A 115,343-nucleotide genomic window follows, 5' to 3' on the forward strand; every position below is an offset into this window, starting at 1 on the left:
TCTGCGTGGACAACAGCACGACGTCGGCGCCCGACAGCGCGAACAGCCCGCAACTGACCACCCCCGGAATACTGTTGATGGTGGCTTCGAGTTCGGCGGGCGCGTCGATGATCAGGCCGGATACGTCCAGGATCTCGCAGCCGTTGTCGGTGACGAAGCCTTCGCGCAGCCCCGGCCTGCCGTCCAGGCGGGCCAGGCGGCGGGCCACGGCTTCGCGCGCCATGGGTATGACCTCGATGGGCAGCGGGAAGCGGCCCAGCGTATTGACCAGCTTCGATTCATCGGCGATACATACGAAGCGCTCGGCCACCGAGGCCACGATCTTCTCGCGCGTGAGCGCGCCGCCACCGCCCTTGATCATGCACAGATCGTGGTCGACCTCGTCGGCGCCGTCCACGTACAAAGGCATGGACTCGACCTGGTTGAGGTCGAACACGCTGATGCCCAGCGCCTTCATGCGCGCCGAACTGCGCTCGGAACTGGACACCGCGCCCCGGAAGCGGTCTTTGTAGGCCGCCAGCGCGTCGATGAACATATCGACGGTGGAGCCCGTGCCGACCCCCAGTATGGTGTCGGGCTTCAGGAAAGGCAGAACATACTGCACAGCGGCCCGCGCGACATTCTGCTTGAGGTCGTCTTGAGTAAACATGGTAGGCTCCAGTGTTGTCAGGCGAAGATCTCGCCATATTTTTTTTCTGAAAAACCGACGCTCGCCCGGCCTGCGGCGTCTATGGCCAGCGGGCGCCTGATGAGCGCCGGAAACCGGGCCACCAATGCCAGCCATTCATCGTCGGATGCGGGCGACTTGCTTTCCTGCGGCAAATTGCGCCAGGTCATCGAAGCGCGATTCACCAGCTTTTCCCATCCTCTCAGCTCGGCCGCCCATGCACGCAGCGCCGCTGGCGCCAGCGGCTTGTCGCGGTAGTCGCTGAATTCGTAGGCGACGCCCTGCTGCTCCAGCCAGCGCATGGCCTTGACGCAGGTACTGCAATTTTTCAATCCATAAAGCTGCACAGTGCTCATTTTCTTCCTTTATGCCTGTCCCTTGCGCCACTGCATGTGGTTGGCGACCACGACGAAAATGCCGACAGTCAGCATGAACAGGGTCGCCAGCGCGTTGATTTCAGGCTTCAGGCCCAGGCGGACGCGCGAGAAGACCTCCAGCGGCAAGGTAGTGTAGCCCGGCCCCGACAGGAACGAGGCGATCACCACATCGTCCAGCGACAGCGTAAAGGCCAGCAGCCAGGCCGCCATGAGGGCCGGCAGTATCAGCGGCAGCGTAATGACGAAGAATACCTTGAGCGGCGTGGCGCCCAGGTCCAGGGCCGCCTCTTCCAGCGACCGGTCCAGCTCGCGTATGCGCGACTGGATGATGACCGCCACGTAGGCCATGCACAAGGTCACGTGCCCCACCCATATCGTGAATATGCCATTGCCGGACGGCCATCCGAACAGTTGGCTGATCTCGACGAACATCAGCAGCAGCGAGATGCCCAGCACGACCTCGGGCATGACCAGCGGCGCGCTGACCATGCCTATGTACAGGGCGAATCCGCGGAAGCGGCCCATGCGGGCCAGCACATAGCCGGCCCAGGTGCCGATGGCCACGGCGGCGGTGGCGGTCAGCGCGGCGATCAGCAGCGACAGGCGTGCTGCACTGAGCAGGGCCTGGTCGTTGAAGAGCTCCACATACCATTTCAGCGAAAAGCCTGTCCATGACGTCATCATGGATGAATCGTTGAACGAGAACGCCATGAGGCAAAGAATGGGTATGTACAGGAAGGCATACCCCAAGGCCAGGACCGTGGCGCGCAGCACGGGATGTGGGCGGGTCATTGCGTTTTTCCTCGCTGCTGTTCCAGTTGCCGGATCTGGTTGTACTGGAAGATGACCAGGGGCACCAGCAGCATCATGACCATGACGCAGGTGACCGCCGCCGCCATGGGCCAGTCGGCGTTATTGAAGAACTCCGTCCACATCACACGGCCCATCATGAGTGTGTTCGCCCCGCCCAGCATCTCCGGAATGACGTACTCGCCCACCGAAGGAATGAACACCAGCATGGCGCCGGCGATGACGCCCGGCATGGAGAGCGGCAGGGTCACGCTGAAGAAGGCGCGCCAGGGTCGGGCGCCCAGATCGTAGGCGGCCTCCAGCAGGCGTATGTCCAGCTTCACCAGTGTTGCGTAAAGGGGCAGCACGAAAAACGGCAGGTAGGCATAGACGAGGCCGATGTAAACGGCCAGGTCCGTACGGTAGATTTCCAGCGGTTCGGAAATCAGCCCCAGCCATTGCAGCAGATTGTTGAGCAGGCCGTCGTTGCGCAGGATGCCCACCCAGGCATAGACGCGCAGCAGCAGCGAAGTCCAGAAAGGCAGTATCACGCCCAGCAGCAGCAGGTTGCGCACCGAGGGATGCGAGCGCGCAATGTAATACGCCATGGGATAGCCGATGAGCGCGCAGCACAAGGTGGTCACGGCCGCCATCTTCACCGAATTCAGGTAGGTGGCGATGTACAGGCTGTCGGTGAACAGGAGCGCGTATCCCCGCAGGCTGAGCGCCAGCGTCACCGTCTGGTCCTTCAGCTCGGCCAGGGGCGTATACGGCGGAATGCCGAACTTCAGTTCGGCAAAGCTGATCTTCAGGACGAGCAGGAAAGGCAGCAGCAGGAAAAGCGCCAGCCACAGGAACGGCGGCCCTATCGACAGCCATTTGCGCCCCGGCAGGCCCGACGACAAGATCTTCTTCATGACGGCAGCACGGTGGCGCTGTCGTTGGACCATGCGACGTACACTTCGTCGTCCAGTCCGGGCGCATCCGCCTGGGCCAGCACCAGGCTGGGCACGTTGGCCTCGATGACCTGCCCTGCATCCAGCCGGACCTGGTAGCGCGCATAGCTTCCCATCCAGGCCACGTGGCTGACCATGCCATGGCCCCAATTCGACTCGGCCTCGGGCTGCTCGCGCAGCACGCGGATGTTCTCGGGCCGTATGGAAACATGCACCTCCATGCCCAGCGGCTCGCTGACGCCGTGATTGACGTACAGGGGGCGTGTCAGCTCGGCGCTTTCGATCAGCACGTGGTCGGGCTCGTCGACCACGATGGTGCCCGTGAACAGATTGGTCGAACCGATGAAGCCGGCCACGAAGCGCGAATTGGGAAAGGCATAGACATCGTGCGGCGTGCCGCACTGGACGATCTGGCCCTCGGTCATGACCGCCAGCCTGTGCGCCATGGTCATGGCCTCTTCCTGGTCGTGCGTGACCATGATGCAGGTCACGCCGACCTGCTCCAGGATCTTGGCCAGCTCGATCTGGGTTTTCTGGCGTATCTGCTTATCAAGCGCCGACATGGGCTCGTCCAGCAAAAGCAGCTTGGGGCGCTTGACCAGGCTGCGGGCCAGGGCGACGCGCTGCTGCTGCCCGCCCGACATCTGATGCGGCTTGCGGCGGGCAAAGCCCGCCATCTGCACCAGGTCCAGCGCCTCGAACACCCGTTCGTGGATCTCGTTGCGCGGCACGCCTTCCTGCTTCAGGCCGAAGGCCACATTGGCCTCGACCGTCATGTGCGGGAACAGGGCGTAGGACTGGAACATCATGTTCACGGGCCGCCGGTACGGCGGCAAGGCGGTGATGTCCTCGTTGTCCAGGTAGATGCGGCCCGAGGTCACCTCCTCGAAGCCGGCCAGCATGCGCAGCAGGGTCGACTTGCCGCAGCCCGAGCTGCCCAGCAGGGCGAAGACCTCGTGGCGGCGCACCGACAGGTTGACGGATTGCACGGCAACGGTATCGCCGAATATCTTGACGACTTCCTCGACGCGGACGAATTCATCGGCATCGCCGGACCAGGATGGCGCGGCGGATCGGTTGTCGAGCATGGCGGCTATCGTCCCGATTTGAGTTCGGCCCACATCCGCGTCTGCAGGCGCTGCGCGGCCAGGGGCTGCGGCTTGATCACGAACAGGGTCTTGGCCACATCCGCCGGCGGATAGATCATGGGATTGTCGGCGACCTCTTTCACAACGTGCTTGCGCGCCTCTTTGTTGGCGTTGGGATAGAACATGACGTTGGTGATGGCGGCATGCACTTCGGGGGTTTCGATGTAGTTGATGAAGGCCAGGGCCTCGTCGACGTGCGCGGCATCCTTGGGAATGGCCATGGTGTCGAACCAGGCCGGCGCTCCGCCTTCAGGTATGTAATAGTCGATCTTGTAGCTCTTGCCCGCCTCGCGCGCGCGCTTGGCCGCGATCATGACATCGCCCGAATAGCCGTAGACCATGCACAGGTCGCCGGCGGCCAGCTCGTCGATGTAGCCCGAGGAGCTGAACTGCCTGATGTAGGGCCGTATGGTCTTGAGCAACTGGAGCGCCTGCTTGTAGTCGTCGGCATTGCTGCTGTTGGGATCCTTGCCCAGATAATGCAGGACGGCGGGAAACACCTGGGCCGCTTCATCGAGCACCGAGATGCCGCAGGATTTCAGCTTCTCGGCGTTCTCGGGCTTGAACAGCATGTCCCAGCTGCCCAGCGGCGCATCCTCGCCCATGATCTCGCGCACCTTGGTCACGTTGTAGCCCAGGCCGTTGGTGCCGTAGCCCCAGGGCACGAGATACTGATTGCCCGGATCGACCGCGGCGACGATATCCATGATGTCCTGGTCCAGGTACTTCCAGTTGGGTATCTTGGACTTGTCCAGTTTCTGGAACAGGCCGCCCTCGATCTGCCGCGCGGCGTAATGCGTGGACGGCACGACCACGTCGTAGCCCGACTTGCCGGTCAGCAGCTTGGCCTGCAGGGTGTCGTTGCTGTCGTAGACGTCGTAGCGCGCCTTGATGCCGGTGGCCTTCTCGAAACCTGGAATCGTGTCGGGCGCGGTGTATTCGGCCCAGTTATAGACGTTCACGACTTTTTCCTGCGCCCACGCCAGGGGCGACGCAGCCAGGGCCGCGCCCAGGATCAGACCTTTTACCGTGCCGAATTTCATTGCGAGTTTCCCCCGACAATCACAAAACCGTCAAAAGGCGTGATGATAAAGCTTTTTCTCGCTAAATGTGCGCTTTTGCCGCCGTCAGCAGACGATAGTCGCGGGCAAGTTCTTCCCACCACTGCAAGCCGCGGCTGCCCGCCACTTTGACCAGCGAGCGGCGCAGCCGCAAAAGATTGGCGTGCTTGCGTTCGGCCGACAGCACTTTACGGTAGCTCTTGTCGAAATCGATCAGCCAGGCCTTGTCCTGCTGATCGAGCAGGATGTTGTAGGCATTCAGGTCCGCATGCCAGACGCCCGCTTCATGCATGGCGAAGATGGCCATGGCGACCACCGCCGGAGAGCCGGTGTCGAGCATGCTTGCCAGGGGCCGCACGCCTGCAATGCGCTGGACCAGGATGGCGGCGCGGTAGGTCGGGCCGCTGCGCCAGTAGCCCGCCGCCAGGGGCCTGGGCACCGGCAGGCCCTTATCGTGCATGAAGCGCAGCAGTTCGAACTCGGCGAACGAGCGCGTGCGGTCCGCCCCTCCCCAGACATAGCGATCGGCGCTGATCCTGGCCATCAGGCCGCCGCGCCGGTAACGGCGCAGCACCGCCTGGCCGAACTCGCCCTGCACGAACCAGGCCGCCTGACGGCCGCCCTGCGCAACGGGAACCGCCCCCAACCCGTCCGAGCCGGGGTCGAACAGAAACGGCCCTGCCTCCTTTATGCGCTGCGCATCGTAGCGCATGGCGCCGTCCGTGAAACCAAGGGTGCATGCCTCGACGCGATCGCTCATACCGCCTCTCTCAGGGATACCAGCGGGGGCGTCCCCAGTACACCGGCCAGCGCAATGCGGCCGCCCGCAAGGGCGGCGAGCATGCCGGCGCCCACCCCGATGGCCCAGGGCCACCACGACAGGCCCAATGAAAAATCGAACACCTCGCGCGCCAGCAGCCAGGCCACCGCCACGGCGGCCGATGCCGCCAGCAGGCCGGCCAGGCCGCCAAGCAGCAGCAGTTCCGTGCGCAGCGCAGCGGAAAGCTGCCGGCCGCTGGCGCCCAGCGCGCGAAGAACGGCCACTTCGTGCATGCGCTCATCCCGCGTCGAATACAGGGCGGCGCCCAGCACCACGATGCCGGCCAGCACGGTAAACAGGAACAGCAATTGCACCGCCTGTGCCACCTGGTCCAGCACCTGCTGCAATTGCCCCAGGATGGCGCCGACATCGAACACGGTCAGGTTGGGAAATTCGCGCAGCAGGTCCCGCATGGCTGGCCTGCCATCCTTGGAAACATGGACGGCGGTGATGAAGCTGGCGGGCGCGCCGGACAGGGCCGCGGGACTGGCGATGGCAAAGAAATTGGCCTGGAAGGAATCCCAGTCCACCTTGCGCAGGCCGCTGACGGTCATCCGCAGGGGCCGGCCCGCCACGTCGAAGGTCAGCGCATCGCCGACATGAATGCCCAGCGTCCCCGCCAGCCCGCTTTCCAGGGAAAGCTCGTGCCGGGCGGGATCCAGCCAGCGGCCTTCGACGATGTCATTGCCGGAAGGCAGCGAACTGGCATAGGACAGATTGAATTCCCTGTCCACCATGCGGCGCGCGCGGTCATCCTCGTAGCGGTCGGCGCTGACCGGCTGATCGTTGATGGCAAGCAGCCGGCCACGCACCATGGGCGAGAGCGGCGGCGATCCCATGCCGGACCGTTCCAGGCTCTGCGCCACCGCCTGACGCTGATCGGGCTGGATATTGATCAGGAAGGTGTTTGGCGCATCGGGTGGCAAGGTGTTTTGCCATCCCTGCAGCAAATCGTTGCGTGTGATGGCCAGCAGCAGCATGATCATCAGGCCCACCGACAAGGCGCACAATTGCGTGACGGTATGCCCCCGGCGGCGCGCCATGCCAGCCAGCGCAAAACGCAGGGACGCATGCCCCATGGCGCGATAGCGCAGCAGGCCCAGGACAACCACCATGGCGTAGGCCAGCATGGCGAAGACCGCCAGGGCGATCAGGAATCCGCCCGCCATGACCAGGCTGAGTTTCAGGTCTCCGGCTATCCAAAGCATCAACAGAAAGAATGCGCCGGCTCCCAAGGCGTACGAGAGCCAGCCCGACACGGCCGCACTGGCCGTGTCGCGCCGCAAGACGCGCGCGGGCGCCACCCCGCGCAAGGCGGCCAGCGGCGGCAAGGCAAAGCCCAGCAGGAGCAACAGGCCGGCGGCCAGGCCTTGCAAGGCGGGCTGCAGGGTGGCGGCGGGCAGGCGGACCTCCAGCCAGTTCGATACGACGGCGACCAGGCCCTCGTGCATGGCGTAGCCGATCAAGGCGCCCGCCAGCGAGGCCGCAAGGCTCAGCAGCAGGAACTCCGACCACAGCATGTGGCCCAGTTGCGCCTTGCTCGCTCCCAGGCAGCGCATGACGGCGATTCCGTCGCGATGGCGCAGGGCGAAGCGCCTGGCGCCCAGCGCAATGGCGACCGCCGCGATCATGACGGTGAGCAAGGCGACCAGGACCAGGAATTGATGCGCCCGCGTCAGGGCGCGCTGGACCTCCGGCCGATTGGTCTCGACGGTGCTCAGCTTCTGGCCGCGCCGCATGTTCTGTTTGAGCCAGGCCTCGTAGCCGCGCACCGCCGCCTCGGGGCCGGCCAGCAGCAGGGAATAGCCGATGCGGCTGCCCGGTCCCATCAGCCCGGCGGCCGGCAGGTCTGCAAGATTCATCATCACGCGCGGCGCGACATTGACGAATTGCATGCCGCGATCGGGTTCGTAGGCAATGATGTGCGCGATCGTCATGCTGGCGTCGCCGATGTCGATCATATCGCCCACCTTGACGCCCAGCAGGCCCAGCACCTGGGCATCGACCCACACCGTCCCCCGGTCCGGGGGCTTGCTGGCGGCTGTCACCGCACCGGCGGGGGCATCCGACAGGCGCAGTTCGCCGCGCAGGGGATAGGCATCGGACACGGCCTTCAGCGAGACGAGCTGGCTGGCTTCGCCGCTGCCGGCCATGGAAGGAAATTGCAGGGTCTGGGCGGTCGCCAGGCCCGCCGTGGAAGCCTGGGCCAGGAACTCCGCCGGTATGGGTTCGTCGGCCTGCAGGGCCAGGTCGCCACCCAGCATCTGCGCCGCGTCGCGCTCCAGGGCGCCCCCTACCCTGTCGGCCAGGAAGCCGACGCTGGTCACCGCCGACACGGCGATCAGCAGGGCAAGCAGCAAGAGGCGCAGCTCGCCCGAGCGCCAGTCGCGCCGCAGGGCTCTCGCCCCGAATCGAATAGTGGACAACCAACCGGCGCGCATGGAATCAGGCCTTCAAAAGCAACAAGACCATGATAACAAGAAGCATGCATGCAAAGGTCAGCTTCAATCTGGGCTCTGGCAGGGCATAGGCCAGCCGAACCCCATAGGGAACCAGGAAGATGCTGCCCAGCGCCATGAACGGCCCGGCCAGCCAATCGACCTGCCCGTGCAGGGCATAGGTGAACAGCGCCACGAAAATGCCGGGTATGATCATCGTCAGGGCCAGCGCCTGGGCGCCCGTCTGGCTAAGGCGAAAGACCGTCGTCAATACGGGAACGGCCAGCACCGACCCGCCCACGCCGAATATTCCGCTGGCCAGCCCCGCGAACACGCCCAGCAGTGCAAACCAGCCCTTGTGGAAATCCTGGGGTCTGCCTCGGGGAGCGGGCGGCTTGCCGCCCCGCGGCTTGCGACGGCTCTGGTAAAAGTAAAACAGCGCGACGCACAGGACGAATAGCGCGTAGATGCGGCGCAGGGCAATGGGATCGATGCCCAGGGCTATCCTGGCGCCCACCCAGGTGAACACAATGGAGCCCAGCGCCCCCGCCACCGCCGCGCGCACGTCGATCTTGTCGTGCTGGTTGTACTTGCGCACCGAGATCAGTACGGCCGGCAACACCATGATCAGCGCCGTTCCCTGCGCGGCCTGCTGGCCCATGCCCATGACCAGGCCCAGCAAAGGGATGGCCAGCAAGCCGCCCCCTATGCCCAGCACGCCGCCGGTGAAACCGATGATGGCGCCCGACAGCAAGCAGCCCAGGGCAATGACATGCCACTCCAATCGCTACCCCTCAAGCATGGGCGCGCAAGCGGGCCATGGCGGCGTCCACGCGGTCGACCGCCCATATTTCCAGCCCTTCGATGGGCTGCTTGGGCGCATTCGCCTTCGGAATCAGCGCCAGGCTGAACCCCAGCTTGGCCGCCTCGCGCAAGCGTTCCTGGCCGCGCGGAGCGGGCCGTATTTCGCCGGCAAGCCCGACTTCGCCGAATACGACCAAGCCCTTGGGCAGCGGCTTGTTGCCCAGCGAGGACATGATGGCCAGCAGCACCGCCAGGTCGGCCGCCGGTTCGGTGATCTTGACGCCGCCCACGGCATTGACGAAGACATCCTGATCGAAGGTCACGACGCCGGCGTGCCGGTGCAGCACCGCCAGCAGCATGGCCAGGCGGGTGCCTTCCAGTCCTACCGAGAGCCGTCGCGGATTGGGGACATGGGCCGTATCGACCAGGGCCTGGATCTCGACCAGCAAGGGACGCGTGCCCTCTTGAGTGGCCATGACGCAGGAGCCTGGCACGTTCTGCTCGTGCTGGGACAGGAACAAGGCCGAGGGATTCGTGACGCCGCGCAGGCCTCGGTCGGTCATGGCGAAGACACCCAGTTCATTGACCGCCCCGAAGCGGTTCTTGAAGGCCCGCACCAGGCGGAAGGAGGAATGCGTATCGCCCTCGAAGTACAGCACCGTGTCGACGATGTGTTCCAGCACGCGGGGGCCCGCCAGGCTGCCGTCCTTGGTGACGTGCCCGATCAGGACGATGGTGATGCCGGTCTGCTTGGCCAGCCGCGTCAATTGGGCGGCGCACTCGCGCACCTGGGATACGGAGCCCGGCGCGGCGCTGAGTTCGCCCGAATACAGCGTCTGGATGGAGTCGATGACGGCGACGCTGGGCTTCTGTTCGGCCAGGGCCGCCATGATGGACTCCAGGCGGATTTCGGCCAGCAGGTCGACTTCGCCGGTGACCAGTTCCAGGCGCCGGGCCCGCAGCGCAACCTGCTCGGCCGACTCTTCCCCCGTCACGTACAGCACCTTGACCGCCTTGGACAGGGAAACCAGGGCCTGCAACAGCAGGGTGGACTTGCCGATGCCGGGATCGCCCCCGATCAGCACGACGGCGCCCGCCACCAGGCCGCCGCCCAGGACGCGGTCGAACTCGGAAATGCCGGTGGGCTGGCGCGGCAGTTCGCGCGCCTCGATCTCGGCCAGGCTGCGCACCGGGCTGGCGCCGGCCAGCGGCGCGTAGCGATGCGCGGCCGCAGCGGCGTCGCGGGTTTCCTGCAGAGTGTTCCAGGCGCCGCAATGCGGGCATTTGCCTTCCCACTTGGGGCAGCTTCCGCCGCAGTCGCTACAGGTAAATAAGGTTTTTGCTTTGGCCATCTGGCAAGTTTAACCGGCGCTCATGAAGCTATCTGCCGGCAATGCTGCCTCCGCCGTCCACGCCCAGGTCTTGTCCGGTGATGAAACCGGCCTCGTCGCTCAACAGGAAGGTGACCGCGGCGGCCACGTCGGCCGGCGCGCCCAGGCGCCCCATGGGAATGGAGGACAAGGCCCTTTTCTCGGCCTCGCTGCCTTCGGGGTGCCCCGCCCGGAACAATTCGGTCTCGATGGGGCCGGGCGAGACCGCATTGACGGTAATGCCATAGGGCGCCAGTTCCAGCGCCCAGGTGCGGGTGCAGCCCACCAAGGCGCTTTTGGCGGCCGAATAGCTGGTCCGGCTGACTGCCCCGTGCGTGACCCGACTGCAGATGTTGACGATGCGCCCTTCTTTCCGGGCCTTCATGGACGGGATGAAAGTCTGGGTCACCTGGACGGCGACGCGCACGTTCAGGTCGAACACCTGATAGAGCGAGGCCAGGTCGACTTCGCCCAGGGGCTCGGGCAGGACCAGCCCGACGTTGTTGACCACGGCATCGACGGGGTATTTTTCTCGGATGACGCGCAGCATGTCTTCGGTTTCACCGGCATTGCCGAGGTCGCAGGAATACAGATAGCCTGGGAAATCGATGTCCTGCGTGTTGCGCGCAAGACCCACCACATGGCATCCCAGATCGGCCAGATGCTGGCTGATCGCCCACCCTATTCCCTTTGTAGCGCCGGTTACCAATACACATTTGTTCTTCACGCGATTTCCTTTTCAAGATTCGTCGAAGCACGAAAAGACGACGCAACAGTGTACTCAATGCGGGCGCGGGCTAGGCAATAATTTTCGGCACCCGGGGCGCCAGCGCGCAAAGCAGCTCGTAGCCTATGGTGCCCGCCGCCAGCGCGACCTCGTCCACCGACGGCCCGCCCTGGCCCCACAGCACCACGCGGCTACCCACGCGAGCCCGCGGCACCGGTGTCAGGTCGACCGCCAGCATGTCCATGGAGACACGCCCCAATACCCGCGTGCGAACGCCGTCGACGACGATGGGTGTGCCGGTGCCGGCATGGCGCGGATAGCCGTCCGCATAACCGCAGGCCACGATGCCCACCCGCATGGGCTCCGAAGACACAAACGAGTGCCCGTAGCCCACGGCGGCGCCCCCGGCTATGCGGCGCACACTGATGAGTTCCGCCGCCAGCGTCATGGCCGGCAGCAGGCCCAATTGCTCCGCCGTCCTGTCGGCAAACGGCGAGGCGCCATACAGGCATATGCCCGGACGCAGCCACTGCTCCTGGCCCTGGGGCACGGAAACGCCCGCCCACAGTCCTTGCGTGAGCGTGGCGGCCGAATTGCAGACACTGACCTTGCCGGGCAGGCCCTGTGTCGCCTGGTGAAAGATATCGAGCTGCTGCCGGGTGACGATGGGGTCGTCGTCGGCGCGGGCGAAATGGGTCATCTTGCCCACCGCGCCCAGGATGCCGCGCTCCTGCGCCGCCAAGGCCTGCCGGTAGGCGCCCGGATAATCCTCGGCGGCGAAGCCCAGCCGGTTCATGCCGGTATTGAGCTTGATGAAGGCGTCCAGGGGCCGGGCCGCGCCTGGCCGGGCCGCGCCCGCCGCAAGCAGCATATCCAGCTGTTCCTGGCAATGCACCGCCGTCGTCAGCCGGTATTCTTGCAGCACCGCGATGTCGCCGGGCTGGAAAAACCCTTCGAGCAGCAGGATGGGCTTGTCCCAGCCCAATTCACGGCAGCGCACGGCTTCGTCCAGATCCAGCATGGCCAGCCCCTGCGCCTGCTGGAAGCCCCGGACGGCGTTGTCGATGCCGTGCCCATAGGCATTGGCCTTGATGACGGCCCAGACGCTGGGCGCGCGCTGCCCCGCGGCCGGCCCGAGCTGCCGGATCACGGTATGCAGATTATGGCTGAGCGACGACACCGAAACGGTCGCCGAAATTGGACGCGGCATTGCTACTCCCTATCGATACCGAAGTCTAAACCAGCCGCCGACTATACGCTAAGCCGTGTCTTATACTCAGCGCCTATGGCCGTCGATCATTATGAAAATTTCCCTGTCGCATCCCTGCTGCTGCCGCGCCGCCTGCGCGCACCGGTCCGGAATATCTACCGCTATGCACGCAGCGCGGACGACATCGCCGACGAGGGCGATGCCGAGGCCGAGGAGCGCCTGGAGCTCCTGGCGGGCTACCGCGCCGCGCTGCGCGATATCGCCGGCCAGGCCCTGAGCCTGCCCGACGGCGATCCCCGCAAGCCGGTGTTCGCCCCCCTGGCTGAAACGATAAGGCAATACGAGCTGCCCCTGGAACCCTTCTTCGACCTATTGTCCGCCTTCGAGCAGGACGTGGGCACCACACGCTACGATGATGACGGCCAATTGCGCGATTACTGCCGGCGCTCGGCCAATCCCGTGGGCCGCATCATGCTGCATCTGTACGGGAAGTCCGGCCAGGCCAATCTGGCCGGGTCGGACGCCATCTGCACCGGCCTGCAACTGACCAATTTCTGGCAGGACGTGGCCCTGGACTGGAAAAAGAACCGGGTCTACCTGCCGCAGGACGCGCTGCGGCGGCACAAGGTCGACGAAGCCTTTATCGCCGACTACACCGGACTGGCCGGAAGGATGCCGCCGGACGCCGGGGGCCGGGCCTATGCCGGCGACCCCCGCACTTCCTCCTGGCAGGCCTTGATGAACGACCAGGTGGAACAGGCCCGTCACCTGCTGCGCTCGGGCCTGCCGCTGACGCGCCGGTTGCCCGGGCGGATAGGCTTTGAACTGAAGCTGGTCGTGCAAGGCGGATTGCGTATCCTGGAACGCATGGAACAATTACACTACGACATATTCTTTCACCGGCCAACGCTTGAGAAACGCGATTGGATACTGCTTTTGTGGCGGGCGCTGGGCTGACGCCCGCGCCGGCCGCAGCCGCCAAGCACAGCCCTGCCCATGACGACCCCATGAGTCCAGACGAATACTGCCAGAACAAGGCCGCCCAGAGCGGCTCCAGCTTCTATTACGCCTTCCTGTTCCTGCCGCCGGAGCGCCGCCGGGCCATCACCGCCCTGTATGCATTTTGCCGCGAGGTCGACGACATCGTCGACGAGTCCACCGAACCGTCCGTAGCCCGCATGAAGCTGGCCTGGTGGCGCAGCCAGATCGAACAGCTGTACAAGAACGGACATGCGGACCATCCCGTCATGCAGGCGCTGGCCCCGCACATAAAGACCTTCGGCCTGGATGCGGACCGCCTGCACGCCATCGTCGAAGGCATGGAGATGGACCTGGATCAGGCCCGCTATGCGGACTGGGCCGGCCTGCGCAAATACTGCTGGCATGCGGCCGGCGTGGTGGGCGAACTCTCCGCCGCCATTTTCGGCTATACCCGGCCCGAAACCCGGGTCTATGCCGAAAAGCTGGGCCTGGCATTCCAGTTGACCAACATCATCCGCGACGTCGGCGACGACGCCCGGCGCGGGCGCATCTACCTGCCGGTCGAAGACATGCAGCGGTTCAATGTCACGGCGGCTGAAATCATCGAGCGCAAGCATTCCGAGCGCTTCGTCGAGCTCATGCGCTTCCAGACCGAACGCGCCAGGCAGTGCTACCGCGAGGCCATGCAGGCGCTGCCCGAGGCGGACCGCCGCGCGCAGCGGCCCGGCCTGATGATGGCGGCCATCTATAGCGCGCTCCTGCATGAAATCGAACGGGACAATTGGCAGGTGCTGGATCAGCGCATTTCCCTCACGCCCATACGCAAGTTCTGGCTGGCCTGGAAGACATGGGTGGGCGGGGGACGGGGCCTGGTCAGGCGCCTTGGGGCGGACCGGTCCTGAAAGGCGCCGCCATGAAGGTCGCCGTCATCGGCGGAGGCTGGGCCGGCCTGGCCGCCGTCCATCGCCTGAAGCGCCACGGACATGCCGTGACCGTGTTCGAAACCGCCCATACCCTGGGCGGCCGGGCACGCCGCGTCCATTCGCGCACCTTGGATGCGCCCATCGACAACGGCCAGCACATCCTGCTTGGCGCCTACACCGAAACCCTGGACCTGATGCGGGACCTGGGCCTGGATCCCGACGCCCTGTTCCATCGCGAAAGGCTGTCTCTGGAGTCCGCGGACGGACGATTCAAGCTGCGGGCGGCGGCCCTGCCCGCCCCCCTGCATCTGCTGGCCGCCATAGCCGGTGCGCGCGGATTGGGCCCGCGTGAAAAACTAAGGCTGATTGCCATCACATCCAGACTGCAAGGCCGGGGATGGCGGGTGGCGCAGGGCCTGAGCGTCGCGGAATGGCTGGACCAGGGCGGCCAGTCGCCCCGGGCCATCCGCCGTTTCTGGCAACCGCTGTGCCTGGCTGCGCTGAACACGCCGCTGGAATCGGCCTGCGCCCAATTGTTCGCGCACGTCCTGCGCGACAGCCTGGGCGGCACGCGCCATGCCTCGGACGTGCTGATTCCCAATGTCGACCTGTCGCGCTTGTGGCCCGACCGCCTGGAAGCCTGGCTGGCCGAGAATGAGAAGGACGGACCCCGCTCCCGTCTTTACCGGGGCCATGCGGTCAGGAAGCTGGCATGCGAGGGCGCAGGGGTGAAGGTGGACGATGAGTCCTTCGATGCCGCCGTGGTGGCCGTCAACGCGCCGGCCGCCCATAAGCTGCTGGCCCAGCTTGATCCCACGCCTGAAGGGGTGCGCTATCTGGATGCGCTGTCGGCCTTCTCCCACATACCCATAGCCACCCTCACCCTGCGGCTGGCCCGGCCCTGGGCGCTGCCGCAAGCCATGCTGTTGCTGCACGACGACCCGGTCCGGCTGCATTTCGGGCAGTGGCTGTTCAACCGCCGCAGCCTGCGCGGACCCGCGACCAAAGACACGGCGGCCGTGAGCGATGCAGACGCCCCGCTGCTGCATATCGTGGTCAGCGATGCCGGCGCCCTGGCGGACCAGCCGCGCGAACGCGTCGTGGCGGCGATCGTCGAACAGATACGGGAACAGACCCGGCGGTTCGGCTCCATGCCCTCCGTGACCGGCCACAGCCTCATCGTGGAAAAACGCGCAACCTTCGCCGCCGTACCCGACCTTGCGCGGCCGGGCAACGGCACGCCGTGGCCGCGGCTATGGACGGCCGGAGACTGGACCGATACGGGCTACCCCGCCGTGCTGGAAGGCGCCGTGCGCAGCGGCCGCAAGGCGGCCGATCTGCTGCACCACGCGCTGCATCGCGATCGCGTCCAGGCTTGAACGGGCCGCGCCCCAGGACGGCTGCGGCAACAGACGGCTACAGCGCGGGACGCAAGCCGTGCACCGTCGCATAGCCCAGGGCCGTCAGGGCCAGGCTGCCCAGCAGGCTCAGGCCGCTGTACCCCAAAGCGTGCAGGTAGGCGCCGCGTTCCAGCAAGCCGAAGGTCTCGGCAGAAAAAGTGGAAAAAGTGGTCAGCCCGCCCAGGAAGCCGGTGACCAGCATCAATCGCAGCCACATGGGCACTTCCGGGTACAGGGACACCACACCCAGCACGGCGCCGATCAGATAGCCGCCGGCCAGATTGGCCGCCAGGGTGCCCCAGGGCAAGGCGGCATGCGCCTGATTCAGCCATAAGCCCAGCAGCCAGCGGCTGATGGCGCCCAGGGCGGCGCCCACGCCAATGGCAAGGAAGTGGCTGAATGTCAGCATTTTCTGGCGGCTACTCCTTGAGTCCGAGGACTACCTCGGGGGATTCCAGGGGGAACTGGAGCTTGAGTTTATCGATAATGAGCTGCATCAGCGCCAGGCGGCGCAGGGCGGGCTCCTCTTGAAGAAAATCCCAGGCCCACTGGGCGGCGGCCGACGCTTCGTCGCGAAGATCGTACACCCCCACGCCGAACCCGTCCTGCCCGAAGGCCTGGTAATACGATCTGCCGTTTGCCCTGATGCATACTACGGCGCGGCGGCCATCCGGATGAATTTCGACGACTTCTGTTTCTGCATGATTTTCATTTGGCATATCAGGCTCCTTAGAAGGTCGATCCAGTGTAGCAAAACGAATCCAGGCCATTGCAACCGAACATTGCCGGAATGCGGCGCGGCCGGGGCCGCGCGGATCCTTAGGCCGGAGCGTGTTGCTTGATGTACTCGCGGACCAGATCGACCCTGCACTCCATGACATGGACGCGCTGCGGCAAATCGGCCAGGTCCCGCAAGTGGGCGGGCACGGGCGCCGGCTCGCCGATGGCTTCCTGTATGGTTTCGCCGAACTTGGCCGGCAAGGCCGTTTCAAGCACCAGCATGGGAACGCCTTCTTCGACGTAGTCCGCCGCCACCTTGACGCCATCGGCCGTATGCGGATCGATCAGCACGCCTGTGCGCTCGTACAGCGACTTGATGGTCGCCAGCCTGTCGGCATGTGTGCTGACGCCCGCCACGAAGCCATAACGCGCCTCGAACAGGGGCTTGAGCGAACTGAGGTCGAACTGCCCGGTACGGGCCAGCTCGTCCCAGCAGGCGCGCACGCGGCCGCCGTCCTGGTCCAGCAAGTCGAAGACAAAGCGCTCGAAGTTGGAGGCGCGGGATATGTCCATGGACGGGCTGGACGTGGCATGCGTCTGCGCGGCCGCCCGTGGGCGGTAGATGCCGCTGCGGAAGAATTCTTCCAGCACATTGTTCTCGTTCGTGGCCAGCACCAGACGGCGTACGGGCAAGCCCATCTGGCGGGCGATATGGCCGGCCAGTATGTTGCCGAAATTGCCCGAGGGCACGGCAAAGGAAACCTGCTGCCCCGGTCCGGACGTGCTGCGCAGCCATCCCCAGAAGTAGTAGACCACCTGGGCGGCAATGCGCGCCCAGTTGATGGAATTGACCGCGCCCAAGTGGTAATCGGACTTGAACTTCAGGTCGCCTGCAAGCGCCTTGACGATGTCCTGGCATTCGTCGAACACGCCCTTGAGCGCAATGTTGTGGATGTTGGCGTCCTGCAGCGAATACATCTGGGCCCGCTGGAATTCGCTCATGCGGCCATGCGGCGACAGCATGAAGACCGATACGCCGCGCTTGCCGCGCAGGGCGTACTCGGCCGCCGAGCCGGTGTCGCCCGATGTCGCGCCCAGGATATTCAGGCTGCCTTGGCGTTTGTCCAGCACGTATTCGAACACGTGGCCAAGAAACTGCATGGCCATGTCCTTGAAGGCCAGCGTGGGTCCTTCCGAGAGGCCCAGCAGGCTGATGCCCCCGTCCAGCGGCTTGAGCGGCACGATGGCTTCGCTGCCGAAGGCAGACGGCGTGTAGGCGGCATGCGTCAGGCGCGACAGGTCGGCCTTGGGAATATCGTCGATGAACAGTCCAAGAATCTCGGCGGCCAGATCCGCGTAGCCCAGGCTGCGCCACGATTCCAGCGTGTCGGCGCCGATCCGGGGCAAGTGCTCGGGCAGGGCCAGTCCGCCGTCGGGCGCCAGCCCTTCAAGCAGGATGTCGGAAAAGGATTGCGGCGCCATGCCGCCGCGGGTGGAACGGTATTTCATAACAGGCTCTCTACACGCAGGCGCGTGACATCGGAATGAACGAAGGCAAGCGTGCGTATCCTCAGCAGGGCCGCGTCGATCGAGCCTTCGCGCGCTTCGTGCGTCAGGAAGATGATGTCGGCCTGCGCATCGCCGCTGGGCTGCTGGAACATCGAGCCGATGGAGATGCCGACCTCGGAAAGTATGCGCGCGATATCGGCCAGCACGCCGGGGCGGTCCTGCACGCGCATGCGCAGGTAGTACGAGGAATGGACCTCGGAAATAGGCAATACGGGGGTGTCGTCCATGGCATCGGGCTGGAAGGCCAGGTGCGGCACGCGATGCTCGGGATCGGCGGCCTGCAGGCGGGTGACGTCCACCAGGTCGGCCACCACGGCCGATGCGGTGGGCAGTTCGCCGGCGCCCTGGCCGTAATACAGGGTGGGCCCGACCATGTCGCCGCTGACCAGCACCGCATTCATCGCGCCTTCGACATTGGCCAGCAGGCACTCCATGGGCACCAGGGTGGGATGCACGCGCAACTCGATGCCGTCGGCCCGGCGGCGCGTAATGCCCAGCAGCTTGATGCGATAGCCCAGGCGTTCCGCATGGGCGATGTCTTCCTGGGCCAGCGATGAAATCCCTTCGATATGGGCCTTGTCGAACTGCACGGGTATGCCGAAGGCCAGGGACGCCAGCAGCGTCAGCTTGTGCGCGGCATCGACGCCTTCGATATCGAAGGTGGGATCGGCTTCGGCATAGCCCAGGCGCTGCGCCTCGGCCAGCACGTCGCCGAAAGGCAGGCCGCGCGAACGCATTTCCGACAGGATGAAATTGGTCGTGCCGTTGATGATGCCCGCCAGCCACTGTATGCGGTTGGCGGTCAGCCCTTCGCGTATCGCCTTGATGATGGGAATGCCCCCCGCCACCGCCGCCTCGAAAGCCACCATGACGCCCTTCTCGTGGGCCGCGGCGAAGATCTCGTTGCCATGCTTGGCCAGCAAGGCCTTGTTGGCGGTCACCACATGCTTGCCCTGGGCGATGGCTTCCATGATCCATTCACGCGCCAGGGTGTCGCCGCCGATGAGTTCGACCACGATGTCGATATCGGGGTGGCGGACGACCTCCATGCCGTCGCGCGTCACCAGCATCCGGTCGCCGACCAGGCGCCTGGCCTTGTCCACGTCGCGCACCGCCACGGCCGCCACCTCGATGCGCCGGCCGGCGCGCCGCGCGATCTCTTGCGCATTGCGCGTCAATACATTCCAGGTGCCGCCGCCGACGACGCCCAGACCCAGCAAACCAACTTTTATGGGACTCATTTCTCTAGGGTCTCTTTTTTCGCGTTCGCAGGCCCTACTCCGTCCTTGCGGAACATGTCCTTGATGCCGCGCACCGCCTGACGGGTGCGCTGTTCGTTTTCAATCAGGGCGAAACGCACATAGTCGTCGCCGTACTCGCCGAACCCGATGCCCGGCGACACCGCCACCTTGGCGTCGGCCAGCAACCGCTTGGAGAACTCCAGCGAACCCAGATGCTGATAGGCCTCGGGGATTTTTGCCCAGATGTACATGGACGCCTTGGGAATGTCGACCATCCAGCCGGCTTCATGCAGTCCCTTGGCCAGCACGTCGCGGCGGTTGCGGTACTGCTCGACCACCTGCGCGACACATTCCTGCGGGCCTTCGAGCGCCGCGATGGACGCCACCTGTATGGGCGTGAACGTGCCGTAATCGTGATAGCTCTTTATGCGGGCCAGGGCATTGACCAGTTCCTGGTTGCCCACCATGAAGCCCACCCGCCAGCCCGCCATGTTGTAGCTTTTGCTCATGGTGAAGAACTCGACCGCGACATCGCGCGCGCCTTCCACCTGCATGATGGACGGGGCCACATAGCCGTCGAAGGTGATGTCGGCGTAGGCCAGGTCGTGCACCACCAGGATGCCGTGTTCCTTGGCCAGTGCGATGATGCGCTCGAAGAAGCTCAGGTCGACGCACTGGGCCGTGGGATTGCTGGGAAAGCCGAGGATCATCATCTTGGGCTTGGGTATGCTTTCCCTGACCGCGCGCTCGATTTCCTCGAAGAAATCCAGGCCGGGCGTCATGGGCACGGAGCGGATGTTCGCCCCGGCGATGACGGCGCCGTAGATATGAATGGGATAGCTGGGGTTGGGCACCAGCACGGTATCGCCCCGATCCAGCGTGGCCAGCATCAGGTGGGCCAGGCCTTCCTTGGAACCTATGGTGACGATGGCCTCGGAGTCCGGATCGATCTGCACGCCGTAGCGGCGCTCGTACCAGCCCGAGATCGCCCGGCGCAGCCGCGGTATGCCTTTGGACACCGAGTAGCCGTGCGTGTCGGGCCGGCTGGCGGCCTCGACCAGCTTGTCGACGATGTGCTTGGGAGTGGGCCCGTCGGGATTCCCCATGGACATATCGATGATGTCTTCGCCCCGCCGTCGCGCCGCCATTTTCAATTCGCCGGTAATGTTGAAAACGTATGGCGGTAAACGCTCTATGCGCGGAAAATTCGTCATGATTATCCTTGGGTCACGAAGGGGGAGCTTTGTATCGATGGGTGCGGTGCAGCAAAAGCAGTAATCTAGCCCAAGCCGGCGCTTGCGGCAAATAACATGCAAGTTTAATCCATCCAAAAAAAACCGGATGCCGCGTGATCGGAAACTTTGCTTTGCGCTATGATCGACCTGACCCATGGAGTTATTTGTGCAATTACAAAGCGAATCCAATCCGGCGCTCAATACGGTCACTGCGTACGGGCCCGACTACATCGAGATCAACGAGGTGCCGTACGGGCACGCCGTCTACTTCGCCCCCGAGGGCGAAATACACCAATGGATGGTCGAAACCATCGGCGACATCGACACCGGCGCACTGCGCCAGGTGGCCGGCCTGGAGGACAGCAAACCCGACCCCATGGCCTTTCTGGATGGCGGCGCGAACGCGTCCAGGCCCGCCGATGCGCCGGAGGTGCTGCTGGTGGGCACCGGCCTGAAACAGCACCTGCTGGCATCCCACGTTACACAGCCCTTGCTGCGGCTGGGCGTGGGCATAGAAGCCATGAGCACGGAAGCGGCCGCCCGCACTTACAACATCCTGATGTCCGAAGGGCGGCGCGTCGTCGTCGCCCTGCTGCCCAACAAGGAGATCGCATGAGCCAGATAGCCGCCGGCAAGCCGGTTCCGGAATTCACCGCCCATAGCACGCAGGGCCAGGTCAGCCTGGACGGCTTGCGCGGGCACCGCGCCGTGCTGTACTTCTACCCCAAGGACAGCACGCCGGGCTGCACCACCGAAGCCCAGGACTTCCGCGACGCCTACCAGGAGTTCGTCGACGCCGGCTGCCAGGTCATCGGCGTTTCGCGCGATTCGCTCAAGTCGCATGCCAATTTCAGCGAAAAGCAGAACCTGCCCTTTCCCCTGATTTCCGATGCCGACGAAACGCTGTGCCAGCTTTTCGGGGTCATCAAAATGAAAAACATGTACGGTAAACAGGTACGCGGAATCGAGCGCAGCACCTTTTTGATCGGCGCCGACGGCACGCTGCTGCGCGAATGGCGCGGCCTGCGCGTTCCGGGCCATGTCGACGAGGTCTTGCAGGCAGTGCGCGACGGCGCCTAGAGCGGCCGCGCGCCGCCATTCCGCCACGCCCTTATTTCAGAATCGCAGGAGCACACAGTTTATGCCGCTACCCCCCTTGCCGACCCGTATGGGCGCCATGGTTTCCTCCGATGCGCCAAGCAAGGCATCCGTTGCGCCCGCCGTAGCGGCGACCGCCGGCAAGCCGGCGGCAAAACGCGGCGCGGCTCCCGCGGCCACGGACCAGGCGGCATTGATACCGCCCGCGCCCGAAGTGCCGGCCCTGACCGTCGTCGCGTCGCGTCCGGCCCGCAAGACACGGCTGGCCGTCGCCAAGCGCAAGCTGTTCGTGCTCGACACCAATGTGCTGCTGCACGACTCGAATTCCCTGTTCAAGTTCGAAGAGCACGATATCTTCCTGCCCATGATGGTGCTCGAAGAACTGGATCACCAGAAAAAGGGCATGTCCGAAGTGGCGCGCAACGCCCGCCAGGTCAGCCGCTTCCTGGACGGCCTGGTGGCCGGCACCCAGGCGCTGGAGAAAGGCCTGGACCTGGACGCGCTGGGCAACCAGGAAGCCCTGGGCAAGCTGCACTTCCAGACCTCGGCCCTGCATTCCAAGCTGCCCATCGAGCTTCCCCTGGGCAAGGCCGACAACGCCATACTGAATGTGGTGCATGCGCTGCAGCTGGCGCACCCCAAGCGCGAAGTCATACTGGTATCCAAGGATATCAATATGCGGCTCAAGGCCCGCTCGCTGGGCTTGCCGGCCGAAGACTACCTGAACGACCACGTGCTCGACGACTCCGACCTGCTGTACGACGGGGTCATGCCACTGCCCGAGAACTTCTGGACCAAGCACGGCAAGGATGTCGAATCCTGGCAACAGGGCGGCACGACCTACTACCGCATCAAGGGCCCGCTGTGCTCCGAATTCATCGTCAATGAGTTCGTGTATTTCGATGGCGACCTGCCCCTGCAGGCGCAAGTCAAGGAGGTCAGTGGGCGCAGCGCCGTGCTGGCCACCCTGCGCGACTACAGCCACGGCAAGAACAATGTATGGGGCATCACGGCCAGGAACCGCGAACAGAATTTCGCGCTCAACCTGCTCATGAACCCCGACTGCGATTTCGTGTCGCTGCTGGGCCAGGCGGGCACCGGCAAGACGCTGCTGGCGCTGGCCAGCGCCTTGACCCAAACCCTGGAAACCAAGCGCTACAACGAAATCATCATCACCCGCGCAACCGTTCCCGTGGGCGACGACATCGGCTTCCTGCCCGGCACCGAAGAAGAAAAAATGCTGCCCTGGATGGGCGCGCTGGAAGACAATCTCGAGGTGCTGCATCTGGGCGCGGGCAACAACGAGATGGCTGGCGGCGGCCAGGATTGGTCCAAGAATTCCACCATGGAACTGATCCGTTCGCGCATCAAGGTGAAGTCCCTGAATTTCATGCGCGGACGCACCTTCCTGAACAAGTTCCTGATCATCGACGAGGCCCAGAACCTGACGCCCAAGCAGATGAAGACGCTGGTGACCCGCGCCGGCCCGGGCACCAAGATCGTTTGCCTGGGCAATATCGCCCAGATCGACACGCCTTACCTGACCGAAGGCAGTTCGGGCCTGACCTACGTGGTGGACCGCTTCAAGGGCTGGCCGCATGCCGGGCACATCACCTTGCAGCGCGGAGAACGCTCCCGGCTGGCCGACTACGCCAGCGAGGCGCTGTAAGAGCCGCCCATGGACGATCGCGCGCCCTTGCCCGTCGGATTCACCCTGGGCGATGCGGCCGGCATCGGCCCGGAAATCATCGTCAAGCTGTTCGCCGCCGGCCTGCCTTGCCCCGCTCTGGTCTACGGCGATGCGGGCATCCTGGATGGCACCCTGCGGCGCCTGGGGCTGTCGGATGCGTTGTCCGTGGAATTGATCGCCTCGCCGGATCAGGCCACGGGGCGGCCGGGCATGCTGCCCGTCCTGAACCGCTGGCAGGCCCTGCCGAGCGAGCTGCCTCCCGGCCAATTGAACGCTCAGGCGGGACGCGGCGCCTACGAATACCTTTGCCACGCCATCGACGATGCCCAGGCATCAAGGCTGCGCGCCATCGTCACGGCGCCGCTGAACAAGAAAGCCATGCAGGCGGGCGGCATCGACTATCCCGGACATACCGAAATCCTGGCCGAACGGACCGGCACGCGCCACTACGCCATGATGCTGGCCAACGACGAACTGCGCGTCATCCTGGCGACCATACACGTGGCCCTGGCCCAGGTCAGCCCGCTGATCACGTTCGAGACCGAGCTGGAGACCATACGCCTGGCCCAGCGCGCCTGCCTCCAGGCAGGTATCCGGCGGCCGCGCATCGCCGTGGCCGGGCTCAATCCCCACGCGGGCGAAGACGGCCGGTTCGGGCAGGAGGAAATCCAGGTGATTTCGCCGGCCATCCAGCAGGCCAGGACGGAAGGCATGGATGCCAGCGGCCCCTGGCCGGGCGATACCATATTCATGCGCGCGCGCCGGGGCGAATTCGACATCGTGGTGGCGCAATACCACGACCAGGGCCTGATTCCCGTCAAGTACCTGGGCGTGGACCAGGGCGTCAACGTAACCGTGGGCCTGCCTTTTGTGCGCACCAGCGTGGATCACGGGACGGCCTTCGACATCGCGGGCCAGGGCATCGCCGACCCAAGCTCGCTGCGCGCCGCCTACGACCTGGCGCTGGCCATGACGCCGGATCAGGCCTGCGCGGCCTGACTCCCTTGCCGCCCTCGAGGCGGCCGGTGCCCGAGCTTAGCCCATCCCGGCGGTGAAGTTCAGGAAGCGCGTGCTGGCCCCTTGGAAGGTCAGGCGCACGCTGCCGATGGGGCCGTTACGCTGCTTGCCCACGATGATCTCGGCCGTGCCCTTGTCGGGCGAGTCCGGGTTGTAGACCTCGTCACGATAGATGAAGAGAATCAGGTCGGCATCCTGCTCGATGGCGCCGGACTCCCGCAAATCGCTCATGACCGGACGCTTATTCGGGCGTTGCTCCAGGCTGCGGTTAAGCTGCGACAAGGCGATCAAGGGGCAGTTCAATTCCTTGGCCAGGCCTTTCAGCGAACGGCTGATTTCTGAAATCTCGGTTGCCCGGTTCTCGCCCGAGGAATTGCCCGACATCAACTGCATATAGTCGATGATGATCAAGCCCAACTGGCCGCACTGACGCGCCAGGCGCCGCGAACGTGCGCGCAACTCCATGGCCGTCAGCGCCGGGGTTTCATCGATATAGATTTGCGCTTCCTGCACTTGCTGCACGGCATGAGTCAGGCGCGGCCAGTCGTCGGCCGTCAGCTTGCCGGTACGCATGCGGTGCTGGTCCAGCATGCCCACCGAGCCGACCATGCGCATGGCCAACTGCACCGCGCCCATTTCCATGGAGAACACGGCAACGGGCAGGCCTTGCTCGATGGCCACATGCTCGCCGATATTCATGGAGAACGAGGTCTTGCCCATGGAGGGACGGCCGGCCACGATGATCAAGTCGCCGGGCTGCAGGCCCGAGGTCATGCGGTCAAGGTCGGTAAAGCCGGTAGGCACCCCGGTGATGTCGGAGTCGCCCTCGCGGTGGTAGAGCTCGTCGATCCGCTCGACCACCTGGGTCAGCAGCGGCTGGATTTCCTGGAATCCCGTGCCGCCGCGTGCTCCTTCCTGGGCAATCTGGAAGACGCGCGACTCGGCCTCATCCAACAGTTGCCGGGCTTCCTTGCCTTGGGGATTGAATGCGGCTGCCGAAATTTCGTCGGCCACCGATACCAGCTTGCGCAGCATGGACCGCTCGCGGACGATCTCGGCATAGCGGCGGATGTTGGCAGCCGAAGGCGTGTTGTGCGCCAGGGCATTCAGGTAGGACAGCCCGCCCACCTCGTCGGACTTGCCCGCGCTGGCCAGCGACTCGTTGACCGTGACGACGTCGGCCGGACGGGCCAGGCCGATAAGGCGGGTGATGTGCTGCCAGATGATCTTGTGGTCGAAGCGATAGAAATCGTCTTCATTCAGGACGTCGGTAACCCGGTCGAAGGCGGCATTGTCCAGCAACAGGCCGCCCAGCACGGACTGCTCGGCTTCCACCGAATGGGGAGGCACGCGCAAATAATCCAGTTGGGGGTCGCTGCTTGTCTTCTTGCTGTCCAAATCGGGCTCCGAACAATCGGGGGGTGGAAAATTCCATGAATGAAAAAAGCCGGCATCTGCCGGCTTTTTCACTAGCGCTGGCTCGGCACCTTCCTGGAAAAGGAATGTACCACGCGCGGCAAGATGGCTTAGGCCATTTCGCCTTGCACGACCACGGTGATGTCGACCACCACGTCGGCGTGCAGCGCGACCTGGACGGGGAACTCGCCCACGGCCTTGATTGCGCCATCGGGCAAGCGCACTTGTGCTTTCTCGATGGTGGTGAAACCGGCCTTGACCAGGGCGGCAGCGATGTCCATGGTGGTGACCGATCCGAACAGGCGGCCGTCGACGCCGGCTTTTTGCAGGATGGTGACGGTCTGGCCGGCCAGCTTCTCGCCGGTGGCTTGCGCGGCGGCCAGTTTCTCGGCCTGGACCTTCTCGAGTTCGGCGCGGCGCGCTTCGAATTCCTTCAGGGCGGCGTCGGTGGCGCGGCGGGCGATCTTTTGGGGGATCAGGTAATTGCGGGCATAGCCGTCGCGCACACGGACGACTTCACCGAGGTTACCCAGATTGACGACTTTTTCGAGCAGAATGACTTGCATGACGATAGGCCCCGGATTAGTTGTGGTTGTCGGTGTAAGGCAGCAGGGCCAGGAAGCGGGCGCGCTTGATGGCGGTGTCCAGCTGGCGCTGGTAATGTGCCTTGGTGCCGGTTAGGCGGGCAGGAATGATCTTGCCGTTTTCCTGGATGAAGTCACGCAGCGTGTCCAGATCCTTGTAATCGATCTCGTCAACGTTGGCAGCTGTGAAACGGCAGAACTTGCGACGTTTGAACAGCGGGTTCTGTTGCGTGAATTTGCGTTTTTCCTTGCCTTTCTTGAAGTAAGCCATGATGTGCCTCTTTAGTGCCCGGGACTGACCCGGACTGTAAATTTCATGCGCCCGGCGCTCAATGCGCCTGCGCTACATATTTGCCATGAATTCCTGCTATACAACGGCTGTCGCGCCGCCGGCAAAAACCCGTTTCGCCTGTTGTATGTGCAGCACCAGTTTGTTCGAGCCTTTGCGCGCGGGGGCCAGAAACCCCTGTATCGACAAAAGCGCACCCAAAGGGGTGTCCGCCAGCAACAGAGCGATGTCTCCCAGGGCTACAGCGGAAAGAACCATTTCGATCCGGCGCGCATGGCCGGCTTCCTGGACTTCCGATTCGTGACTCAAGACCATTTCGACCGCCGGCAAGCCCGCCGGGGTATACCTTAAAGGCTGCAGCTCGAGAGCCGTTGCCGTAAGGACCAGTTGATTCACGTTGCTGCCCGGGACACAGGCCCTTATTCCGACTGGTTCGCGGTGGCCGCTTCGGCGCTGGCCTTGCGAGCCTCTTCGCGCTCGACCGACTTCATCATGATGGATGCGGCGGTCTGGGCCTTCTTGGTCTTGATGACCAGGTGGCGCAAGATGGCGTCGTTGTAGCGGAAGGAATGCTCCAGTTCGTCCAGCACGGACTGGCCGCACTCGATGTTGAAGCAGACGTAATGGGCCTTCACCAGCTTCTGGATGGGGTAGGCCAGTTGACGGCGGCCCCAGTCTTCCAGGCGATGAACCTGTCCGCCGTTGCCGGTAACGACAGCCTGATAGCGTTCGATCATGGCGGGCACTTGCTCGCTTTGATCGGGATGCACAATAAACACTACTTCGTAGTGACGCATAAACAACTCCTTGTGGATGTCTTTTGCCGTCCGGACCTTGCCTAGATGCATTCAAAGGCAAAGCCAGCCGCCAAAAGGGGCAGCCCGCCGGCATCAAAAATAGATGCTAGTCGAGCAAGAAACCAACCATAATAGCATTACTAGGAGTTTTCGGCAATGGCCGGTTGGCTCGAATTTGGGACTGGTCCGGATAAGGGGTCATATTCCAGCATACCGGGGTTGGTGGGTTTTGTTGGCATTAGCGCCGCTACGTTGATGTGTGTTGTTTTCGGTGACGTTAATGGTTTTTGGTGACGTTAATGGTTTTTGGTGACGTTAATGGTTTTTGGTGACGCCGTCGAGGTGGCGGGGGCCGGGCTTTGCTCCTCGTGACCGGTTCGGCGCCTGCGCGCCGAACATCGCATCGCCTTGTTCGTCCGCACATGCGTGCTCCCTTCACCATCGGCTCGCTCGGCCCCGAAAGTCGCCGCAGCCCGGCCCCCGCCACCTCGACGGCTGCATCGGTGAAATGCGTGGCGTCGCCGGGAAAGTCTGCTTGCTTGGCGTTCTTCCGCCTTCTGGTTTGTGTCTGAAAGCGTTACTGCCCCGTCTTCTCCCACACCCTACGGGATGGCGCGGAAAAGCTATTCAGCCTCGGCATGCAGGATTCATTCTTCCATCATGCCCCTATGTTCGCCGCGGTGGGCGGACCGGGGCTGTGCGACCTTTGAGCCAGCCGCAGGCCTGGCTTGGAAGCGGGGGCGTAAGAGTGCGCGCTGTCTGAGCAAACAATCAGTCCGGGACTGATTGTTTGCGAGTTCGCGCACGTCCCCCGCTGGAAAGCCAGGACAAGGGAAGCCCGAAGGGCCGCAGCGATCGGGAGCACGGCCCCGGTCCGTCCACCGCGGCGCGCAAGAAACCAAGGGAAGCCAGTCCACCCACCGAAGCGCTTAAGAATTCAGAAAGGGGTCAGCCTAAGCGCAGCAGCCCTTAAGAATTTAGAACGCCAGCAAGGATCAAAAAACCCCGCTCTCAGCCTTCGATGACGGCGTACGCGGAGTGGTTGTGTATGGACTCGAAGTTCTCGGCGGTGACGCGGAAGCTGCGCGCGCCGGCCAGGCCCTGCAAGTGCTCGGCCACGTCGCGAACCAGATCCTCGACGAATTTGGGATTCTCGTAGGCGCGCTCGGTCACGAATTTTTCGTCGCCGCGCTTGAGCAGCCCCCACAGCTCGCACGAGGCCTGCTGCTCGATGTTGCGGATCAGCGCGTCGACGTCGACCTGGGATGGATCCTGGTAGATGACCTCGACGGTGACATGGGAGCGCTGATTATGGGCGCCGTACTGCGAGATCGCCTTGGAGCATGGGCAGAGGCTGGTCACCGGGACCAGCACGGAGAGCGCGAATTCCGCAGCGCCCTCTTGCCCGGCAGCCTGGGCGCGGGCCGACCACTTGACTTCATAGTCCATCAGGCTGGCCACCCCCGAGACGGGAGCGGTCTTGGACAGGAAATAAGGAAAGGTCGCCGCGATATCGCCCTTCTGGGCGTTCAGCAAGGGCAGCATGTCTTGCGCCATGGCGCAAAACAGGGCGGGCGTCATGGGCGTGCGGCGGTGTTCTTCGAGCAGTGCCACGAAACGCGACATATGCGTTCCTTTTTCCTGTGCCGGCAGGGCCACGGTAAGCTCCCAGTTGGCGACGGTGGCTTGCGCCGTGCCGTCGGCCTGGGCGATGACCATGGGATGGCGCACGCCGCGAACACCCACGCGCTGGATCGCGATGTGGCGGGTATCGACGCTGCTCTGCACGTCAGGCATGGCAACAGCAGAATCAATCAGTATATTCATGAAATATAGGCCTGGTGGGCGCCCGCCAGGAGCGGACACCGGTTACGGACACAATGGGGATACTGCTACTTTACCGCAAGTCCGGCGACGGACACATCCATTGGATGCTCCGGAGCGCCGAAACGTTCCCGGATGGAACGCTCGATGCCGGCGGCGTCCAGCCCCAGGTCCGAAAGGATGGCCGACTGTTCGCCATGATCGATGAACTGATCGGGCAGCCCCAATTGCAGCATGGGCCGGACAATGCCCCGCCGGCTGAAGAACTCCAGCACGGCGCTGCCGGCCCCGCCCATGATCGAGGCCTCCTCGACCGACACGAAAGCCTGGTGCGTCTCGGCCAGGCTTTGCAGCAAGGCTTCATCCAGCGGCTTGACGAAGCGCATGTCGACCAGGGTGGCGTCCAGCGCCTCGGCGGCCTGCAAGGCGGCTGTGGCCAGCGTGCCGAAGGCCAGGATGGCGATCCGTTCGCCCTGGCGGCGGACGACGCCCTTGCCCAGTTCGACCTCGTCCAGCCCCTCGTGCACCGCGGCGCCGCGGCCCGCTCCGCGCGGGTAGCGCACCGAAGCCGGACCAGGATGGCGGTAACAGGTGCTGAGCAGCAGGCGCGCCTCGTTCTCGTCGGACGGCGTGGCCACCACCATGTTGGGAATGCAGCGCAAGTAGGCGATATCGTAGTTGCCGGCATGCGTGGCGCCATCGGCCCCGACGATGCCCGCGCGGTCGAGGGCGAAGGTGACGTCCAGGTTTTGCAGCGCCACATCGTGTATGAACTGGTCGTAGCCGCGTTGCAAGAAGGTGGAATAGATGGCGACCACCGGCTTCTGCCCTTCGCAGGCCAGGCCGGCCGCGAAGGTGACGGCATGCTGCTCGGCAATGCCGACGTCGAAGTAGCGCGTGGGGAAGCGCCGCTCGAATTCGACCATGCCGCTGCCTTCGCGCATGGCCGGCGTGATGCCGACCAGGCGGCTGTCGGCCTGTGCCATATCGCACAGCCATTGCCCGAAAACCTGGGTGAAGGTCTGCTTGGCGGGGGTTTTGGATTTCTGGATGCCCACGCTGGGGTCGAACTTGCCCGGACCGTGATAAAGCACGGGATCAGCCTCGGCCAATTTGTAGCCCTGCCCCTTCTTGGTGACCACGTGCAGGAACTGCAGGCCGCCCAGCGCCTTGAGGTTTTCCAGCGTGGGCACCAGCGCGTCCAGGTCGTGGCCGTCGATGGGGCCCACGTAATTGAAACCCAGCTCTTCGAACAGGGTGGCCGGCGACACCATGCCTTTGGCATGTCCCTCGAAGCGGCGCGCCAGTTCCAGCATGGGCGGCACATGCTGCAGCACCGCCCGCCCCACATTCTTGGCGGCGGCATAGAAGCCGCCGGACAGCAGCCGGGCAAGATAGCGGTTCAAGGCCCCCACCGGCGGCGAAATCGACATGTCATTGTCGTTGAGCACGACCAGCACATTGACGCCCGGCGTCACACCGGCGTTGTTCAGGGCTTCGAAGGCCATGCCGGCGGTCATGGCGCCGTCGCCGATGACGGCGATGTGCTGCCGCTGGTCCAGGCCCGCGTTGCGCGACGCCACCGCCATGCCGAGCACGGCCGAGATCGACGTCGACGAATGGGCCGTGCCGAACGCGTCGTACTCGGATTCGCTGCGCTTGGGAAAGCCCGATATGCCGCCCTGCTGGCGCAATTTGGCCATGCCGGCGCGCCGGCCGGTCAGAATCTTGTGCGGATACGACTGGTGGCCGACATCCCACACCACGCGGTCATCGGGCGTATTGAAGACATGATGCAGAGCGATGGTAAGCTCGACCGTGCCCAGATTGGACGACAAATGGCCGCCGGTCTTCGACACGGATTGCAGGACGAACTCGCGCAGCTGGCTGGCGGCCTCTTTGAGGCCGGCACGGTCCAGCGAGCGCAGATCGGCGGGCGTATTGATATCTTCGAGGCTTACGTTAGGCATACGAGTCGAGGGGTTGGGTACAAACTGCATTTTAGGCTCTCAAGGGGCCCGGCGCGCAAACGGGCGAATGGGTCAACGGTCGCGCCCGACGATGTAATCGGCGATATCGGCCAGGCGGCCCGCCGCCGGCCCCAGGGGCAGGACTGCCGCCCGGGCCTGGGCATGCAGCGATTGCAGCAATTCGCGGGACCCTTCCAGGCCCATGATGGACACATAGGTCGGCTTGTTGCCCGCGGCGTCCTTGCCGGCGGTCTTGCCCAGGGTGGCGGTGTCCGAAGTCACGTCCAGGATGTCGTCGACGACCTGAAAAGCCAGGCCGACCGCGGCCGCATAGCTTTCCAGGCCCTGCCGGGCGGACGAACCCGCCCCGGCCACGATGCCGCCCAGCAACACGCTGGCTTCAAGCAAGGCGCCGGTTTTCATGCTGTGCATCTGCTGCAGCTGATCGCCGTTCAGGGCCACGCCGATGCTGTCGCAATCGATGGCCTGCCCGCCGACCATGCCCAGGCTGCCCGCCGAACGCGCCAGCAATTGGGATGCCTGCACGACCAGGGCCGGCGCAATCGGCATCAAGGCCAGCAGCTCGAAAGCCAGGGGCTGCAATGCATCGCCGGCCAGCATCGCGGTGGCTTCATTGAAGCGCACATGCACCGTGGGACGGCCGCGGCGCAGCGCATCGTCGTCCATGCATGGCAGATCGTCGTGAACCAGGGAATAGGCATGTATCAGCTCGACCGCCGCCGCCGCATGATCGAGGGCGATTTCCTGCGCGGCGGCCGCCGTGCCCGATTGCAGCGATGCTTCGCCGGCGGCGTAGACCAGGGCGGCGCGAACGCGCTTGCCCGGACCCAGCACCGCATAGCGCATGGCCTCGTGCAGGGATTCGGGTTCGGTGCCGGCCGGCGGCAGCAACTGATCGAGCACCCCTTCCACATGCTGCACGCGCTCAGCCAGCCATGCGGGAAAATCCACTGTTCTGTGCCCCATGCCTATTCCTCGCCGCTATCGGCGTCGGCCAAGGGCTTGAGCAGGTTGCCCTGCAATACCTTGACCTGCTGTTCAGCCTGATCCAGGCGGCGCTGGCATATCTTGGCGAGCTCCACACCCTGTTCATAGGCGGCCAGCGACTGGTCCAGCGGCAGCGTGCCGGTTTCCATCTGCGAGACCAGCGACTCGAGCTGGGCCAGGGCCGTTTCAAAATCCTGCGGCAAGGCGGCTGTGCCGCCGACGGCGGGTGCGGCGCCGGGTTTTGCGTCATTCATGAGCGTATTCCAGAAAATCAGCGCAGCGATGCCGCGCCTGTTTTGCGTCCTGCCCAAATTGTACGAGATGCCGGCCATGCCTGCCCGAGTCCCCCATCCGGACGCTGCGGCAGGGCAAAAAAACTAGGGTACAATCCTAGCTCCTTAAAATTTCATCGGCCAGTCCGTTTTTTCTTCGCACCGGGCACACGACAGCTGGAACAGCCACAGGAAACAACCTTGGCCTTTACCGCGTTCTGCCTGGTTTCATCTCGGCGGGGGGAATCATGACCGACATCGGTCGGGAAGCGCACATCGCGCCGGCGCAAACACAACTTTCAGTCAGCAGTTATTTTGACGAAGCCGTTTTTGCCCAAGAGCAAGAACGCATTTTCAGGAATTCAGCACTTTATATCGGGCATGAAAAACTCGTGCCCGAGCCAGGCGACTGGCGCACCCTGCCGCAGGAACAGGCCGGGCGCGTCCTGGTGCGCAATCCCGGCGGCGTCGAACTGATTTCGAACGTCTGCCGTCACCGGCAAGCCATCATGCTGGGCGGCCAGGCCGGAAGCGTGGCCGGCGCGCAAAGCGAACACGGCAATCTGCGCAACACCGGCGGCAACATCGTTTGCCCCGTCCACCGCTGGACCTATAGCAAGCAGGGCAAGCTGCTGGGCGCCCCGCAGTTCCCCAAGACACCCTGCATGGACTTGCAGCGCTACACGCTCAAGAACTGCCATGGGCTGCTGTTCGAGGGCCCGCGCAATCCGGCCCAGGACATGGCCTCGCTGTTCGAGCGGCCCGAATTCGACTTCTCGGACTATGTGCTGGACCACGTCGAAGTGCATTCATGCCGCTACAACTGGAAGACCTTCATCGAGGTCTACCTGGAAGACTACCATGTAGGGCCCTTCCATCCGGGACTGGGCAAGTTCGTGACCTGCGACGATCTGAGCTGGGAATTCTCGGACTGGTACAGCTCGCAGAGGGTGGGCGTGCACAAATCGCTCAGCCAGCCCGGCAGCGACGTATACCGCCAATGGCACGACAGGCTGCTGGACTACCGCGAGGGCCAGGAACCCGGCTTCGGCGCGGTGTGGGTCACGTATTTCCCCACCCACATGATAGAGCTCTACCCGCATGTGGTCGTGCTGTCGACGCTGCATCCGGTCAGCCCGCAGGAAACCCTGAACATCGTTGAGTTCTACTACCCGGAAGACATCGCCGCCTTCGAGCGCGAATTCGTGCTGGCGCAGCGCGCCGCCTATATGGAAACGGCAATCGAGGACGACGAGATCGCCGAGCGCATGGATGCCGGCCGCCGCGCCCTGATGCGTCGCGGCGCCGACGAGGCCGGCCCCTACCAATCGCCCATGGAAGACGGCATGCGGCACTTCCATGAATGGTACCGCCGCATGATGAACGAGACGGGCGCCTGAGCGCCCGTTTCTTTTACCGCGAGGTGGACAGCAAGCGGATGCCAGCCCGCTCGGCGTGGGGGCTATTTAGTAATCTGCGGAGCGCGCCACCGGGCGGGAGGGATCGCTGCACCATTCGCTCCAGGAACCGGGATACAGGGCCGAACCGTTCAGGCCGGCCAGTTCCATGGCGAACAGGTTATGGCAGGCCGTGATGCCCGAGCCGCATTGATGCACCACCTGAGCCGCCGGCCGCCCTTCCAGCAAGGCCTCGAACTCGCCGCGCAACTCGGCGGGCGTCTTGAAGCGCCCGTCGTCCCGCAGGTTCATTGAATTGGGACGGTTCAGGGCGCCCGGAATATGGCCGGCCACCGGGTCCATGGGCTCGGTTTCGCCGCGATAGCGGTTGGCGGCACGCGCATCGACCACGGTGAACGCGGGATTTTCCAGGTTTTCAAGGACCGCCCTTGCATCGACCGTAGGCATCGCGGCCGCCGCGGGCGCCTCCAGGCTTTGGACCGCCTGCGCCTCGGTGACCGAGGCGCTGCGCACGCCGGTTTCGCTCGCGCCCCCGGCGGCCAGCCAGGCCGGCCAGCCGCCATCCAGGATGGCGACATTCTCGTGGCCCAGCCAGCGCAGCATCCACCACAGGTGCGAGGCGAACATGCTGTTGCCTCCGTCGTAGACGACCACCTGCGACTGCCGGGTCAGGCCCTGCAAGCGCATCAGGATCGCGAAATCGCCGCGCCCGGGCAAAGGGTGGCGCCCGTTGCTGCCCGTTTTCGCCGCGGACAACTGGGTTTCATGATCCAGAAACAAGGCGCCCGGAATATGCCCCTGCTCGTATGCCCGGCGGCCGGCCTGATGGTCGGCCAGGTCGTGCCGGACGTCGAAAACAAGCCAATCCCGCGCGGGCAGCTCCCGGCGAAGCTCGTCAGCGCTGATCAATAATTTATACACTTCGTGTCTCCTGTTTCTGGCCGCCGTCCCCGGCGGCCTGCTGGCTCAGCGCAGTCTGGCCGCGCATGATGCGATCCTCGCTGTACGTTCGCCAGATCGAGAGCAGGCCCGAGGCAATGATGAGCGCCATTCCAGCCCACGCCACCGGGTCGGGCAGATCGCCCCAAAAGACGATGCCCAGCAAGGCCGCGAAGATAATGGTTGTATATTGCAGCGCCGCCGTCAATAGCGCCGAACCGAGGCCGAAAGCGCGCGTCATCGCCAGCTGCCCCACCAGTCCCAGCACGCCCACGCCGGTCAGCGCGAGCCAGGCGGCCAGGCCGATGTCCTTCCAGCCTTCGAACGCCAGCCCCACCAGGCTGGTCAGGCACACGCAGCATGAAAAAATGAAGACGGTACGCCATTCGGGTTCGCCCACCCGGCCCAGCTGGCGTATCTGCATCATGGCCACCGCTGACAGGCCGCCGGCGCCCAGGCCCAGCGCGGCCGGAAGAAACTGATCGTGCGCAATGCTGGGGCGCAGCACGGCGATGACGCCGAGAAACCCCAGCAACACCGCCAATATCCGCAAGGGATCGCGCTGAGTGCCGCCCCAGCCCAGCATCCAGCCCGCAATGAACAGAGGGGCGGTGTAGTTCAGGCTGATGGCGGTGGAAAGAGGCAGGTGGGAAATGGCGAAGAAGCCCAGCCACATGGACGAGATGCCCGAGACATTGCGCCAGACATGCAACTTCCAGCTTGCCGGGACGAGGCTGCGATGCGTGTAGCGGGTCCAGACATAGAGCAGCAGGACCGATGGCACGCCCCGAAAAAGAATGACGTGCGGCAGCGTTGCGCCGTAATCCGAGGCAACCTTCACGCAGGCCCCCATGCCAGCAAACATCACACTCGCCAGTAACATCCACAGAGACTGCATGAACTCAACCGAAAACCTGATTAAAACCGCCAAGCCGCTACTATACTCTGATGCTGAAAAAATTATGGTCGCCGCGGCTTTAAATCCGGGAACCGCCCTCCATATGGATAGTCCAAGGTTTTGCTCGCATTATTCGGAAAACTTAAAACATGAAACGAATCTTTTTATTCCTGCTGACCAATATCGCCGTCATGGTCGTGCTCAGCGCTTCCATGAACGTACTGGGCGTGGGCCGCTTCCTTACCGCCAACGGCCTGGACCTGACCCAATTGCTGATTTTCTCGGCGCTGGTGGGCTTTACCGGCTCGATCATTTCCCTGCTGATCAGCAAATGGATGGCCAAGCAGTCCACCGGCGCCCGCGTCATCGACCCGCAGGCGCCCGCCAACGCGCGTGAAGCGTGGCTGCTGGACACCGTACACCAGCTTGCCGACCGGGCCGGCATCGGCCGGCCTGAAGTCGCCATCTACGACGGCGCGCCCAATGCCTTCGCCACGGGCGCCTTCAAGAACGATGCCCTGGTCGCAGTGTCGACCGGCCTGCTGGACAGCATGACCGAAGAAGAAGTCGCCGCCGTCCTGGGCCACGAAGTCGCCCACGTGGCCAACGGCGACATGATCACGCTGACCCTGATCCAGGGCGTGGTCAACACCTTCGTCATCTTCTTTGCGCGCATCGTCGGCTACTTCGTCGACCGCGCCGTGCTGAAGAACGACCGCGGCGTGGGGGCCGGCTATTACGTCACCGTCATCGTCTGTGAAATCGTCTTCGGCATACTGGCATCGGTCATCGTCGCGTGGTTCTCGCGCCAGCGCGAATACCGCGCCGATGCCGGTTCGGCCAGCCTGCTGGGGTCGCGCGAACCCATGATCCGCGCCCTGGCCCGCCTGGGCGGGGTCGAGGCCGGCGAGCTGCCCAAGGCATTCAAGGCCTCGGGCATTTCTGGCACCCGCTCCATCAGCGCCATGTTCGCCTCGCACCCGCCCATCGCCGCGCGCATCCACGCCTTGCAGGCCGCGCAACGCATCTGATCGCCGCCGGCGCCAAAAGGAAAATTCCCTTCCTTTAGCGCCGGCCGCTTTCCATTCTCCGCGACGGAATCCGCATACCTAGTTTACTATGCGGACATGACAGAATTATTCGCCCTGCTGAACTTCGGCGGCTACATCGCGCTGCTGCTCTGGGGCGTCCATATGGTCCAGAGCGGCGTGCAGCGCGCATTCGGGGCGGCCCTGCGTATCTGGATGGGGCGGGCGCTGGGCACCCGCGTACGCGCTTTTTTCACCGGCCTGGCCATTACCTCGGCCATACAAAGCAGCACGGCAACCGGCCTGATGATCACCAGCTTCGCCGCCGGAGGCCTGGTCGCCCTGACTCCCGGCCTGGCGGCGATGCTGGGCGCCAATGTCGGCACGACCATCATCGTCCAGTTGCTTTCCTTCAACCTGACCGCCCTCGCGCCCACACTGATATTGATCGGCGTCTGGCTCTTCCGGCGCCACCAGCCCAGCCGGCGCCGCGACCTGGGCCGCGTATTCATCGGCCTGGGCCTGTTGCTGCTGTCGCTGCATGAACTCGTGCTGCTGTTCGCGCCCTTGCAGGATGCGCGCCTGCTGGAAATACTGCTGGACGCCCTGTCCGGCCAGCCCGTCATTGCCCTGCTCCTCGCGGCCATCCTGGCCTGGGCATCGCATTCCAGCGTGGCGGTGGTCGTATTGATCATGTCCCTGGCCAGCCACGACATGATCGAGCCGTCGCTGGCCTACGCGCTGGTGCTGGGCGCCAACCTGGGCACCTCCGTGAACCCCCTGCTGGAAGGCGCCGGCGACGACGACCCGGCCGCCCGCCGGCTGCCGCTGGGCAACCTGGGAACGCGCCTGGCGGGTTGCCTGCTGGCGCTTGTGCTCCTGCCCTGGCTGCCAACCCTGATGGGCGTCCTGAGCGCCGATCCCGCCCGCGCCGTGGCCAACTTCCATACCTTGTTCAACGTGGCGGTCGCATTGCTTTTTCTGCCCCTGCTGACCCCGTATGCGCGGGTTCTGGTGCGCGTGCTGCCCAAGCGCAGCGATCCGAACGACCCCTCCCGCCCCCAGTATCTGGATGAATCCGCCCACGAGGTGCCCGCCATTGCGCTGGGCAATGCGGCGCGCGAAGCCTTGCGGGTGGCCGATATGACGCAAAGCCTGCTGGGCATGGCACGCGCCGGATTCCTGCGGGACAACCGGCACCGGATCGCGCATGCGCGCTACGTCAACAGCGCCATCGACCGCCTGGACGGAGCCATTACCACCTACCTGGCCACGCTGGACCAGGACGCCATGAACCAGGACGATCACCGCCGGCTCGACGAGATACTGGCCTTTTCGTCGAACATGGCGCACGCCGGGAACATCGCCACCAGCGGACTGCTGGGGCACACGGCCACCCTGCGCAAGAAAGGCTGGGCATTCACCGCCGCGCAGCGCGACGAGCTGACGACCGTGCTGGACCGGCTGATGCGCAACCAGCGGCAGACCGCCGCGCTCTTCGTCGCGGAGGATATCCGGAGCGCGCGCTACCTGGCCTTCGAGAAAGACCATTTCCGCGAGCTCGAGGCCACGGCGGCCGAACGCAACCTGCAGAACATCCAGGCGGGCAGGCTGGACCAGGCCGAGCTGGGATCCTTCTATCTGGACATATTGCGCGACGCCAAGACCGTCAATTCATTCCTGGTGGAAGCAGCCGCCTACCCGATATTGGCCAAGCACAACGAGCTGCTGCCCAATCGCTTGCGCGAGAACAGCGGCGCGCCCGAATAGGACGGCGCGCCCGCGGCGCCGTTGACACCGGCAGCGTCCTAACCCAGATAACGCTTGAACCAGGCCAGCGCCTTGTCCCAGCCGTCCTGCGCATCCTGGGGATGGTAGCTGGGCCGGTAATCGGCATAGAAGGCATGCCCCGAATCCGGGTAGACGACGATTTGCGAACTTTGCGCCGCGGCGCTGCCTTGCTCCAGCGCGGCTTCCATGCGCCGCACGTCTTCAAGGGGAATGCTGGCGTCCTGCCCGCCGTAAAGGCCCAGGACGGGCGCGAGCAGCTCGCCCGCCACATCGATGGGATTGCGCAGCTGCAAAGGGCCATGCCCCACCGTCAGCTTCCCGTACCAGGCCACGCCGGCCTTGCAGCGGGGGTTATGCGCCGCGTACATCCAGGCAAGGCGGCCGCCCCAGCAGAAACCGGTCACGCCGACGCGGGCCGTGTCAGCGCCCTGGCTTCCCGCCCATTTCACGGCGGCATCCAGGTCGGCCAGCACCTGCTCGTCGGGCACCCGGGACACGATGTCCTTGATCAGTGCCCCGACGTCGGTGTACTGGCTGGCATCGCCCTGGCGCTGGTACAGCTCGACGCCCACCGCCATATAACCCTGATGGGCGAAGCGCCGGCATACATCGCGTATGTGTTCGTGCAGGCCGAAGATTTCCTGGATGACCAGGATGACGGCCGGGTGCTCGCTATCGGCCGGCGCGGCGAAGTAGGCCGGTATCGTGCCGTCGAAGGTGGGCATGTCCACCTGCCCGTGCCGCAAGCCCTCGGCGGGGGTATGCACAGTGGTTCCGGCTGCTCCGGTAATGGGTGAAAACGACATGTCGACTCCTTGTTGTTGCCAGTATGCGCTCGGCTTGCGCCGTCAATGGGCCTGTTCCCAATTCGGCCCGATTCCCACTTCGGCCACCAGCGGCACGCTGAGCCTGGCCACGTTGCACATAAGGCCCGGCAGGTGGCGGGCCACCGTATCGACTTCGCCGGCGGGAACATCCAGCACCAGCTCGTCGTGCACCTGCATGACCAGCAGGCTTTCCAGATTCTCGGCCTCCAGCCATTCCTGGACGGCCACCATGGCCATCTTGATCAGGTCGGCGGCCGTGCCCTGCATGGGCGCATTGATGGCCGCGCGCTCGGCGGCCGCCTGCCTGGGCCCCTTGGCGCCGCGCAGTTCCGGCAACCAGAGGCGCCGGCCGAACACGGTTTCCACATAACCGAGTTCGCGCGCCATCTGCTTGGTCTGGGCCATATAGTTTGCCACACCGGGATAGCGGGCAAAATACCGGTCGATGTAGGCGCGCGCCGCGTCCCGGGTGATGCCCAGGTTGGATGCCAGGCCGAATTCGCCCATGCCGTAGATCAAGCCGAAATTGATGGCCTTGGCCGCCCTGCGCTGTTCGCCCGAGACATCGTCCAGCGCGACGCCGAACACTTCGGCGGCGGTCGCCCGGTGGATGTCGTCGCCCCGCTCGAATGCACTGCGCAGGTTCTCGTCGTCGGAGACGTGCGCCATGACGCGCAACTCGATCTGCGAATAATCGGCGGAAAGTATCCGCCCCCGGTCGGCGATGAAGGCGGTGCGCACGCGCCTGCCCTCGGGCGTGCGCACGGGGATGTTCTGCAGATTGGGATCCGACGAAGCCAGGCGGCCCGTGATCACCGCCGCCTGCGCATAGCGCGTATGGACGCGCCCCGTGGCGGGATTGATCATCTTGGGCAGCTTGTCGGTATAGGTGGACTTGAGCTTGGCCAGGCCCCTGTATTCAAGCAGCAATGCCGGCAAGGGGTAGTCGCGCGCCAGCTTGGTGAGCACGTCTTCGTCGGTGGACGGCGCGCCGCTGGCGGTCTTGCGGACCACCGGCAGCTCCATGCGCTGGAAAAGGATCTCGCCCAGCTGCTTGGGCGAATTCAGGTTGAAAGGCTGGCCGGCCAGTTCGAATGCCTTCTTTTCCAGATCCAGCAGCTGCTGGCCCAATTCATTGCTTTGCTGGACCAGCACATCGCCGTCGATACGCACGCCGTTGCGTTCTATGATGGTCAGCACCCGGGACACCTGGATTTCAAGCAGGTAGATGGCATCCAGTCCTGGGTCCACCGCAAGTTGCGGACGCAGCACCTGGTGCAGTTGGAAGGTGAAATCGGCATCCTCGCATGCATAATGGGAGGCCTTCTGGACTTCGACCTCGTCGAAGCACAATTGCTTGGCGCCCTTGCCGCATAAATCCTCGAAGGTCGTACCCGTGCGGCCCAGCCAGCGCTGGCCCAGCTCTTGCATGTTGACGCGCCGATGAGACTCCAGCACGTAGGCTTGCAGCATGGAATCCTCGGCTATGCCGGCCAGCGCCACGCCTTCGTTCAAGAGCACGTGCGCGTCGTACTTGGCGTTGTGCAGCAGCTTGGCCGCCGAGGCATCCTCGAGCCACGGCCGCAAGCGGGCAAGCACCTGGTCCTTGGGCAACTGCTGCACATTGTCCGGTCCGCGATGGGCCACCGGTATATAGCAGGCCACCCCCGGACCGACGGACAGCGACATGCCCACCAGCCGGGCGGCCATGGGGTCTATCGACGTGGTCTCGGTGTCCAGCGCAACCAGTTCGGCATCGCGCAACATGGCCAACCAACGGTCGAGGGCTTCCCAATCGAGTATGGTTTCATACTGCAGATCCAGCACGGGGGCAGGCGTTTCGACCGCCTGGCGGCTATCCTGCGCGGGAATGCGGTCGGGCTCTCCGCTGAGTTCCCGCAGCCAGCTGCGAAAGCCGTATTCGTCGTACAGCGCAATGAGCGTCTCGCGATCGAGCGGCCGCGGCGCCAGATCGGCCAGGCCCAGGTCCAGGTCGGGAATATCGCAATCGGTCTTGACCGTCAGCAACTGCCGGGTCAATTCGAAATTGGGGATGGCGCCGCGCAGGTTCTCGCCCGCCACGCCTTTGATGCTGGCCGCGTTCTGCACCAGAGCATCCACCGAGCCGTATTCGTTCAGCCATTTGGCGGCGGTCTTGGGGCCCACCTTGGGCACGCCCGGCACATTGTCCACCGCGTCGCCCGTCAGCATCAGAAAGTCTACAATCCGTTCTGGACCGACGCCGAATTTTTTCATCACGCCGTCCACGTCCTGCCGTTCGCCGCTCATGGTGTTGACCAGCTCGACGCGTTCGTTCACCAGTTGAGCCAGGTCCTTGTCGCCGGTGGACACCACCGTATGCACGTCTTCGCGCGTTGCGCGGCAGGCCAGCGTGCCGATGATGTCGTCGGCCTCGACGCCCGGCACCGCCAGCACGGGCCACCCCAGCGCCCTCACCGCCCGATGGATGGGCTCGATCTGTGCTGATAGCTCTTCAGGCATGGACGGCCGGTTGCCTTTGTACAAAGGATAGATGTCGTCACGGAACGTCTTGCCTCGGGCATCGAACACGCAGGCCGCATAGTCCGCCTTGTAATCCTGAAGCAGTCTCCTTAACATGGAGATGACACCATAGAGGGCGCCGGTCGGCTCTCCCTTGGCGTTTCGAAGGTCGGGCATGGCGTGATAGGCGCGGTACAGATAGCTCGACCCATCAACAAGTAACAAGGTTTTTTTCATGTCAAACAATAAAATAGTCCGTATGCCGGCAGCGCAGCAGATTCCCGGGATTATGTCAGAGATGCAGGTCGCTGCCGAGACTTTGCAGGAAATAGGCTGGGGCGTAAGCGTCTTCGGAAGCGCCCGCATCCAACCCGACACCCCCTACTACGCGCTAAGCGAAGCCATCGGCAGTCGCCTGGCCAAGGCCGGCCTGACCGTCATCGCCGGCGGCGGCCCGGGCATCATGGAAGCCGCCAACAAAGGCGCTTTCGAGGCGGGCGGCAACAGCGTGGGGCTGAACATCAAATTGCCGCGCGAAGCCGCCAATAACCGCTATCAAACCCATAGCCTCACATTCGATTACTTTTACTCACGAAAAGCCACTTTTTTTATGCACAGCGCCGCCTACATCGCCTTGCCGGGCGGTTTCGGAACGCTGGACGAACTCTTCGAGGTCCTGACCCTGGTCCAGACGCGCAAAGTGCCTCCGGCGCCCATCGTGCTGATCGGCACCGAATTCTGGTCCGGCCTGATAAGCTGGATACGCAGCCACTTGCTTGCCAACAAGCTGATAGGCCCGCGCGACCTGGACCTGCTGACGCTTACCGACGACCTGGATCTGGTCATGGCGGAAATCGAAAGGTTCCGCCTGTTCCATGCCGAAGAGCGCGACACGGCGCCCGCCCTTCCCGAATAGGCCGGATGCACATGCCCGGCTTGCAGGCATACAATGAAACGCCATTCCCCCTAAACTTTCTAGCCTTGGAAGAACGACATGACCGCGCAGCAGCTTCCTTTGAACCTGAACGATCCCACCCTGTACAAAACCCGCTCCTACATCAACGGGGCGTGGGTGCAAGCCAACGATGGCGGGACGTTCGCGGTGGACAATCCGGCCAATGGCCGCGTCATCGCGCAGGTCAGCAACCTGGGGGCGGACGAGGCGCAAGCCGCCATCGATGCCGCCGACCAGGCCTACAAAGCCTGGCGCGCACGCACCGGCAAGGACAGGGCCGGCATCCTGCGCAAGTGGTTCGATCTGATCATTGCCAACACCGAAGACCTGGCTCAATTGATGACGCTGGAACAGGGCAAGCCCATTGCCGAATCGCGCGGCGAGATCGCCTACGGCGCCTCCTTCGTCGAATGGTTCGCCGAGCAGGCCAAGCGCGTCAGCGGCGACATCATGGCTTCGCCCAACCCCGCCAACCGCATGCTGGTCATGCGCGAGCCCATAGGGGTGTGCGCCGCCATAACGCCCTGGAACTTCCCCAGCGCAATGATCACCCGCAAGGTGGCGCCGGCACTGGCCGCCGGCTGCACGGTAGTGCTCAAGCCCGCTGAACAGACACCGCTGTCGGCCCTGGCGCTGGCCGAACTGGCCGAGCGGGCCGGCATTCCGGCGGGCGTGCTGAATATCGTCACGGCCGACAGCGACCGTTCCATCGCCATCGGCAAAGCGCTGTGCGCCAGCCCCATCGTCAAGAAGGTGACCTTTACGGGCTCGACCGCGGTCGGCCGCATACTGATGCAGCAGAGCGCGCCCACCATCAAGAAGCTGTCGCTGGAGTTGGGCGGGCATGCGCCCTTCATCGTGTTCGACGACGCCGACCTGGACGCCGCCGTCGATGGCGCCATGATGGCCAAATACCGCAATGCCGGCCAGACCTGCGTCTGCACCAATCGCATCTATGTGCATGAAACCGTATACGGCAGCTTCATCGAGAAGTTCGCCGCCAAGGTGTCCGCGCTGACGGTGGGCGACGGCTTCGGCGACAAGGTCGCGCAAGGCCCGCTTATCGACGATGCCGCCATCGCCAAGGTCAAGGAGCACGTGAAGGACGCCCTCGACAAGGGCGCCCAGGTCAAGGCGGGCGGACAGGCCCATGCCCTGGGCGGACGCTTCTTCCAGCCCACGGTGCTCTCCGACATCAGCGAAGACATGCTGTGCATGAAAGAAGAAACCTTCGGGCCGCTCGCCCCCGTCGTCAAGTTTTCCGACGAAAGCCACGTCATCGAACTGGCCAACAACACCGAGTACGGCCTGGCCTCTTACTTCTACAGCCGCGACGTGGGGCGCATCTTCCGTGTCGCCGAAGCGCTGGAATACGGGATGGTGGGGGTCAACACCGGCCTGATCTCGAACGAGGTCGCGCCTTTCGGCGGAGTCAAGCAATCGGGGCTGGGGCGTGAGGGCTCGGTCTATGGGATGGACGATTTCATGGAAATGAAATACGTTTGCCTGGGTGGGATGTAATTCCATTTCTCTGGCAAACGTTTGCTTTTAGAGTGTTCTTTGCAAGAACTGTGTAGGGTATTTTCTGACGCGGGCCGGGACATTCGGACTTGGCGGATGATCCGTCGTCAACGATGCCTATGGCCTCGACGGGGTCATCGCCTCGACGGTGTCAGCACCCCAACGGTATCACCACCCCACTGAAGTCCGTCGCTTAACGATGTCCGTTGCCAGCCATGCTGCCAAGGCGTAGCCGGTGGGCAGGGGATGAGCGACGTTGAGCAAGCCGCCGCAGTTGCTTTGCGGCGGGGGCGTAAGAGGGCACGCATGTCTGAGCACAAAATCGGTCCGGGGGACCGATTTTTGCGAGTTCGCGCCCGACCCCGGCGCAAAGCGGCTGCAAGGGAACCCCGAAGGGGCGCAGCGATAGGAGCCCGGCCCCTGCCCACCGGCTGCGCCGGTTCAACAAGCTGACACTCCACACTCAAGGCCATGACCACGAACTCGCCCCATCGCCACACACTCACAGGCCATAAAGAGTGCACAACCAAGAGAACCGAAAATTCCCCAGAAAAGAAACAATAACAAAGGCGCCCGAAGGCGCCTTGCTTACTGCTTTCCGCTACGTCAAAATCAAGCGGCATCCCGCGATGCGCGGCGGCGCTCGTGCTCTTGCAGGTAGCGCTTGCGCAAGCGTATCGACTTGGGCGTGACTTCGACCAGTTCATCGTCGTTGATGAACTCGACGGCGTATTCCAGCGTCAGCTGTATGGGCGTAATCAGGTCGATATGCTCGTCTTTGCCCGATGCGCGCACGTTGGTCAGCTTCTTTTCCTTGATGGGATTGACCACCAGGTCATTGTCGCGGCTGTGTATGCCGATGATCATGCCTTCGTACAAGGGGTCCTGGGGAGAAACGAACATGCGGCCGCGATCCTGCAGCTTCCACAAGGCATAGGCGACTGCCCCGCCCTCGTCCTGGCTGATCAGTACGCCATTGCGCCGATCGCCGACGCCGCCTTCGCGCATGGGGGCGTAGTCGTCGAAAATATGGCTCATCAAACCGGTGCCGCGAGTCAGCGTCATGAATTCGCTCTGGAAGCCGATGAGGCCCCGCGCGGGAATACGGTATTCCAGGCGCGTGCGGCCGCGCCCGTCGTTTTCCATGTTCTGCAGGTCGCCCTTGCGGCGGCCCAGCTCTTCCATGACGCCGCCCTGATGGCCGTCTTCCACGTCGACCGTCAGCAGTTCGTAGGGCTCCAGCTTGACGCCGTCCTCTTCCTTGAAGACCACGCGCGGACGCGACACGGCCAGCTCGTAGCCTTCGCGCCGCATGTTCTCCAGCAGGATGGTCAGGTGCAGTTCGCCGCGCCCATGCACTTCGAACACCGTGTCGTCGTCGGTATCGTTGACGCGCAAGGCCACGTTGGACTTGAGCTCGCGATCCAGGCGGTCGCGCAGCTGGCGGCTGGTCACGAACTTGCCTTCGCGGCCTGCCAGCGGCGAGGTGTTGACCATGAAGTTCATGGTCAGCGTGGGTTCGTCGATGCGCAGCATGGGCAGCGCTTCCGGGTTGGCCGGGTCCACAATGGTGCAGCCGATGCCGATATCCTCGATGCCGTTGATCAGCACGATATCGCCGGCCTGGGCTTCCTCGACTTGCTCACGCTCCAGCCCCTTGAATTTCAGGACCTGGTTGACGCGCGCCTTGATGGGCTGGCCTTCGGGGCCGAATTTGACGACGACGTCCTGCGCCGCGCGGAGCCGCCCGCGATTGATCCGGCCCACGCCGATCTTGCCCACATAAGAGCTGTAGTCCAGCGAGATGATCTGCATTTGCAGGGGCGCATCGGGATTGTCTTCGCGCTGAGGCACATACTTCAGTATGGCGTCGAACAGAGGCCGCATATCGCCTTCGCGCACATCTTCGGTCAAGCCCGCATAGCCCGCCAGGCCCGATGCATAGATGATGGGGAAATCCAGCTGCTCTTCCGTGGCGCCCAGCTTGTCGAACAGATCGAAGGTCGCGTTGATGGCGAAGTCGGGGCGAGCGCCCGGACGGTCGATCTTGTTGACCACCACGATGGGTTTCAGGCCCAAGGCCAGAGCCTTGCGCGTCACGAAGCGGGTCTGGGGCATGGGACCTTCCACGGCATCGACCAGCAGCACCACGCCGTCGACCATGGACAGCACCCGTTCCACTTCGCCGCCGAAGTCGGCGTGTCCCGGGGTATCGATGATGTTGATGTGCGTGCCTTCGTACTGGACCGCGCAGTTCTTGGCCAGAATGGTGATCCCGCGTTCTTTTTCAATATCGCCCGAGTCCATGACCCGCTCGGAAATGTGCTGGTTGTCGCGGAAGGTGCCGGACTGGCGCAGCAACTGATCGACGAGTGTGGTTTTACCGTGATCGACGTGGGCAATGATTGCCACATTGCGCAAAGCGCGATTCATAATTCTTCATCCTTTTGTTTGGTGGTTGCTGGCAATAGGCCGGCGGGCAAGGCATCGAGTGCGATTAAAGTGGTTTGAGGCGCGGGCATGGCTTGCAACGCATCCAGCCCGATGGCGTCGTCCAGCTTGAACGGCCCGACGCGGGTGCGCCGCAAAGCCTTCAAATGGGCGCCGCAACCCAGGCGGCGGCCGATGTCCTGCGCAAGCGTCCGTATGTACGTGCCCTTGCTGCACTGAACCGCAATGTCCGCCTCAAGCCCGTCAAGGCTCAAGAGTTCCAGCTTGTGAATGGTGACTTTCCTGGCAGGCCTGTCCAGCTCTATTCCCTGACGCGCGTACTCATAGAGCGGCTTGCCGTCGCGCTTCAGGGCCGAATACATCGGCGGTATCTGTTCGATCTCGCCCCGGAATTCCTCCAGCGCCGCGTCCAGTTCGTCGCGCCCGACACCGCTGAATCCCTCGGCCGCCTGCGAGACGATATGCCCGGTCAGGTCGCCTGAATCCGTTTCCTCGCCAAAGCGCAAGGTGGCCGTATAGCCCTTGTCGGCCTCGAGCATGTGGCCGGAAATCTTGGTGGCCCGGCCCAGGCAACAGACCAGCAGGCCGGTCGCGAACGGATCCAGCGTGCCGGTATGCCCCGCCTTGCGCGCATCCAGCGTCCTTTTGGCGCGCTGCAGGGCATGATTGCTGGACAAACCTTCCGGTTTGTCCAGCAACAGGACACCATCGAGCATCTGCCCGCGTCGGGAAGCCATCGTTTATAGTTCCATGCAAAAACGACAGCCCCCTAGGGCTGTTCGTCGGGGTCCTCGGGCTCCGAGGGCTTGAAGGGTTCGGCCTGGGGGCGATTGGCCCGGTCGATGAGTTGCGACAGTTCGATGCCACGAACCACTTGTTCGTCGTGGATGAAGCGCAGTGTGGGTACCGTATGGATGTGCAGCAGCTTGAAAAGCAGGGAATGCAGCCAGCCCGCCTTCTCGGCCAGCGCCGCCGTCGCGGCCTCGGGCTCGGCGCCCATGACGGTGAAGTACACCTTGGCATGGGCGTAATCGGCCGACAGCTCGACGCCGGTAAGCGTGATCAGGCCCGCGCGCGAAACATCGATCTCGCGCTGTATCAGGCCGGCCAGATCTTTCTGGATCTGGTCGGCCAGCCGGGTATTGCGACCCGGATTGGGCTTGGATTTATGACGACCCATGATTACAGTGTCCGGGCGATTTCTTTGATTTCAAAGATTTCGAGCTGGTCGCCGACTTCGATGTCGTTATTGCCTTTCAGGGTAATGCCGCAATCGAAGCCGGATTTGACTTCCTTGACGTCGTCCTTGAAGCGGCGCAGCGAATCGATCCAGCCGCTCCAGTGGACCACGTGGTTGCGCAGCAGGCGTACCTGCGAGTCGCGCCGCACCACGCCGTCCAGCACCATGCAGCCGGCGATATTGCCCACGCGCGACAGGCTGTAGACCTCGCGAATCTCGACCATGCCGATGACTTCCTCGCGCTTCTCGGGTGCCAGCATGCCGGACATCGCGTTGCGCACGTCGTCCACCGCATCGTAAATGATGTTGTAGTAGCGCAGGTCGATGCCGTTGTGCTCGGCCAGTTTCTTGGCGCTTTGCTCGGCGCGCACGTTGAAGCCTATGACAACCGCATGCGAGGCGATGGCCAGGTTGACGTCGCTTTCGGAGATGCCGCCCACGGCCGCGTGCACGACCTGCACGCGAACTTCGTCGGTGGAAAGCTTGGTCAGCGACGACACCAGCGCTTCCTGCGAACCCTGCACATCGGTCTTGACGATGAGAGCCAGGGTCTGCGTGCCTTCGCCGATGTTGTCGAACATGGACTCGAGCTTGGCCGCTTGCTGGCGCGCCAGCTTGACGTCGCGGAACTTGCCCTGGCGGAACAAGGCGATTTCGCGCGCCTTGCGCTCGTCGGCCATGGCGATGACTTCGTCGCCCGCGGCCGGCACTTCGGTAAGCCCCTGGATCTCGACGGGCGTCGAGGGACCGGCGCTGGTGACCGGTTTGGCGTTTTCGTTCAGCATGGCGCGGACCCGGCCGAAGCTTGCGCCCGCCAGCACCGCGTCGCCGCGGTTCAGCGTGCCGCTTTGGACCAGGATGGTGGCCACGGGGCCGCGGCCCTTGTCCAGGCGCGCTTCGATCACGATGCCCTTGGCGGGCGCATCGACCGGCGCGGTCAGCTCAAGGATTTCGGCTTGCAGCAGAACGTTCTCCAGCAAGGCATCGATGCCTTCGCCCGTCTTGGCGGACACGCCGACAAAGGGCACGTCGCCGCCGTATTCTTCAGGCACGACCTCTTCAGCGACCAGTTCCTGCTTGACGCGTTCGGGATTGCCGTCGGGCTTGTCGATCTTGGTGATCGCCACGACCAGCGGCACGCCGGCCGCCTTGGCGTGGTGTATGGCTTCCTTGGTTTGCGGCATCACGCCGTCGTCGGAGGCCACCACCAGGATGACGATGTCGGTTGCCTGGGCGCCGCGTGCGCGCATGGCGGTGAACGCCTCGTGTCCCGGGGTGTCCAGGAAGGTCACCATGCCGCGATCGGTCTTGACGTTGTAGGCGCCGATGTGCTGCGTAATGCCGCCGGCTTCGCCGGAGGCGACCTTGGTACGGCGGATATAGTCCAGCAGCGAAGTCTTGCCGTGGTCGACGTGGCCCATGACGGTGACCACCGGCGCGCGCGGCAAAGCTTCGGCCTCGGGGCCTTCGGCGATCTCCAGGAAGGCCTCGGGATCGTCCAGCTTGGCGGCGATGGCCGTATGGCCCAGTTCCTCGACCACGATCATGGCCGTTTCCTGGTCCAGCACCTGGTTGATGGTGACCATCTGACCAAGCTTCATCAGATGCTTGATGACCTCGGCGGCCTTGACCGACATCTTGTGGGCCAGGTCGGCCACAGAAATGGTTTCGGGCACGTGGACTTCGCGAGCGATGAATTCAGCCGGCTGCTGCTCTTTGCGCTCGGGCTGGGCATTGCGGCCGCGTCCACGGGCGTTGCCGCCCTTGGCGCCCTTGCCGCCGGCCTTGCCGCCCGCGCGCCAGCCGTCGCGGCTGGGGCTGGCCGGCGCCGCATCGGCCTTGGCCGCGGGCTTCTTGCGGCCGCTGTCGTCGGTCCAGGAGGACGAGACTTCGGACGCCTTGATGACTTTCTTGTCGCCCGTGGCGGCCTTGCCGTCCTTCTTGGCGCCCTTGGCGCCGGCGGGCTTGTGCAGTGTGCCGGAAATACCGCCGGCCTCGGGCTCGGGCGCCTTCAGGACCTTGCGGGGCCGGTTCAGCATTTCACGCAGGGCGGCGGCTTCCGCTTCGGCGGCGCGGCGGGCGCGCTCGCGGTCCTCATCGACAGCGGGTTCGGCGGCGGGACGCTTGGCAGCACTCTTGGCCGAACGCACGGCGCCCTTGGCGGCCGGCTTGCCGCTTTCGGCGGCGGGCGCTTCGGCCGGTTCCGATGCGGCTTCAGGGCTGTCCTGGACAGGCGCGGCGTCATCGGACGCGGCGGCCTGGACGGGCGCGGGCTCGTCTTGCGCGACGGGCTCGGCCGCCTCGGGCTGCGCAGGCGCCTGGGGGGCCTCGTCGGCAGCGGCCGGAGTCGGGGCTTCTTCCTGGGCTTGCGGCTGCACGGCGCTTTCGGCCTGGGGCTCGGCCGCCGTGGCGGGCGGCTCGGGGGCGACGGCAGGCTCTTGCGCTTGGACGGCGTCGGGGCTGGAAACCTGATCGGATTCGCGCGGGGCGGCCTCGGGCGCGACGGCGGGCGCCGCGACCGGAGCAGGCGCTTCGGCCTGAGGAGCCTGCGGCGCGGGCTCGACGGCATCGGCCTTGGCTTCGGCCACCAATTCAGCAGGATCGCGTTTGACGAACACGCGCTTCTTTCGCACTTCCACTTGAATCGTACGCGAACGGCCAGAGCCGTCGGCCTGCCGGATTTCGGAGGTTTGACGGCGAGTCAGGGTGATTTTCTTGCCCTCGCTCCCGCCATGGGCGCGGCGCAACGACTCAAGGAGTTTCGCCTTGTCCGCGTCGGTGACGGCATCGTCAACCGACTTGAGTTCAACGCCGGCCGAACGCAACTGCTCCAGCAGTACGTTCGCAGGCATTTTCAGTTCAACAGCGAACTGGGCGACGGTGTTACTCGGCATTCGACTCTCTCTTGCTTACTACAACTATTTTTCAATAAACACACCCTGGCTCATGCAACATGGGTGTCAGGCGTCGTCATCAAACCAATGTGCCCGGGCGCGCATGATCATCTGACTGGCGTCGTCTTCGGACAGACCGGAAATTTCGGACAGCTCGTCGGTCGACAGCTCGGCCAGGTCGTCAAGGGTGAGGACCTCGTTGTCGGCCAGCTTGGCGACCAGCTCGGGCGTGATTCCTTCGATTTCAAGCAAATCCTGCGCCACGGTCTGCACACGCTCTTCCTGGGCAATGGCTTCGGTAAGCAGCGCGTTGCGTGCGCGGGTGCGCAGCTCGTTGATCGTGTCTTCATCGAAGGCTTCGATTTCGAGCAACTCTTGCAAGGGCACGTAGGCGATTTCTTCCAGGCCGGTGAAGCCTTCGTCGATGAGGATGTCTGCGACTTCCTCGTCGACGTCGAGCTTGCTGATGAAGGCCTGGCGCAGCTCGGCGCGCTCTTCTTCCTGACGGTTCTGGCTTTCTTCCGGCGTCATGATGTTGATCTGCCAGCCGGTGAGCTCGGAGGCCAGGCGAACGTTCTGTCCGCGCGCGCCGATGGCCTTGGGCAGGTTTTCCGCATCGACCACGACATCCATGGCATGCTTGTCTTCGTCGACCACGATGGATTCGACATGGGCCGGCGCCAGGGCGCCGATGACGAATTCGGCGGGATCCTCGGCCCATAGGACGATATCGACCTGTTCGCCGCCCAGCTCGTTGCGCACCGCCGTCACGCGCGAACCGCGCATGCCCACGCAGGTGCCGATGGGATCGATGCGCTTGTCGTACGCGACCACGGCAATCTTGGCGCGTACGCCGGCGTCGCGGGCGGCCGCCTTGATTTCAAGCAGGCCCTGCTCGATCTCGGGCACTTCGTTCTCGAACAACTGGCGGATGAATTCGGGCGCCGTGCGCGACAGGATGACCTGCTGGCCGCGGGCCGTATGATCGACCTTGTGCACCCAGGCGCGGATACGGTCGCCCACACGGATATTTTCCTTGGGTATCATCTCGCTGCGCGGCAGGCGTGCTTCGATCTTGCCGGTTTCGATGATGGCGTCACCCTTGTCCATGCGCTTGACCGTGCCGGAAACGATGTTTTCGCCCCGCTCGAGGAAGTCGTTCAGGACCTGTTCGCGCTCGGCGTCGCGGATCTTCTGCAAGATGGCCTGCTTGGCGGCCTGGGCGCCGATGCGCCCGAATTCTTCGGGTTCGAGGGGTTCTTCGATGTAATCGCCCACTTCGATGCCCGGAACGATTTCCTGGGCGTCGGAATACATTTCCTGCTGATCGGGCTCTTGCAGGCCGGCGTCGTCGGGCACGACCAGCCAGCGGCGATAGCCTTCATGCTCGCCGGTGGTCCGATCGATGGTGACCCGGATATCGGCGTCTTCCTTGAAGCGCTTTTTCATCGCGGACGCCAAGGCGTTTTCGAGCGCGCCGAAAACGACTTCGCGCGCCACGTTTTTCTCACGCGCTAGGGCGTCAACCAATAAAAGAATTTCGCGACTCATCGCTTTTTACCCTTGAAATCAAGAATGGGATCCAATTTGGCACGATCAACGTCATCGAAGGTGAAGCTAAGCACCTGCTCCTTACCTGACGGGGACTCGAGTTCAAGACCGAAAACCGGGGCGGCGGACGCATCGGCCGCGCCCTCGTTCACACGAAGCAGCCCCACATACACCTTGCGGTTATCGACGGCCTCGCGCAGCTTGATCTCGACTCGCTGATTGGCGAAGCGGATGAAGTCGGCGGGCTGCCTTAAAGGACGGTCAACGCCCGGCGAACCAACCTCGAGACGTTTGTAATCGATGTTTTCCACTTCGAATACGCGCGACAACTGTTTTGAAACCTGCTCGCAGTCTTCGATTCGCACACCTTCGGGGCGGTCGATCGTGACACGCAAAAGCCCGAGCGGGGCGCGTTCCACATCGACAAGCTCGATATCCATACCGGCCAGAGCCTCTTGAGTCAAAGCGAATATATCTGCCATAAAATCCAAAAAAAATGGGCTGTATGCCCCAGCCCACTGTTATCGCATCTGCGGCGTACCCCAGCATGCGTCCGGCACATGAACCCCGGGACGCCGCCCGCGAACTCAAAAACCATGACCAAGCCGGCACGTCGTGACGCATCCGAAAATGTGCCGCTATCATTGTCAGCCTGCAAACGGCTTGGCGGCGCGAAACAGCTTCAACCAACCGCCGCAACCACGCCCACGACAAAAACAATATAGCTGTAAAGCCCTACATTCTAACAGAAAATAAGAAAATTTCCTGTTATGTCTGGGCCTTACACTTAAAAAGCAACACAAGGGAGCGCTGGGGCTCCGGCCCGCATCGGCCTGTCGATGCGGAGCGTGCCGTTTGGCCAGGCAACCGGCATGCTAGCGGCCGCGGCCGCCGCCCAGCTTGCCCAAATGGGATTCATGGGCCGACGCGCTGCGAGGCTGCCAATCGTCGCCGCGCGGAGCGGCGGACTTGGGCCGCGCCGCCGACTTGCCGGCCTTGGGATTGGACTTGCCCTTGGCCTGGCCCGCGCGCGGCGCCGCCTTGCCGCCCGCCTTGGGCGAACGCGCACCGGGGCCGCGGCGCCTTGCGTCGGTGGCCGCGCCTTCGGCCTGGGGCCCGCGCGCGGCGCCCGCCGGCCGTTTGCCGCGGCCGCCCGCCTTGCGCGCCCCGGTCGAATTGCCGTTGGGATGGCCGTTGGCCAGGCCGCCGCTGAACATCAGGCCTGTGCCGTAAGGATCGGACGGATAGCTTTCACCCGCCACTCCGCGCGTCGCACGGCCGCCCGAAAGCTTGCCGCGGCGGCTTACCTTGGCGCCGTTCATGCCATTGCGTTCCATCGTGCCGAAGCCGGGAGGCAAGGCGCTGTCGTGCGTAGCGGGCTGGCGCTCGCGGCGCCCTCCCCGGCCTTCGAAGCCTTCGGAATCGTCTTCCCGCAGAAGCCCCAGCTGCAACATCAGGGCGGTCACGATGGAGCCGTCCAACTCTTCCCAGCGGCCACGGCGCAAAGTGCGCGGCAGGACTACTTCGCCGAAACGGGTGCGGATCAAACGGCTGACGGTGACGCCCGCCGCTTCGAACATGCGGCGCACTTCGCGGTTGCGCCCCTCCTTCAGGGTGACGCGATACCAGCGGTTGCTGCCTTCTCCGCCCAGGTACTCCAGCGAGCCGAACTGCGCCATGCCATCGTCCAGCTGTATGCCTTTGAGCAGGCTGGCCTGTTGCTCATCGCCCAGCTCGCCCAGTACGCGCACGGCGTACTCGCGCTCCGCGCCATAGCGCGGATGCATCAAGCGGTTGGCCAGGTCGCCCGACGTGGTGAGAATCAGCAGGCCTTCGGTATTCAGGTCGAGCCTGCCGACCGAAAGCCATTTGCCCACGCGCATCTTGGGCAGGCGGGCGAAGACCGTGGCGCGCCCTTCCGGGTCGTCGTGGCTGACGATCTCGCCGGCCGGCTTGTGGTAAAGGATGATGCGCGGCGGCTTCTTGGCGTTGGGCCGGCTTATGGCCCGGCCGTTGACCCGCACCTGATCGTTGGCGGCGACGCGCTGGCCGATATGGGCGGGTTCGCCGTTGACCGATACGCGGCCGGCAATGATCAGTTCTTCCATTTCGCGGCGCGAGCCGATACCGGCGTCGGCCAGCACCTTGTGCAGCTTGGGCATCAGCGCGTCGCTGCCCAGGTATTTGCCCAGGCGCTGCGCCATGGCCGGAGCGCCGTCAAGATAGGCCAGGGCCTGTTCCGCTTCCTGCTCGTTCTCGGCCGTATCGGCCCGTCGGGCGCCCCGGCCGTTGCGGCGTCCGCCGGCGCCTTCGGGAGCGCCGGCGGCTGCGGTGGCATCGCTTGCGCCATCCGGAGCGCTGGTGGCGGCGGCCGGCTTGCGGCGACGGGGACTGCGGGCCGGCTTGGCGGCCGGAGCGGGGCTGTCCGCGTCTTCCGGCACGGCCTGCTCCGCAGGCTGGCCGGTTTCGCCGCCCGGGGCGGATTCGGCCTGGGCATCGCCGCGCCGCCGGCGGAATGGAGTCCGCAACTTGCGGCCTCGGCCGCGCGGCGCCGCCGGCTTGGATTCGTCTCCGGCATTCGCATTTCCATCATGGGCGGCATCGCCCGCGGGCAGGCTGTATTCTTCGTTTGCTTCAGTCATTTTTGTTCGGGTGCTCCGTTTCTACCTGTTCGTCCAGCCGGGAGGCTTCGCCCCCGTCATGGTCTATCGTTGCAATGGCGACCTGCTCGTCGGACGGCGGCTCGGCCGCCGCCATCTCTTCTTCCGTGCCGGCAGCCGGAACTTCGCCGTTTTCAGCGGATTCGGCCGCGGGGGCCTCGCTTTCCGCCGGGGCGCCGGCGGTTTCGGCATCGCTTATCTCTTCCAGTTCCAGCCCGGCCAGGGCGACGACGGCCTCTTGCGATTCAAGCTCGGGGAGTTCGTCCAGCGCCTTCAGGCCAAGGTCGTCCAGGAACTGGCGGGTCGTCCCCAGCAGCGCCGGCCGGCCCGGCGCATCGCGGTGGCCCAGCACTTCGATCCAGCCACGGTCTTCCAGCGTCCGGACGATCTGCGACGAGACCGTGACGCCGCGAATGTCTTCGATATCGCCGCGCGTCACCGGCTGCCGCCAGGCGATGATGGCCAGGGTCTCGAGGACCGCGCGCGAGTACTTGGGCGGTTTCTCGGGATTGAGCCGCGCAAGAAAGCGCTGCATTTCGGGGCGGCTCTGGAAGCGCCAGCCCGAGGCCAGGCCGACCAGCTCAAGGCCTTTATCGCTCCAGTCCGCCTGAAGGGCGGACAGATAGCGGTGCATGTCATCGCTGGAAAAGTCTTCGGCTGCGAACAGCTTGCGCAGCTCTGCTAGGGGCATGGGCTGGTCGGCGCATAAAAGCGCTGTTTCCAGCACACGGATGATCTCGGTTTCAGTCATCGGTAAGGTGGGGCAAAAGCCCGCCTGATTTGCATTAAATTAATGAGTGGGTTAATATCTATTTCTTCAGACGCGGGGTGGAGCAGTCTGGCAGCTCGTCGGGCTCATAACCCGAAGGTCACAGGTTCAAATCCTGTCCCCGCAACCAGTTTCAGGAATGGGTCGATTGCAGCGCGCAATCGGCCCATTTTCATTTTTGTCGACGTCATTTGTGTCGACGTTTGTGTCGACGAAATCTGGGCCGACAGGGCTGACAATGCCAGAATCATCGACGATATCGACGCGGCACGCATCGAGACCGCGGGTATCGTCAGGGCCGGCATGGCCTGCCCCAAGGGGCGAACCGAAACCGCGACGGCATTCCGGGCGGAAGCTTGGGCCCAGGCCAAGCCTGCGATGCAAGCGGCTTGCGCTGCGCTCATGACGCGCGCCACGAACCGTAGAATTGCGTAGAAAAGCACCGCCACCCATGGCGGCGCGCTGTACTGGTCGATTGCATGAATTCCCGGCAAGCCGGATTGTGACGGGGTAATAGTCATTATTCCTGTTTCAGCAAACGGCTAGGCTCGAATGCTCGGGCCGATTCTGGGAACCGGGCGCGAATTCGTCCACGAAAAAGCAGCCGACTACTGTGAAATATTGCAATTCAAGCGCTTTCGATCCGTCAGGGGCATGCCCGGAAAATGGGCAAAGCCGACACATGCGATAGACGCTTGCTTAAAGATTATTCAATTTATATTGCGCTTGGCCGGAGAATTGGAATCATCGCGGGCCTGGGCCAGCAGGTGCTTGGAATGCGTGTCGTTTAATTAAAAACCTGGGCAGACAGCAGGGCGACGATGTTCGATGGCAACGTGCCCGACCTGGTGGCGGTAACAGTTCAATTACACCATCTGCGCGCGCTCATTGCAAGAATTCACTTCACAAAGTTGTGGGCAGGCGACATTGCCCCTGCCTCGGATGGCGGCGCGCCGCCCGGCAGCCCGGCCAGCACCTGGGCGCCAAGCACGGCCTTGTCCAGGTCACGGAAAATGAACACCAGCACCGACGAGGCTTCCGCCTCTGCGTCCTCCATGGCCGTCATGGGATACAGCTGCCTGTGCACCGCATGGACCGCATAGGCTTGCGCCTGGCCCTGGAACCACACCCGACCCTTGATGCGCAGCAGATCGAGCCCCTCATCCGAACACAGCGCCTCCAGGGTCCGCATGACGTGCGAGCGGGCCAGGGGCTCATGCCAGGCCAGTGTCAGGGTCTCGACGCCCGAATGCCCGGTGCCCCGCGGCCGCATCGTCCGTCCAGCCCATAAGCCCGATTTCCCTGCTCTTCCTTCGGCGTGCCGGCTGGCCGGCGACAGCAGTTCCTGTGGGTCCGGCAAGGACCGGACATCGTATTGCGGCGCGTCGGGATTGAGAGCGGTCAGGGCCTGCCGCAAGGCATCGATTTGCGCCCGGCTAGCCAGGTCGGTCTTGCCGATGATAAGGACATCGGCCAGCACGGTCTGCTGCGCAGCCTCGGGGTGCCGCTCCAGTTGCGCCAGTCCGTTCAGGCCGTCGACGACGGACAGGCAGCCGGCATAGCGGTAGCGTTCGGCCAGGAAGCGTTCGTACCGCAGCGTATAGATGACGGGGGCGGGGTCGGCGATGCCCGTCGTTTCGATGAGGACGCGGGAAAATGGCGGAGTCTTCTTGTGCAGGGCATCCATGAAAAGCCGGCGCAGGGTATCGGCCAGCTCGCCCCGCAGTGCGCAGCACAGGCAGCCGGAATCGAGCAGCACGACCGTATCGCTGACATGCTGGACGCGCCCATGGTCCAGCCCCACGTCGCCCAGCTCGTTGACCAGCACCACGGTGCCCTGCGCCAGGCCGCCGCCCGCTTCGGATCTCAACAGGCGATTGAGCAGGGTCGTCTTGCCGCTGCCCAGGAAGCCCGAAATGACAGTCACAGGTATCTTGCCGCTCATGGCCGGTCTTGAACTCCAAATATGAAACATGAAGAAGCGCGGGTCTTGCGCGTGCACGCCGGCCCATGGACTACACTTGCATCTGCAGCCATCGTCAACCGCCACGCTCCACCGCTCAACGCACATCGACAGCCTTGCCCGTACGTTTCAGCCTCACCCGCCGCCTGCATGATATTAACGCCGCACAATGGAACCGGCTGGCGGGCGACCATCCCCTGGTCCGCCATGAATTCCTGCTGGCGCTGGACGACACCGGCTGCGCAACTCCGCAAACCGGCTGGGCGCCGCATTTTCTGTTGATGCACCGGGGCAACGGCCTGGCCGGCGCCATGCCCCTGTACCTGAAGTTCCATTCGCGCGGCGAATATGTCTTCGACCATGCGTGGGCGCAGGCCTTCGAGCGGCAAGGCCTGAACTATTATCCCAAGCTGCTGGGCGCGATTCCCTTCACTCCCGTTCCGGGGCCGCGCCTGCTGGCGGCCAGCCATGAAGACCGTGTCCTGCTGGCGCGCAAGGCCATCGAAATAAGCGAGCAGAACGGCGTTTCGTCGCTGCACATCCTGTTTCCGGGCGAGGAGGACAGCAAGGCCCTGGAGGAAGCGGGCTTCCTGTTTCGCCGGAATGTGCAGTTCCACTGGTTCAACCAGGGCTACGGCAGCCTGGACGATTTCCTGGGCGGCCTGAACCAGCAGAAAAGAAAGAAGCTTAAGCAGGACAGCAAGAAGGTCATGCAGGCCGGCGTACAGTTTCGCTGGCTGCAGGGCCGCGACATCGACGACCAAGCGCTGGACTTCTTCTACCGCTGCTATACACAGACCTATCTGGAACACGGCAACGCGCCCTACCTGACTCCGGAATTCTTCCAGCAGCTGCGCGGCGCCATGCCCGAAAGCATGGTGCTCGTGCTTGCCGAGCAAGAGGGCAAGCCTGTGGCATCGGCGCTGAACCTGCGCAGCGAGCGGACACTGTATGGACGCTATTGGGGCAGCATGCGCTACATTCCCGGCCTGCATTTCGAAACCTGTTATATGCAGGGCATCGCCTACTGCATCGACAGCGGGCTTGCGGTATTCGAAGGCGGTGCGCAAGGCGAGCACAAGCTCTCGCGCGGGATGCTGCCGGTGAAAACCTGTTCCGCGCACTGGATATCGGATCGCCGCTACGCCGAAGCCATTGCGGATTTTCTGGCGCGCGAAAGCCCGGCCGTCGATGCCTACATCGGCGAGCTTGCCGAACACAGTCCGTTCAAGAAAAATCCGGAGGCGGGCTGAGGGCCTTCAACGTCGGCAAGGGCGCCGCAGCGGCCCGGCGCCGCTTACCAGACCACGAAAAACAGGACCCAGGCAATACAGAAGGGAAGCAGGCCGGCCGCCACCATCGACAGCGCCAGGGCCCGGCGCCAGGGCGACTGCGCGCGCTGGCCGACCAGCCGCCAGACCAGGCGCAAGCTCCACAGCAAAGCCAGCCCCAGCAAAGTGAAGCGCAGGGAGGTCGCCCACCCGGTCCAGACCCCCTCGTGCCGCAGCAAGGTCAGCGTGGTGGCCGACAGGCCCAGGAAGACTCCCACGCCGGCCGCGGGAATGAGGCCCTGCGCCAGCTTGTGCAGGCCGCTCCGGGTCGCCACGCGCGCCCCGCAGGGATGCCGGACGCCGGGCCCGCCCGGGGCGGGCAGAGAGCGGTCAGCCGCCCAGAGCCCCAGGTAGACCGGACCGCCCACGCACACGGCGCTGCCGAAAATGAAGGTCAGAATGACATTGGCGTCCAGCCAGCTGAAGCTGTCATTCACTTCCGGATAATGCGTCAACAGATACCAGGGCGCATTCTGGGCCAGGGGCCAATAGATGTCATGATTGACGAGCCAGGCGGCCTCGGCCTGCTTCAGGTACACGAACCAGGGGCTGGAGCTCCACAGAAAGGCACCCACGGCCAGGCCCATCAGGCCGAATGTGATCAGGGCGGTCTGCCAGCCATCGCCGCTGGCGACATGGACGATTTCGGCTTCCGGTGAGCGCGGCGTCAGATGTATGGCGCCGCGGTAATCGCTGCAGCGCCCGCACATATGGCAGTCCGAAGCCCCCTGCATGTGGCGCAGGGGCACCAGGGGCGCGCAATTGATGGCCTCGGTGCGCCGCTGCGGATGGCGCCAGGCCTCTTCGTCCACCTTGTAATGCCAGGGCGCCAGCTTGGCCAGAAGATTGAACACGCCATTGACCGGGCACAGGTACTTGCACCATACCCGCTTGTTGCGTCCGTACAGCCAGCCCACCACCATGGCGGCGGCCGTGGACCCGCCCAGCACCGCCAGCACGGCCCATGGATATTGATAGACGCTGACCAGCTGCCCATAGATCGTGGTCAGCGAAAACGCGACGAAAGGCCATCCGCCCCAGCGCATCCACTTGGGTATGGCCCCGCCCCGCCCATGCTCGCTGGCCCATTCGGACAGCATGCCTTCCGGACAGAACCAGCCGCACCAGGCGCGTCCCAGAATCGGCATGGACAGCAATACGAAAGGCCACCATATGCCCCAGAATGCAAACTGGGCGAAGACGGTCAGGTTATTGAATACGGACGCCGTGCGGTCGGGCAGGGGCAGCATGGCCGGAACGACCAGCAGTACCAGGTAGAACACCACGATGATCCACTGCATGGCGCGCAGATAGGCCGCATGATCGCGCAGGAAATCGGCGAACCGTCCCGTCGCCGTCCGTAAAGCCAAAGCCATGACGACCGCCTATGCCGATGCGGCCGACAGCGGCCGGCCGGCCTGGCCGGCCTTGGCGCTGGCGTGCCGCAGCACCAGCCAGGCCGCCACCCAGTACGCCACCCAGATCAGCACTTGCGACAGGGCGGGATAGGCCCGGTAGCCGGCGAAGTCGGCCAGGACCTTGCCCAATCCCCCGTCCGCGCTCAATAGCCATGAGCTGTCCCATGCGGGATCGATCAAGGTGGGCAGCACGTCGAGCGATATCAGGTGATCCAGCCCGCTAACCAGCAGCGAGCTGGCCAGCAACAGCAGCAGGATTTCGGTGAGCCTGAAGAAACGCCGCCAGGTGATCAGCTTGCCGCCCAGTTGCAGGACCCAGAACGAAGCCAGGGCCGCCAGGAAGCCGAACACGCCCGCCAGGGCAAGGCTCCATCCGGAGCCGCTGTCCGCGCCCGCGGCCACGGTGCCGTACAGAAACACCACGGTCTCGCTGCCTTCCCGGGCAACGGCAATCATCACCAGCGTCAGCAGGCCCCACCAGTTGGAGTCCGCCAGTTCGCGTGTGGCGCCCGTTTCCAGTTCCCGCTTCAGCGTGCGCCCATGGCGCCTCATCCAGTAAACCATCTGCACCACCAGCGCGCAGGCCGCCAGGGCCATGATGGCCTGGAACCACTCCTGCCCTTCGCTGGACAGCCAGGACGACACGCCCAGCAGCACCAGGGCCAGCATCACGGCCAGCCCCAGCCCGGCGGCCACGCCGCCCCAGAGCCAGGGCAGGCCCTTGCGGCCCTCCGGGCTGGCGCGCAGCCAGGTGAAAAGTATGCCCACGACCAACAGGGCTTCAACGCTTTCGCGCCATACGATAAATGCTACTTGTTCCATTTCTTGCCGATACGGACCGGATCCGTTGATGCTGAAAAAAAGGCATGCCGGCCTCAGGGCTTGGGCACGACGACCAGCACGCCCTTCACGTCGGGATGAAAATCATCGAAAAAAGGATATTCCCCGGGGCGGGAAATGGTGATGACGACAAAGGACTTGACCCCAGGGCCCATCACCTTTTCCTTGCGCAAGGGCAGGCTTTCGAACTCCACGGGCTCCTTGCTCTCGTTGACGAGCAAAAGCTTGAAGCGGCCGGCCGGCACTTCCAGCCGGGCGGGCTCGAAGGTGCCATCGGCCTTGAAGGTCAGTGTGAAGGTCGGCAGCTCGGCCGCCAGGCCGGCGCCGCCGGCGCCCAAGGCCAGGCATAGGGCCAGCAGGCAGCGTCCGAGGATAGGCATCAATATCCGCCCTTCTTGCCCGTGCCCGCATACACGAAGTCATAATGCACTTCAAACGTCTTGAACCAGGGCGCGACCCCGGTTTCCTTGTCCACATGGCGTCCGAAATGGTTCATCTTGGCGGTATCGGGCGAACCGATGATGAAGGTCAGCTTGTATTTGCCTGGGCCGTCAAGCTTGACGTTGTCGCCGTAATGCGGGCCGTCGTTGGCCACCATGGGCATCAGTTCGCCCTTCTGAGCGTCGCCGCCGACCTTCTGCAGCACATAGCCTATGTTCAGATAAGGCGCCCAGGCGCCTTCGGGCAGGCCGTTCGTATTGTCGGCGGTGGCATGGATGTCGGCCTCGAGGTGGATGTCGGAATCCTTGGCCTCGCGCATCATGCCGGGCGGTTCCATCTGGACCGGCTGCAGGTAGACGGCCGCGATCTCCAGCCCGTTCTGCTCGGAGGGTTCACCGATAGGATACTCTGCCGCCATCGCAGGCACGGCCAGGGCCGCTCCCACCAATACGCCCATCCATTGCTTTCTCATGTCTGCATGCTCCATAAACAAGATTCATTCTCATTATTATGGAACAAGTGATCTTACAGCCATCTGAAAACCCTGGCGGGAACCGGGCCTTGCCGCTTGGCCGCCGCCGCGCCAAACTTATTTTTTATTCTCTTTGGGCGGAACCGGATTGAAGGGAAATACAGAAAACATATTGCGCGTCTGGTCCTGCATCTGGTCCTGCATCTGCACGAACAGGTTTTTGCTTTGGTCGACGTAGTTGTTCATCATGTTCTGCAGGACCGGCGTCTGCACATTCATGAACTGCGCCCAGGCCTCGGGCCCGAACTGGTTGCCATACAGGCCCTTGGACTGCTCGGCCATGCGGTCCTGGATGTCCATGAAGGCCTGTATGTTCTTTTCCAGGAAGGAGCCCATGACGCCCTGCATGGCATGGCCGTAGAAACGGATGATCTGCGACAGGGCCGTGGGCGAGAACATGGGCACGCCGCCGCTTTCCTCTTCAAGGATGATCTGCAGGAGAATGCTGCGGGTCAGGTCTTCGCCCGACTTGGCATCGACGACCTGGAAATTCTCGCAATCCAGCACCAATTGCTTGACGTCGGCCAAGGTAATGTAGGTGCTGGTCTGCGTATCGTACAAGCGCCTGTTGGGGTATTTCTTGATCAGGCGGGCTGGACTGTTTGCTTGGGATTGCGTCATGACGGGATCGGATACCTAATGGGCAAAAAAAGTGGATGGGCTGGTCCCGGCCGGCAAGCCGCCCGGGCCTGTTGGTGCCGACAGCGCCCTAGCCCATGTGCAGCCCGCCATTCAGTGAGAAGTCGGCGCCGGTCGCGAACCCGGAATCGTCCGACGCCAGCCAGGCCACGATGGACCCGATTTCCTCGGGCGTTCCCAGGCGCTTCACAGGGATGGTCGCCACGATCTTCTCGAGCACGTCGGGCCGTATGGCGCGCACCATGTCGGTGCCGATATAGCCGGGCGAGATCGTGTTGACGGTAACACCCTTGCTGGCCACTTCCTGGGCCAGCGCCATGGTGAAGCCATGTATGCCGGCCTTCGCGGTGGAATAGTTGGTCTGTCCGAACTGGCCCTTCTGGCCGTTGACCGAGCTGATGTTGATGATGCGGCCCCATTGCCGGTCGACCATGCCTTCGATGACCTGCTTGGTGACGTTGAACAGGCTGTTCAGATTGGTGTCGATGACCGCGCGCCAGTCTTCCTGGCTCATTTTGCGGAACAGGCCGTCGCGGGTGATGCCGGCGTTGTTGACCAATACGTCGACGGGACCCAGCTTGTCACGGACCTGGCGGAAGGCGTCGACCGTGGAGTCCCAGTCGGAAACGTTGCCGACCGATGCATGGAAGGTGTAGCCCAGGGCAGCCTGCTCGTCCAGCCATTGCTTGAAATTCCGGCTGGGGCCGCAACCGGCCACGACGGTATACCCTTCTTTGGCCAGGCGCTGGCATATCGAGGTTCCTATGCCACCCATTCCACCGGTGACGTAAGCCAGTTTTTCACTCATGACGATCTCCTGTGAACTCGCAATGCCCCGCGGCATCGCGACCGAATAGTGTTGAATCGTGGGCCGCCGTCCGGCGGCCGATGCCGTTGACGTCGACGGCGATCAAAATGCGCGTACCTTTACATAGCTTCCGGGCGCCGCCTCCAGCGGCCGATAACGCGCATTGCCCAATTTGGGCCGCGCGCGAACCCGGCTTCCCGAATGCGAGGCCAGCCATGTGGTCCAGTCGGTCCACCAACTGCCCGGATGCTCGGTGGCCGCGTCGAACCAGCCCGCCGGGTCGCCCGGCATGCCCGAGGGCGGATAGTCGGCCGGATGGCTCCAGTAGCTGCGGCGCTTCTTGGCCGGCGGATTGATGACGCCCGCGATATGGCCCGAAGCGCCCAGCACGAAGCGCATGGGCCCGCGCAACAGGCGGGTCGTGGCATAGGCCGAATGCCAGGGGACGATATGATCGTCGCGGGAGCCGTATATGTAGGCGGGCATGGCCAGCGTGCTCAGGTCCAGGCCATGGCCGTCGACCTGGACGCGGCCCGGCGTCTTCAGGTTGTTCTCGAGATAGGTATTGCGGAAATACCAGGCGAAGAAAGGCCCTGGAAGATTGGTGCCGTCGGCATTCCAGTAAAGCAGGTCGAAAGCGGGCGGCGCCTCGCCCTTCAGGTAGTTGCCCACGACATAGTTCCAGACGAGCTCGCCGGGACGCAGAAAGGAAAATGTCGTGCCCAGTTCCCGGGCGGTCATCAGTCCGCCCTGCCCCAGTTGATGCTCCCGCGCCTGGGCGTGCGCCTCATCGACGAAGACATCGAGCACGCCGGTTTCATCGAAATCGAGCAGCGTGGTGAGCAGGGTCAGGCTGGCGGCGGGATCGTCGCCCTGCGCATGCGCCAGCGCCAGCGCCGAGGCCAGCAAGGTGCCGCCCACGCAAAAGCCCAGCGCGTTGATCTGGTCCTGCCCGGAGATGTCCCGCACGACGTCGACGGCCTGGAGCACGCCGTGCCGCAGGTAATCGCCCCAGGTTGCGGTGTCGATGCCGTCGGCATCGGAATCCAGGGGATTGCGCCAGGACACCAGGAAAACCGTAAAGCCTTCCAGTACCGCATGCCTGACGAAGGAGTTTTCGGCTTGCAGGTCGAGTATGTAGAACTTGTTGATGCACGGCGGCACCATCAGCAAAGGCCTTTTGTGGACCTGGGCGGTTTGCGGCGCGTACTGGATCACCTGCATGAGCGGATTCTGGAACACGACTTCGCCCGGCGTGACGCCCAGGTTGCCGCCCAGCTCGAAGCCGGATTCGTCCGATTGGGTAAGCCGCCCTTTTTGCAGGTCGCACAACAGATTGCGCATGCCCTTGCCCAGGGACTGGCCCTGAGTCTGGATGAGCATTTGCTGAGCTTCGGGATTGCTTGCCAGGAAATTGGAGGGGGAGACCGCCTCGAGCCACTGCATGAGCGAAAAGCGCAAACGGCTGCGCACGGCTTCGGGAAGATCGGCCGCGTCGAGCATCTGGTTCATGGACCTGGCCGACAGCAGATAGGCGTGCGCGGAAAAAAGGGATGCGGGACTGGCCGCCCAGGCCGGCTTGCTGAACCGGCGATCGGCCGGCGGTTCGAGCGAACCCTGCTGGGCGCTGGCGGCGATGCGCAGCCATTCGCGGGAGAACTCTGCCTGAATTGCTCCGAGCTTGTCCGGAGCAATGCTGACCGGAACGGGCCACGATGATGACGACGGAGCTCTCACTTTAAGACACCTTACACTTATCGACGTTTTGACCCCATGTTCTATGGCATTTAAAAGCGTGTCAATCAGGGTAAGTCGCTACCCGTCCGCGGCGTGCGATACGGGGCTGCCGGCGGGCGGCTTCAGCCAGGCCAGGGTAGCCAAACGGCCGGTGGCGGGTTGGCGCCGATAGGAGTAGTAGGTGTCCGCCTGGCCGTATGTGCATTGCCCGCTCAGTTCCACGTTGCCGACGCCCGCTTTGTGCAGGCGATGCCGCGCAATCGAAGGCAGGTCGGCCAGCCATTTTCCGCCTCCCTTTTCGGCAAAGAAGGCGGCGGTGGCGGGGTCGGCGTCGGCGAAGGCCTGGTGAACATCGTCGCCCACCTCGAAATGGCGCTGGCTGATGCCGGGGCCTATCCAGGCCCGCCACTGCGCCTCTGCGGGTGCGCGCCCGCGCATGGCCCGCAGGGTGTTCTCGAGCACGCCTGCGGCCAGCCCCCGCCATCCGGCATGCGCCACGCCCAGGACTGTGCCGCCGGTGTCGGCCAGCACCACAGGCAGGCAGTCGGCCGTCATGATGGCCAGCACCCTTCCCGCCGTTGCCGTGACGGCGGCATCGGCAACAGGGACGCCTGCCGCCAAAGCGCCGTCCCGCGTGCCGTCAGGCGGGCGGTCCGCATCGAAGACGTCCGTACCATGCACCTGCTTCAGCCACAGGGGTTCCGACGGCGCCATGGCGCCGAGCCGCTTCCGGTTCGCCGCCACATGCTCGCCATCGTCCCCGGTATGAAGGCCCAGGTTCAAGGAGTGCCATGGCCCGGTGCTGACGCCGCCCCGGCGTGTCGTGCTGAAATACTCCACCCCCGTCCAGGGAAGGCCGGAAACGGTCGGCAGGACCTCGTCCATCGTCATTCCTCCCACTCGATGCCATCGAGCACGCGCTGAAAATCCTCGGCCAGCGGCGCCTGGAAAGACACCCGCCCGCCGCTGGAAAAATCATCGAAGGCAAGCGCCCGCGCATGCAGCAGCTGGCGCTGGGCGCCGCCAACAGACCTTCCGCCATACAGCGCGTCGCCGACCAGCGGATGGCGCAAGCTCATCATGTGCGCGCGGATCTGATGCGTGCGGCCGGTTTCCAGCTTGCAGGCGACCTGAGTGACGGTGGCGCCCTCGCCCGGAGCGGCCTGCCCGACCCGCAGCGGCGTGTAATGCGTGATCGCCGGCTTGGGCGCGATGGGGTTCTCGACAGCCATGCGCACCGGCACGCGCGGGTCGCGGCCGATATCCAGCCTGACGGTGCCCGGCCGGGTCAGGCGGCCATGGACCAGGGCAATGTATTCGCGGCTGACGCTGCGCGCCTGCAATTGGCGGATCAGATGCGTCTGGGCTTTTTCGTGCCGGGCCACCACCAGCAAGCCGGAGGTGTCCTTGTCCAGGCGATGGACGATGCCCGCGCGCGCCACCCGGGCCAGTTCCGGGTAACGGTAAAGCAGGCCGTTCAGCAGCGTGCCCTGCCAGTTGCCGGCCCCCGGGTGGGTGACCAGTCCGGCGGGCTTGCAGACGACGATCCAGTCGGGACTTTCATCCAGCGTCGTGAAGTCGACGTCCTGGGGCGTGAAGGCCTGCGACTCGGGAGCGGCCTGTTCATAAACCAGCAGCTTGTCGCCCGGGTTGGCCATCTGCTTGATGCGGCCCGGCTGGCCATTGACCAGCACATGGCCGGCCTCTATCCACCCTTGGAGCCTGCTGCGGGAATGATCGGGCACCAGCCGGGCCAGAACCTTGTCGAGCCGCTCCGGCAGTGCCGTATAGGGAATCTGGAATTCAAGCGGCGCGGCCGACGAAAAACTTTCTTTGGCGATATCTGTGTCAGGCATGGCGACAAATCATATAATCTGCGTGCAATGCTAACACCAAGGATGCCTTTGTGACTCGTATCGACTTCAATCAATCCCGATTTCCCGGCTTCGCGCGGTTAAGTCACGCCGCCCTCGCCCTCCTTGCCGTTGTGCTGATCGCCGGATGCGGATCCATCAAGGGCGAGAAAGACCCCACCGCCGGCTGGAGCGCCGAGCGCCTGTACCAGGATGCCCGCACGGAAATCAGCGCCGGCAACTGGAAAGACGCGCGCACCCGCCTGGAAGCCGTCGAAGCGCGCTATCCCTTTGGCGGCTATGCGCAGCAGTCGCTGATCGACCAGGCATACGTTAACTGGAAAGACGACGAACCCGAGCAGGCCCTGGCCGCCATCGACCGATTCCAGCAGCAGTATCCCAACCATGCCGGCACCGACTACATGCTGTACCTGAAGGGGCTGATCACCTTCACGCCCCCCAGCGCCTCGTTCACCAAATTCACGCGCCAGGATCCCAGCGAACGCGATCCCAAGGGCCTGAGGGAATCGTACGAGTCGTTCAACGAACTCATCAAGCGCTATCCCGACAGCCGCTATACCGCCGACGCCAAGAAACGCGTAACCTGGCTGGTCGGCACGATTGCGCAGAACGAAGTGCACGTTGCCCAGTATTACTACGAGCGCGGCGCCTACGTGGCGGCGATCAACCGGGCGCAAACCGTCATCACCGACTTCCAGGGCGTCCCCATTGCCGAAAAAGCCCTGTACATCATCTACCTGTCCTACGACAAGCTGGGCCTGACCGAGCTGCGCGACGATGCAAAACGCGTGCTCGACCAGAACTTTCCCAACAGCAAGTTCTACGAACAGGGCCTGGACGAGCCGGGCGGCAGCTACTGGAATCCCATCAACTGGTTCTGAAGGCCGGCGCCCCGCTTCCCGCGGCTTGACCGGCGCGTATCCCGCCCATTGCGATCCGGCCCCGCCTGCGCGGGGCCGATGCATTTCAGCCGGCCTGTTTTTTCTCGAAAAAAGCCACGACCTGTCCGGGCTCGCGGGTGCGTGAAAACGGCGGCAGCCCGCGCCACAGCAGCTTTCCGTAGGGCTTTTCCACGATACGGGTGTCGCCCACCACCAGCACGCCCCAATCCCCTTCCGACCGTATCAAGCGGCCCGCGCCCTGCTTCAGTGCAATGGCGGCCTCGGGCAGTTGGTATTCCATGAAGGGGTTGCCGCCCTGGCTGCGGCACAGAGTCAGGCGAGCCTCCAGGACGGGATCGTCGGGCGGCGCGAAGGGCAGCTTGTCGATGGCCACCAGGGTCAGCGCATTGCCCGGCACATCTATGCCTTCCCAGAAACTGGCGCTGCCCACCAGCACCGCGTTGTTGGCCGCCCGGAAGCGCTCCAGCAGCGCCCGGCGCGAACTTTCGCCCTGCCGCAGCAGCGGCCGGTCTATGTCCTCGTCCTCGAAGCGCTCCTCAAGCAACTCGGCGATCCGGTCCACGGCCCGCAGTGTCGTGCAGAGCACCAGCACGCCGCCCGCCGATGCCCGGATCAGCGGCAGCAGCACGTCGACGAAGCGTTCATTGAAATGGCGGTCGCTGGGCAGGGGCAGCGCCTTGGGGACATACAGGACGCCCTGGGCGGAATAGTCGAAAGGCGAATCCCAGCGCAAGGTCTTCGCGTCCCAAAGCCCGAGCTGGCGCAGGAAATGATTGAAATCGCCGTGCACGGACAAGGTGGCGGAAGTCAGCACCCAGGTCTGCTCCTTGCCTCGATAGCGGGAAAAAATCCGGGCCACCGACAAAGGCGCGCTGTGCAGCCGCATATGATGCAGGCTGTGCTCCACCCATCGGACGGCGGCCTGGTCCTCGTCCGCAGCCTGCGCGCCTTCCGCAACGGGCGGCTTGAGCGTGTTGCCGCCCTGGCGGTCGGGCTGGCTCCATAGGTACAGGCGGGCGCGAAGGTCCAGGCAGGTCTTGGAAACCGCGGCCAGGTCGGGGTGTTTCTCGCTGACCACCGAAAGCAGTTGCGAGCTTTTGTCCAGCACGTCCAGCAGTTCGGACAGGGCCGCATCGAATTCGTCCGGATTGGGTATGGCCTGGAAGGTGGCCTTGCGCCCGGGCATTTTTTCGATGGGCGCCGCGGCCAGCCGCAACTGGCGTGCCGCATGCTCGATCTTCTTGCCCGCCTCGCTCCAGTTGGTGGATTCGCGCGCATGGGCCAGCCCGGCCGCTTCGGCCGCGCGCGCCAGGTCGAGCAACTGATGCGACGACACGCTGGTGCCCAGGAAGCGCGTGGCGACGTCGGGCAATTGATGCGCCTCGTCGAACACCACCAGTTCGACGGTGGGAAGCAGATCGGTGATGCCCTCTTCGCGCAGGGCCAGGTCGGCCATGAACAAGGCGTGATTGACCACCACCAGGTCGGCGTCCTGCGCCTGGCGCCTGGCCTTCATGACGAAGCAATCCCGCACATGCGGGCACTCCTGGCCCAGGCAGTTCTCGCGCGTGGACGTGACGCGGTTCCAGATGTCGGCGTCTTCGGGCACTTCGGCCAGATCGCTGCGGTCGCCGCTGCGCGATTGCTGCGCAAACACCTGGATATGGCGCAATTGGCTGATTTCCGCGCGGGACTTCAGCGCCCTGTCGTCGCCCTGCAGGCGCTCGAGGTGATAGTGGCATACGTAGTTGCCGCGGCCCTTGAGCAGCGCCACCGTAATGGGCAGCGCCAGCGCCTGGCGCAGCCGGGGCAGATCGCGGCGGAACAATTGGTCCTGCAGCGTGCGCGTGCCTGTGGACACCAGCACCTTGCGTCCGCTGAGAAAAGCGGGCACCAGGTAGGCCCAGGTCTTGCCTGTGCCCGTGCCCGCCTCGGCGATCAGCGTGGAATGGGTTTGCAAGGCCTCTTCGATGGCCTGTGCGAGCTCCAGCTGGGCCTGCCGCGGACGGTAGTCCGGCACGGCCTTGGCCAGGGGGCCGTCGGGCGAAAAGATATCGGAGAGTTCTTGCAAAAGCATCAAAAGGTAAATCAGGAATATGACCGGCGGATGGGTCGCGGCAAAAGGGGTAAAGTATGCACTCCCTTGAGAACCCAGACGTGATCATACCCGCGTATGTTTCCGGCGAGGCGGCCGTTGTGGCAAAATGCGCCGCGTTATTCCCGATTTATAGATGGACACATGACCGATACCCCTGTTCAAGCACCATCCGGCTCCTTCCAGGACGCCGTGGACCCCGCCCGTATTGTCGCCTTGCTGGCCAATGAGCTGAATGTGCGCGCCGCGCAGGTCGCCGCCACGGTCGAGTTGCTGGACGGCGGAGCCACGGTCCCCTTCATCGCCCGATACAGGAAAGAGGCAACCGGCGGCCTGGACGATACCGTGCTGCGCAACCTGGAGGTCAGGCTGCTTTACGTGCGCGAACTGGAATCGCGCCGCGCGGCCATCCTGGATTCGGTGCATCAGCAGGGCAAGCTTACGCCGGAGCTGCAGCAGGAAATCAATGCCGCCGATACCAAGCAGCGCCTGGAAGACCTGTATGCGCCCTACAAGCCCAAGCGCCGCACGCGCGCCCAGATCGCCCGCGAGGCGGGCCTGGAACCGCTGGCCGACGCGATCCTGGCGGACGCCAACTGCGATCCCGCCGTGCTCGCCGAAGGCTACCTGAACGCCGAAGCCTCGATCAACGACGCGAAAGCCGCGCTGGACGGCGCCCGCGACATACTGGCCGAACGCTATGCCGAAGACGCCGATCTGCTGGCCAATATGCGCGAACACTTGTGGAGCACCGGCCTGCTGTATTCCAAGGTCGTCGACGGCAAGGAAAACGAAGGCGACAATTTCCGGGACTGGTTCGACTTCAGCGAGACCCTGCGCTCCCTGCCCTCCCATCGAGTCCTGGCGCTGCTGCGCGGCCGCCAGCAGGGCGCCCTGGACATCCGCCTGGGCCTGGAGGCCGAGCTGGAAGCCCAGACGCCCCACCCCTGCGTGCAGCGCATCGCCGACTTCCTGCGCGTCGGCGCCGACTTCGGGCTCGACGCCGCGCCTCGCGGGCGCTGGCTGGGCGAAGTGTGCCGCTGGACCTGGCGCGTGAAGCTGCTGACCGCCTTCGAATCGGAACTGGTCGGCCGCCTGCGCGAGACCGCCGAGCAGGAAGCCATACGCGTCTTCGCCGCCAACCTGAAGGACCTGCTGCTGGCGGCGCCCGCCGGCCCCAAATCGGTGCTGGGCCTAGATCCTGGCATACGCACCGGCGTGAAGGTCGCCGCCATCGACGCCACCGGCAAGGTCCTGGACACCGCAACGGTTTATCCTTTCGAGCCGCGCCGCGACCGCGAAGGCAGCATCAACACCCTGGCCGCCCTGGTCGCCCGGCACAGGATCGAGCTGGTCGCCATCGGCAACGGCACCGCCTCGCGCGAGACCGAAAAGCTGGTCATCGACATGCTCGAGAAATTCCCCGACCTGAAATTGACGCGCGTCATGGTGTCCGAAGCCGGCGCATCGGTCTATTCCGCGTCGGAACTGGCCGCGCACGAATTCCCTGACCTGGACGTCAGCCTGCGCGGAGCGGTCTCCATTGCGCGCCGCTTGCAGGACCCGCTGGCCGAACTGGTCAAGATCGAGCCCAAGGCCATCGGCGTGGGCCAGTACCAGCACGACGTCAACCAGCGCGAGCTGGCCCGTTCGCTGGATGCGGTCATCGAAGACTGCGTGAACGCCGTGGGTGTTGATGTCAACACCGCCTCGGCTCCGCTGCTGACACGCGTCTCGGGCCTGAATTCCCTGCTGGCCAGGAACATCGTCGCCTGGCGCGACGAGAATGGCGCCTTCCCCAACCGCAAGGCCTTGCTGAAAGTGCCGCGCTTCGGCGACAAGGCATTCGAGCAGGCCGCCGGCTTCCTGCGCATCCCCAACGGCGACAACCCGCTGGACGCCTCGGCGGTGCACCCCGAAGCCTATCCGGTGGTCCAGCGCATACTGGAGAAAATCAAGGCCGAGGCAAACAGCATCATGGGCCAGCCCGGCGCCCTGAAAGGCGTCTCTCCCTCCGAGTTCACCAACGAGCGCTTCGGCTTGCCCACGGTGAAGGACATCTTCCAGGAAATCGAGAAGCCGGGCCGCGACCCGCGGCCCGAGTTCAAGACGGCGCAGTTCAAGGAAGGCATCAATACCATCAACGATCTGCACGCCGGCATGATTCTGGAAGGCGTGGTAACCAACGTTGCCAACTTCGGCGCCTTTGTCGACGTGGGCGTGCACCAGGACGGGCTGGTCCACATCTCGGCCCTGTCGGAAACCTTCGTGAAGGATCCCCGCGACGTCGTGCGCGTGGGCCAGACGGTCAAAGTAAAGGTTCAGGAAGTGGACGTCGCCCGCAAGCGCATCGGCCTGACCATGCGCCTGAACGACGATGCCGCCCCTGTTCGGCGCGGCGGGGACGACCGGCGCCCGGGCGGCGATCGGCGGGCTGGGCCCGGCGGCGGCGCCAGGCGCGGTCCGCAACAGCGCAATCCCGAGCCCGCCGGCCAGGGCGCCATGGCGGCCGCCTTCGCCAAGCTGAAAAGGTAGGGCGCACATGGCCACCGTTTCCGGCTCTCTTGCCGACCATCTTGCCCGGCTTATAGGCATGCTCAGCTGCGGCGACCTGGACCCGCACGAAACCGAGCGCATCGTCAACATCTGCATCCAGGCCGAGGACGAGCCGGCCGAAACCTTGCGCAAGCACTATGGAGCCGATGCCGCCAAGGTCGCCGAATACGACCCAGCCGGCGTCATGGCCTTCATCGTCTTCGTGGAACTGGAAGATTATTTCGCCGTGGCCGACACCGTGGATGAACTGTACGAGCAGGTCGTCGATGCATTCGAGCAGCCCGCCCTGCCGGATTATCCCTACGACGACAACGATTTCCAGACCATCTCCGATTTTTATCGATGGGTGGATGGGCAGTTGCTGGCGCATCACGGCAAGTACCGCCTGATCGCTTTCGGCGAAAGCTACACGAATGACTTCCAGGTCATCCTGGTGTATCGCGAGCAGGCGATGGACATCCTGTCGCTATGCAAAGAGCTCGGCCTGAGGGCCGAGCTGTGCGATTAGGGCTGCCGCGGCCAGGCTCTAATCCTGGGCCATGTCCGCCAGGGCTTGCCTGACCTGATCGAGGCGGGCGGCATCGAAGCGCCCCACCACGGCACCATCCAGGGACATCACCGCCTGGCCGCCCTCCCGGGCGATCAGGCTGTCCAGGGGCGCGCCTTGCAAGCCCTTGATGGCCGCGCCGGCCGCCTTGGGGTTGTCGAAGCTTTCGGACAAGAACAGTTCCTGGCCGTCGCCGGCCAGCAGGCGGAAGCGGAACAGGCCGCCCTCGTCGCGAAAGCTCACGAAGCGGGCGCGCTTCCCGGCGGCCTTCTTCGTGGACGCCGAAGCCGCCCGCGCGGGGGCCGCCGATGCGCGCAAGCCGACGGCTTCGCGCAAGGCCGCCATCAAGGGTTGCGACAGGCGCCTTGCCTTGGCGGCGCCGGCTTGCAGGATGTCTTCGATGCGGTCGGGCCTGGACATCAGCTCGGCATAGACCTCACGCATGGGAGCCAGGTCCTGCTCGATGCGTTCGAACAGGCGCTGCTTGGCATCGCCCCAGCCCATTCCGCCCTCCAGCTCCTGCCGGAAAACGGCGGATTCGGCCGGCGTGGCGAAGGCGCGGTACAAGGTGTACAGGTGCGAGCCTTCCGCATCCTTGGCTTCGCCCGGCTGACGCGAGTCGGTCACAATGCGCATCACCGCCGAGCGCAGACCCTTGGCTCCGCCTTCGAACAGGGGAATGGTGTTGTCGTAGCTCTTGGACATCTTGCGCCCATCCAGACCGGGCAGCGTGGCCACCTCGTCGTCGATCTGGACCTCCGGCAAGACGAAGAAGTCGGCGCCGTTGCCATACAGATGGTTGAATCTTTGGGCGATGTCGCGCGTCATTTCCAGATGCTGTATCTGGTCGCGCCCCACCGGCACCTTGTTGGCGTTGAACATCAGGATGTCGGCGGCCATGAGCACGGGGTAGGAAAACAGGCCCATGGTGATGCCGTCGTCGGGCTCGGCCTGCCGCGCCACGTTCTGGTCGACCGAAGCCTTGTAAGCGTGGGCGCGGTTCATCAGGCCCTTGGCCGTCACGCAGGTCAGCATCCAGCATAGCTCGGGTATTTCAGGAATGTCCGACTGCCGGTAGAACGTGACTTTCTCGGGATCCAGCCCCGCCGCGATCCAGGTCGCCGCAATTTCCAGCCTCGACCGCGCGATGCGTTGCGGATCGTCGCACTTTATAAGCGCGTGATAATCGGCCATGAAGTAAAAGGCATCGACGCCGGGCTGGACGCTGGCCTGGATGGACGGACGGATGGCCCCGGCGTAATTGCCCAGGTGCGGCGTTCCCGAAGTCGTAATGCCGGTCAATACACGAGTATTCATAAATCGCTTCAAGTAAAACGGACAAGCCCGGCTCCCGCATACGGCAGGGATCGGGCGGAAATCACAGGGTCACGGCTTCGCGCCGCTCGGCTTCAAGGTATTCGCGCGACTGCATCTCCATGATGCGCGACACCGTGCGATGGAATTCATTGGACATGGGGCCATCGGTATAAAGCTCTTCGGGCTCGCACTCGGCCGACATGATGAGCTTGACCTTGTGATCGTAAAACACATCGATCAGCCAGGTAAAGCGGCGCGCCTCGGACGCATGGCGCGGGCTCATGCGCGGCACATCGGAAAGAATGACGGCCTGGAAGCGATTGGCCAGATCCAGGTAGTCGTTCTGGGAGCGCGGCCCGCCGCACAATGTGGCGAAATCGAACCACACGATGCTGCCTCCCAGGGCCACCGCCTTGATTTCTCGGTTCTCCACCACCAGCACGGGCTTCATCGGGGCCGTATCGAGCAGCCGGTCGAAGTTTTCCTGGAGCTCCCGGTTCGTGTCGGGCGTGATCGGCGTCAGGTACATGCGCACCTGCTCCAGCGCGCGCCGCCGGTAGTCCGTGCCCACGTCGACGTTCATGATGTCCATTCTTTCCTGTATCAGCTTGATGGCGGGCAGTATGCGGTCGCGATGCAGCCCATCGGGATACAGGGTCGAGGGTTCGTAGTTGGAGGTCATGACGAAAGACGTGCCGTACTCGAACAGCTTCAGCAGCAGGCGATACAGTATCATCGCGTCGGCGACGTCCGATACGTGGAACTCGTCGAAACAGATCAGGCGATAGCGCTTGGCGATGCGGCGCGCCACTTCGTCCAGCGGATCCTGCTGGCCGCGCACATTATCCAGCTCGCGATGCACGCCGCGCATGAACTCATGAAAATGCACACGGGTTTTGCGCTTGACCGGAACGGTCAGGTAAAAGGCATCCATCAGGAAGCTTTTGCCGCGGCCCACTCCGCCCCACATATAGACCCCGCGGGGGACATCGGGCCGCTTGAAGAGCTTGCGCAGCGTCGACGAACGGGCCTGCTTGAACTCGAGCCAGTCGTCGAAATACGCCTGCAGGCGCTCAATGGCCGCCCGCTGGGCTTCATCGGACCGATATCCTCGTTCCTGCAAGGTATGTTCGTAATACTCGCGTACATTCATAAGGCAAGGCTCTTCACTACAATCAATATGCCAGGGCGTTTTGCCCTAGGCCGACCCAAGGCAAAAAACAAAAGGGGCGAGCCGTCCGCCCGCCCCCCAGCAAGGTCAATGCATGCCCATCCGGGATCAGAAGTTGAGCGTGCGTTTGTCGACGGCCAGCGCCGCTTCCTTCATGGCTTCCGACAAGGTCGGATGCGCATGGCAGATGCGCGCGATGTCTTCCGCGGCGCCGCGGAACTCCATGATGGTGACGGCTTCGGCGATCAGTTCGGAAGCCATCGGCCCGATGACGTGCACGCCCAGGACTTCGTCGGTCTTGGCATCGGCCAGGACTTTGACGAAGCCGGTGGTGTCGCCCAGCGCACGGGCGCGGCCATTGGCCATGAAGGGAAAGCTGCCGGCCTTGTAGTCGCGCCCTTCGGTCTTGAGCTGCTGTTCGTTCTTGCCCACCCAGGCGATCTCGGGCGAGGTGTAGATGACCGAGGGAATGGTCGCGAAGTTGACATGGCCGTGCTGGCCGGCGATGCGTTCGGCCACCGCCACGCCTTCCTCTTCGGCCTTGTGCGCCAGCATCGGGCCGCGAACGACGTCGCCCACCGCCCAGACATTGGGCAGATTGGTCTTGCAATCGTCGTCGACCACCACGAAGCCGCGCTCGTCGCGCTTGAGCCCGACGGTATCCACGCCCAGGCCGTCGACGTTCGGCACACGGCCGATCGAGACGATGAGCCGGTCGACGACCAGCTTCTGCTCGGCGCCGGACGCATCGGTGTAGGGCACCGTCACCGATTTGGCGGTGGACTTCACCTCGCCGATCTTGACGCCGGTGTGAATCGCCAGCCCTTGCTTGGCAAAGGCTTTCTGGGCTTCTTTGGCGACCTGCTGGTCGGCGACCGCCAGGAATTCGGGCATGGCTTCCAGTATGGTGACTTCCGCGCCCAGGCGGCGCCATACGCTGCCCAGCTCCAGGCCGATGACGCCGGCGCCGATGACGCCCAGTTTCTTGGGCACGGCGGGAATGCGCAGCGCGCCGTCGTTGGACAGTATCTGCTCTTCGTCGAAGGGCAGGCCCGGCAGCGCGCGCGGCGACGAGCCGGTGGCGATGATGACATGCTTGGCGACGAGGTCTTCCTCGGCCTTGCCCGCCACCTTGATGGACCAGCCGCCGTCGACGTGCGCCACGAAGGAGCCCGTGCCGTGGAAGAAGGTGACCTTGTTCTTCTTGAACAGGTAGAGGATGCCTTCGTTGTTCTGCTTGACCACCGTGCTCTTGCGACCGATCAGGGTGTCCAGCTTGAGCTCGACGCCCTTGACCTGGATGCCGTGCTCGGCGAAATGGTGGTTGACCTGCTCGAAATGCTCGGACGACTGCAGCAGGGCCTTGGACGGGATGCAACCCACATTGGTGCAGGTGCCGCCCGGCGCGGGCTTGCCGTCGGCGGTGGACCAGGCGTCTATGCAGGCAACGGTCATGCCCAGTTGCGCAGCGCGGATAGCGGCGATGTAGCCGCCAGGGCCCGCACCGATAACGACGACGTCGAATTGTTTAGCCATGTTCTTTCTCGATCTGGATAGTGTTGAAGCAAGCTCCGGAAGAGCTCGCTAACCGGAAGGAGGCGGCACAGCCGGCGCCTGCCTCCACGATGAAAAGCGCTAAAAAAACCCCGGTCGGCGTATCCAGCGCGGCTGGATCGCTTCCGGGGTTCTGTTCAGGCTTTTTCCCGCATGCTTAGACGTCCAGCAGCAGGCGCTGGGGATCTTCGAGCGCTTCTTTCATGGCCACCAGGGCCAGCACGGCTTCGCGGCCGTCGATGATCCGGTGGTCGTAGGACAAGGCCAGGTAATTCATGGGACGAATCACGACCTGGCCGTTCTCGGCGACCGGACGATCCTTGGTGGCGTGTATGCCCAGGATGGCCGACTGCGGAGGATTGATGATGGGGGTGGACAGCATGGAGCCGAAGACGCCGCCATTGGAAATGGAGAAGGTTCCGCCGGTGAGCTCTTCAAGAGTCAGCTTGCCGTCGCGCGCACGGGCGCCGAAATCGGCGATCTGCTTTTCGATATCGGCAATGGAAAGCTGGTCGGCGTTGCGCAGGATGGGCACCACCAGGCCGCGCGGGCTGCCCACGGCGATGCCGATGTCGAAGTAGCCGTGGTAAATGATGTCCTTGCCATCGACCGAGGCGTTGACGACGGGGTACTTCTTGAGCGCGGCGACCGCGGCCTTGACGAAGAAGGACGTGAAGCCCAACTTGACGCCGTGTTCTTTCTCGAACTGGTCCTTGTACTTCTTGCGCAGGTCCAGGATGCCCTGCATATTGACTTCGTTGAAGGTCGTCAGGATGGCATTTTCGGCCTGCGATTGCAGCAGGCGCTCGGCCACGCGGGCGCGCAGGCGGCTCATGGGCACGCGCTGCTCGGGACGGCCGTCCAGGGACAGGGTGGGCGGCGCGACCGGGGCGGCAGCCTTGGCGGCCGGCGCGGAGCCCGCTTGCAGGGCATCGCCCTTGGTGATGCGGCCGCCGCGGCCGGAGCCTTCGACGGAAGCGGGATCGACGCCTTTTTCAGCCAGGATCTTCCCGGCGGCGGGCGACGCGACGGCCGATGCGGCCGGCGCACTGGCTGCGGCGGCGGGCGCCGGCGCTGCTTCGGCGGCAGGGGCGGGCGCCGCGGCGGCCGTCGCCTTGCCTTCGGAATCGATGCGCGCCAGGACTTCGCCCGACGTGACCGTGCTACCGTCGCCCTTGACGATTTCCTTCAGGACGCCCGCCGAGGGAGCCGGAACCTCCAGGACGACCTTGTCGGTCTCGACCTCGATCAGGATTTCGTCGGCTTCGACCGCTTCGCCTGGCTGCTTCTTCCAATTGAGCAGAGTCGCTTCGGAAACCGACTCGGAAAGCTGGGGCACGAGAACATCAGTAATAGCCATAGTATGTTTTCCGTTGTGTAAGTATTCGTTTATTTGGTCAGCATGAAGCTTTTGAACTTGGGCGCCAGCGCCTGCTCGAGCAGGTTGCGCTGCTGCTCCTGGTGCTTGGCCAGGTAGCCCACCGCCGGCGAAGCCGAGGCGGCGCGGCCGGCATAGCCCAGCCTCTGACCTTCAGCCATATTCTCGTACAAATGGTGCTGAATATAAAACCAGGGCCCCTGATTCTGGGGCTCGTCCTGCGTCCAGACGATTTCCTTGGCGTTGACATACTTCTGCAGTTCGGCCTGGAAGGCCTTGTGCGCGAAGGGGTACAGTTGCTCGACGCGCAGGATGGCGACATCGTTGCGGCCGGCTTCCTTGCGGGCATGGACCAGGTCGTAATAGACCTTGCCCGAGCAGACCAGCACGCGCTTGACGCCCGCCGGATCGATGGACTCGTCCTGCTCGCCGATGACCGGCAGGAACTGGCTGTTGGCCAGGTCGGACAGCGGCGAAGTGGCGTCCTTGTTGCGCAGCAGCGACTTGGGCGTCAGGATGACCAGCGGCTTGCGGAAAGGCCGGATCATCTGGCGGCGCAATACGTGGAAGATCTGCGCGCCATTGGTCGGCTGCACCACCTGGATGTTGTTGTCGGCGCAAAGCTGCAGGAAGCGCTCGATGCGGGCCGAGGAGTGCTCCGGACCCTGGCCTTCATAGCCGTGCGGCAGCATCATGGTCAGGCCGCACTGGCGGCCCCACTTGGCCTCGCCCGAGGTGATGAACTGATCGATCACCACTTGCGCGCCATTGACGAAGTCGCCGAACTGGGCTTCCCAGATGGTCAGGGTGTTGGGCTCGGCCGAGGCATAGCCGTATTCAAAGGCCAGCACGGCCTCTTCGGACAGCACCGAGTCGATGACCGTGAACGGTGCCTGGTTTTCGGAGACGTTCTGCAGGGGGATATAGGTGCCGTCGTTCCAGCGCTCGCGCTTCTGGTCGTGCAATACCGCATGACGGTGCGTGAACGTGCCCCGGCCGGAATCCTGGCCGGTGATGCGGATGGCGTAGCCGCTGGAAACCAGGGTGGCGAAGGCCAGGTGCTCGCCCATGCCCCAGTCCAGATTCAGCTCGCCGCGCGCCATGCTGCGACGATCGTTCAGCAACTTGTTGACCAGCGTATGGACGGTGAAGCCTTCCGGAATGGTCGTCAGCTTCTCGCCGATGCGGGTCAGTTCGGCCAGCGGCACGCCGGTGTCGGCCTGATCCGTCCATTTGGCGCCCAGGAAGGCGGACCAGTCGGTGGAATACTTGTTCTTGTAGTCGGTGAGGACGGGCTCGATGGTGCGCTGGCCGTCTTCCATGAGCTGACGGTAGTCCTTGACGAGCTGGTCGGGTTCGCCTTCGGCCAGGATGCCTTGCGCCACCAGCTTGTCGGCGTAGACCTTGCGCGTGCCGGGATGCTTGCCGATGCTCTTGTACATGAGGGGCTGGGTCAGCGAGGGGGTGTCCTGCTCGTTGTGGCCCAGCTTGCGGAAGCAGACGATGTCGACCACGACGTCGTGGTGGAACTTCATGCGGTAGTCAAGCGCCAGCTGGGTGACATACACGACCGCTTCGGGATCGTCGCCGTTCACGTGGAAGACCGGAGCTTCGATCATCTTGACCACGTCGGTGCAATACAGCGTGGAACGGGTATCGCGCGGATCGGACGTGGTAAAGCCGATCTGGTTGTTGATGACGATGTGCAGGGTGCCGCCGGTACCGTAACCGCGCGTTTGCGCCAGGTTGAGGGTTTCCATGACCACGCCCTGGCCGGCGAAGGCCGCATCGCCGTGAACCAGCACGGGCAATACCTGCGAACCCTCTTCGTCGCCGCGGCGGTCCTGGCGGGCGCGCACGCTGCCTTCGACCACGGGATTGACGATTTCCAGGTGCGAGGGGTTGAACGCCAGCGACAAGTGTATGGGGCCGCCGCGCGTGGAAAGGTCGCTGGAGAAGCCGTTGTGGTACTTGACGTCGCCGTCGGTGAGGCCTTCGGCGTGCTTGCCTTCGAACTCGGCGAACAGATCGCCGGGCATCTTGCCCATGATGTTCACCAGCATGTTCAGGCGGCCGCGGTGGGCCATGCCCACGACGATTTCCTGCACGCCGTTCTCGCCGGCGTGGCCGACGACTTCGTCCATGGAGGCGATGAAGCTTTCGCCGCCTTCAAGCGAGAAACGCTTCTGGCCGACGTACTTGGTGTGCAGGAAGCGTTCCAGGCCTTCGGCCTCGGTGACCTGCTGCAGGATGTGACGCTTGCGATCGGCCGAGAACGAGGGCACGCCCAGGGTGGATTCAAGGCGTTCCTGGATCCAGCGCTTGGCAGCCGGATCGGAGATATGCATGAACTCGGCGCCCACGCTGCGGCAATACGTATCGCGCAAAGCCTTGAGCATGTCCCGCATGGTCATGGTGTCGGCTTTGGTGAAGTAGGTATTGGTGGCGGAATAGACCTGATCCAGGTCGGCTTCGGCCAGGCCATAGAAACTGGGGTCGAGTTCGGGGATGACGGGACGATCGTGGCGCTTCAGCGGGTCGAGTTCAGCGAAGCGCGAACCCAGCGACCGGTATGCGGCGATGATCGATTGAACATATACTTGCTTGCTGGCAATGGCCAGGTCGGGCTCTTGGGCCCGGACGACGAAGGCATTGGCCTTGGCGCGCTGCGCGAAAGACTCGACCACGGGCGCATGGGCCTGGTCGCGGGTGATTTCGCGGCCGTCGGTGGCGGGCAGATGCTGAAGCTGGTCGAAATAAGTACGCCACTGGTCTGAAACAGAACCGGGATTATCGAGGTAGGACTCGTAGAGTTCCTCGACATATGGTGCGTTGCTACCAAACAGGTATGAATTGGATGAAAGTTCTATTTCCGATGACATATGTGCGCTTCACCTATCCGAGTGTCTCACTCGTTATGATGCAGGGAAAAACCTTCCGCGACACGGCCAGACCGGTTAGCGGATAGCGGGGCAGAAGGCAACAGTACGACGCCTTGATAAGCCGTATTCATACTAGTATACCCTTGAAGCATAGGGCAATAAACCCAAAGCCCGGAATTGCGCCGCAAAACCGGGAAAGCGTTGGCATTTACAAACACCTTGCATTTTTCCTCATCAAATTGTTCGCGTAAACCTTCAAGCACGGTTATCTTTTTCGTTTTTCATTTTTAGGAGCTGCCCCCATGGACGCCAATGCCGACCTTGCAAAACTGGCCCTGGACTATCACGCCTATCCTTCTCCGGGCAAGATTTCGGTCATGCCGACCAAGCCGCTGGCCAACCAGGACGATCTGTCGCTGGCTTACTCGCCGGGCGTGGCCGTGGCCTGCATGACCATTCATGCCGAGGGCGAAGACGCGGCGTCGATGTACACCTCGCGATCCAACCTGGTCGGCGTGATCACCAACGGCACGGCCGTGCTGGGCCTGGGCAACATCGGCCCGCTGGCGGCCAAGCCCGTCATGGAAGGCAAGGGCTGCCTGTTCAAGAAATTCGCGGGCATCGACGTCTTCGACATCGAGCTGGCCGAGACCGATCCCGACAAGCTGGTGGACATCATCGCCGCCCTGGAACCCACCCTGGGCGGGGTCAACCTGGAAGACATCAAGGCGCCTGAATGCTTCTATATAGAGAAGAAGCTGCGCGAACGCATGAAGATTCCGGTCTTCCATGACGACCAGCACGGCACGGCCATTATCTCGTCAGCCGCCATCATCAACGGCCTGAAGGTGGTCAACAAGAAAATCGGCGACGTGAAGCTGGTGTGCTCCGGCGCGGGCGCCGCAGCCATCGCCTGCCTGGACCTGCTGGTGCACCTGGGCCTGAAACGCGAGAACATGTACGTGGTGGATTCGCGCGGCGTCATCCGCGTGGGACGCGAAGAGAACATGGAGCCCAACAAGGCGCGCTATGCCCAGGAAACCGATGCCCGCACCCTGGCCGACGTCTGCAAGGACGCCGACGTGTTCCTGGGCTGCTCGGCGCCCGGCGTGCTGACCGCCGAGATGGTGAAGACCATGGGCCCCAGCCCCCTGATCCTGGCGCTGGCCAATCCCGAGCCCGAAATCCGCCCCGAAGTCGCCAAGGCGGCCCGGCCGGACTGCATCATCGCCACCGGCCGTTCGGATTACCCCAATCAGGTCAACAACGTACTGTGCTTCCCCTTCATCTTCCGCGGCGCCATGGACGTGGGCGCCACGGTCATCAACGAAGAAATGAAGCTGGCCTGCGTCAAGGCCATTGCCGAGCTGGCCGAGGCGGAGCAGAACGATGAGGTGGCGCTGGCCTATGCGGGGCAGGAACTGGCCTTCGGCCCCGACTACATCATTCCCAAGCCCTTCGATCCGCGCCTGATCGTCAAGATCGCACCGGCGGTGGCCGAGGCGGCCGCCCTGTCGGGCGTGGCCCGCCGCCCCATCCAGGATCTGGAGGCCTACCGCCAGAAGCTCATGAGCCTGGTGTATCACACGGGCCAGCTGATGCGGCCGCTGTTCATGCAGGCCAAGAGCGCGCCCAAGCGCGTGATCTACGCCGACGGCGAAGACGAGCGCGTCCTGCGTGCGGCACAGACCATCGTGGACGAGCAGATCGCGCACCCCATCCTGATCGGCCGCCCTTCGGTCATCCAGATGCGCATCCAGAAGTTCGGCCTGCGCCTGGCCGTGGGCCGGGACGTCGATATCGTCGATCCCGAAGACGATTCGCGCTTCAATGAAACCTGGAGCGCCTATTACAAGCTGAAGGGCCGCGACGGCGTGACGCCGGAGATCGCCAAGGCGATGGTGCGCAAGCACAATTCGCTGATCGGCGTGATGCTGCTGCAGCGGGGTGATGCGGATGCCATGCTGTGCGGGGTCACCAGCCGCTTCGACAATCAACTGAAATATGTGCAGGAGGTCATCGGCTTGAAGTCGGGGGCGCAGACCTACGCCGCCATGAATGTGCTGATGCTGCCGACGCAGACGCTGTTCATCTGCGATACGCACGTGAACGAGGATCCGACGGCGGAGCAGATCGCGGACATGACGATACAGGCGGCGCAAGAGGTCCAGCGCTTCGGCGTGGTGCCCAAGGTGGCGCTGCTGTCGCATTCGAATTTCGGCAGCCGCTCTTCCGCATCGTCGCGCAAGATGGCGGAAGCCCGCCGGCTGATCTCGGAACGGGCACCGGATCTGGAAGTGGACGGCGAAATGCATGCGGATTCGGCTTTGTCCGAGAAGATCCGCCTGAAGTCCTTCCCGGACTCGACATTGAAGGGTCCGGCGAATCTGCTGATCACGCCCAATCTGGATACCGGGAACATTACCTACAACATGCTGAAGATGACGGGCAGCAATGGCGTGGCGATGGGGCCGGTGCTGCTGGGCGCTGCGCGCCCTGTGCATATCCTCACGACGAGCTCGACGGTGCGGCGGATTGTGAACATGACGGCGCTGGCTGTGGTGGATGCGCAGCAGGAGGCTGGGCAGGTTCAGTTGTAATCCGGCGGCGTTCGACGCGCTTCTTCGATGTCGGAGTGAAGCGCGTCTGCCCTCTTGCCGGTTCTGCTTTTTTTGTTTACGGGCGCCTGTTTATATGACGGGCGCCCGTTTTCATTTGCGGCGGCGTGCGGGTTCCATAGGGGCGATTTACTGCTGTGCATCGCTGCATTGATCCTGTTCTATCGGGCGTGGCGGGCTGGCCTGGGCTATCCGGTTCTAAGAGTAGCGTGGTGAACCGTGTGGCTTGCCTATCCGATTCTAAAAACGGCGTGGCGGGCCGGCCTGGACCGGGCTGCGCCTCGCCGCGATCCCGGCTACGCCGGGATTTCCCGCCTGAACGGTCTGGATTCGGGGTCGGGCGCGAACTCGCAAAAATCGGTCCCCCGGACCGATTTTATGCTCAAACATGCGCGCCCTCTTACGCCCCCGATCCAGCCCGCCCACGCGGCGCGCTCAAACTTCGCCCGGCCCAGGCCGGCCCACCGCGCCTTTGCAAAGGACGATTGCGAGGTCTTTAAAGCCTAGATTGCGTATCGGCTGGTTTGTCATGTATCCCGCTCGTCGCAGAACTCCAGGTGCTTCAGTTATTAAGCCCACATTGCTACGGGCCTTCAGGCATTGAGAAGCAATCCACCACTGAGGCGCTTCGTCGCTTCCGAAGCGCCTTCAGGCGGCACTCCAAACAGGCCAGCTCAAGCAGAAACACTTCAAACGGCCGGGGCCAACATCCATCATCAGCCTCTGACGCAAAGGCATGCTGGCGCAGGCCGGGGCTGGCGAATTCGGGAGCGTCGCGTTTCCGGCTGCTGGCGGGGAGGCAAGGCCGTGACTGCCCGAGCAACAAGGGTGTTGGCAGCCTGGGGGGGCTGCCAACGTTGCGAGTTTCACGGCCGCCCCGCCAGCGACCGGAAACGCGAGTAGTCCCGGAACGGAACTGCGGACGGTGAGCAGGCCCCGGCCTGCGCCGGCACGCCTGCCTCAAGAACCGATATACAGCCCCGCATAAGAACCCGATCCAACCGCCAGCAAATCGTGACTAAATACGAAACTCACGCGCCCTATTGAAGGGAACGCGATGGATGACATCGTGACGAGTCAACCCGATGTCACGCAGCATGTGCTCATCCATCTCTTCCAGTTGAACCTGTTGCCTGCGTTCGTCCAGCCACCGCAAACACCGCAGCCACAAAGACCCTCTCTTCCATGCAAAAGCAAAAGGGCGTAAAAGCACATATCCGCTATCGGACCGCATCATCGCTACACTCCGGCATAAAAAGTTGACATTCCATGGCGGAAATTCTGCATCCGATAAGCACCCGATTGCTACGGGCCGGGCCGAAGCATCGCCGGGCATCCCGATGCTACGATGACTCAAACCTTCGCAAAGGAAACCCTCATGCTCAGCACCGCGACATTTGCCGAAACAGCCGCCTTGATGGGCGACCTGGCGCGCGCAAACATGATGGCCGCGCTTATGGATGGCCGTGCCTTAACGGCGACCGAGCTCGCGCGAGTCGCCGGCGTCGCCCCGCAGACCGCCAGCGGCCATCTGGCGCTGCTGACCGACGCCGGCCTGCTGACGATGGAGCGCCAGGGCCGGCACCGCTATCACCGGCTGGCCTCACCCGCCGTGGCGAGGATGATAGAAAGCATCATGTCGGTGGCCGGCGACCTAGACGGTCCTGGCCGTGCCGGCCGAAAGAGAACGGTGGTAACCGGCCCGCGCGACCAGGCCTTGCGATATGCCCGCACGTGCTATGACCACCTGGCCGGACAAATTGCGGTGGCGATGACGGACCGGATGGCCGAGCGTGGGCAGATTGAGTTCACAGCGGATGGCGGCGCCCTGACCACCGGCGGCACGCAGTTCCTGAGCGATCTGGGCGTCGATCTGGACGCCGCATTGGCCGGCACAGGCGGCCGGGACAGCGGCAGGACGTTCTGCCGGCCCTGCCTGGACTGGAGCGAACGGCGTCCTCATATCGCCGGCGCCATCGGCAAAGCCTTATGCTTATGCTGCTTTGACCGTGGCTGGATACGCCGCCTGGACGGCACGCGGGCGGTGGCCTTCACCCCGGCCGGACATGCAATGCTGGGCCAGGCCTTCAACATCGCCGTCTAGGAAGCATTGACAGTCGAGCGGTAGGCGAGCACTGCGGATCGGGGTGTGATTTCAGAGCTGCCCCGGCATTTGCATGCGCTTGGCAGCTATCGCCACACACCGCTGCGGCGCCATCGATTTTCGACCGCCATTAGCCGATGAAGAAACCCGGCATCCGATACCGGGCGGTCAGAAGAACAGGCCCTTCGCCGCCAGGTAGACGCCCACGATGATCAGGCTGATCAGAAAGCAGCGGCGAAAAGTGGCGGGCGGGAGCAACTGGCGCAGCCGTTGGCCAGCCCCCATTCCAATCAAGGCGGGCAGCAGCATGATCAGCGAGGCACCAACAGCGCCCAGCGTATAGCTGTCGTTCAACCACAAGCCGGCGGCCAGGGCCACCGTCGAAACGGTAAAGGATATGCCCATGGCCTGGATCAGCTCATCCCTGGCCAGGCCCAGCGACTGAAGATAAGGCACGGCGGGCACCACGAACACGCCGGTCGCCGCCGTGATGAAGCCGGTCAAGGCTCCGATCACCGGACCCAGCCAGCCTTCCGTGCGCGCGGGTATGGTCAGCGGATGGCCGAACAGCGTCCAGAGGGAATAAGCAACCAGCGCCACCCCCAGCGATACGGCGGCCCAGGCGCCAGCCGGGGCACCCAGTATCATGGCGCCCGCCAGCGTCCCGGCGGCAACGCCTGCCTGCATGCCGCCTATGCGTCGCAGCATGGGCAGCAGGCTGTGAACGGGGCGCGTCTGCCAGACGTTGGTGACCAGCGAGGGAATCACCAGCAAGGCGGCCGCTTGCGCCGGAAGCATGAAGATAGAGAGCAAGGCCATCGAGATGGTGGGCAGGCCCAGGCCCACCACGCCTTTGACCAATCCAGCCAGCAGGAAAACCGAGACAACCAGTCCAAATACCGTGGGCGTATAGCTGGCAAACAATTCAGTCAACATCATTGAAGGCTCCAGAGGCTGCGGTCACTATCAAGTCCAGACGCTATTCTGATGCCTAAGCGGCCCGCGGGAAATGCGGCTTTGTCTAAGTCAGGCTCAGGCTAAGCCATAGCCTGGCGTGCTATGATTTTTTCATGCGCTTCGACCTGACCGACCTGCGCCTGTTCCTGAACATCCATGAAACCGGCACCATCACAAAAGGCGCCCAGCGTTCGCACATGACGCTGGCCTCGGCCAGCGAACGCGTCAAAGGCATGGAAGAGAGCCTGGGGGTCGCCCTGCTGATCCGCGACCGGCGCGGCGTACAGCCGACGTCGGCAGGCCGGGCCTTGCTGCATCACGCCAGGTCCGTGCTCCAGCAAATGGATCGCATGCGCGGCGAACTGGACCAGTATGGCAAAGGCTTGAAGGGGCATGTGCGCCTGCTGTGCAACACAGCCGCCCTAAGCGAGTATCTACCCGACATACTCAGCGATTTCCTGATACAGAACCCGCAGATATCCATCGATCTCGAAGAGAAGATGAGCTATGACATCGCGGATGCGATACGCACTGGCATAGCAGACATAGGCATCGTGGCAGATTCGGTGGATTTGCAAGGCCTGGAAACACATGTTTTCCGTCCTGACCCATTGGTGTTGATCGTAGCCAGAGACCATAAGCTGACGCAACGCAAGTCGGTAAGCTTGACCGAGTTGGCCGGTTACGAGTTCGTGGGCCTGACGGAAGGCAGCGCCCTGCAGGATCACATTGCCCATCATGCCCGCAGATCGGGGAAGCAATTGGGCTATCGGATACGACTGCGCAGCATCGACGCGGTTTGTCGCATGGTGGGCCAGGGAGTCGGGATAGCGGTAGTGCCCAGGGCGGGGGCTGTGCGCTGTGCGAAGTTGGCCGGCATCAAGCACATCGCATTGACCGATTCCTGGGCGTCCAGGGAATTACTGCTTTGCTTGCGATCGTCGGATGAGCTGCCGGTGTACGTGAGGCAGATGATGGAGTTCATCCTGACGGCGAAATAGTTAGGCGCTTTATCAAGCTTGCTATCAAGCGCCGCCGCCATAGGTTTCGCCAGTGAATTCGATGAGGCAAAAGCCATGGCCGAATGGGTCCGAGAAGCTTATACATCTTGTATCCCATCCATTGAACGCATTCTCCTTCTTGCATAGCGCCAGCGTTAATGACGCGCTTCGCGGCTTCGTCTACATCGTCAACAACGAAATCGATGTGTATAGATGTTCCCACACTAGATTACTCGATGCTTGGACGTTGTTGTGGACATTGATGGGTCCACGGCCTTCATCAGCCCTTGCCGCAAAGGCGGGATGGCGGGGGCCGGGGCTGGCGAATTCGGGAGCGTCGCGTTTCCGGGCGCTGGCGGGGAGGCAAGGCCGTGACTGCCCGAGCAACAAGGGTGTTGGCAGCCCGGGGGGCTGCCAACGTTGCGAGTTTCACGGCCGCCCCGCCAGCGGCTGGAAACGCGAGTAGTCCCGGAACGGGACCGCGGACGGTGAGCAGGCCCCGGCCCCTGCCATCCCGCCTGCTCAAGAACCCATCGAGCGTCCGCCCCAGGACACCGGTTCAACAAGCTCGATCTCAAGCCTGCCCTCAATGTCGATAAAACTATCGACAGTCAAAAAGCGCCAGGCACAAAAAAAAACGGGACGCTAAAGAGCGCCCCGCTTTCTACCGTCAAGCAGCCATCAACGCTTGGTCGGCACGTCGCGTGTCTGCGAACCCGTGTACAGCTGGCGCGGACGGCCGATCTTGTAGTCGGGATCGGACAGCATCTCGCTCCATTGAGCGATCCAGCCCACCGTGCGGGCCAATGCAAAAATGGCCGTGAACAGCGAAGTCGGAATGCCGATGGCGCGCTGAACGATGCCCGAATAGAAGTCCACGTTCGGGTACAGCTTGCGTTCCACGAAGTAGGGATCCTCGAGCGCAATGCGCTCCAGTTCCATCGCCAGCTTGAACAGCGGATCGTTTTCCAGGCCCAGGGCGGCCAGGACTTCCTTGCAGGTTTCCTGCATCAGCTTCGCACGCGGATCGTAGTTCTTGTAGACGCGATGGCCGAAGCCCATCAGGCGCACGCCCGAATTCTTGTCCTTGACCTTCTCCATGAACTCGCCGACTTTGGCCACGCCGCCATTGGCCTGCAGCTCTTCCAGCATTTGCAGGCAGGCTTCGTTGGCGCCGCCGTGGGCCGGGCCCCACAGGCAACCCACACCCGCTGCGATGGCCGCAAACGGATTCGTGCCCGAGGAACCGCAAAGACGGACCGTCGAGGTGGAGGCGTTCTGCTCGTGATCGGCATGAAGGATGAAGATGCGGTCGAGCGCGCGTTCGACCACTTCATTGACCTTGTAGTCTTCGCAAGGCGTGGCGAACATCATGCGCAGGAAGTTGCCGGTGTACGACAGGTCGTTCTGCGGGTAGATGAAAGGCTGGCCCAGCGAATGCTTGTATGCCATCGCCACCAGCGTCGGCATCTTCGCGATGAGGCGGATAGCCGACACGTGACGATGATGCGGATTGGTGATGTCGGTGGAGTCGTGATAGAAGGCGGACAGCGCGCCGACCAGCCCCGTCAGCACGGCCATGGGATGCGCATCGCGGCGGAAGCCCTGCAGGAAGATGCGCATCTGCTCATGAACCATGGTGTGGTTGGTGACCAGCGAATCGAATTCCGACTTCTGCGTGCCGTCGGGCAGATCGCCGTTCAGGATCAGATAGCAGATATCCAGGAAATCGCAGTTCTGCGCAAGCTGGTCGATGGGGTAGCCGCGATACAGCAACTGGCCCTTGTCGCCATCGATGTAGGTAATGCCCGACTCGCACGCCGCCGTCGACAAAAAGCCGGGGTCGTACGTGAACATCCCGCTTTGGCCGTACAGCTTGCGAATATCGATGACATCGGGACCGATAGTGCCCTGGTATACAGGAAACTCTATTGGAGTGCTGCCGTCGGAGAACGATAGCGTAGCTTTCTTGTCTGACAATTGCATCACAATCTTCCTTAAAAATTACAGCTCTTGCATTTGCGCGACCAGTCTTCGGATCTCGGGCGTATCGTACACGCCCGCAAGCGCCGTTCTGGCCAGCAATACGTCAAGCAATTCGTTATCGCCCATCTCGAACAGCAAGGTCAAGGCGGAAACATCGGTGTCGGTTAAATCGGCTTCGTAGTGATCTAAAAATCGGGTGATGATCAGGTCATTTTCCAACAGGCCCCGACGCGCCCGCCATCTCAGGCGGGCACGCTCCAGTTCTGACAACTTTCTCATCGGTGACACATAACCTATATGGTGCGACGAACCAGGAGTTCCTTGATCTTGCCGATCGCATGCGACGGATTCAATCCCTTGGGACAGACGTCGGCGCAGTTCATGATGGTATGGCAGCGGAACAGGCGATAAGGATCTTCAAGGTTGTCCAGGCGCTCGCCGGTTGCTTCGTCGCGGCTGTCGACGATGAAGCGGTAGGCCTGCAACAGGCCGGCCGGGCCCACGAACTTGTCGGGATTCCACCAGAACGACGGGCAGGACGTGGAGCAGCATGCGCACAGGATGCACTCGTACAGGCCGTTCAGTTCGTCGCGCGCCTCGGGGCTTTGCAGGCGCTCTTTCTCGGGCGGCGGCTGGTCGTTGATCAGGAAGGGCTTGATCGAGTGGTACTGGTTGAAGAAGTGCGTCATGTCGACGATGAGGTCGCGCACGACGGGCAGCCCGGGCAGCGGCTTGAGCACGATGGGCTCTTTGAGCTCGAGCAGGTTGGTCGTGCAGGCCAGGCCGTTCTTGCCATTGATGTTCATGGCGTCGGAACCGCATACGCCCTCGCGGCAGGAACGGCGCAGCGCCAGGCTGTCGTCCACGTCGTTCTTGATGCGGATGATGGCATCGAGCAGCATCTTGTCGGTGGGCTGCAGCTCGACCTCGAGCTTCTGCATGTAAGGACGCTCGTCCTTGTCGGGATCGTAGCGGTAGATTTCAAATTTGACGATACGTTTTTGGCTCATTTCGATATCCTGCTTAGAAGGTCCGCGCTTTGGGCGGGAAGCTGTCTACGGTAAGCGGCTTCATTGTCACCGGCTTGTATTCGAGACGGCTGCCTTCGGAGAACCACAATGTATGACGCAGCCAGTTTTCGTCGTCGCGCTCGGGGTGGTCGCTGAGCGCATGCGCGCCGCGGCTCTCGGTGCGGTTGGCGGCCGACTTGGTCGTTGCGCGGGCCACTTCGATCATGTTGGACACTTCCAGCGCTTCGATGCGGGCCGTGTTGAAGACCTTGGACTTGTCCTTGAAGTAGATGTTGTCCACTTGCTGGGCGATGCCTTCGATGGACTCGACGCCCTTGTGCAACAGGTCGAGCGTGCGGAACACGCCGCAGTGGTGCTGCATGGAAACGCGCATGGCGTTGGCCACGTCCTGGACCTTTTCGCCCGAGGTGCGCGATTCGATCTTGTTGACGCGATCCAGCGACTGGTCGATGGACGATTCGGGGATGGCCTGGTGGGCGTGCTGGCGCTCGGGGTGCGACTGCACGATGTGGTTGCCCGCCGAGCGGCCGAAGACGATCAGGTCGAGCAGCGAGTTGGTGCCCAGGCGGTTGGCGCCGTGCACCGAGGTGGCGGCGCATTCGCCGATGGCGTACAGGCCGTTCACGGGCGTGGTTTCGCCGTTGGCGACACTGACGACCTGGCCATGGATGTTGGTGGGGATGCCGCCCATCTGGTAGTGGATGGTGGGCACGACCGGGATCGGATCCTTGATGGGATCGACGTTGGCGAACTTGATGGCGATCTCGCGGATGGAGGGCAGGCGCTTCTGGATGGTTTCCGCACCCAGGTGATCGAGCTTGAGCACCACGTAGCTGCCGTCGCCGCAGCCGCGGCCTTCCTTGATTTCCTGGTCCATGGAACGCGAAACGAAGTCGCGCGGCGCCAGATCCTTGAGGGTAGGCGCATAGCGCTCCATGAAGCGCTCGCCGTCCTTGTTCAGCAGGATGCCGCCTTCGCCGCGCACGCCTTCGGTAATCAGCACGCCCGCGCCGGCCACGCCGGTGGGGTGGAATTGCCAGAACTCCAGGTCTTGCAGCGGCAGGCCGGCGCGCGCGGCCATGCCCAGGCCGTCGCCGGTGTTGATGAAGGCATTGGTGGAAGCGGCCCAGATGCGGCCCGCCCCGCCGGTGGCCAGCACGGTCTGCTTGGCTTCCAGCACGTAGATTTCGCCGGTTTCCATTTCAAGCGCCGTCACGCCCAGCACGTCGCCCGCTTCGTTGCGCAGCAGGTCCAGCGCCATCCATTCGACGAAGAACTGGGTGCGCGCGGCGACGTTGCGCTGGTACAGCGTATGCAGCATGGCGTGACCGGTGCGGTCGGCCGCGGCACAGGCGCGCTGCACGGGCTTCTCGCCGAAATTGGCGGTATGGCCGCCGAAGGGGCGCTGGTAGATGGTGCCGTCGGGATTGCGGTCGAAAGGCATGCCGAAGTGCTCGAGCTCGTACACGGCATTGGGCGCTTCGCGGCACATGAACTCGATGGCGTCCTGGTCGCCGAGCCAGTCGGAGCCCTTGACGGTGTCGTACATGTGCCAATACCAGTTGTCTTCGCTCATGTTGCCCAGCGACGCGCTGACGCCCCCTTGGGCCGCCACGGTATGCGAACGGGTGGGAAACACCTTGGACAGGACCGCGACCGACAAGCCGGCTTGGGCCAGTTGCAGTGAGCAACGCATGCCGGCCCCGCCGGCGCCTACGACCACCACATCAAACTGGCGGCGCGGTAAGGAATTTTTGACAGCAGCCACGGCTTATAAGCTCCAGAGAATTTTTGCAAAAAAGACGATAGCGCCCACCAGCCACAAGATGGTCAGCACTTGCAGGAACAAGCGCAGGCCGGCCGATCGAACGTAATCCATCCAGATGTCGCGCACACCGATCCAGGCGTGCCAGGCGACCGACAGAAAAGCCAGGGTGGCGAGCAACTGCCCCGCGGGGATGCCGATGAAGGTGAACGTGAACAGATTGCGCCAGCTTTCGAAATTCATTTCGGGAGTGAAAAGAATGCCGAGAAACAGCACGATGGTGTATACCGCCATGATGACGGCCGTGACACGCTGGGCGATGAAATCGATGGTGCCGTAATGGGCGCCGACGACCAGGCGCTTCGTACCGAGTAGTTCTTGTGCCATTACCACACCCCAAACAGTTTAAGACCGAAAACCAGGGTCAGCCCCAGGCTGACGCCGAACACCACGCCCGCCGTCTTCTGGGCGGTATGCTTGTCGTTGCCGATGTGCAGGTCCAGGACCAGGTAGCGGATGCCCGCGCAGAAGTGATGCAGGAAACCCCAGATCAGGGCCAGCAGGACCAGCTTGCACAGCGGGTTGGCGACCCAGGACTGTATGCTCGCGAAGCTTTCCGCCGAGGTGACGCTGAGCGCGAACAGGGGCAGGATGACGATCGGGATACAGAGGAACAATAAAGCGCCGCTGACGCGATGCAGAATTGACGATTTCCCTGCCAGGGGCAGGCGGTAGCTCAGAATCTGCGGAACGCTTAGATTGCGAAACTGCGGACGCGGCTTTGAAGCTGAATCGGACATGATGGCCTCGAGTTAAACAAAATAAATTTATTGCAAAGCGCTACAGGCATTTTCGCCGATTTAAGACGGATGCATCAAATCGGCGGAAAACCGCAGCTAATTCAAACTGTTTCTATAATGGAACCGCTCTGTTACATACAACCCCCTGCGCACTTCCATGGGACGGTCTCCGTAGGTATAGGACACGCGTTCGACCTGAAGCAGGGAACTGGCCGGGTCGACCTGCAGCAACTGCGCCTGGTCCGCGCTGGCCGAGACGGCTTTGATTTTTTCTTCCGCCCGCACCATGCTGACGCCGAATTCGGATTCGAACAAGGCATACAGGGGGCCGCGGTAGCGGGCCAGCGACTCGGCCGTCAGGCCGCGAAACACCGCTCCCGGCAGCCAGATGTCGTCCAGAATGGTGGGAGCCTGATCGAACGAAAGCAGACGGCGCATATTGACCACGATCTCGCCGCTGCGCAATTCGAGCAGCGCTGAAATGTCGGCCGGCGCCTTCACCCGCCGGCAATCCAGGACCTGGCTTCCGGATACGGGCTGCTTGCCGTCGTCGGCCGTCAGGCGCAAGAACCTGAAGCGGACCTTGGCCTCGTGGTGTGTTGCCACGAATGTACCCTTGCCCTGGCGCCGAAGCAACAGGTTTTCGGACGCGAGTTCGTCAATGGCCTTGCGCACCGTGCCTTGGCTGACCTGGAAGCGCGCCGCCAATTCGAGTTCGCTGGGAATGGCTTCGCCCGGCTTCCATTCGCCGCGATCAAGGCTTTGCAGCAACAGGCCCTTGATCTGCTGATACAACGGACTGAACGCCGCGCTGCTGGCAGAGCGATCAGGCGCGTTGCCGCGATCGGGTAGGGGCGAATCAGACATGGCGATAGGGATGGATGCCGTAGGGAAAATTAGATTGGGAAAGAGTTTCCAACGCCCGCCATTTTCGCACGCTTGACGCATTCTGTCTAACACTCTTCTGTCTTATATAAGATATAAGATAATTGACCGAATAGAGAAAATTAGCTACTCTATGGCGCTGTGTCCGCGCGCATGCGCGGCCCCGTCGCGCCAAAGTCGCACGGCCCGCATCCGGCACCGCTTTTCCAGCCCGTCCAGGGTTAAAGAAAGCCGTCAAAAGAATTACACTGTCCGTTGTCTCTTCTTACTCATTCCTACCATCTACCGGGAGATTGTTCATGTCCAAACCCGCCATGCGTGTCGCCGTCACCGGCGCTGCCGGCCAAATCGGCTATGCCCTGCTGTTTCGCATCGCCTCCGGCGAAATGCTCGGCAAAGACCAGCCGGTCATCCTGCAATTGCTGGAGATCCCAGACGAGAAGGCCCAGAAGGCGCTGAAGGGCGTCATGATGGAACTGGACGATTGCGCCTTCCCGCTGCTGGCCGGCATGAGCGCGCATAGCGATGCCCGCGAAGCCTTCAAGGACGCCGATGTCGCCCTGCTGGTGGGCGCCCGCCCCCGCGGCCCCGGCATGGAACGCAAAGACCTTCTGCAAGTCAATGCCCAGATCTTCACCGCCCAGGGCAAGGCGCTCAACGACGTGGCCAGCCGCAATGTCAAGGTACTGGTCGTGGGCAACCCCGCCAACACCAACGCCTACATCGCCATGAAGTCGGCGCCCGACCTGCCCGCCAAGAATTTCACCGCCATGCTGCGCCTGGATCACAACCGCGCCCTGTCGCAGTTGTCCGCCAAATCGGGCAAGCCTGTCGCCGACATCGAAAAACTGATCGTCTGGGGCAACCACTCGCCCACCATGTACCCCGACACACGCTTCGCCACCGTCGGCGGCGAAAGCCTGGATGCCCTGATCAACGATCAGGCCTGGAACCGCGATACCTTCATCCCCACCGTGGGCAAGCGCGGCGCGGCCATCATCGACGCGCGCGGCCTGTCGTCCGCCGCCTCGGCCGCCAACGCCGCCATCGATCACGTGCGCGACTGGGTGCTGGGCTCCAACGGCAAGTGGGTCACCATGGGCATTCCCTCCGACGGCTCCTACGGCATCCCCGAAGGCATCATCTACGGCGTGCCCGTCACCACGGCCAACGGCGAATACACCCGTGTCGAAGGGCTTGAAATCGACGCCTTCTCGCGCGAGCGCATGGACTTCACCCTGAAGGAACTGCTCGAAGAGCGCGACGGCGTGCAAGACCTGCTGAAATAAACGACGGCGATAACGGCAAGGCCCTGAAACAGGGCCTTGTTCTTATCGATTTCCAAAAACGCAGTAGTTGCAGCACATTGTCCTGATGAAGACAGTCTGGATGCCCGCTATCCAGTAGAGTCGGGACAAGATTTTTTTACGGAATCCACCATGACCCGACCCGCATCCGCCGGCGCCCTGTTTCGCCAGGCGCTGAAAGAAGAACAACCCCTGCAGATCATGGGCGCCATCAACGCCAATCATGCATTGCTGGCCAAGCGGGCCGGCTATCGCGCCATCTACCTGTCGGGCGGCGGCGTGGCCGCCGGCTCGCTGGGCCTGCCCGACCTGGGCATCAACACCCTGGACGACGTCCTGACCGATGTGCGCCGCATTACCGACGTATGCGATCTTCCCCTGCTGGTCGACATCGATACCGGCTTCGGGCCCTCGGCCTTCAACATCGCGCGCACCGTGAAAAGCCTGATCAAGTTCGGCGCGGCGGCCTGCCACATCGAGGATCAGGTGGGCGCCAAGCGTTGCGGCCACCGCCCCGGCAAGGAGATCGTCGGCACGCAGGAAATGGCCGACCGCGTCAAGGCCGCCGTCGATGCCCGTACCGACAGCGATTTCTTCATCATCGCCCGCACCGACGCCATCGCCGTCGACGGGGTGGATGCCGCGCTCGATCGCGCGCAGGCTTGCGTCGAAGCGGGCGCGGACGCGATCTTCGCCGAGGCATCCTACGACCTGGCCACCTACGAACGGTTCAGCAAGGCGCTGGATGTACCCGTTCTGGCCAACATCACCGAGTTCGGCCAGACGCCGCTGTTCACCGTCGATGAGCTGCGCGGCGCCGGCGTCGGCATGGTGCTGTATCCCCTGTCGGCCTTCCGCGCCATGAACAAGGCGGCCGAAACGGTATATGCCGCCATACGGCGCGACGGGCACCAGAAGAACGTCATCGACCTCATGCAGACCCGCAACGAACTCTACGACCGCATCGGCTACCACGAATTCGAATCCCGTCTCGATGCGCTTTTCCAGCAAGGCAAATCGAAATAACCTTTCAAGGAGTTGAGACATGGCTACAACCCAGGCAAAAGGCAAACAGGCCGCCAGCAAGCAAACCGCAAGCAAGCAGCCCGCGCCCGCCCCCAAGCCCAAGAAATCCGTTGCGCTGTCCGGCGTCGTGGCGGGCAACACCGCTCTGTGCACGGTGGGCCGCAGCGGCAACGACCTGCACTACCGCGGCTACGACATCCTTGACATCGCCGAAACCTGCGAATTCGAGGAAGTCGCCCATTTGCTGGTCCACGGCAAGCTGCCCAACAAGGCCGAGCTGGCCGCCTACAAGGAAAAGCTGCGCAGCCTGCGTGGCCTGCCGGCCCAGTTGCAGGCGGCCCTGGAAGCCCTGCCGGCCGCCAGCCACCCCATGGACGTCATGCGCACCGCGGTCTCCGTGCTGGGCTGCATCCTGCCCGAGAAAGACGACCACAACCTGCCCGACGCCCGCGACATCGCGGACCGCCTGATGGCCAATCTGGGCTCCGCCCTTCTGTACTGGTACCACTTCAGCCACAACGGGCACTACATCGACGTCCAGACCGACGACGACAGCATAGGCGGACACTTCCTGCACCTGCTGCACGGCAGGAAGCCCAGCGATGAATGGGTGCGCGCCATGCATACCTCGCTCATCCTGTACGCCGAGCACGAATTCAACGCCTCCACCTTCGCCAGCCGCGTCATCGCCGGCACGGGTTCCGATATGTATTCGGCCATCGCGGGCGGCATCGGCGCCCTGCGCGGGCCCAAGCACGGCGGCGCCAACGAAGTGGCCTTCGAAGTGCAGAAACGCTACGAATCGCCCGACGAGGCCGAGGCCGACATCCGCCGCCGCGTCGAGAACAAAGAGGTCATCATCGGCTTCGGCCACCCCGTCTATACGGTTTCCGACCCCCGCAACAAGGTCATCAAGGACGTGGCCCGCAAGCTGTCCAGGAAGCAGGGCAACACCAAGATGTTCGACATCGCCGAGCGCCTGGAAACCGTCATGTGGGACATCAAGAAAATGTTCCCCAACCTGGACTGGTTTTCGGCCGTGTCCTACCACATGATGGGCGTGCCCACCGCCATGTTCACCCCCCTGTTCGTGATTGCGCGCACGGCGGGCTGGTCGGCCCATATCATCGAGCAGCGCGTCGACAACAAGATCATCCGTCCCACCGCCAACTACGTCGGACCGGAAGACCGCAAGTTCGTTCCTATCGGCAAACGCTAAGGCACAGGACGGGGGCCGCCACGGCGCCCCCCGTCCCCATCCGCCGCCTCCGCGCCATGCCGCGGCTCCCGACCACCACCCCGCTTTTCCAGAACGCCATGAACACTGCAAACCGCAAACCCCTGCCCGGAACCCGGCTGGACTACTTCGACGCGCGCGCGGCGGTCGATGCCATTCGGCCAGGCGCCTACGACACCCTGCCCTATACCTCGCGCGTGCTGGCCGAGAACCTGGTGCGACGCTGCGATCCGGCCACCCTGACCGACTCGCTGAAGCAGCTCATCGAGCGCAGGCGCGACCTGGACTTCCCCTGGTTTCCGGCGCGCGTGGTCTGCCACGACATCCTGGGCCAGACCGCGCTGGTCGACCTGGCCGGCCTGCGCGAAGCCATCGCGGCGAAAGGCGGCGACCCGTCGCAGGTCAACCCCGTGGTGCCGACCCAGCTGATCGTCGATCATTCGCTGGCCGTCGAGCATGCGGGCTTCGAAAAGGACGCCTTCCAGAAGAACCGCGCCATCGAGGATCGCCGCAACGACGACCGCTTCCACTTCATCAACTGGACCAAGAAGGCCTTCAAGAACATCGATGTGATCCCGCCGGGCAACGGCATCATGCACCAGATCAACCTGGAGCGGATGTCGCCGGTGGTGCATGCGCGCGACGGCGTGGCCTTCCCCGATACCCTGGTGGGCACCGACAGCCACACGCCTCACGTCGATGCGCTGGGCGTGATTGCCATCGGCGTGGGCGGCCTGGAAGCCGAAAGCGTGATGCTGGGCCGCGCATCCTGGATGCGCCTGCCCGACATCATCGGCGTCGAGCTCACCGGGCAGTTGCGGCCGGGCTCCACCGCCACCGACCTGGTGCTGGCCCTGACCGAATTCCTGCGCAAGGAAAAAGTCGTGTCGTCCTACCTGGAGTTCTACGGCGAGGGGGCATCCCGCCTGACCCTGGGCGACCGCGCGACCATTTCGAACATGACGCCCGAATACGGCGCCACGGCGGCCATGTTCTACATCGACCGGCAGACCATCGACTACCTCAAGCTCACCGGCCGCGACGACGAGCAGGTCAGGCTGGTCGAAACTTATGCGAAGCAAGCCGGCTTGTGGGCCGACAGCCTGAAGACCGCCCAATACGAGCGCGTGCTGAAGTTCGACCTGTCGACCGTGGTGCGCAACATCGCCGGCCCGTCCAACCCGCATCGCCGGGTGCCCACATCGGAGCTCGCCGCGCGAGGCATCTCCCGCAAGGTCGAGAACGAACCCGGCCTGATGCCCGACGGCGCGGTGATCATCGCCGCCATCACCAGCTGCACCAACACCAGCAATCCGCGCAACGTGATCGCCGCGGGCCTGCTGGCGCGCAACGCCAATGCGCGCGGCCTAACCCGCAAGCCCTGGGTCAAGTCCTCGCTGGCACCGGGCTCCAAGGCGGTGCAGCTCTACCTGGAAGACGCCAAGCTGCTGCCCGAGCTGGAACAGCTGGGTTTCGGCATTGTGGGTTTCGCCTGCACCACCTGTAACGGCATGAGCGGGGCGCTGGATCCGGTCATCCAGAAGGAAGTGGTCGAGCGCGACCTGTACGCCACCGCCGTGCTGTCGGGCAACCGCAATTTCGACGGCCGCATCCACCCCTATGCCAAGCAGGCCTTCCTGGCCTCGCCCCCGCTGGTGGTCGCCTACGCCATTGCCGGCACCATACGTTTCGATATCGAGAAAGACGTGCTGGGCACGGACAAGGACGGCCGTCCGGTCACCCTGAAGGACATCTGGCCCACCGACGATGAAATCGACGCCATCGTCGCCGCCAGCGTCAAGCCTGACTATTTCCGCGTCGTGTACGACCCCATGTTCGCCGCCGCGGCCGATGCGGGCGAACGGCTGAGTCCGCTGTACGAATGGCGCCCGCAAAGCACCTACATCCGCTGCCCGCCCTACTGGGAAGGCGCGCTGGCCGGCGAACGCACACTCAAGGGCATGCGGCCGCTGGCCGTGCTGGGCGACAACATCACCACCGACCACCTGTCGCCATCGAACGCCATCATGGCCAACAGCGCGGCCGGCGAATACCTGGCCAGGATGGGCCTGCCCGAAGAGGACTTCAACTCCTACGCCACGCACCGCGGCGACCACCTGACGGCCCAGCGCGCCACCTTCGCCAACCCGAAGCTGCTGAACGAAATGGTCAAGGAGAATGGACAGGTAAAGCAAGGCTCGCTGGCTCGCATCGAGCCCGAAGGCAAGGTCACCCGCATGTGGGAAGCCATTGAAACCTATATGGAGCGCAAGCAGCCGCTGATCATCGTGGCCGGCGCCGACTACGGCCAGGGCTCCTCGCGCGACTGGGCCGCCAAGGGCGTGCGCCTGGCCGGCGTGGAAGCCATCGTGGCCGAGGGCTTCGAACGCATCCACCGCACCAATCTTGTGGGCATGGGCGTGCTGCCGCTGGAATTCAAGCCGGGCGTGAACCGCCACACCCTGAACATCGACGGCACCGAGACGTACGACGTCCTGGGCGCACCCACGCCGCTGGCCACGCTGACCCTGGTCATCCACCGCCGCAACGGCGAACGCGTCGAAGTGCCGGTCACCTGTCGCCTGGACACGGCGGAAGAAGTGTCCATCTACGAAGCGGGCGGCGTGCTGCAACGCTTCGCCCAGGACTTCATCGAATCGGCGGCGGCTGTTTAAGCAAGGAGAGATGTCATGACGCACGCACCCCAGATCAAAGTGCCGGCCACCTACATGCGCGGCGGCACCAGCAAAGGCGTGTTCTTCCGGCTGCAGGACCTGCCCGAATCCGCCCAGGCGCCCGGCGCGGCCCGCGACGCCCTGTTGCTGCGGGTCATAGGCAGTCCCGATCCCTACGGCAAACACACCGACGGCATGGGCGGCGCCACCTCCAGCACCAGCAAGACGGTCATCCTGTCCAGGAGCGACAGGCCGGGCCACGACGTCGATTATCTGTTCGGCCAGGTTTCCATCGACAAGCCTTTCATCGACTGGAGCGGCAATTGCGGCAATCTCTCGGCCGCTGTGGGTCCTTTCGCCATCGCCAATGGGCTGGTCGACGCCGACCGGATTCCGCAGGACGGCGTGGCGACCGTCCGCATATGGCAGGCGAACATTGGCAAGACCATCGTCGCCCACGTGCCCATCGTCAAGGGGCAGGTACAGGAAACCGGCGATTTCGAGCTGGATGGCGTGACGTTTCCCGCCGCCGAAGTGCAGCTTGAATTCATGGATCCCGCCGCCGAGGAAGACGGCGCGGGCGGCTCGATGTTTCCCACCGGCGCGCTGGTCGATGACCTGGAGGTGCCCGGCGTGGGAACATTGAAAGCCACCCTGATCAACGCCGGCATTCCCACCATATTCCTCAACGCCCGGGACATCGGCTATACCGGCACCGAGCTGCAGGAAGCCATCAACGGCAGCGACAAGGCCCTGGCCATGCTGGAAACCATACGGGCGCACGGCGCCGTGCGCATGGGCCTGATCCGGCACGTCGACGAAGCCGCCAGGCGCCAGCATACGCCCAAGGTGGCCTTCGTCGCCCCGCCGGCCGGCTATGTCTCGTCCAGCGGCAAGCCCATCGCCGCCGGCGACATCGACGTGCTGGTGCGGGCCGTCTCCATGGGCAAGCTGCACCATGCCATGATGGGCACGGCGGCTGTCGCCATCGCCACGGCCGCCGCGGTGCCGGGCACCCTGGTCAATCTGGCGGCTGGCGGCGGCGAACGCAACGCAGTATGCTTTGGCCATCCCTCCGGCACCTTGCGGGTGGGAGCCCAGGCCATCCAGAAAGACGGCGAATGGACGGTGACCAAGGCCATCATGAGCCGCAGCGCCCGCGTCCTGATGGAGGGTTGGGTCCGCGTACCCGGCGACGCGTTCTAAGCGAATTCGCCATCCACCTGGAGGGCCGCAAGGCATGGAATCCAGCACACATCAGGAATGGGACACCGTCCTGCGCGATATCGTCGACTATGTCCACGACTATCCGGTCGAATCCGAACTGGCGTACAACACCGCTCTTCTGTGCCTGATCGACACGCTGGGCTGCGGGCTGGAGGCGCTTGAATATCCGGCCTGCACCAAGCTGCTGGGCCCGGTCGTGCATGGCACCGTGGTGCCCAATGGCGCGCGGGTGCCGGGCACGCAGTTCCAGCTCGATCCCGTGCAGGCCGCCTTCAATATCGGCGCCATGATCCGCTGGCTCGATTTCAACGACACCTGGCTGGCGGCGGAATGGGGCCACCCCTCCGACAACCTGGGCGGCATCCTGGCATGCGCCGACTGGCTCTCGCGCAGCGCCGTCGCCGCCGGCAAACCGCCGCTTGCCATGCGCGCCGTGCTGACGGCCATGATCAAGGCGCACGAGATCCAGGGCTGCATCGCGCTGGAAAACTCCTTCAACAAGGTGGGACTGGACCACGTCCTGCTGGTCAAGGTTGCGTCGACCGCCGTGATTTCCGGTTTGCTGGGCCTGAATCGCGAAGAAACCCTCAACGCGGTCTCGCTGGCCTGGGTGGACGGGCAAAGCCTGCGCACCTACCGGCACGCCCCCAATACCGGCAGCCGCAAGAGCTGGGCGGCCGGCGACGCCACCAGCCGGGGACTGCGACTGGCGCTCATGGCCCGGACCGGAGAAATGGGCTACCCCACGGCCCTCACCGCCAGGATCTGGGGGTTCTACGACGTGCTGTTCAAGGGCCGGGAGTTCACGTTTCAGCGCCCCTATGGCAGCTATGTGATGGAAAACGTCCTGTTCAAGATTTCGTACCCGGCCGAATTCCATGCGCAGACTGCCGTGGAATGCGCCATGGCGATACACGGCGCGCTTTCCGCCGCGGGCAGAACCGCCGGCGACATCGAGGGCATCACCCTGCGCACGCATGAAGCCTGCCTGCGCATCATCGACAAGAAAGGGCCGCTGAACAATCCGGCGGACCGCGATCACTGCGTACAGTACATGGTGGCCGTGCCGCTGATTTTCGGACGGCTCACCGCCGCCGACTACGAAGACGACGTCGCCTCCGACCCGCGCATCGACGCCTTGCGCGCCAGGATCACATGCGTGGAAGACCCCGCATTCACGGCCGACTATCACGATCCGGACAAGCGGTCCATCGCCAACGCGCTGACCGTCCATTTCCATGACGGCAGCTCGATGGACGAAGTCGTGTGCGAATACCCCATCGGCCACAGGCTGCGCCGCGCCGAAGGCGTCCCCCTGCTGGAGGCCAAGTTCCGCAGGAACCTGGCCCGCCGCTTTCCGCCCCGGCAGCAGCAGCGCATCCTGGCTGCTTCGCTGGACCGCAAGACACTGGAAGCCATGCCGGTGCACGACTACGTCGACCTGTACACCATCTGATAAAAACAGGGGCGGCGCCAGTATGCTTAAATGGCACGCATCCGTTTTTTCCTTATACGTCAAGCGTCCCTTTGCGCATCGCCCAGGGGCCTGTTAACGCCGGCTATTCCGGCCCGCCGCCATGTTCGAGACTTTTGCATTCTATGCCCTGCCCTTCACCTTCACGCTGCTCGTCGCCTGCCTGCTGACCTGCGTGGTCTGCGGCGCCTTCCTTTTCCTGTTCCGCCTGCGCGTCACCAACCAGGCGCTGCGCCATCCCTATCTGGACAAGCAGCCGTGGGAACGCTATCCCCTTTCCATACGCGCCGCCATCCTGCTGGATTATTTTTTGCGCATCAGCTTTCCCAAGTCCAATTTCTGGATCATCGGGCAAGCCAACCGCCTGCTGGCCCATGTCCGGCCCGAGGAGCTTTCCACCCGCCTGAAATGGCCGCTGATCGGCTTCTGGGGCGGTTGTTTCGTAGGCATTGCCGCCTTGCTGGTGCTCTGGACGCTGATCCTGCTTACAATGGTCTGATGATTCTCAGACACCCAGAGGAACTTTGCCGTTTATGAGCCGCGCAGTCGAACACAATCTTGCCCAGCAGCGTTTCGAATGGACCGAAGACGGCGTGCTCAGCGTGCTGGACTATCGGCTTCAGAACGGCGTCATGGCCATTACACATACCGGCGTGCCCGAAGCCGTGGGCGGCCGCGGCATCGCCGCCGATCTGGCCAAAGCGGCGCTGGATACCGCAAGGGAGCAAGGCTGGGGCGTTCGGCCCCTGTGCTCCTACGTTGCAGCCTACATGAAACGCCACCCCGAATACCTGGACCTGGTGGCCTGATCGCCAAAACGGTGGCCTCGTCCGCGGCCACCGAACCGAAAACCGCAGTCTTTTCACCATAAAGCCACAGTTGCGGTTCTTATGTCTTATATAAGATATAAGACATTTGCCTCCAGGACGGCTTCCTTCTACAATTGAAGCTATAGAGCCATTCCTACAAACCTAGACCCAAAGGGCATGCATCATGCTGGAATCTTATCGTCAACACGTTGCCGAACGCGCCGCGTCGGGCATTCCTCCCCTTCCTCTTTCGGCCCAGCAGACGGCCGACCTGATTGAGCTGATCAAGGCTCCGCCCGCAGGCGAGGAAGACTTCCTGCTCGAACTGCTCACCCATCGCGTGCCGGCCGGCGTGGACGACGCCGCCAAAGTCAAGGCGTCCTACCTGGCCGCCATTGCGCTGGGCAAGGAAACCTGTGCCCTGATCGATCGCAAGCGCGCCACCGAACTGCTGGGCACCATGCTGGGCGGCTACAACATCAGCCCCCTGATCGAACTGCTGGACAATGCGGAATTGGGCGCGGTCGCCGCCGATGCGCTCAAGAATACGCTGCTGGTGTTCGACGCTTTCCATGACATCAAGGACAAGGCCGACAAGGGCAATGCCAATGCGCGCGCCATCCTGCAAAGCTGGGCTGACGCCGAGTGGTTCACCAGCCGCCCCGAAGTGCCCGAAAGCCTGACCCTGACGGTTTTCAAGGTCACCGGCGAAACCAATACCGACGACCTGTCGCCCGCTCCCGATGCCTGGAGCCGCCCCGACATTCCCCTGCATGCCCTGGCCATGCTCAAGAACCCGCGCGATGGCATACAGCCCGATGAGGCCGGCAAGATCGGCCCCATCAAGTTCATCGAAAGCCTGAAGCAGAAAGGCCACCTGGTCGCCTATGTGGGCGATGTGGTCGGCACGGGTTCCTCGCGCAAGTCCGCCACCAACTCGGTGCTCTGGCATACCGGCGAAGACATCCCCTTCGTGCCCAACAAGCGCTTCGGCGGCGTCTGCCTGGGCGGCAAGATCGCCCCCATTTTCTACAACACCATGGAAGATGCCGGCGCGCTGCCCATCGAACTGGACGTCTCCAAGATGAATATGGGCGACGTCATCGAACTGCGCCCCTATGAAGGCCGCGCCCTGAAGAATGGCGAAGTCATCTCCGAATTCAAGGTCAAGTCCGACGTGCTGTTCGACGAAGCGCGCGCCGGCGGCCGCATCCCGCTGATCATCGGCCGCGGCCTGACGGCCAAGGCACGCGAAGCGCTGGGCCTGGCTCCGTCGACCGTGTTCCGCCTGCCGCAAAACCCGGCCGATTCGGGCAAGGGCTACACCCTGGCCCAGAAGATGGTCGGCCGCGCCTGCGGCCTGCCCGAAGGCAAGGGCGTGCGCGCCGGCACCTACTGCGAACCCCGCATGACCTCGGTCGGCAGCCAGGACACCACCGGCCCGATGACCCGCGACGAACTCAAGGACCTGGCCTGCCTGGGCTTCTCGGCCGACCTGGTCATGCAGTCCTTCTGCCACACCGCCGCCTACCCCAAGCCCGTCGACGTCAAGACCCACCACGAACTGCCCGCCTTCATCAGCACGCGCGGCGGCGTATCGCTGCGCCCGGGCGACGGCATCATCCACTCGTGGCTGAACCGCATGCTGCTGCCCGACACCGTCGGCACGGGCGGCGACTCGCACACGCGCTTCCCCATCGGCATCAGCTTCCCGGCCGGCTCCGGCCTGGTGGCTTTCGCGGCCGCCACCGGCGTAATGCCGCTGGACATGCCTGAATCCGTGCTGGTCCGCTTCAAGGGCACGATGCAGCCCGGCGTCACCCTGCGCGACCTGGTCAGCGCCATCCCGCTCTACGCCATCAAGCAAGGCTTGCTGACCGTGGCCAAGCAGGGCAAGAAAAACATCTTCTCGGGCCGCATCCTCGAAATCGAAGGCCTGCCCGACCTGAAGGTGGAACAGGCTTTCGAACTGTCCGACGCCTCGGCCGAGCGTTCGGCCGCCGGCTGCAGCGTGCGCCTGAACAAAGAGCCCATCATCGAGTACATCAACAGCAACATCACCTTGCTGAAGTGGATGATCGCCAACGGCTACGAAGACGAGCGCACCCTGGGCCGCCGCATCAAGGCCATGGAAGCTTGGCTGGCCAACCCGCAATTGCTCGAACCCGACGCCGACGCCGAATACGCGGCGGTCATCGAGATCGACCTGGCCGACATCCATGAGCCCATCGTCGCCTGCCCCAACGATCCGGACGACGTCAAGACGCTGTCCGACGTGTCGGGCACCGCCATCGACGAAGTGTTCATCGGCAGCTGCATGACCAACATCGGCCACTTCCGCGCGGCATCCAAGCTGCTGGAAGGCAAGCGCGACATGCCCTCCAAGCTGTGGGTCGCCCCGCCCACCAAGATGGACCAGAAGCAACTGACCGAGGAAGGCCATTACGGCGTTCTGGGCAGCGCGGGCGCCCGCATGGAAATGCCCGGCTGCTCGCTGTGCATGGGCAACCAGGCTCAGGTGCGCGAAGGCGCCACGGTCATGTCGACCAGCACCCGCAACTTCCCGAACCGCCTGGGCAAGAACACCAATGTCTTCCTGGGTTCGGCCGAGCTGGCCGCCGTCTGCTCGCGCCTGGGCCGCATTCCCACGCGCGCCGAATACATGGAAGCGATGGGCGTGCTCAGCGAGAACAGCGACGAAATCTACCGCTACATGAATTTCGACCAGATCGAGGATTTCAAGGAAATCGCCGACTCGGTCAGCGTGTAAGCGGGCATCCGCCGCAAGCAGTACAGGCCCCCGGCGCGATGTGCCGGGGGCCTGTACTTTTTTGGAGTACCCAAAACTTCCCGAATCGGGCCTAAAATACTGGACAGCCCCCTTAACCCATCCTGGAGCTCTTATGTCGCACAACACGTTCAACAGTTTGCAGAAGTTCAAGGTCGGGCGGAAATCAGCCCAGTTCTATTCGCTGCCGGCGCTGGGCCAGGCATTGGGCATCGACATCCAGCGCCTGCCGGTATCGATCCGCATCGTTCTCGAATCCGTGCTGCGCAACTGCGACGGCAAGAAGATCACCGAAAAACACGTCAAGGACCTGGCCGGCTGGAAACCGCGCGCCAAGCGCAACACCGAGATCCCCTTCGTCGTCGCGCGCGTGGTGCTGCAGGACTTCACCGGCGTGCCGTTGCTGGCCGATATCGCCGCCATGCGTTCCGTCGCGGCCAAGATGGGCAAGGATCCCAAGCGCATCGAGCCCATGGTTCCCGTGGATCTGGTCGTCGACCACTCGGTCATGATCGACTATTTCGGCACCAAGGACGCCCTGGACCTGAACATGAAGCTGGAGTTCAAGCGCAATCAGGAACGCTACCAGTTCATGAAATGGGGCATGCAGGCTTTCGATACCTTCGGCGTCGTGCCTCCGGGCTTCGGCATCGTCCACCAGGTCAACCTGGAGCACCTGGCGCGCGGCGTGCATTACGACGCCCAGAATAACGTCTACTACCCCGACACTCTGGTCGGCACCGACAGCCACACCACCATGATCAACGGCATCGGTGTGGTCGGCTGGGGCGTGGGCGGCATCGAGGCCGAAGCGGGCATGCTGGGTCAGCCGGTGTACATCCTCACGCCGGACGTCGTCGGCGTCGAACTCACCGGCGAACTGCGCGGCGGCGTCACCGCCACCGACCTGGTCCTGACCATCACCGAATTGCTGCGCAAGCAGAAGGTCGTCGGCAAGTTCGTGGAGTTCTGCGGCCCCGGCACATCCAGCCTGTCGGTCACCGACCGGGCCACCATCGGCAACATGGCGCCCGAATACGGCGCCACCATGGGCTTCTTCCCGGTCGACGACCGCACCATCGAATACTTCAAGGGCACTGGCCGCAGCCAGGACGAGATCGAGGCGCTGAAGGCCTACTTCAAGGCCCAGGGCATGTATGGCGTGCCCGCCGCCCAGGACATCGGCTATACGCAGCTGGTCAAGCTCGACCTGTCCACCGTCACCCCCTCGCTGGCCGGGCCCAAGCGGCCCCAGGACCGCATCGAGCTGGGCGACGTCAAGAACACCTATACCCGGCTGTACTCCGAGCAATCGGCGGCCGGCTTCAACCAGCCGCCCGAGAAAATGCATCAGGTCTTCACGACCAGCGCGGGCACCCAGGTCAAGAATGGCGACATCCTCATCGCCGCCATCACGTCCTGCACCAACACCTCCAACCCCAGCGTGCTGCTGGCGGCCGGCCTCATGGCCAAGAAGGCCGTGGAAGCCGGCCTGACCGTGCCCAAGCACATCAAGACCTCGCTGGCCCCCGGCTCGCGCGTGGTCACCGACTACCTGACCAAGACCGGCCTGCTGCCCTATCTGGAACAGCTGGGCTTCGACGTGGCCGCCTACGGCTGTACGACATGCATAGGCAACGCCGGCGACCTTACGCCCGACCTGAACGAAGCCATCCTTCAGAACGGCCTGGTCTGCTCGGCCGTGCTCTCGGGCAACCGCAACTTCGAGGCGCGCATCCATCCCAACATCAAGGCCAACTTCCTGGCTTCGCCGCCGCTGGTCGTGGCCTATGCGCTGGCCGGCACGGTGCTGCGCGACCTCATGACCGAACCCGTCGGCACCGGCAAGAACGGCGACGTATGGCTGGGCGACATCTGGCCCACCAACGCCGAAGTCCAGGCCTTGATGGGCCAGGCGCTGGATCCCGCCGTCTTCCGCAGCAACTACGCCGAGATCCGATCCAACCCGGGCAAGCTGTGGGAAAACATCTCGGGGGTGCAGGGCGAGGTCTACAACTGGCCGCAGTCCACCTACATTGCCGAGCCGCCCTTCTTCGAAGGATTCGAAATGCGGCCGGCCGCCATGCCCGTCGTGAAGAATGCGCGCGCCCTGGCGGTGTTCGGCGATTCCGTCACCACCGACCATATCTCACCGGCCGGCTCCATCAAGGAAACGTCGCCCGCCGGCGAGTGGCTCAAGGCGCACGGCGTCATGAAGCAGGATTTCAACAGCTACGGCTCGCGCCGGGGCAATCACGAGATCATGATGCGCGGCACCTTCGCCAACGTGCGCATCAAGAACCTGATGATTCCGGCGCTGCCCGACGGCAGCCGCTACGAAGGCGGCGAGACCCTGTACCAGCCCGGCGGCGAACGCCTGTCCATTTACGACGCGGCCATGAAGTACGTGGCGGCCCAGGTACCCACCGTGGTGTTCGCCGGCGAAGAATACGGCACCGGCTCCTCGCGCGACTGGGCGGCCAAAGGCACGCAACTCCTGGGCGTCAAGGCCGTGGTGGCCCGCAGCTTCGAACGCATCCACCGCAGCAACCTGGTCGGCATGGGCGTCCTGCCGCTGCAGTTCAAGGGCGGCGACAGCGTGGAGTCGCTGGGCATCACCGGCGAGGAAACCTATGACATCTCCGGCATCGAGGCCAGCATCCGTCCGCAACAGGACGTCACGCTGACCATCCATCGCAAGGACGGCAGCAGGCAAGACGTCTCCATGCTGCTGCGCATCGATACGGCGACCGAGGTCGACTACTATCTGCACGGCGGCATCCTGCCCTACGTCCTGCGCGAACTGCTGGCTGCCTGACCCGCCCGCCTTCGCGGTTTTCCCGGAATCCCTGGCGCGCCCGGCGCGCCGGGGATTTCCTTTACGCACGGCCCGCCCGCCGGGACAGGGACGGCGTTACACTAGACACTTACCCTATCCGCTTTCCTTATGCCTCGTATGTCCGTTACCTCGCCCTCCCGCCTGAGCCGAGATGCCCAGCGCCTCCTTAGCCTTACCGAGGCCCTCGCCCGCTCCGGAAGCCGGCTCGAGGACGTTTACTGGGAAAATCTGCTGGGCGGCCAGCTGAACAAGCTGCTGCTGGGTAAAAAGAACAAGACCGTGGAAACCACGCTCGACTATCTGCTTGCCAGCGACATCAACGCCTATGAAATCCTGGTCGAACAGGCCGAGACCCTGTCCGAATCCGCCACACTCGCCCTGGATGGCGACGAGTATGATGCCCTGCTGTTCTCCGCGCCCATCGTCGCCTGGACCCGCTACCAGCTGCCGGAAGGCGAGCTTGCGCGGGAGCAGGCCGATGCCCTGGCGGACCGACTGCAAACCCATATCGCGGCCCCGGGCGCCCGTCTCGCCCTCATTCCGCGCCTGGTCAACTTCGACCAGATGCCCCAGTCTTTCCAGGAAACCCGCGGCTGGACGCAGCGCCTGGCCCAGCAGGCCCTGGGCCTGTCCAGCGAGCCCTGCGCGCTGGGGCGCCCCTCCGACGCCGAAGGCATGCTGGCGGACGCCCGTTTCGTGGTGGGCGTGATCGCGGTCCCCCGGGGGCAGGCCCTGTTCCGCTGGCAGGTGCGCCAGGAAGACGACAGCTTCCCGTCGCGGCAGCAGTGCCACGATGACTGGGCCGCCGCCTGCGCGGACATCCTGGCCGCCCTGTTCACGGGCTGCCATGTCGAATACCTGCAGGCCGACGCCTATTACGTCAACAGCCGCGAAGCCGACCGCCGCATACGCCCCCTGGCCTTGAAGGCGGCCGTAACCTGGCTGCAGACCGCCGCGCATCTGCCCGGCGGCGAACTGCGGGCGGTCATCGCCGGCTGCGGCGAATCCAGCATCGAGGAATACCGCATCGGCTTTTCCACCCGGGTGAGCAACGAAGTGGTCTACGGCTGCATATGGCCCGTGCTGAGCAAGGAAGAGGCCTTGGCCGACGGCATGGAAGCGGGTCACATCGACGTGCCCGACGAAGTCGCCGCGCTGCTCAAGGAAATGGGCGTCACCGACGTGCGCCGCCTGCCCGGCATCTACCCGGTGGAGTTCTGCGACGATTGTGGGGCGCCGCATTTTCCCAACCCCCTGGGCGAGATGCTGCACCCCGAACTTCCCGAAGAGACCGATCTCAGCCCGCTTCATTTTCACTGAATGGCGGGACTCTCCTTCGATATTTTCTGCCGTGTCGTCGACAATTTCGGCGACATCGGCGTGTGCTGGCGCCTGTCCAGGCAACTGGCGGCTCCGCCGTCACACAACCGCGTGCGCCTGTGGGTGGACGACTTGCGCAGCTTCGCCCGGATTGAGTCCGGTGTCGATCCTCAGGCCGGCCAACAGACGGTCAAAGGCGTGACCATCGTGCATTGGACCGGGCAACCGCCTGCGCTCAAGCCCCTGGATGTGGTGATCGAGGCCTTCGCCTGCGATCCGCCCGCCGACTTCATCGAGCGTATGGCCCGGCGGGACAGCCTGTGGATCAACCTGGAATACCTCAGCGCCGAAGCGTGGGTCGAATCCTGCCATGCCCTGCCCTCGATACAGCCCAGCGGCCTGCGCAAAGCGTTTTTCTTTCCAGGTTTCACGAAGGGAACGGGGGGACTGCTGCGCGAGCCCGGCTTGCTCGCCCAAAGGGATGCCTGGCGGGCCGATGCCACACTGCGTGAAGAGCTGCTGCGCCGGGTCGGCCTGCCTGAAGCACAGATAAGCCGCTTGCGGCGGGGTGCCCGCCAGGTCCTCTTGTTCAGCTATCCCGATGCGCCCGCCCGGGCGCTGGTGCAAACACTGCAAGGACAAGCCCCGGGCGCGGTCGTCCTGGTGCCGGCCGGCGTCTGCCCGGCCCTTCCCCGCGGGCAGCATGGCGCCGTCCACGTGCACGAGATGCCTTTCATCGACCAGGACGGCTTCGACCGCCTGCTGTGGAGCAGCGATCTGAATTGCGTGCGGGGCGAGGATTCCCTGGTCCGGGCGCTGTGGGCCGGCAAGCCGCTGCTCTGGCAGATCTACCCCCAGGAAGACGATGCGCACATGGTCAAGCTTCAGGCCTGGCTGGCCCTCTCGCCCTTCGGGCCGGAAATCAGGCAACTGATGGCGGACTGGAATACCGGCAACACGCCGGCCTGCCTTGACGTGCTGAGCCAGGTGTTGCAGCCGGCCGGCTGGGCGGAGTGGCGGGCCGCCGCCGCGGGCTGGAGCGAGCGACTGGCCCGTCAAACGGATTTGGCCTGCTCGCTGGCGGGGTTTTGCACGCGCCAGCAGCGAAAGAGTTAAAATACCAGGTTTTGTGAGTCATGCTCCGGCCCGGCAGTGCATCTGGCGGAGCAATCAAACCCCCGGAGTTTCTTAAAACTATGAAAACCGCACAAGAATTGCGCGTTGGCAATGTCGTCATGGTCGGCAGCGACCCCCTCGTCGTCCAGAAGGCCGAATACAACAAATCGGGCCGCAACTCGGCCGTCGTCAAACTGAAATTCAAGAACCTGCTGACCGGCTCGGGCAGCGAGTCGGTCTACAAGGCCGACGAAAAATTCGAAGTGGTCGTGCTCGAGAACAAGGAATGCACCTATTCCTACTACGCCGATCCCATGTACGTCTTTATGGACGGGGAATACAACCAGTACGAAGTCGAAGCCGAAAGCATGGGCGACGCGCTGAACTACCTGGAAGAAGGCATGCAGGTCGAAGTCGTGTTCTACGACGGCCGCGCCATCTCGGTGTCCCTGCCCACCATCGTCGTACGCGAAATCACCTACACCGAACCGGCCGTCAAGGGCGATACCTCGGGCAAAGTGCTCAAGCCCGCCAAAACCAATACCGGCATGGAAGTGGCTGTTCCGCTGTTCTGCAACATCGGCGACAAGATCGAAATCGACACCCGCACGGGCGAATACCGCAGCCGCGTGATGTAACTTGCGGTTCTGAATCAATCGTGAACCGGGTTCACGATTGGTCTGGAAACGGAAGGACTGCGCCGACGCAGCAAGCGGCCTTGCGCCGCCTGTTGCCGCCCCGCCTACTGCAGGCGGTCGTCATCAAGAAAATCGGGTATGGGCATAACGGCAATGCCTTCCCGCATCAATTCCTCGCGTTCCTCGGGCGTGGCGGTTCCGCGTATGGCCCGCTCCTGCGTCTCGCCCTCGTGCATCAGGCGCGCTTCATGGGCGAAACGGTCTCCGACGTTCTCAGTATCGCGCACGATGCCGCGTATGTGGCGCAGGATTTCAGCCTGGAGCCGCGCAAGCTGTTCGGTGGCGGGCGCGGCCACGGCCGCGGCGCCCGGCTTGCCGTCCGGCGAGGGCCCGGCCGCCGGCCCGGCGGGATTGCGTATATGGCTGACATTCAGCCTGGGGGCGGACAGCTTCTTGCTGACGCGATCGCTGTTGCAGACCGGACAACTCAACAAGCCGCGCTCCTGCTGGGTTTCATAGCTGCCGTCGGAACCGAACCAGCCTTCGAAGACGTGGCCCTGTTCGCATTGAAGGTCGAAAACTTTTAATGACATAACACCCATATGCGGGCGTCGAGCCCGAATTCAAGCCGCCTGCAAGTAAAAACAGGGCCGCAGCGGATCACTGCAGGACGCCCTACAGGCGCGGCACGGCGGCCAGCAGGCGGCGCGTCTCCGCATGAACGGGGGATTGCAGCACGGTTTCCGCCCTGTCCATCTCGATGATCCGCCCCTGATGCATGATGGCGATATGATCGGACAGGTATTCGACCACGCCGAAATTATGGGTGATGAACAGGTAGGCGATGTTGAATTCCGCCTGCAAGTCCTTGAGCAGGTCCAGTATCTGGGCCTGCACCGACACATCGAGCGCGGACGTCGGCTCGTCGCAGATCAGCACCCTCGGCTCCACCGCGAGCGCGCGCGCAATGGCGATGCGCTGGCGCTGCCCGCCGGAAAACTCATGCGGATAGCGCTCGGCCGTATTGGCGGGGAGGCCGACCCTGTCCAGCAGGTCGGCGATCCGGTTCCGGCGCTGCGTCCGGCTGCGTTCGGGCCGCAAGGCGGCAATGCCCTCATCCAGGATTTCTCCGACCAGCATGCGCGGGTCCAGCGAGGCATAGGGATCCTGGAAAACGATCTGCATGGCACGCCTCAGGCTGCGCAGGGCCGGGCCTTTTGCGGCCAGCAGGTTCTTCCCGTCCAGGTCGGCACGTCCGCCCACCACGGCCTGCCTGTCCAGCAGGCGCAGCAGCGCCTTGGCGGTCGTCGTCTTGCCGCAACCCGATTCGCCCAGCAGCGCCAGCGTCTGGCCGGCGCGCAGGTCGAACGACACATCGTCCACCACGCCGACGGCATCTGGCCCCCGCTTCCACAGGCTGCGCTTGCGGCCATAGGCCACGGACAGGTTCCTGACGGTGAGCAAAGGCTCGGGGCCCGACGGAGCGCGTGGCCGCGGTGTCGGGGACTGCCGGCCTTCGCCCTGGACCGACAAGGACTTTCCGCGCTTGGCGAAGCTGGGAATGGCGGCCAGCAGCTGGCGCGCGTAAGGGTGGCGCGGCGCGGCGAAGAAGCTGTCCGCGTCCACGGTTTCCACGATCTCGCCGGCGCGCATCAGGGCCACATAGTCGGCCACATTCTTCACCACGGCCAGATCGTGGGTGATCAGCATGATGGCCAAGCCCATTTCCTTCTGGATGTCGGCCAGCAGATCCAGTATCTGCGCCTGTACCGTGACATCCAGGGCGGTGGTGGGTTCGTCGGCGATCAAGAGCCGGGGCTCGGCCGCCAGCGCAATGGCGATCATGATGCGCTGCTTCTGTCCCCCCGAAAACTGGAAGGGGTAGTCGTCGATCCGCCTGTCCGCCTCGG

96 protein-coding genes, 1 tRNA gene and 1 pseudogene (2 of these 98 running past the window's edge) are annotated in these 115,343 nt (G+C 63.8%); 33 read left to right on the forward strand and 65 right to left on the reverse strand.

All coding sequences use genetic code 11. The features are described 5' to 3' along the window. The 12 genes from rpiA to alr form a co-directional block, all read right to left on the reverse strand. Positions 1-649 carry the 5' portion of a ribose-5-phosphate isomerase RpiA gene (rpiA, locus tag OEG81_RS11790; RefSeq protein WP_264129440.1) on the reverse strand. 50 nt of this gene lie to the left of the window's left edge, so only the first 649 of its 699 coding nucleotides appear in the window; it begins with the start codon at positions 647-649; its stop codon lies off the left edge, out of view. A gap of 17 nt (positions 650-666) precedes the next feature. Then, positions 667-1,023 (reverse strand): Spx/MgsR family RNA polymerase-binding regulatory protein, encoded by a 357-nt coding sequence (locus OEG81_RS11795; protein WP_264129441.1) that lies wholly within the window; start codon positions 1,021-1,023, stop codon positions 667-669. 9 nt (positions 1,024-1,032) lie between these two features. Beyond that, entirely contained in the window at positions 1,033-1,836 is an 804-nt protein-coding gene (locus tag OEG81_RS11800) for an ABC transporter permease subunit (protein WP_264129442.1), read from the reverse strand. After that, complete coding sequence (locus OEG81_RS11805) at positions 1,833-2,750, reverse strand: ABC transporter permease subunit (RefSeq protein WP_264129443.1); 918 nt, start codon at positions 2,748-2,750, stop codon at positions 1,833-1,835. Before OEG81_RS11805 ends, OEG81_RS11800 begins: the two co-directional genes overlap by 4 nt. Beyond that, positions 2,747-3,877, reverse strand: a complete 1,131-nt coding sequence (locus OEG81_RS11810) for an ABC transporter ATP-binding protein (protein ID WP_264129444.1) — start codon at positions 3,875-3,877, stop codon at positions 2,747-2,749. The genes OEG81_RS11805 and OEG81_RS11810 overlap by 4 nt, the downstream gene beginning before the upstream one ends. Before the next feature lie 5 nt (positions 3,878-3,882). Continuing rightward, positions 3,883-4,980, reverse strand: coding sequence for a polyamine ABC transporter substrate-binding protein (locus OEG81_RS11815; protein WP_264129445.1), 1,098 nt, complete (start codon positions 4,978-4,980; stop codon positions 3,883-3,885). Positions 4,981-5,041: 61 nt separating this feature from the next. Continuing rightward, the gene (locus OEG81_RS11820; protein ID WP_264129446.1) at positions 5,042-5,758 is read right to left on the reverse strand and encodes a 3-deoxy-D-manno-octulosonic acid kinase; all 717 of its coding nucleotides are present in this window, start codon (positions 5,756-5,758) and stop codon (positions 5,042-5,044) included. After that, positions 5,755-8,259, reverse strand: a complete 2,505-nt coding sequence (locus OEG81_RS11825) for an ABC transporter permease (protein ID WP_264129448.1) — start codon at positions 8,257-8,259, stop codon at positions 5,755-5,757. The genes OEG81_RS11820 and OEG81_RS11825 overlap by 4 nt, the downstream gene beginning before the upstream one ends. A 4-nt stretch (positions 8,260-8,263) precedes the next feature. After that, a complete protein-coding gene (locus tag OEG81_RS11830) occupies positions 8,264-9,040 on the reverse strand; it encodes a sulfite exporter TauE/SafE family protein (RefSeq protein ID WP_264129449.1) in 777 nt (258 codons plus the stop codon). Positions 9,041-9,050: 10 nt separating this feature from the next. After that, positions 9,051-10,412: a DNA repair protein RadA gene (gene radA / locus OEG81_RS11835; protein ID WP_264129450.1), complete on the reverse strand. Its 1,362-nt coding sequence runs from the start codon at positions 10,410-10,412 to the stop codon at positions 9,051-9,053. Positions 10,413-10,440: 28 nt separating this feature from the next. Further along, positions 10,441-11,157, reverse strand: a complete 717-nt coding sequence (locus OEG81_RS11840) for an SDR family oxidoreductase (RefSeq protein WP_264129452.1) — start codon at positions 11,155-11,157, stop codon at positions 10,441-10,443. A 70-nt stretch (positions 11,158-11,227) separates the two neighbouring features. Then, a complete protein-coding gene (gene alr / locus OEG81_RS11845; protein ID WP_264129453.1) occupies positions 11,228-12,367 on the reverse strand; it encodes an alanine racemase in 1,140 nt (379 codons plus the stop codon). Between the two features lie 75 nt (positions 12,368-12,442). On the opposite strand from alr, the gene hpnC reads away from it, so the two are divergent. The 3 genes from hpnC to hpnE are packed head-to-tail and all read left to right on the forward strand — an operon-like array spanning position 12,443 to position 15,650. After that, the gene (hpnC, locus tag OEG81_RS11850) at positions 12,443-13,324 is read left to right on the forward strand and encodes a squalene synthase HpnC (protein ID WP_264129454.1); all 882 of its coding nucleotides are present in this window, start codon (positions 12,443-12,445) and stop codon (positions 13,322-13,324) included. Between the two features lie 50 nt (positions 13,325-13,374). Next, positions 13,375-14,250, forward strand: coding sequence for a presqualene diphosphate synthase HpnD (hpnD, locus tag OEG81_RS11855; RefSeq protein WP_264129455.1), 876 nt, complete (start codon positions 13,375-13,377; stop codon positions 14,248-14,250). An 11-nt stretch (positions 14,251-14,261) separates the two neighbouring features. Beyond that, positions 14,262-15,650 carry a hydroxysqualene dehydroxylase HpnE gene (hpnE, locus tag OEG81_RS11860; protein ID WP_264129456.1) on the forward strand — a complete coding sequence of 463 codons (1,389 nt, stop codon included), beginning with the start codon at positions 14,262-14,264 and terminating at the stop codon, positions 15,648-15,650. A 37-nt stretch (positions 15,651-15,687) separates the two neighbouring features. On the opposite strand, the gene crcB is transcribed toward hpnE, so the two are convergent. The 5 genes from crcB to alaC form a co-directional block, all read right to left on the reverse strand. Next, complete coding sequence (gene crcB, locus OEG81_RS11865; RefSeq protein WP_264129458.1) at positions 15,688-16,080, reverse strand: fluoride efflux transporter CrcB; 393 nt, start codon at positions 16,078-16,080, stop codon at positions 15,688-15,690. A 10-nt stretch (positions 16,081-16,090) separates the two neighbouring features. Next, complete coding sequence (locus tag OEG81_RS11870) at positions 16,091-16,390, reverse strand: hypothetical protein (RefSeq protein WP_264129460.1); 300 nt, start codon at positions 16,388-16,390, stop codon at positions 16,091-16,093. Between the two features lie 100 nt (positions 16,391-16,490). Beyond that, positions 16,491-17,900 (reverse strand): threonine synthase, encoded by a 1,410-nt coding sequence (gene thrC / locus OEG81_RS11875; RefSeq protein ID WP_264129461.1) that lies wholly within the window; start codon positions 17,898-17,900, stop codon positions 16,491-16,493. Then, positions 17,897-19,201 (reverse strand): homoserine dehydrogenase, encoded by a 1,305-nt coding sequence (locus OEG81_RS11880; protein WP_264129462.1) that lies wholly within the window; start codon positions 19,199-19,201, stop codon positions 17,897-17,899. The genes thrC and OEG81_RS11880 overlap by 4 nt, the downstream gene beginning before the upstream one ends. Further along, positions 19,198-20,415, reverse strand: a complete 1,218-nt coding sequence (alaC, locus tag OEG81_RS11885) for an alanine transaminase (protein WP_264129463.1) — start codon at positions 20,413-20,415, stop codon at positions 19,198-19,200. The genes OEG81_RS11880 and alaC overlap by 4 nt, the downstream gene beginning before the upstream one ends. Positions 20,416-20,602: 187 nt before the next feature. On the opposite strand from alaC, the gene OEG81_RS11890 reads away from it, so the two are divergent. The 4 genes from OEG81_RS11890 to pdxA all read left to right on the forward strand — a co-directional run bounded on the left by OEG81_RS11890 (position 20,603) and on the right by pdxA (position 24,223). Continuing rightward, positions 20,603-21,052: an Mth938-like domain-containing protein gene (locus OEG81_RS11890; protein ID WP_264129464.1), complete on the forward strand. Its 450-nt coding sequence runs from the start codon at positions 20,603-20,605 to the stop codon at positions 21,050-21,052. Further along, a complete protein-coding gene (locus OEG81_RS11895) occupies positions 21,049-21,516 on the forward strand; it encodes a peroxiredoxin (protein WP_264129465.1) in 468 nt (155 codons plus the stop codon). The genes OEG81_RS11890 and OEG81_RS11895 overlap by 4 nt, the downstream gene beginning before the upstream one ends. Positions 21,517-21,577: 61 nt before the next feature. Continuing rightward, the gene (locus tag OEG81_RS11900; protein ID WP_264129466.1) at positions 21,578-23,203 is read left to right on the forward strand and encodes a PhoH family protein; all 1,626 of its coding nucleotides are present in this window, start codon (positions 21,578-21,580) and stop codon (positions 23,201-23,203) included. A gap of 9 nt (positions 23,204-23,212) precedes the next feature. Beyond that, positions 23,213-24,223, forward strand: coding sequence for a 4-hydroxythreonine-4-phosphate dehydrogenase PdxA (pdxA, locus tag OEG81_RS11905; RefSeq protein WP_264129467.1), 1,011 nt, complete (start codon positions 23,213-23,215; stop codon positions 24,221-24,223). Between the two features lie 36 nt (positions 24,224-24,259). Here pdxA and OEG81_RS11910 read toward each other — a convergent pair whose 3' ends face one another. From OEG81_RS11910 to OEG81_RS11950, 9 genes are all read right to left on the reverse strand, one after another. Further along, complete coding sequence (locus OEG81_RS11910) at positions 24,260-25,639, reverse strand: replicative DNA helicase (RefSeq protein WP_264129468.1); 1,380 nt, start codon at positions 25,637-25,639, stop codon at positions 24,260-24,262. A gap of 128 nt (positions 25,640-25,767) precedes the next feature. Next, positions 25,768-26,223: a 50S ribosomal protein L9 gene (gene rplI, locus OEG81_RS11915; RefSeq protein ID WP_264129469.1), complete on the reverse strand. Its 456-nt coding sequence runs from the start codon at positions 26,221-26,223 to the stop codon at positions 25,768-25,770. A 16-nt stretch (positions 26,224-26,239) separates the two neighbouring features. After that, positions 26,240-26,512, reverse strand: a complete 273-nt coding sequence (gene rpsR / locus OEG81_RS11920; protein WP_180068302.1) for a 30S ribosomal protein S18 — start codon at positions 26,510-26,512, stop codon at positions 26,240-26,242. A 96-nt stretch (positions 26,513-26,608) separates the two neighbouring features. Then, positions 26,609-26,926: a primosomal replication protein N gene (gene priB, locus OEG81_RS11925; RefSeq protein ID WP_264129470.1), complete on the reverse strand. Its 318-nt coding sequence runs from the start codon at positions 26,924-26,926 to the stop codon at positions 26,609-26,611. Between the two features lie 23 nt (positions 26,927-26,949). Further along, the gene (gene rpsF, locus OEG81_RS11930) at positions 26,950-27,327 is read right to left on the reverse strand and encodes a 30S ribosomal protein S6 (protein ID WP_264129471.1); all 378 of its coding nucleotides are present in this window, start codon (positions 27,325-27,327) and stop codon (positions 26,950-26,952) included. Between the two features lie 1,011 nt (positions 27,328-28,338). Then, positions 28,339-29,154, reverse strand: coding sequence for a GTP cyclohydrolase FolE2 (folE2, locus tag OEG81_RS11935; RefSeq protein WP_264129472.1), 816 nt, complete (start codon positions 29,152-29,154; stop codon positions 28,339-28,341). A gap of 65 nt (positions 29,155-29,219) precedes the next feature. Further along, positions 29,220-31,121, reverse strand: coding sequence for a 1-deoxy-D-xylulose-5-phosphate synthase (gene dxs / locus OEG81_RS11940; protein ID WP_264129473.1), 1,902 nt, complete (start codon positions 31,119-31,121; stop codon positions 29,220-29,222). Between the two features lie 72 nt (positions 31,122-31,193). Next, positions 31,194-32,108 (reverse strand): polyprenyl synthetase family protein, encoded by a 915-nt coding sequence (locus tag OEG81_RS11945; RefSeq protein ID WP_264129474.1) that lies wholly within the window; start codon positions 32,106-32,108, stop codon positions 31,194-31,196. Positions 32,109-32,110: 2 nt separating this feature from the next. After that, on the reverse strand, positions 32,111-32,383 hold the full coding sequence (locus OEG81_RS11950) for an exodeoxyribonuclease VII small subunit (protein ID WP_264129475.1): 273 nt from the start codon (positions 32,381-32,383) through the stop codon (positions 32,111-32,113). A 266-nt stretch (positions 32,384-32,649) separates the two neighbouring features. Here OEG81_RS11950 and OEG81_RS11955 point away from each other — a divergent pair, with 266 nt between their 5' ends. Beyond that, on the forward strand, positions 32,650-33,801 hold the full coding sequence (locus OEG81_RS11955; protein ID WP_264129476.1) for an aromatic ring-hydroxylating oxygenase subunit alpha: 1,152 nt from the start codon (positions 32,650-32,652) through the stop codon (positions 33,799-33,801). A gap of 66 nt (positions 33,802-33,867) precedes the next feature. Here the strand turns inward: OEG81_RS11955 and OEG81_RS11960 are convergent, their stop codons facing one another. Continuing rightward, positions 33,868-34,740: a sulfurtransferase gene (locus tag OEG81_RS11960; RefSeq protein ID WP_412034062.1), complete on the reverse strand. Its 873-nt coding sequence runs from the start codon at positions 34,738-34,740 to the stop codon at positions 33,868-33,870. Beyond that, positions 34,733-35,656, reverse strand: a complete 924-nt coding sequence (locus OEG81_RS11965; RefSeq protein WP_412034063.1) for a DMT family transporter — start codon at positions 35,654-35,656, stop codon at positions 34,733-34,735. The genes OEG81_RS11960 and OEG81_RS11965 overlap by 8 nt, the downstream gene beginning before the upstream one ends. A gap of 149 nt (positions 35,657-35,805) precedes the next feature. On the opposite strand from OEG81_RS11965, the gene htpX reads away from it, so the two are divergent. After that, complete coding sequence (htpX, locus tag OEG81_RS11970; RefSeq protein WP_264129479.1) at positions 35,806-36,687, forward strand: protease HtpX; 882 nt, start codon at positions 35,806-35,808, stop codon at positions 36,685-36,687. 96 nt (positions 36,688-36,783) lie between these two features. Continuing rightward, positions 36,784-38,454, forward strand: coding sequence for a Na/Pi cotransporter family protein (locus tag OEG81_RS11975; protein WP_264129480.1), 1,671 nt, complete (start codon positions 36,784-36,786; stop codon positions 38,452-38,454). Between the two features lie 38 nt (positions 38,455-38,492). Here OEG81_RS11975 and OEG81_RS11980 read toward each other — a convergent pair whose 3' ends face one another. Both OEG81_RS11980 and polA read right to left on the reverse strand, forming a co-directional pair. Then, a complete protein-coding gene (locus OEG81_RS11980) occupies positions 38,493-39,281 on the reverse strand; it encodes a dienelactone hydrolase family protein (RefSeq protein ID WP_264129481.1) in 789 nt (262 codons plus the stop codon). Positions 39,282-39,323: 42 nt separating this feature from the next. After that, entirely contained in the window at positions 39,324-42,041 is a 2,718-nt protein-coding gene (gene polA / locus OEG81_RS11985) for a DNA polymerase I (protein WP_264129482.1), read from the reverse strand. A 52-nt stretch (positions 42,042-42,093) separates the two neighbouring features. Between polA and OEG81_RS11990 the strand changes: the two genes are divergently transcribed. Together OEG81_RS11990 and OEG81_RS11995 are read left to right on the forward strand one after the other, a co-directional pair. Beyond that, positions 42,094-42,720 carry a TIGR00730 family Rossman fold protein gene (locus tag OEG81_RS11990; RefSeq protein WP_264129483.1) on the forward strand — a complete coding sequence of 209 codons (627 nt, stop codon included), beginning with the start codon at positions 42,094-42,096 and terminating at the stop codon, positions 42,718-42,720. Between the two features lie 78 nt (positions 42,721-42,798). After that, complete coding sequence (locus OEG81_RS11995; protein ID WP_264129484.1) at positions 42,799-44,280, forward strand: NAD-dependent succinate-semialdehyde dehydrogenase; 1,482 nt, start codon at positions 42,799-42,801, stop codon at positions 44,278-44,280. A gap of 612 nt (positions 44,281-44,892) precedes the next feature. Here OEG81_RS11995 and typA read toward each other — a convergent pair. From typA to scpB, 8 genes and pseudogenes are all read right to left on the reverse strand, one after another. Next, entirely contained in the window at positions 44,893-46,713 is a 1,821-nt protein-coding gene (typA, locus tag OEG81_RS12000; protein ID WP_264129485.1) for a translational GTPase TypA, read from the reverse strand. Then, positions 46,710-47,468, reverse strand: a complete 759-nt coding sequence (gene truB, locus OEG81_RS12005; protein ID WP_264129486.1) for a tRNA pseudouridine(55) synthase TruB — start codon at positions 47,466-47,468, stop codon at positions 46,710-46,712. Before truB ends, typA begins: the two co-directional genes overlap by 4 nt. 32 nt (positions 47,469-47,500) lie before the next feature. Continuing rightward, positions 47,501-47,911 (reverse strand): 30S ribosome-binding factor RbfA, encoded by a 411-nt coding sequence (rbfA, locus tag OEG81_RS12010; protein WP_264129487.1) that lies wholly within the window; start codon positions 47,909-47,911, stop codon positions 47,501-47,503. A 2-nt stretch (positions 47,912-47,913) separates the two neighbouring features. Next, positions 47,914-50,865, reverse strand: coding sequence for a translation initiation factor IF-2 (gene infB / locus OEG81_RS12015; protein ID WP_264129488.1), 2,952 nt, complete (start codon positions 50,863-50,865; stop codon positions 47,914-47,916). 66 nt (positions 50,866-50,931) lie between these two features. Continuing rightward, entirely contained in the window at positions 50,932-52,416 is a 1,485-nt protein-coding gene (nusA, locus tag OEG81_RS12020; protein WP_264129489.1) for a transcription termination factor NusA, read from the reverse strand. Next, positions 52,413-52,898, reverse strand: a complete 486-nt coding sequence (rimP, locus tag OEG81_RS12025) for a ribosome maturation factor RimP (protein ID WP_264129490.1) — start codon at positions 52,896-52,898, stop codon at positions 52,413-52,415. The genes nusA and rimP overlap by 4 nt, the downstream gene beginning before the upstream one ends. Before the next feature lie 393 nt (positions 52,899-53,291). Beyond that, positions 53,292-55,058, reverse strand: a complete 1,767-nt coding sequence (gene rluB / locus OEG81_RS12030; RefSeq protein ID WP_264129491.1) for a 23S rRNA pseudouridine(2605) synthase RluB — start codon at positions 55,056-55,058, stop codon at positions 53,292-53,294. A gap of 22 nt (positions 55,059-55,080) precedes the next feature. Beyond that, positions 55,081-55,827: pseudogene (gene scpB / locus OEG81_RS12035) on the reverse strand (SMC-Scp complex subunit ScpB); the annotation flags it as partial. Between the two features lie 71 nt (positions 55,828-55,898). Here scpB and OEG81_RS12040 point away from each other — a divergent pair. Beyond that, positions 55,899-55,975: transfer RNA gene (locus tag OEG81_RS12040), tRNA-Met, on the forward strand. Positions 55,976-56,743: 768 nt separating this feature from the next. Here the strand turns inward: OEG81_RS12040 and OEG81_RS12045 are convergent. Continuing rightward, positions 56,744-57,790, reverse strand: a complete 1,047-nt coding sequence (locus OEG81_RS12045; protein ID WP_264129492.1) for a CobW family GTP-binding protein — start codon at positions 57,788-57,790, stop codon at positions 56,744-56,746. A 65-nt stretch (positions 57,791-57,855) separates the two neighbouring features. On the opposite strand from OEG81_RS12045, the gene OEG81_RS12050 reads away from it, so the two are divergent. After that, the gene (locus OEG81_RS12050) at positions 57,856-59,061 is read left to right on the forward strand and encodes a GNAT family N-acetyltransferase (RefSeq protein ID WP_412034064.1); all 1,206 of its coding nucleotides are present in this window, start codon (positions 57,856-57,858) and stop codon (positions 59,059-59,061) included. A gap of 44 nt (positions 59,062-59,105) precedes the next feature. Here OEG81_RS12050 and OEG81_RS12055 read toward each other — a convergent pair whose 3' ends face one another. The 9 genes from OEG81_RS12055 to OEG81_RS12095 form a co-directional block, all read right to left on the reverse strand. Next, complete coding sequence (locus tag OEG81_RS12055) at positions 59,106-60,515, reverse strand: 4Fe-4S binding protein (protein WP_264129494.1); 1,410 nt, start codon at positions 60,513-60,515, stop codon at positions 59,106-59,108. Between the two features lie 9 nt (positions 60,516-60,524). Continuing rightward, positions 60,525-61,379 (reverse strand): FTR1 family iron permease, encoded by an 855-nt coding sequence (locus tag OEG81_RS12060; protein WP_264129496.1) that lies wholly within the window; start codon positions 61,377-61,379, stop codon positions 60,525-60,527. Between the two features lie 53 nt (positions 61,380-61,432). Then, a complete protein-coding gene (locus OEG81_RS12065) occupies positions 61,433-61,777 on the reverse strand; it encodes a cupredoxin domain-containing protein (protein ID WP_264129497.1) in 345 nt (114 codons plus the stop codon). Continuing rightward, the gene (locus OEG81_RS12070; RefSeq protein ID WP_264129498.1) at positions 61,777-62,310 is read right to left on the reverse strand and encodes an iron transporter; all 534 of its coding nucleotides are present in this window, start codon (positions 62,308-62,310) and stop codon (positions 61,777-61,779) included. The genes OEG81_RS12065 and OEG81_RS12070 overlap by 1 nt, the downstream gene beginning before the upstream one ends. Before the next feature lie 117 nt (positions 62,311-62,427). After that, positions 62,428-62,991 carry a polyhydroxyalkanoate synthesis repressor PhaR gene (gene phaR, locus OEG81_RS12075; RefSeq protein ID WP_264129499.1) on the reverse strand — a complete coding sequence of 188 codons (564 nt, stop codon included), beginning with the start codon at positions 62,989-62,991 and terminating at the stop codon, positions 62,428-62,430. A gap of 88 nt (positions 62,992-63,079) precedes the next feature. Further along, a complete protein-coding gene (gene phbB / locus OEG81_RS12080; protein WP_264129500.1) occupies positions 63,080-63,817 on the reverse strand; it encodes an acetoacetyl-CoA reductase in 738 nt (245 codons plus the stop codon). Positions 63,818-63,919: 102 nt separating this feature from the next. Next, positions 63,920-65,554, reverse strand: coding sequence for a class I poly(R)-hydroxyalkanoic acid synthase (gene phaC / locus OEG81_RS12085; RefSeq protein WP_264129502.1), 1,635 nt, complete (start codon positions 65,552-65,554; stop codon positions 63,920-63,922). Between the two features lie 78 nt (positions 65,555-65,632). Beyond that, positions 65,633-66,439, reverse strand: a complete 807-nt coding sequence (gene pgeF, locus OEG81_RS12090) for a peptidoglycan editing factor PgeF (RefSeq protein ID WP_264129503.1) — start codon at positions 66,437-66,439, stop codon at positions 65,633-65,635. Positions 66,440-66,441: 2 nt separating this feature from the next. Further along, positions 66,442-67,410, reverse strand: a complete 969-nt coding sequence (locus tag OEG81_RS12095) for an RluA family pseudouridine synthase (RefSeq protein ID WP_264129504.1) — start codon at positions 67,408-67,410, stop codon at positions 66,442-66,444. Positions 67,411-67,469: 59 nt separating this feature from the next. Here OEG81_RS12095 and OEG81_RS12100 point away from each other — a divergent pair, with 59 nt between their 5' ends. Next, positions 67,470-68,309, forward strand: coding sequence for an outer membrane protein assembly factor BamD (locus tag OEG81_RS12100; RefSeq protein ID WP_264132581.1), 840 nt, complete (start codon positions 67,470-67,472; stop codon positions 68,307-68,309). Between the two features lie 85 nt (positions 68,310-68,394). Here OEG81_RS12100 and OEG81_RS12105 read toward each other — a convergent pair whose 3' ends face one another. After that, a complete protein-coding gene (locus OEG81_RS12105; RefSeq protein ID WP_264132582.1) occupies positions 68,395-70,407 on the reverse strand; it encodes an ATP-dependent DNA helicase in 2,013 nt (670 codons plus the stop codon). A gap of 162 nt (positions 70,408-70,569) precedes the next feature. Here OEG81_RS12105 and tex point away from each other — a divergent pair, with 162 nt between their 5' ends. Together tex and OEG81_RS12115 are read left to right on the forward strand one after the other, a co-directional pair. Next, positions 70,570-72,960, forward strand: coding sequence for an RNA-binding transcriptional accessory protein Tex (gene tex / locus OEG81_RS12110; RefSeq protein ID WP_264129505.1), 2,391 nt, complete (start codon positions 70,570-70,572; stop codon positions 72,958-72,960). Between the two features lie 7 nt (positions 72,961-72,967). Further along, positions 72,968-73,489 carry a hypothetical protein gene (locus OEG81_RS12115; RefSeq protein WP_264129506.1) on the forward strand — a complete coding sequence of 174 codons (522 nt, stop codon included), beginning with the start codon at positions 72,968-72,970 and terminating at the stop codon, positions 73,487-73,489. 18 nt (positions 73,490-73,507) lie between these two features. Here OEG81_RS12115 and OEG81_RS12120 read toward each other — a convergent pair whose 3' ends face one another. From OEG81_RS12120 to OEG81_RS12140, 5 genes are all read right to left on the reverse strand, one after another. Continuing rightward, entirely contained in the window at positions 73,508-74,845 is a 1,338-nt protein-coding gene (locus OEG81_RS12120; RefSeq protein ID WP_264129507.1) for a tryptophan--tRNA ligase, read from the reverse strand. Between the two features lie 61 nt (positions 74,846-74,906). Beyond that, positions 74,907-75,998 carry a cell division protein ZapE gene (gene zapE / locus OEG81_RS12125; protein WP_264129508.1) on the reverse strand — a complete coding sequence of 364 codons (1,092 nt, stop codon included), beginning with the start codon at positions 75,996-75,998 and terminating at the stop codon, positions 74,907-74,909. A 126-nt stretch (positions 75,999-76,124) separates the two neighbouring features. Continuing rightward, the gene (gene lpdA / locus OEG81_RS12130) at positions 76,125-77,552 is read right to left on the reverse strand and encodes a dihydrolipoyl dehydrogenase (RefSeq protein WP_264129509.1); all 1,428 of its coding nucleotides are present in this window, start codon (positions 77,550-77,552) and stop codon (positions 76,125-76,127) included. A 175-nt stretch (positions 77,553-77,727) separates the two neighbouring features. After that, positions 77,728-78,930 carry a 2-oxoglutarate dehydrogenase complex dihydrolipoyllysine-residue succinyltransferase gene (gene odhB, locus OEG81_RS12135; RefSeq protein WP_264129511.1) on the reverse strand — a complete coding sequence of 401 codons (1,203 nt, stop codon included), beginning with the start codon at positions 78,928-78,930 and terminating at the stop codon, positions 77,728-77,730. A 29-nt stretch (positions 78,931-78,959) separates the two neighbouring features. After that, a complete protein-coding gene (locus tag OEG81_RS12140; RefSeq protein ID WP_264129513.1) occupies positions 78,960-81,830 on the reverse strand; it encodes a 2-oxoglutarate dehydrogenase E1 component in 2,871 nt (956 codons plus the stop codon). 302 nt (positions 81,831-82,132) lie between these two features. Between OEG81_RS12140 and OEG81_RS12145 the strand changes: the two genes are divergently transcribed. Continuing rightward, on the forward strand, positions 82,133-84,430 hold the full coding sequence (locus tag OEG81_RS12145) for an NADP-dependent malic enzyme (RefSeq protein WP_264129514.1): 2,298 nt from the start codon (positions 82,133-82,135) through the stop codon (positions 84,428-84,430). Positions 84,431-85,466: 1,036 nt separating this feature from the next. Here OEG81_RS12145 and OEG81_RS18170 read toward each other — a convergent pair. Further along, on the reverse strand, positions 85,467-85,784 hold the full coding sequence (locus OEG81_RS18170) for a DUF1127 domain-containing protein (protein ID WP_412034144.1): 318 nt from the start codon (positions 85,782-85,784) through the stop codon (positions 85,467-85,469). Positions 85,785-85,826: 42 nt separating this feature from the next. Here OEG81_RS18170 and OEG81_RS12150 point away from each other — a divergent pair, with 42 nt between their 5' ends. After that, positions 85,827-86,552 carry an ArsR/SmtB family transcription factor gene (locus tag OEG81_RS12150; RefSeq protein WP_264129515.1) on the forward strand — a complete coding sequence of 242 codons (726 nt, stop codon included), beginning with the start codon at positions 85,827-85,829 and terminating at the stop codon, positions 86,550-86,552. A 168-nt stretch (positions 86,553-86,720) separates the two neighbouring features. On the opposite strand, the gene OEG81_RS12155 is transcribed toward OEG81_RS12150, so the two are convergent. After that, positions 86,721-87,491: a sulfite exporter TauE/SafE family protein gene (locus OEG81_RS12155; protein ID WP_264129516.1), complete on the reverse strand. Its 771-nt coding sequence runs from the start codon at positions 87,489-87,491 to the stop codon at positions 86,721-86,723. Between the two features lie 131 nt (positions 87,492-87,622). On the opposite strand from OEG81_RS12155, the gene OEG81_RS12160 reads away from it, so the two are divergent. Continuing rightward, complete coding sequence (locus OEG81_RS12160) at positions 87,623-88,510, forward strand: LysR substrate-binding domain-containing protein (protein WP_264129517.1); 888 nt, start codon at positions 87,623-87,625, stop codon at positions 88,508-88,510. A gap of 681 nt (positions 88,511-89,191) precedes the next feature. Here OEG81_RS12160 and gltA read toward each other — a convergent pair. The 7 genes from gltA to OEG81_RS12195 form a co-directional block, all read right to left on the reverse strand. After that, the gene (gltA, locus tag OEG81_RS12165; protein ID WP_264129518.1) at positions 89,192-90,496 is read right to left on the reverse strand and encodes a citrate synthase; all 1,305 of its coding nucleotides are present in this window, start codon (positions 90,494-90,496) and stop codon (positions 89,192-89,194) included. Between the two features lie 18 nt (positions 90,497-90,514). Further along, positions 90,515-90,775, reverse strand: a complete 261-nt coding sequence (locus tag OEG81_RS12170) for a succinate dehydrogenase assembly factor 2 (RefSeq protein ID WP_264129519.1) — start codon at positions 90,773-90,775, stop codon at positions 90,515-90,517. A 14-nt stretch (positions 90,776-90,789) separates the two neighbouring features. Further along, a complete protein-coding gene (locus tag OEG81_RS12175; protein ID WP_264129520.1) occupies positions 90,790-91,506 on the reverse strand; it encodes a succinate dehydrogenase iron-sulfur subunit in 717 nt (238 codons plus the stop codon). Positions 91,507-91,519: 13 nt separating this feature from the next. Beyond that, on the reverse strand, positions 91,520-93,295 hold the full coding sequence (gene sdhA, locus OEG81_RS12180; protein WP_264129521.1) for a succinate dehydrogenase flavoprotein subunit: 1,776 nt from the start codon (positions 93,293-93,295) through the stop codon (positions 91,520-91,522). A gap of 3 nt (positions 93,296-93,298) precedes the next feature. Then, positions 93,299-93,679 carry a succinate dehydrogenase, hydrophobic membrane anchor protein gene (gene sdhD / locus OEG81_RS12185; protein WP_264129522.1) on the reverse strand — a complete coding sequence of 127 codons (381 nt, stop codon included), beginning with the start codon at positions 93,677-93,679 and terminating at the stop codon, positions 93,299-93,301. Beyond that, positions 93,679-94,092 carry a succinate dehydrogenase, cytochrome b556 subunit gene (gene sdhC, locus OEG81_RS12190; RefSeq protein WP_264129523.1) on the reverse strand — a complete coding sequence of 138 codons (414 nt, stop codon included), beginning with the start codon at positions 94,090-94,092 and terminating at the stop codon, positions 93,679-93,681. The genes sdhD and sdhC overlap by 1 nt, the downstream gene beginning before the upstream one ends. Positions 94,093-94,188: 96 nt before the next feature. Continuing rightward, positions 94,189-94,959, reverse strand: coding sequence for a GntR family transcriptional regulator (locus OEG81_RS12195; protein ID WP_264129524.1), 771 nt, complete (start codon positions 94,957-94,959; stop codon positions 94,189-94,191). Between the two features lie 317 nt (positions 94,960-95,276). Here OEG81_RS12195 and OEG81_RS12200 point away from each other — a divergent pair, with 317 nt between their 5' ends. The 13 genes from OEG81_RS12200 (at position 95,277) to efp (ending at position 113,433) form a co-directional block, all read left to right on the forward strand. After that, positions 95,277-96,266, forward strand: coding sequence for a malate dehydrogenase (locus OEG81_RS12200; RefSeq protein ID WP_264129525.1), 990 nt, complete (start codon positions 95,277-95,279; stop codon positions 96,264-96,266). 150 nt (positions 96,267-96,416) lie between these two features. Next, positions 96,417-97,310 (forward strand): methylisocitrate lyase, encoded by an 894-nt coding sequence (gene prpB, locus OEG81_RS12205; protein WP_264129527.1) that lies wholly within the window; start codon positions 96,417-96,419, stop codon positions 97,308-97,310. A 19-nt stretch (positions 97,311-97,329) separates the two neighbouring features. Beyond that, positions 97,330-98,529 (forward strand): 2-methylcitrate synthase, encoded by a 1,200-nt coding sequence (prpC, locus tag OEG81_RS12210; RefSeq protein ID WP_264129528.1) that lies wholly within the window; start codon positions 97,330-97,332, stop codon positions 98,527-98,529. Positions 98,530-98,627: 98 nt separating this feature from the next. Next, positions 98,628-101,222, forward strand: coding sequence for a Fe/S-dependent 2-methylisocitrate dehydratase AcnD (gene acnD, locus OEG81_RS12215; protein WP_264129529.1), 2,595 nt, complete (start codon positions 98,628-98,630; stop codon positions 101,220-101,222). Positions 101,223-101,237: 15 nt separating this feature from the next. After that, a complete protein-coding gene (prpF, locus tag OEG81_RS12220) occupies positions 101,238-102,428 on the forward strand; it encodes a 2-methylaconitate cis-trans isomerase PrpF (protein WP_264129530.1) in 1,191 nt (396 codons plus the stop codon). A 34-nt stretch (positions 102,429-102,462) separates the two neighbouring features. Then, positions 102,463-103,905: a bifunctional 2-methylcitrate dehydratase/aconitate hydratase gene (locus OEG81_RS12225; RefSeq protein ID WP_264129531.1), complete on the forward strand. Its 1,443-nt coding sequence runs from the start codon at positions 102,463-102,465 to the stop codon at positions 103,903-103,905. A gap of 121 nt (positions 103,906-104,026) precedes the next feature. Next, the gene (locus tag OEG81_RS12230) at positions 104,027-104,422 is read left to right on the forward strand and encodes a hypothetical protein (protein WP_264129532.1); all 396 of its coding nucleotides are present in this window, start codon (positions 104,027-104,029) and stop codon (positions 104,420-104,422) included. 34 nt (positions 104,423-104,456) lie between these two features. Continuing rightward, positions 104,457-104,732, forward strand: a complete 276-nt coding sequence (locus OEG81_RS12235; RefSeq protein ID WP_264129534.1) for a GNAT family N-acetyltransferase — start codon at positions 104,457-104,459, stop codon at positions 104,730-104,732. Positions 104,733-104,916: 184 nt separating this feature from the next. Next, positions 104,917-107,502: a bifunctional aconitate hydratase 2/2-methylisocitrate dehydratase gene (acnB, locus tag OEG81_RS12240; protein WP_264129535.1), complete on the forward strand. Its 2,586-nt coding sequence runs from the start codon at positions 104,917-104,919 to the stop codon at positions 107,500-107,502. A 133-nt stretch (positions 107,503-107,635) separates the two neighbouring features. Next, a complete protein-coding gene (acnA, locus tag OEG81_RS12245; RefSeq protein WP_264129536.1) occupies positions 107,636-110,338 on the forward strand; it encodes an aconitate hydratase AcnA in 2,703 nt (900 codons plus the stop codon). A gap of 129 nt (positions 110,339-110,467) precedes the next feature. Continuing rightward, the gene (locus OEG81_RS12250) at positions 110,468-111,679 is read left to right on the forward strand and encodes a DUF2863 family protein (protein ID WP_264129537.1); all 1,212 of its coding nucleotides are present in this window, start codon (positions 110,468-110,470) and stop codon (positions 111,677-111,679) included. Then, positions 111,680-112,795, forward strand: coding sequence for an elongation factor P maturation arginine rhamnosyltransferase EarP (gene earP / locus OEG81_RS12255; RefSeq protein ID WP_264129538.1), 1,116 nt, complete (start codon positions 111,680-111,682; stop codon positions 112,793-112,795). It begins immediately after the preceding gene. Between the two features lie 80 nt (positions 112,796-112,875). Further along, positions 112,876-113,433, forward strand: coding sequence for an elongation factor P (gene efp, locus OEG81_RS12260; RefSeq protein ID WP_264129539.1), 558 nt, complete (start codon positions 112,876-112,878; stop codon positions 113,431-113,433). Positions 113,434-113,537: 104 nt separating this feature from the next. On the opposite strand, the gene OEG81_RS12265 is transcribed toward efp, so the two are convergent. Next, positions 113,538-114,026 (reverse strand): DUF1178 family protein, encoded by a 489-nt coding sequence (locus tag OEG81_RS12265; protein ID WP_264129540.1) that lies wholly within the window; start codon positions 114,024-114,026, stop codon positions 113,538-113,540. An 82-nt stretch (positions 114,027-114,108) separates the two neighbouring features. Further along, positions 114,109-115,343, reverse strand: partial view of an ABC transporter ATP-binding protein gene (locus OEG81_RS12270; protein WP_264129542.1) — the 3' portion only. It continues 463 nt past the right edge of the window; only the last 1,235 of its 1,698 coding nucleotides appear in the window; the start codon falls outside the window, past its right edge; it ends in the stop codon at positions 114,109-114,111.

Origin of the sequence: Pollutimonas sp. M17 (genome assembly GCF_025836975.1) — a bacterium.
Classification (GTDB): Bacteria; Pseudomonadota; Gammaproteobacteria; order Burkholderiales; family Burkholderiaceae_B.

Bases quoted from the DNA above. Each gene is read 5' to 3' on its own strand.
- acnD (WP_264129529.1), top strand. From the start codon at position 98,628: ATGAACACTGCAAACCGCAAACCCCTGCCCGGAACCCGGCTGGACTAC.
- truB (WP_264129486.1), bottom strand. From the start codon at position 47,468: ATGGCTTCCCGACGCGGGCAGATGCTCGATGGTGTCCTGTTGCTGGAC.
- OEG81_RS12070 (WP_264129498.1), bottom strand. From the start codon at position 62,310: ATGAGAAAGCAATGGATGGGCGTATTGGTGGGAGCGGCCCTGGCCGTG.
- thrC (WP_264129461.1), bottom strand. From the start codon at position 17,900: ATGAAATACCGTTCCACCCGCGGCGGCATGGCGCCGCAATCCTTTTCC.
- OEG81_RS11795 (WP_264129441.1), bottom strand. From the start codon at position 1,023: ATGAGCACTGTGCAGCTTTATGGATTGAAAAATTGCAGTACCTGCGTC.
- OEG81_RS11965 (WP_412034063.1), bottom strand. From the start codon at position 35,656: ATGCAGTCTCTGTGGATGTTACTGGCGAGTGTGATGTTTGCTGGCATG.
- OEG81_RS12105 (WP_264132582.1), bottom strand. From the start codon at position 70,407: ATGCTTTTGCAAGAACTCTCCGATATCTTTTCGCCCGACGGCCCCCTG.
- OEG81_RS12150 (WP_264129515.1), top strand. From the start codon at position 85,827: ATGCTCAGCACCGCGACATTTGCCGAAACAGCCGCCTTGATGGGCGAC.
- gltA (WP_264129518.1), bottom strand. From the start codon at position 90,496: ATGCAATTGTCAGACAAGAAAGCTACGCTATCGTTCTCCGACGGCAGC.
- OEG81_RS11815 (WP_264129445.1), bottom strand. From the start codon at position 4,980: ATGAAATTCGGCACGGTAAAAGGTCTGATCCTGGGCGCGGCCCTGGCT.
- crcB (WP_264129458.1), bottom strand. From the start codon at position 16,080: ATGCTGACATTCAGCCACTTCCTTGCCATTGGCGTGGGCGCCGCCCTG.
- OEG81_RS11870 (WP_264129460.1), bottom strand. From the start codon at position 16,390: ATGCCAAATGAAAATCATGCAGAAACAGAAGTCGTCGAAATTCATCCG.
- OEG81_RS11980 (WP_264129481.1), bottom strand. From the start codon at position 39,281: ATGTCGTTTTCACCCATTACCGGAGCAGCCGGAACCACTGTGCATACC.
- rpsF (WP_264129471.1), bottom strand. From the start codon at position 27,327: ATGCGTCACTACGAAGTAGTGTTTATTGTGCATCCCGATCAAAGCGAG.
- OEG81_RS12235 (WP_264129534.1), top strand. From the start codon at position 104,457: ATGAGCCGCGCAGTCGAACACAATCTTGCCCAGCAGCGTTTCGAATGG.
- dxs (WP_264129473.1), bottom strand. From the start codon at position 31,121: ATGCCTAACGTAAGCCTCGAAGATATCAATACGCCCGCCGATCTGCGC.
- acnB (WP_264129535.1), top strand. From the start codon at position 104,917: ATGCTGGAATCTTATCGTCAACACGTTGCCGAACGCGCCGCGTCGGGC.
- pgeF (WP_264129503.1), bottom strand. From the start codon at position 66,439: ATGGACGAGGTCCTGCCGACCGTTTCCGGCCTTCCCTGGACGGGGGTG.
- nusA (WP_264129489.1), bottom strand. From the start codon at position 52,416: ATGAGTCGCGAAATTCTTTTATTGGTTGACGCCCTAGCGCGTGAGAAA.
- zapE (WP_264129508.1), bottom strand. From the start codon at position 75,998: ATGAATGTACGCGAGTATTACGAACATACCTTGCAGGAACGAGGATAT.
- efp (WP_264129539.1), top strand. From the start codon at position 112,876: ATGAAAACCGCACAAGAATTGCGCGTTGGCAATGTCGTCATGGTCGGC.
- OEG81_RS12065 (WP_264129497.1), bottom strand. From the start codon at position 61,777: ATGCCTATCCTCGGACGCTGCCTGCTGGCCCTATGCCTGGCCTTGGGC.
- alr (WP_264129453.1), bottom strand. From the start codon at position 12,367: ATGCCGCGTCCAATTTCGGCGACCGTTTCGGTGTCGTCGCTCAGCCAT.
- hpnE (WP_264129456.1), top strand. From the start codon at position 14,262: ATGAAGGTCGCCGTCATCGGCGGAGGCTGGGCCGGCCTGGCCGCCGTC.
- folE2 (WP_264129472.1), bottom strand. From the start codon at position 29,154: ATGAATATACTGATTGATTCTGCTGTTGCCATGCCTGACGTGCAGAGC.
- OEG81_RS11900 (WP_264129466.1), top strand. From the start codon at position 21,578: ATGCCGCTACCCCCCTTGCCGACCCGTATGGGCGCCATGGTTTCCTCC.
- OEG81_RS12140 (WP_264129513.1), bottom strand. From the start codon at position 81,830: ATGTCATCGGAAATAGAACTTTCATCCAATTCATACCTGTTTGGTAGC.
- tex (WP_264129505.1), top strand. From the start codon at position 70,570: ATGACCGATACCCCTGTTCAAGCACCATCCGGCTCCTTCCAGGACGCC.
- infB (WP_264129488.1), bottom strand. From the start codon at position 50,865: ATGCCGAGTAACACCGTCGCCCAGTTCGCTGTTGAACTGAAAATGCCT.
- rimP (WP_264129490.1), bottom strand. From the start codon at position 52,898: ATGGCAGATATATTCGCTTTGACTCAAGAGGCTCTGGCCGGTATGGAT.
- OEG81_RS12195 (WP_264129524.1), bottom strand. From the start codon at position 94,959: ATGTCTGATTCGCCCCTACCCGATCGCGGCAACGCGCCTGATCGCTCT.
- lpdA (WP_264129509.1), bottom strand. From the start codon at position 77,552: ATGGCTAAACAATTCGACGTCGTCGTTATCGGTGCGGGCCCTGGCGGC.
- OEG81_RS12095 (WP_264129504.1), bottom strand. From the start codon at position 67,410: ATGCCTGACACAGATATCGCCAAAGAAAGTTTTTCGTCGGCCGCGCCG.
- phbB (WP_264129500.1), bottom strand. From the start codon at position 63,817: ATGAGTGAAAAACTGGCTTACGTCACCGGTGGAATGGGTGGCATAGGA.
- OEG81_RS12055 (WP_264129494.1), bottom strand. From the start codon at position 60,515: ATGGCTTTGGCTTTACGGACGGCGACGGGACGGTTCGCCGATTTCCTG.
- OEG81_RS12225 (WP_264129531.1), top strand. From the start codon at position 102,463: ATGGAATCCAGCACACATCAGGAATGGGACACCGTCCTGCGCGATATC.
- OEG81_RS11810 (WP_264129444.1), bottom strand. From the start codon at position 3,877: ATGCTCGACAACCGATCCGCCGCGCCATCCTGGTCCGGCGATGCCGAT.
- OEG81_RS11955 (WP_264129476.1), top strand. From the start codon at position 32,650: ATGACCGACATCGGTCGGGAAGCGCACATCGCGCCGGCGCAAACACAA.
- OEG81_RS11895 (WP_264129465.1), top strand. From the start codon at position 21,049: ATGAGCCAGATAGCCGCCGGCAAGCCGGTTCCGGAATTCACCGCCCAT.
- OEG81_RS12050 (WP_412034064.1), top strand. From the start codon at position 57,856: ATGGACTACACTTGCATCTGCAGCCATCGTCAACCGCCACGCTCCACC.
- phaR (WP_264129499.1), bottom strand. From the start codon at position 62,991: ATGACGCAATCCCAAGCAAACAGTCCAGCCCGCCTGATCAAGAAATAC.
- htpX (WP_264129479.1), top strand. From the start codon at position 35,806: ATGAAACGAATCTTTTTATTCCTGCTGACCAATATCGCCGTCATGGTC.
- OEG81_RS11805 (WP_264129443.1), bottom strand. From the start codon at position 2,750: ATGAAGAAGATCTTGTCGTCGGGCCTGCCGGGGCGCAAATGGCTGTCG.
- hpnD (WP_264129455.1), top strand. From the start codon at position 13,375: ATGAGTCCAGACGAATACTGCCAGAACAAGGCCGCCCAGAGCGGCTCC.
- prpC (WP_264129528.1), top strand. From the start codon at position 97,330: ATGGCTACAACCCAGGCAAAAGGCAAACAGGCCGCCAGCAAGCAAACC.
- polA (WP_264129482.1), bottom strand. From the start codon at position 42,041: ATGAAAAAAACCTTGTTACTTGTTGATGGGTCGAGCTATCTGTACCGC.
- sdhC (WP_264129523.1), bottom strand. From the start codon at position 94,092: ATGTCCGATTCAGCTTCAAAGCCGCGTCCGCAGTTTCGCAATCTAAGC.
- OEG81_RS12045 (WP_264129492.1), bottom strand. From the start codon at position 57,790: ATGAGCGGCAAGATACCTGTGACTGTCATTTCGGGCTTCCTGGGCAGC.
- OEG81_RS12160 (WP_264129517.1), top strand. From the start codon at position 87,623: ATGCGCTTCGACCTGACCGACCTGCGCCTGTTCCTGAACATCCATGAA.
- OEG81_RS12250 (WP_264129537.1), top strand. From the start codon at position 110,468: ATGCCTCGTATGTCCGTTACCTCGCCCTCCCGCCTGAGCCGAGATGCC.
- odhB (WP_264129511.1), bottom strand. From the start codon at position 78,930: ATGGCTATTACTGATGTTCTCGTGCCCCAGCTTTCCGAGTCGGTTTCC.
- OEG81_RS11950 (WP_264129475.1), bottom strand. From the start codon at position 32,383: ATGAATGACGCAAAACCCGGCGCCGCACCCGCCGTCGGCGGCACAGCC.
- OEG81_RS11880 (WP_264129462.1), bottom strand. From the start codon at position 19,201: ATGAGTCCCATAAAAGTTGGTTTGCTGGGTCTGGGCGTCGTCGGCGGC.
- pdxA (WP_264129467.1), top strand. From the start codon at position 23,213: ATGGACGATCGCGCGCCCTTGCCCGTCGGATTCACCCTGGGCGATGCG.
- sdhD (WP_264129522.1), bottom strand. From the start codon at position 93,679: ATGGCACAAGAACTACTCGGTACGAAGCGCCTGGTCGTCGGCGCCCAT.
- OEG81_RS12175 (WP_264129520.1), bottom strand. From the start codon at position 91,506: ATGAGCCAAAAACGTATCGTCAAATTTGAAATCTACCGCTACGATCCC.
- OEG81_RS12155 (WP_264129516.1), bottom strand. From the start codon at position 87,491: ATGATGTTGACTGAATTGTTTGCCAGCTATACGCCCACGGTATTTGGA.
- OEG81_RS12115 (WP_264129506.1), top strand. From the start codon at position 72,968: ATGGCCACCGTTTCCGGCTCTCTTGCCGACCATCTTGCCCGGCTTATA.
- OEG81_RS11990 (WP_264129483.1), top strand. From the start codon at position 42,094: ATGTCAGAGATGCAGGTCGCTGCCGAGACTTTGCAGGAAATAGGCTGG.
- OEG81_RS11825 (WP_264129448.1), bottom strand. From the start codon at position 8,259: ATGCGCGCCGGTTGGTTGTCCACTATTCGATTCGGGGCGAGAGCCCTG.
- OEG81_RS18170 (WP_412034144.1), bottom strand. From the start codon at position 85,784: ATGCCCGGCGATGCTTCGGCCCGGCCCGTAGCAATCGGGTGCTTATCG.
- OEG81_RS12265 (WP_264129540.1), bottom strand. From the start codon at position 114,026: ATGTCATTAAAAGTTTTCGACCTTCAATGCGAACAGGGCCACGTCTTC.
- radA (WP_264129450.1), bottom strand. From the start codon at position 10,412: ATGGCCAAAGCAAAAACCTTATTTACCTGTAGCGACTGCGGCGGAAGC.
- prpB (WP_264129527.1), top strand. From the start codon at position 96,417: ATGACCCGACCCGCATCCGCCGGCGCCCTGTTTCGCCAGGCGCTGAAA.
- OEG81_RS11995 (WP_264129484.1), top strand. From the start codon at position 42,799: ATGACCGCGCAGCAGCTTCCTTTGAACCTGAACGATCCCACCCTGTAC.
- OEG81_RS12170 (WP_264129519.1), bottom strand. From the start codon at position 90,775: ATGAGAAAGTTGTCAGAACTGGAGCGTGCCCGCCTGAGATGGCGGGCG.
- typA (WP_264129485.1), bottom strand. From the start codon at position 46,713: ATGAATCGCGCTTTGCGCAATGTGGCAATCATTGCCCACGTCGATCAC.
- OEG81_RS11800 (WP_264129442.1), bottom strand. From the start codon at position 1,836: ATGACCCGCCCACATCCCGTGCTGCGCGCCACGGTCCTGGCCTTGGGG.
- rbfA (WP_264129487.1), bottom strand. From the start codon at position 47,911: ATGGGTCGTCATAAATCCAAGCCCAATCCGGGTCGCAATACCCGGCTG.
- earP (WP_264129538.1), top strand. From the start codon at position 111,680: ATGGCGGGACTCTCCTTCGATATTTTCTGCCGTGTCGTCGACAATTTC.
- OEG81_RS12120 (WP_264129507.1), bottom strand. From the start codon at position 74,845: ATGAATACTCGTGTATTGACCGGCATTACGACTTCGGGAACGCCGCAC.
- OEG81_RS12200 (WP_264129525.1), top strand. From the start codon at position 95,277: ATGTCCAAACCCGCCATGCGTGTCGCCGTCACCGGCGCTGCCGGCCAA.
- prpF (WP_264129530.1), top strand. From the start codon at position 101,238: ATGACGCACGCACCCCAGATCAAAGTGCCGGCCACCTACATGCGCGGC.
- acnA (WP_264129536.1), top strand. From the start codon at position 107,636: ATGTCGCACAACACGTTCAACAGTTTGCAGAAGTTCAAGGTCGGGCGG.
- OEG81_RS11820 (WP_264129446.1), bottom strand. From the start codon at position 5,758: ATGAGCGATCGCGTCGAGGCATGCACCCTTGGTTTCACGGACGGCGCC.
- OEG81_RS12060 (WP_264129496.1), bottom strand. From the start codon at position 61,379: ATGGAACAAGTAGCATTTATCGTATGGCGCGAAAGCGTTGAAGCCCTG.
- OEG81_RS12230 (WP_264129532.1), top strand. From the start codon at position 104,027: ATGTTCGAGACTTTTGCATTCTATGCCCTGCCCTTCACCTTCACGCTG.
- rpsR (WP_180068302.1), bottom strand. From the start codon at position 26,512: ATGGCTTACTTCAAGAAAGGCAAGGAAAAACGCAAATTCACGCAACAG.
- rluB (WP_264129491.1), bottom strand. From the start codon at position 55,058: ATGACTGAAGCAAACGAAGAATACAGCCTGCCCGCGGGCGATGCCGCC.
- OEG81_RS11945 (WP_264129474.1), bottom strand. From the start codon at position 32,108: ATGGGGCACAGAACAGTGGATTTTCCCGCATGGCTGGCTGAGCGCGTG.
- hpnC (WP_264129454.1), top strand. From the start codon at position 12,443: ATGGCCGTCGATCATTATGAAAATTTCCCTGTCGCATCCCTGCTGCTG.
- alaC (WP_264129463.1), bottom strand. From the start codon at position 20,415: ATGACGAATTTTCCGCGCATAGAGCGTTTACCGCCATACGTTTTCAAC.
- rplI (WP_264129469.1), bottom strand. From the start codon at position 26,223: ATGCAAGTCATTCTGCTCGAAAAAGTCGTCAATCTGGGTAACCTCGGT.
- OEG81_RS11975 (WP_264129480.1), top strand. From the start codon at position 36,784: ATGACAGAATTATTCGCCCTGCTGAACTTCGGCGGCTACATCGCGCTG.
- OEG81_RS12145 (WP_264129514.1), top strand. From the start codon at position 82,133: ATGGACGCCAATGCCGACCTTGCAAAACTGGCCCTGGACTATCACGCC.